The sequence below is a fragment of the Peribacillus frigoritolerans genome (assembly GCF_030676415.1).
GTDB classification, from domain to species: Bacteria; Bacillota; Bacilli; order Bacillales; family DSM-1321; genus Peribacillus; species Peribacillus frigoritolerans_A.
Window position 1 is genome coordinate 1 of sequence record NZ_JAUUTW010000024.1, and the last position, 87641, is coordinate 87641.

Annotated in this window: 80 protein-coding genes, 6 pseudogenes and 1 riboswitch; of the genes and pseudogenes, 72 read left to right on the forward strand and 14 right to left on the reverse strand. The window is 38.1% G+C overall.

The genetic code is table 11. The features are described from left to right. Positions 1–206: 206 nt before the first annotated feature. Positions 207–893 carry a helix-turn-helix transcriptional regulator gene (locus Q8G36_RS19890; protein ID WP_305161564.1) on the reverse strand — a complete coding sequence of 229 codons (687 nt, stop codon included), beginning with the start codon at positions 891–893 and terminating at the stop codon, positions 207–209. 136 nt (positions 894–1029) lie between these two features. Here Q8G36_RS19890 and Q8G36_RS19895 point away from each other — a divergent pair, with 136 nt between their 5' ends. Continuing rightward, a complete protein-coding gene (locus tag Q8G36_RS19895; RefSeq protein ID WP_305161565.1) occupies positions 1030–1917 on the forward strand; it encodes a R2-like ligand-binding oxidase in 888 nt (295 codons plus the stop codon). Positions 1918–2044: 127 nt separating this feature from the next. Continuing rightward, positions 2045–3256 carry an iron-containing alcohol dehydrogenase gene (locus Q8G36_RS19900; RefSeq protein ID WP_305161566.1) on the forward strand — a complete coding sequence of 404 codons (1212 nt, stop codon included), beginning with the start codon at positions 2045–2047 and terminating at the stop codon, positions 3254–3256. A gap of 145 nt (positions 3257–3401) precedes the next feature. On the opposite strand, the gene Q8G36_RS19905 is transcribed toward Q8G36_RS19900, so the two are convergent. Beyond that, positions 3402–3656, reverse strand: coding sequence for an alpha/beta-type small acid-soluble spore protein (locus Q8G36_RS19905; RefSeq protein WP_305161567.1), 255 nt, complete (start codon positions 3654–3656; stop codon positions 3402–3404). Positions 3657–3878: 222 nt separating this feature from the next. On the opposite strand from Q8G36_RS19905, the gene Q8G36_RS19910 reads away from it, so the two are divergent. The 8 genes from Q8G36_RS19910 to Q8G36_RS19945 all read left to right on the forward strand — a co-directional run bounded on the left by Q8G36_RS19910 (position 3879) and on the right by Q8G36_RS19945 (position 15546). Next, positions 3879–4613: a YqcI/YcgG family protein gene (locus Q8G36_RS19910; protein ID WP_305161568.1), complete on the forward strand. Its 735-nt coding sequence runs from the start codon at positions 3879–3881 to the stop codon at positions 4611–4613. 175 nt (positions 4614–4788) lie between these two features. Next, complete coding sequence (locus Q8G36_RS19915) at positions 4789–5481, forward strand: FMN-dependent NADH-azoreductase (RefSeq protein WP_370694092.1); 693 nt, start codon at positions 4789–4791, stop codon at positions 5479–5481. Between the two features lie 117 nt (positions 5482–5598). Beyond that, positions 5599–7395 carry an oligoendopeptidase F gene (gene pepF, locus Q8G36_RS19920; protein ID WP_305161569.1) on the forward strand — a complete coding sequence of 599 codons (1797 nt, stop codon included), beginning with the start codon at positions 5599–5601 and terminating at the stop codon, positions 7393–7395. Between the two features lie 232 nt (positions 7396–7627). After that, on the forward strand, positions 7628–9874 hold the full coding sequence (locus tag Q8G36_RS19925; RefSeq protein ID WP_305161570.1) for an AAA domain-containing protein: 2247 nt from the start codon (positions 7628–7630) through the stop codon (positions 9872–9874). Positions 9875–10157: 283 nt separating this feature from the next. Continuing rightward, positions 10158–11156 (forward strand): LLM class flavin-dependent oxidoreductase, encoded by a 999-nt coding sequence (locus Q8G36_RS19930; protein ID WP_305161571.1) that lies wholly within the window; start codon positions 10158–10160, stop codon positions 11154–11156. A gap of 93 nt (positions 11157–11249) precedes the next feature. Then, positions 11250–12272, forward strand: a complete 1023-nt coding sequence (locus Q8G36_RS19935; protein WP_305161572.1) for an LLM class flavin-dependent oxidoreductase — start codon at positions 11250–11252, stop codon at positions 12270–12272. Positions 12273–12364: 92 nt separating this feature from the next. Continuing rightward, positions 12365–14113 (forward strand): aminodeoxychorismate synthase component I, encoded by a 1749-nt coding sequence (gene pabB, locus Q8G36_RS19940; RefSeq protein WP_305161573.1) that lies wholly within the window; start codon positions 12365–12367, stop codon positions 14111–14113. A gap of 101 nt (positions 14114–14214) precedes the next feature. Then, on the forward strand, positions 14215–15546 hold the full coding sequence (locus Q8G36_RS19945) for a D-serine ammonia-lyase (protein WP_305161631.1): 1332 nt from the start codon (positions 14215–14217) through the stop codon (positions 15544–15546). 270 nt (positions 15547–15816) lie between these two features. Here the strand turns inward: Q8G36_RS19945 and Q8G36_RS19950 are convergent. Further along, a pseudogene (locus tag Q8G36_RS19950) lies at positions 15817–16194 on the reverse strand (transposase); the annotation flags it as partial. A 314-nt stretch (positions 16195–16508) separates the two neighbouring features. Then, positions 16509–17903, reverse strand: coding sequence for a PLP-dependent aminotransferase family protein (locus Q8G36_RS19955; RefSeq protein WP_305161574.1), 1395 nt, complete (start codon positions 17901–17903; stop codon positions 16509–16511). A gap of 136 nt (positions 17904–18039) precedes the next feature. Between Q8G36_RS19955 and pdxS the strand changes: the two genes are divergently transcribed. From pdxS to Q8G36_RS20090, 27 genes and pseudogenes are all read left to right on the forward strand, one after another. Then, entirely contained in the window at positions 18040–18927 is an 888-nt protein-coding gene (pdxS, locus tag Q8G36_RS19960) for a pyridoxal 5'-phosphate synthase lyase subunit PdxS (protein ID WP_305161575.1), read from the forward strand. A 1-nt stretch (position 18928) separates the two neighbouring features. After that, entirely contained in the window at positions 18929–19528 is a 600-nt protein-coding gene (pdxT, locus tag Q8G36_RS19965; protein WP_305161632.1) for a pyridoxal 5'-phosphate synthase glutaminase subunit PdxT, read from the forward strand. A 154-nt stretch (positions 19529–19682) separates the two neighbouring features. Further along, positions 19683–20429, forward strand: a pseudogene (locus tag Q8G36_RS19970) (SDR family NAD(P)-dependent oxidoreductase). Positions 20430–20604: 175 nt separating this feature from the next. Further along, complete coding sequence (locus Q8G36_RS19975) at positions 20605–21192, forward strand: TetR/AcrR family transcriptional regulator (RefSeq protein ID WP_305161576.1); 588 nt, start codon at positions 20605–20607, stop codon at positions 21190–21192. 209 nt (positions 21193–21401) lie between these two features. After that, complete coding sequence (ssuE, locus tag Q8G36_RS19980) at positions 21402–21935, forward strand: NADPH-dependent FMN reductase (protein WP_305161577.1); 534 nt, start codon at positions 21402–21404, stop codon at positions 21933–21935. Between the two features lie 280 nt (positions 21936–22215). Then, positions 22216–22324: riboswitch (SAM riboswitch) on the forward strand. 171 nt (positions 22325–22495) lie between these two features. Further along, entirely contained in the window at positions 22496–22639 is a 144-nt protein-coding gene (locus tag Q8G36_RS19985; protein WP_072273036.1) for a YezD family protein, read from the forward strand. 179 nt (positions 22640–22818) lie between these two features. Further along, positions 22819–23523, forward strand: coding sequence for a phosphoadenylyl-sulfate reductase (locus Q8G36_RS19990; RefSeq protein WP_370694093.1), 705 nt, complete (start codon positions 22819–22821; stop codon positions 23521–23523). A 29-nt stretch (positions 23524–23552) separates the two neighbouring features. Continuing rightward, positions 23553–24701: a sulfate adenylyltransferase gene (gene sat, locus Q8G36_RS19995; protein WP_305161579.1), complete on the forward strand. Its 1149-nt coding sequence runs from the start codon at positions 23553–23555 to the stop codon at positions 24699–24701. A 43-nt stretch (positions 24702–24744) separates the two neighbouring features. Further along, complete coding sequence (gene cysC, locus Q8G36_RS20000) at positions 24745–25344, forward strand: adenylyl-sulfate kinase (RefSeq protein WP_305161580.1); 600 nt, start codon at positions 24745–24747, stop codon at positions 25342–25344. A 16-nt stretch (positions 25345–25360) separates the two neighbouring features. Beyond that, complete coding sequence (locus tag Q8G36_RS20005) at positions 25361–26986, forward strand: nitrite/sulfite reductase (RefSeq protein WP_305161581.1); 1626 nt, start codon at positions 25361–25363, stop codon at positions 26984–26986. 20 nt (positions 26987–27006) lie between these two features. Beyond that, complete coding sequence (locus Q8G36_RS20010; protein ID WP_034306935.1) at positions 27007–27222, forward strand: DUF3906 family protein; 216 nt, start codon at positions 27007–27009, stop codon at positions 27220–27222. Positions 27223–27241: 19 nt separating this feature from the next. Next, the gene (cobA, locus tag Q8G36_RS20015; RefSeq protein ID WP_305161582.1) at positions 27242–28018 is read left to right on the forward strand and encodes a uroporphyrinogen-III C-methyltransferase; all 777 of its coding nucleotides are present in this window, start codon (positions 27242–27244) and stop codon (positions 28016–28018) included. Beyond that, positions 28018–28779: a sirohydrochlorin chelatase gene (locus Q8G36_RS20020; protein WP_305161583.1), complete on the forward strand. Its 762-nt coding sequence runs from the start codon at positions 28018–28020 to the stop codon at positions 28777–28779. The genes cobA and Q8G36_RS20020 overlap by 1 nt, the downstream gene beginning before the upstream one ends. After that, positions 28760–29392: an NAD(P)-binding protein gene (locus Q8G36_RS20025; RefSeq protein WP_305161584.1), complete on the forward strand. Its 633-nt coding sequence runs from the start codon at positions 28760–28762 to the stop codon at positions 29390–29392. The genes Q8G36_RS20020 and Q8G36_RS20025 overlap by 20 nt, the downstream gene beginning before the upstream one ends. Before the next feature lie 154 nt (positions 29393–29546). Beyond that, complete coding sequence (locus Q8G36_RS20030) at positions 29547–30446, forward strand: sulfite exporter TauE/SafE family protein (RefSeq protein ID WP_305161585.1); 900 nt, start codon at positions 29547–29549, stop codon at positions 30444–30446. A gap of 737 nt (positions 30447–31183) precedes the next feature. Then, positions 31184–31702 carry a mismatch-specific DNA-glycosylase gene (locus Q8G36_RS20035; RefSeq protein ID WP_305161586.1) on the forward strand — a complete coding sequence of 173 codons (519 nt, stop codon included), beginning with the start codon at positions 31184–31186 and terminating at the stop codon, positions 31700–31702. 19 nt (positions 31703–31721) lie between these two features. Continuing rightward, a pseudogene (locus Q8G36_RS20040) lies at positions 31722–32360 on the forward strand (AzlC family ABC transporter permease). Between the two features lie 5 nt (positions 32361–32365). After that, positions 32366–32524, forward strand: coding sequence for an AzlD domain-containing protein (locus Q8G36_RS20045; protein ID WP_305161587.1), 159 nt, complete (start codon positions 32366–32368; stop codon positions 32522–32524). A gap of 326 nt (positions 32525–32850) precedes the next feature. After that, positions 32851–33864: a glycoside hydrolase family 15 protein gene (locus Q8G36_RS20050; protein WP_305161588.1), complete on the forward strand. Its 1014-nt coding sequence runs from the start codon at positions 32851–32853 to the stop codon at positions 33862–33864. A gap of 258 nt (positions 33865–34122) precedes the next feature. After that, positions 34123–36051 (forward strand): 1,4-alpha-glucan branching protein GlgB, encoded by a 1929-nt coding sequence (glgB, locus tag Q8G36_RS20055; protein WP_305161633.1) that lies wholly within the window; start codon positions 34123–34125, stop codon positions 36049–36051. Further along, positions 36051–37217 carry a glucose-1-phosphate adenylyltransferase gene (locus Q8G36_RS20060; RefSeq protein WP_053535126.1) on the forward strand — a complete coding sequence of 389 codons (1167 nt, stop codon included), beginning with the start codon at positions 36051–36053 and terminating at the stop codon, positions 37215–37217. Before glgB ends, Q8G36_RS20060 begins: the two co-directional genes overlap by 1 nt. A gap of 17 nt (positions 37218–37234) precedes the next feature. Next, positions 37235–38341 carry a glucose-1-phosphate adenylyltransferase subunit GlgD gene (gene glgD / locus Q8G36_RS20065; protein WP_305161589.1) on the forward strand — a complete coding sequence of 369 codons (1107 nt, stop codon included), beginning with the start codon at positions 37235–37237 and terminating at the stop codon, positions 38339–38341. Positions 38342–38357: 16 nt separating this feature from the next. Then, positions 38358–39794 (forward strand): glycogen synthase GlgA, encoded by a 1437-nt coding sequence (gene glgA / locus Q8G36_RS20070; protein ID WP_305161590.1) that lies wholly within the window; start codon positions 38358–38360, stop codon positions 39792–39794. Positions 39795–39921: 127 nt separating this feature from the next. Continuing rightward, positions 39922–41427: a cardiolipin synthase gene (cls, locus tag Q8G36_RS20075; RefSeq protein ID WP_305161591.1), complete on the forward strand. Its 1506-nt coding sequence runs from the start codon at positions 39922–39924 to the stop codon at positions 41425–41427. A gap of 75 nt (positions 41428–41502) precedes the next feature. Then, positions 41503–42258, forward strand: coding sequence for an exodeoxyribonuclease III (locus tag Q8G36_RS20080; protein ID WP_305161592.1), 756 nt, complete (start codon positions 41503–41505; stop codon positions 42256–42258). A 63-nt stretch (positions 42259–42321) separates the two neighbouring features. Further along, positions 42322–42726, forward strand: coding sequence for a cytosolic protein (locus tag Q8G36_RS20085; protein ID WP_305161593.1), 405 nt, complete (start codon positions 42322–42324; stop codon positions 42724–42726). A gap of 15 nt (positions 42727–42741) precedes the next feature. Beyond that, positions 42742–42987 (forward strand): annotated as a pseudogene (locus Q8G36_RS20090) (HNH endonuclease). A 64-nt stretch (positions 42988–43051) separates the two neighbouring features. Here the strand turns inward: Q8G36_RS20090 and Q8G36_RS20095 are convergent. Then, positions 43052–43573 (reverse strand): DUF2179 domain-containing protein, encoded by a 522-nt coding sequence (locus Q8G36_RS20095; protein WP_063233682.1) that lies wholly within the window; start codon positions 43571–43573, stop codon positions 43052–43054. A gap of 241 nt (positions 43574–43814) precedes the next feature. Between Q8G36_RS20095 and Q8G36_RS20100 the strand changes: the two genes are divergently transcribed. The 9 genes and pseudogenes from Q8G36_RS20100 (at position 43815) to Q8G36_RS20140 (ending at position 50563) form a co-directional block, all read left to right on the forward strand. Continuing rightward, the gene (locus Q8G36_RS20100) at positions 43815–44183 is read left to right on the forward strand and encodes a n-acetylglutamate synthase (RefSeq protein WP_305161594.1); all 369 of its coding nucleotides are present in this window, start codon (positions 43815–43817) and stop codon (positions 44181–44183) included. Positions 44184–44188: 5 nt separating this feature from the next. Then, positions 44189–44761, forward strand: a complete 573-nt coding sequence (locus tag Q8G36_RS20105) for a histidine phosphatase family protein (protein WP_305161634.1) — start codon at positions 44189–44191, stop codon at positions 44759–44761. A 71-nt stretch (positions 44762–44832) separates the two neighbouring features. Then, the gene (locus Q8G36_RS20110; protein WP_305161595.1) at positions 44833–45510 is read left to right on the forward strand and encodes an NAD(P)H-binding protein; all 678 of its coding nucleotides are present in this window, start codon (positions 44833–44835) and stop codon (positions 45508–45510) included. A 269-nt stretch (positions 45511–45779) separates the two neighbouring features. After that, positions 45780–46379 (forward strand): annotated as a pseudogene (locus Q8G36_RS20115) (transposase); the annotation flags it as partial. Between the two features lie 174 nt (positions 46380–46553). After that, positions 46554–46970, forward strand: a complete 417-nt coding sequence (locus Q8G36_RS20120) for a BlaI/MecI/CopY family transcriptional regulator (RefSeq protein WP_063233685.1) — start codon at positions 46554–46556, stop codon at positions 46968–46970. Positions 46971–47038: 68 nt separating this feature from the next. Continuing rightward, positions 47039–47821 carry a M56 family metallopeptidase gene (locus tag Q8G36_RS20125; protein WP_305161635.1) on the forward strand — a complete coding sequence of 261 codons (783 nt, stop codon included), beginning with the start codon at positions 47039–47041 and terminating at the stop codon, positions 47819–47821. Between the two features lie 73 nt (positions 47822–47894). Next, entirely contained in the window at positions 47895–48323 is a 429-nt protein-coding gene (locus Q8G36_RS20130) for a DoxX family protein (RefSeq protein WP_305161596.1), read from the forward strand. 436 nt (positions 48324–48759) lie between these two features. Beyond that, positions 48760–49185, forward strand: a complete 426-nt coding sequence (locus Q8G36_RS20135) for a VOC family protein (RefSeq protein ID WP_305161597.1) — start codon at positions 48760–48762, stop codon at positions 49183–49185. Positions 49186–49783: 598 nt separating this feature from the next. Next, positions 49784–50563 (forward strand): hypothetical protein, encoded by a 780-nt coding sequence (locus Q8G36_RS20140; protein ID WP_305161598.1) that lies wholly within the window; start codon positions 49784–49786, stop codon positions 50561–50563. 288 nt (positions 50564–50851) lie between these two features. Here the strand turns inward: Q8G36_RS20140 and Q8G36_RS20145 are convergent, their stop codons facing one another. Beyond that, positions 50852–51487: a 2OG-Fe(II) oxygenase gene (locus Q8G36_RS20145; RefSeq protein WP_370694094.1), complete on the reverse strand. Its 636-nt coding sequence runs from the start codon at positions 51485–51487 to the stop codon at positions 50852–50854. 486 nt (positions 51488–51973) lie between these two features. Here Q8G36_RS20145 and Q8G36_RS20150 point away from each other — a divergent pair, with 486 nt between their 5' ends. After that, positions 51974–52543, forward strand: coding sequence for a hypothetical protein (locus Q8G36_RS20150; protein WP_305161600.1), 570 nt, complete (start codon positions 51974–51976; stop codon positions 52541–52543). A gap of 63 nt (positions 52544–52606) precedes the next feature. Here the strand turns inward: Q8G36_RS20150 and Q8G36_RS20155 are convergent, their stop codons facing one another. Further along, positions 52607–53395 (reverse strand): HipA family kinase, encoded by a 789-nt coding sequence (locus Q8G36_RS20155; RefSeq protein ID WP_305161601.1) that lies wholly within the window; start codon positions 53393–53395, stop codon positions 52607–52609. 35 nt (positions 53396–53430) lie between these two features. Beyond that, positions 53431–53670: a hypothetical protein gene (locus tag Q8G36_RS20160; protein ID WP_305161602.1), complete on the reverse strand. Its 240-nt coding sequence runs from the start codon at positions 53668–53670 to the stop codon at positions 53431–53433. A gap of 94 nt (positions 53671–53764) precedes the next feature. On the opposite strand from Q8G36_RS20160, the gene Q8G36_RS20165 reads away from it, so the two are divergent. Continuing rightward, positions 53765–53929 (forward strand): hypothetical protein, encoded by a 165-nt coding sequence (locus Q8G36_RS20165; RefSeq protein WP_305161603.1) that lies wholly within the window; start codon positions 53765–53767, stop codon positions 53927–53929. Positions 53930–54249: 320 nt separating this feature from the next. Here the strand turns inward: Q8G36_RS20165 and Q8G36_RS20170 are convergent, their stop codons facing one another. Beyond that, entirely contained in the window at positions 54250–55350 is a 1101-nt protein-coding gene (locus Q8G36_RS20170; RefSeq protein ID WP_305161604.1) for a glycosyltransferase, read from the reverse strand. Beyond that, complete coding sequence (locus Q8G36_RS20175; RefSeq protein WP_305161605.1) at positions 55347–55811, reverse strand: NUDIX hydrolase; 465 nt, start codon at positions 55809–55811, stop codon at positions 55347–55349. The genes Q8G36_RS20170 and Q8G36_RS20175 overlap by 4 nt, the downstream gene beginning before the upstream one ends. A 341-nt stretch (positions 55812–56152) precedes the next feature. On the opposite strand from Q8G36_RS20175, the gene Q8G36_RS20180 reads away from it, so the two are divergent. Then, positions 56153–56749, forward strand: a complete 597-nt coding sequence (locus Q8G36_RS20180) for a serine/threonine protein kinase (RefSeq protein WP_305161606.1) — start codon at positions 56153–56155, stop codon at positions 56747–56749. A 368-nt stretch (positions 56750–57117) separates the two neighbouring features. On the opposite strand, the gene Q8G36_RS20185 is transcribed toward Q8G36_RS20180, so the two are convergent. Continuing rightward, on the reverse strand, positions 57118–57291 hold the full coding sequence (locus Q8G36_RS20185; RefSeq protein WP_305161607.1) for a tyrosine-type recombinase/integrase: 174 nt from the start codon (positions 57289–57291) through the stop codon (positions 57118–57120). A 1194-nt stretch (positions 57292–58485) separates the two neighbouring features. Between Q8G36_RS20185 and galU the strand changes: the two genes are divergently transcribed. From galU to Q8G36_RS20230, 9 genes are all read left to right on the forward strand, one after another. After that, entirely contained in the window at positions 58486–59391 is a 906-nt protein-coding gene (gene galU, locus Q8G36_RS20190; RefSeq protein ID WP_305161608.1) for a UTP--glucose-1-phosphate uridylyltransferase GalU, read from the forward strand. A 1-nt stretch (position 59392) separates the two neighbouring features. Then, positions 59393–60712, forward strand: a complete 1320-nt coding sequence (locus tag Q8G36_RS20195; RefSeq protein WP_305161609.1) for a UDP-glucose dehydrogenase family protein — start codon at positions 59393–59395, stop codon at positions 60710–60712. A 403-nt stretch (positions 60713–61115) separates the two neighbouring features. Continuing rightward, positions 61116–62819, forward strand: coding sequence for a glycosyltransferase (locus Q8G36_RS20200; protein WP_305161610.1), 1704 nt, complete (start codon positions 61116–61118; stop codon positions 62817–62819). Continuing rightward, positions 62806–63987: a hypothetical protein gene (locus Q8G36_RS20205; protein ID WP_305161611.1), complete on the forward strand. Its 1182-nt coding sequence runs from the start codon at positions 62806–62808 to the stop codon at positions 63985–63987. Before Q8G36_RS20200 ends, Q8G36_RS20205 begins: the two co-directional genes overlap by 14 nt. Before the next feature lie 396 nt (positions 63988–64383). Then, positions 64384–65409, forward strand: a complete 1026-nt coding sequence (locus tag Q8G36_RS20210; RefSeq protein ID WP_305161612.1) for an NAD-dependent epimerase — start codon at positions 64384–64386, stop codon at positions 65407–65409. 473 nt (positions 65410–65882) lie between these two features. Then, complete coding sequence (locus Q8G36_RS20215) at positions 65883–66221, forward strand: hypothetical protein (protein ID WP_305161613.1); 339 nt, start codon at positions 65883–65885, stop codon at positions 66219–66221. Then, positions 66218–67384, forward strand: a complete 1167-nt coding sequence (locus Q8G36_RS20220) for a glycosyltransferase (RefSeq protein ID WP_305161614.1) — start codon at positions 66218–66220, stop codon at positions 67382–67384. The genes Q8G36_RS20215 and Q8G36_RS20220 overlap by 4 nt, the downstream gene beginning before the upstream one ends. Before the next feature lie 93 nt (positions 67385–67477). Beyond that, positions 67478–67933, forward strand: coding sequence for an NUDIX hydrolase (locus Q8G36_RS20225; protein WP_305161615.1), 456 nt, complete (start codon positions 67478–67480; stop codon positions 67931–67933). 322 nt (positions 67934–68255) lie between these two features. Continuing rightward, complete coding sequence (locus Q8G36_RS20230) at positions 68256–69986, forward strand: phospho-sugar mutase (RefSeq protein WP_305161616.1); 1731 nt, start codon at positions 68256–68258, stop codon at positions 69984–69986. A gap of 1003 nt (positions 69987–70989) precedes the next feature. On the opposite strand, the pseudogene Q8G36_RS20235 reads toward Q8G36_RS20230, so the two are convergent. Then, positions 70990–71341: pseudogene (locus tag Q8G36_RS20235) on the reverse strand (IS110 family transposase); the annotation flags it as partial. Between the two features lie 240 nt (positions 71342–71581). Between Q8G36_RS20235 and Q8G36_RS20240 the strand changes: the two are divergent. From Q8G36_RS20240 to Q8G36_RS20260, 5 genes are all read left to right on the forward strand, one after another. Next, positions 71582–71968, forward strand: a complete 387-nt coding sequence (locus Q8G36_RS20240) for a DUF192 domain-containing protein (RefSeq protein WP_305161617.1) — start codon at positions 71582–71584, stop codon at positions 71966–71968. A gap of 230 nt (positions 71969–72198) precedes the next feature. After that, positions 72199–72651 (forward strand): hypothetical protein, encoded by a 453-nt coding sequence (locus Q8G36_RS20245; protein ID WP_305161618.1) that lies wholly within the window; start codon positions 72199–72201, stop codon positions 72649–72651. 374 nt (positions 72652–73025) lie between these two features. Then, the gene (locus Q8G36_RS20250; protein ID WP_305161619.1) at positions 73026–73190 is read left to right on the forward strand and encodes a hypothetical protein; all 165 of its coding nucleotides are present in this window, start codon (positions 73026–73028) and stop codon (positions 73188–73190) included. Positions 73191–74207: 1017 nt separating this feature from the next. After that, positions 74208–74606, forward strand: a complete 399-nt coding sequence (locus Q8G36_RS20255; protein WP_305161620.1) for a hypothetical protein — start codon at positions 74208–74210, stop codon at positions 74604–74606. A gap of 56 nt (positions 74607–74662) precedes the next feature. Beyond that, the gene (locus Q8G36_RS20260; protein WP_305161636.1) at positions 74663–74827 is read left to right on the forward strand and encodes an aminotransferase class III-fold pyridoxal phosphate-dependent enzyme; all 165 of its coding nucleotides are present in this window, start codon (positions 74663–74665) and stop codon (positions 74825–74827) included. Positions 74828–75376: 549 nt separating this feature from the next. Here Q8G36_RS20260 and Q8G36_RS20265 read toward each other — a convergent pair. Continuing rightward, a complete protein-coding gene (locus Q8G36_RS20265; protein WP_305161621.1) occupies positions 75377–76567 on the reverse strand; it encodes an MFS transporter in 1191 nt (396 codons plus the stop codon). 517 nt (positions 76568–77084) lie between these two features. On the opposite strand from Q8G36_RS20265, the gene Q8G36_RS20270 reads away from it, so the two are divergent. The 6 genes from Q8G36_RS20270 to speD all read left to right on the forward strand — a co-directional run bounded on the left by Q8G36_RS20270 (position 77085) and on the right by speD (position 82899). Beyond that, on the forward strand, positions 77085–78260 hold the full coding sequence (locus tag Q8G36_RS20270) for an acyl-CoA dehydrogenase family protein (RefSeq protein ID WP_305161622.1): 1176 nt from the start codon (positions 77085–77087) through the stop codon (positions 78258–78260). Between the two features lie 207 nt (positions 78261–78467). Next, complete coding sequence (locus tag Q8G36_RS20275; protein WP_305161623.1) at positions 78468–79613, forward strand: betaine/proline/choline family ABC transporter ATP-binding protein; 1146 nt, start codon at positions 78468–78470, stop codon at positions 79611–79613. Between the two features lie 12 nt (positions 79614–79625). Then, on the forward strand, positions 79626–80279 hold the full coding sequence (locus tag Q8G36_RS20280; RefSeq protein ID WP_305161624.1) for an ABC transporter permease: 654 nt from the start codon (positions 79626–79628) through the stop codon (positions 80277–80279). A gap of 11 nt (positions 80280–80290) precedes the next feature. Next, positions 80291–81208 carry an osmoprotectant ABC transporter substrate-binding protein gene (locus Q8G36_RS20285; RefSeq protein WP_305161625.1) on the forward strand — a complete coding sequence of 306 codons (918 nt, stop codon included), beginning with the start codon at positions 80291–80293 and terminating at the stop codon, positions 81206–81208. Positions 81209–81225: 17 nt separating this feature from the next. Then, the gene (locus Q8G36_RS20290; protein ID WP_305161626.1) at positions 81226–81888 is read left to right on the forward strand and encodes an ABC transporter permease; all 663 of its coding nucleotides are present in this window, start codon (positions 81226–81228) and stop codon (positions 81886–81888) included. Positions 81889–82062: 174 nt separating this feature from the next. Further along, positions 82063–82899: an adenosylmethionine decarboxylase gene (gene speD / locus Q8G36_RS20295; protein WP_305161627.1), complete on the forward strand. Its 837-nt coding sequence runs from the start codon at positions 82063–82065 to the stop codon at positions 82897–82899. A 25-nt stretch (positions 82900–82924) separates the two neighbouring features. On the opposite strand, the gene Q8G36_RS20300 is transcribed toward speD, so the two are convergent. Continuing rightward, positions 82925–83950 (reverse strand): YeiH family protein, encoded by a 1026-nt coding sequence (locus tag Q8G36_RS20300; protein ID WP_305161637.1) that lies wholly within the window; start codon positions 83948–83950, stop codon positions 82925–82927. A 133-nt stretch (positions 83951–84083) separates the two neighbouring features. Between Q8G36_RS20300 and Q8G36_RS20305 the strand changes: the two genes are divergently transcribed. The 3 genes from Q8G36_RS20305 to Q8G36_RS20315 all read left to right on the forward strand — a co-directional run bounded on the left by Q8G36_RS20305 (position 84084) and on the right by Q8G36_RS20315 (position 87152). Beyond that, the gene (locus Q8G36_RS20305) at positions 84084–84974 is read left to right on the forward strand and encodes a selenium metabolism-associated LysR family transcriptional regulator (RefSeq protein WP_305161628.1); all 891 of its coding nucleotides are present in this window, start codon (positions 84084–84086) and stop codon (positions 84972–84974) included. A 249-nt stretch (positions 84975–85223) separates the two neighbouring features. Next, positions 85224–86129 (forward strand): hypothetical protein, encoded by a 906-nt coding sequence (locus Q8G36_RS20310; RefSeq protein ID WP_305161629.1) that lies wholly within the window; start codon positions 85224–85226, stop codon positions 86127–86129. Between the two features lie 396 nt (positions 86130–86525). Continuing rightward, positions 86526–87152, forward strand: coding sequence for a metal-dependent hydrolase (locus Q8G36_RS20315; protein WP_305161630.1), 627 nt, complete (start codon positions 86526–86528; stop codon positions 87150–87152). Positions 87153–87641 lie beyond the last annotated feature (489 nt).

Sequence of the window (87641 nt, forward strand, 5' to 3'; positions counted from 1 at the left end):
CGAGACTTCTGCGGGAATAGCGAGTCCAAGGGAGACCCCACAGGCGCAAGTGCGCCGAGGAGGCTCCCGGACCGCCCGCGAAAAGCGAGTGCCTGAAGTGGAAATCAACGTCCAAATTTGTACAAGCTAAAAAAAACTGTAGACAAACTCGATTTTCATCGAGTTTGTCTACAGTCTGAAACCTTCTTTGAAGGTTTTTTTTGTTTTCACATAATCATTTTGTGTCTAATGGCAACCGCGACGGCCTCGGTCCGGTGATTCACTCCCAATTTCCTGATAGCAGAAGATATATGATCTCTGACGGTAAATTCACTAACGCTCATTTTTGGTGCCATTTGCTTTAATCCCATTCCATTGGCTAAATATTGAAGGACCTCCACTTCACGTTTACTTAGAAGGTAAGTGGGAGGGGCGGAATCCAATGTTGGACTGACAGCCAGTTTCAAATAATGGGAAAGCTTCATTAAATCATTCTTGGTAACTGGCTCGTTGGCGTGAATGGGGTCAACCAACACTAAACCGATGGCCCAGTCATTCACAATAATCGGAATGATTGCCAATGAAGAGATGGAAAATCTTTTAACGTATTTTGCAGGGATGGAGGATTTCGCATGCTGGATGGTTAAGTATATGGGTTTGTTATGGATGACTGCTTGGTGGATGGGGTATATATCATGAATATTTTCTCTAACATTATGTAATGAAAAGGTATCTTCACTTGTACATGCACATATTCCTTCACACATTCCTGTTAAACATGAGTAACTGAATAAAGATGCTCGTTGAAATGAAAAAAAATCCACACAGCCCTTTACGATCATTTGTGATTTATTAGCCATATCTTTTTGTTGGGAAATCTTTTTTACATGATTCATCAGAGTTTCCTCAAGCATTCGACTTTATTCCTCCCTACATTTTCAGTGCTAGGATAAATACTACTAATATCTTACAATATAATGAAAACTCTTACAAATTAAAAAGTTCCTTAGAGATTCAAAAGTTTACTCATAATTTCAAGGAGGCATTACCATGAAAAGAAAGAATTTAACGACCACCAGCCGGAGTTTTAGAGAAGATACCCTACCATTTAAGCTTTATCAAAAGGCAAAGAAATTCGGTATATGGAATCCTCGTGACATTGATTTCAGCCAGGATAAAGAAGATTGGAAGTCATTTACTGATATTGAAAGGCAAGTGTTATTAAGGATCATTTCCCTTTTTCAGGGCGGAGAAGAAGCGGTGACTTTGGATTTGCTTCCCCTCATTATGGCGATAGCCAAAGAAGGCAGGATCGAAGAAGAAATGTACTTAACGAAATTTCTGTTCGAGGAAGCGAAGCATATGGAGTTCTTTCGTTATACATTAGATCAAATTGGTGAAACGGGTGATTTGACGGTTTATCACTCAGACACTTATAAATCGATTTTTTATGAAATATTGCCTGAAGCGATGGAGAAGCTTTTATCCGATCAATCCCCTGAAGCTTTGGCAGAAGCAGCCACTGTTTATAATATGTTTACCGAGGGTGTACTTGCAGAAACTGGATATTTCGGGTTTTATCAGACTCTCGAAGCTAATAAAATGATGCCTGGTTTATTAAAAGGCGTGGGTCTTTTGAAGAAGGATGAATCACGCCATATTGCTTATGGGACCTTCCTGCTGCAGAGAATCATCAGTGAACATCCACATATCTTTAAACAGGTTGAAAAGAGAATGGAGAAACTTTCACCACTGGCCATCACGTTAAATACGGAGGGATATGATCGGTTAGGAAATCCATTTGGTAATGACCAACAAGCTATATTAAATTTTACCATGAAACAATTATCAGTGCGGATGGAGATTTTAGCCAGGGCAAAAGGAAAGGGGATTGAAGAGATCTATCAAAGTAACGAAAAGGAATATGGGGTTTTGTAAAGATCGATACAAGAGACAAGCTTACTATCCAGTTTACATTTGTTAATGAATGGCCATCAGGAACTTGGTAGGAGGGAATGAACAATCCTTAATTGCGAATATAGACTAATATCTGAGGTGAAATGTTATGAAGGTAAACGCTCATTCGAATTTTTGGTTAAGGTCTTCAGTATACAGTGGCACTAACACTCGTTCACTCATTCCGGACCTATTCATTGGTCTCGGAGCCAAAAGGATTCTACTCGTGAGTGATTCGGCCTTGGAAAATGCAGGAGTCGTTAAAAAAGTTGCCGAAACTTTTGAGCAGCAGAAATTAGGTGCCAGAGCTGAAATAGTTGGACAGTTTCTGGGGGTTACACAAGACGCGGCTAGTGAATGTGTAAACGAAGCATTGAAATATGCACGTGAAGTGAATGCCGATGCCATACTTGCCATTGGTGGAGGGAGTGTCATTGATACAGCAAAAGCATTGAAATTCGGATTATATAAAGGAATTACGGATATTAATGATTCGATACCAAGCGGTTTTCTGTATGAGGGTTTTCCAAAAGCCCAATCCATGAATATCCCGCATATTTCCGTAGCCACAACAGCAGGAACCGGTTCTGAAGTATCCCCGATCGCAGTCATATATAATGAACATAAAAAAGTCAAAATGAATATATACAATGTTTTTTTAAGTTCGGACGTTGCCATTCTAGATCCCGAGTTAACAGTCGGACTGCCGTCTGACATTACGGCGTTTACTGGTGCGGATGCATTGACACATGCAATTGAAGCGATCGTTTCACCTGCAGCGACATCAATAACCGATGCATATGCATATCAGGCCATTCGAGTTATCGAAAGATACTTACCGAGGGCCGTAAAGGACGGAACGAATATTAAGGCCAGAATGGAAATGCTGCATGGAAGCATGATGGGAATCACTGCATTTTGTAGTGCATTAAATGCGATTCCGGTTCATAACTTTGCCCACGCATATGGGGCGTTATTCCGTATTCCGCATGGATTGGCCAATGCCGTGTTATTACCGGTCGTCATGGAATCAACGCCGGATTTATATCTTCCAAAGGCCCATTTGATAGCCGAAGCCTTTGGTGTGAAAATTCATGATGAGGATTCAAAAGGCATCTTAGCGAAAGTGGTAGAAAAGCTCCGTGTTTTCCTATCTGATCTTGGGCTGCCCTCCGACTTCAGCGCCTATGGAACTAACCAGTCAGATATGGAAAGAATTCTTAAAGCAGTAATGACGGATCCAGCTGCCACTAATTACCCGATGTCGGAGGAATTAATAATGTCAGTAGTTTCAAGAGTCTCACCCGTGAGAATTAATTAATGCTAAAAAAAGCCAGCCCATAAAAGTTGGCTTTTTGCGTTGTAATAATTGCCATCCAACGGTTAAGTCCCAAAAATTTCCGTTCAGTCAGCCCGTTTCGATATATGATCTTTTGAAGGAGAAATACCAACCGGGATCGACTTGGTTAATGTTTTTTTCCTAAGTTTTCCTGTGCCATCTTTATAAGTTCCTTGACCATGCCTCCGCCTAACTTTCCGCCTATTTTTCCATTCTGCTTGGATGTCAGTTCACCGTTATAGTCTTTTTTCAGCGGTACGCCAATTTCTTTTGCTACTTCAAACTTTGCCTCTTCAGGATTCTTTGTACCAGCAACTTTGGCTTTTAAATCATCGAGTCCTTTTCGCGCTTCAGATACGAGAATTTTTCTTCTCCTTGCCATTTAGCATCACTCCTATTTTTTTCTTAGGTTATCCTAATGTAAAGAAAATGATTAATTTGCAGATCGAATGTTTTTTAATTGGAATCCGGATGAATCGGGAGGCAGTCATAAACTCTTAAATAAAGATGTAGATGCAACTGATTGCGTTTATTTGCGGTCCGAAGAAGTTTTAGTTTATTTAAAGCGGGTAACATATAATAAAACGATTTAAGGAGAAAAATGATGCTGACTGCTAATTCAAGTTTGTTAACAAAAGAAGATATGACAAATCCCGAACGAGTGCCGCAATGGCTAATTAAGGAATATCAAACATTCCATAATACAGTGACCGATAAAACCTTTCCTTGTTATTTTGGTATGAAAGCTGAAAATAAAGGGGAACTTCGTTATGCTTATATCACACAGGAAGATTGGTCCAATCTCCCAAAAGCAGTGGAAAGCTTCCTTGATTTATTTCAGGAACCACCATATATCAGGCACGGCCTTTTCGTCTTTATGGAGCCTGAATCGATGGAGGGTGATATAGAATTTTACCGTAAAAGGTTTTGGGATATCCTGCAATACCTGCATAAAGAGGATGAAAAACCTTGGCCAATCGAAAAGCCGAAAGATCCAGAGCATTATTTATGGGACTATCATTTTGCAGGGGAACCAATCTTTGTCTTTGGTAATGCACCTGCTTATAAACATCGTAAAACCCGCGATTTAGGAAATAGCCTTGTACTTGGATTCCAACCACGGATGATCTTTGAAGGCTTGGAAGGAACGGAAAAAGGCGGAATCATGTCGCGTGAAAAGGTTCGGGAACGAGTGGAGAAATGGGATAACCTTCCTACACATCCTGATATCAGTCACTTTGGAGATGTAAATCATAATGAATGGAAACAATTTTTCATAGGGGATGATATAGAACCGATAAAAGGTAAGTGTCCCTTCCAGCATAAAGAGTTAACGTAAACCGTGAGCAAATTGCTCTCGGTTTTTTTATCCGCGTCTTACTGGAATGCGTCGGGGATAATAAAATCCGGGCATGCAAATTCCTGGAATGTACATTTGAAAACAAAAACATATTTCTTGCCTTATTGGATTTTCAGTTTTATAATGTGAAAGTAGCAATTGCAGTTAATTCGAGATATATGGATTAAATGCTATTTTTAAAAAAACACACAAAATTAAAAGAACAATTGGGGGAACAAAAATGTCTAAAGTATTATTTGTTAAATCAAATGACCGCCCAGCGGATCAAGCTATTAGTGTCAAAATGTATGAAACGTTTTTGAACACATATAAGGAAGCAAATAGTAACGATGAAATAACTGAGTTGGATTTATTTAAACTGAACTTACCTTACTATGGGAATACAGCAATTACTGCCCTATATAAACGAAGCCAAGGCATGGAGTTGACTGAAGAAGAAGTGGAGATTGCCGATATCGTGCAACAATACTTGAATCAATTCCTTGCTGCCGATAAAGTAGTATTTGCCTTCCCGCTATGGAACGCAACGGTTCCGGCACCATTGGTAACTTATATTTCTTATCTTGCTCAAGCGGGAACAACATTCAAATATACAGCTGAAGGCCCAGTCGGCTTAGCTGGAGGTAAAAAAGTGGCTTTACTTAATGCGCGCGGATCGGATTATGCATTGCCTGGGATGGATGCTGGCGAAATGGCAGAGAAATACGTAACGATGAATTTAAACTTATGGGGCATAACAAACCCAGAAACAGTTGTAATCGAGGGACATAATCAATACCCAGATCGCTCACAGGATATCGTTGCAGAAGGATTGGCGAAAGTTGCTGAAACTGCAGCAAAATTCTAATTATTAAAAGGGAAACCAGTATGTATTTTTAGCATACTGGTTTTTCTATGCAGATTTTTCTGAAAGTCGATTATAATAAAGGGTAAGCCTATAAGCATGAAAGGAAGTGCAGACAATATGCAAACGTTTAAATCACGTGACGAAATAAAAATAGAAGAAACATGGAACTTAAAGGATATTTACGATGATCAGCCTAAATGGGAAAAAGATTATCAGGAAGTTCTGAAGATGACAGAAAAATTAAAAACTTATGATGGGCATATCCAGTCAGCTCAAGATTTATTCGAGTATTTACGATTAAGTGAGGAACTTGGGTACATTTATAACAAGCTATATGTATTTGCCATGCTGCAAGCGGATTTGGATACACGGGTAACCTCATCACAAGCATTACTGGATCGAGCTGGTAAGTTAGGACAGAAAATCAGTAATGCTTCTGCATTTTTCATGCCGTTTCTTTTGAGCCTGGAAGAACACACATTAAAAGGGTACATAAAAGAAATCGAGGGTTTGAAATATTTTGAAGAGGATCTACTGGATTCCTTCCGCTATAAAGCCCATGTGTTAACGAAAGAACAAGAAGAGGTGCTTTCCCAAATAGGCGAAGCCTTTTCAGCACCCCAAAAAACGTTTGGGATGATCAACAATGCCGATATAAAATTTGGGGAAGTTACGAATGAAGACGGCGAGAGAATAGAGCTAACACGGGGAATGTATTCTAAATTGATTGAAGACGATGATCGCGATAAAAGAAAAGAGGCCTATTTCGCCTATTATCAGCCATATGTACAATTGAAGAATACTATCGCTTCCACACTTTCCACAGCAATCAAGAATAATGTGAATCTTTCAAAACTGAGAAATTATCCATCTGCTTTGGAAAAATCCTTATTTGGAGATCAAGTTCCAAAAGAGGTATATGATAATTTGATTATGTCTACTAAGCAAAATATCGGACCCATGCATAAATACATTCATTTAAGAAAAAAATTGCTGGGTGTAGAAGAATTGCGTGCATATGATTTAAGTGTACCATTAGTCGAAGGCGCTAAAGAGGAGATTTCTTACGATGATGGTTTTTCCTTAATGGTGGAGGCACTGAAACCTCTTGGCGAAGAGTATATCACAATCCTGAAAACTTTTAAGGAAAAAAGATATATCGACGTCAGGGAAACACCTGGAAAACGTTCAGGTGCTTACAATTTAGGACTTTATGGTGTTCACCCATTCATCTTATTAAATCACCGTGATGATTTAGACAGTGTATTTACACTTGCCCATGAATCTGGACATGGCATGCATTCATACTATAGCTCAAAATACCAACCGCAAATTAGTGCAGGGTACTCCATTTTTGTTGCTGAAGTTGCTTCCACTGTGAATGAAATCCTGCTGATTCGACATTTAATTAAGACAACAAAAGACGTGCAAAAGAAAAAACACTTACTTAACCACTTCATAGATAGTTTTAAAGGGACATTCTTCACACAGGTGATGTTTGCGGAGTTTGAAAAAATCGTACATGAAAAAGCTGAAAATGATGAACCTCTTAATGCGGAGGTTTTTAATACAGCTTATGAATCGATATTTCGTGCTTATAATGGAGATGAAATAATTTTCGATGAAGAAGTGAAGTATGGCTGGTCACGCATCCCACACTTTTATCGTCCGTTTTACGTCTACAAATATGCTACTGGTTACGTTTCAGCCATTACGATCGCTGATAAGATCCTTTCTGGGGATAAAAAAACACTTGAAAGTTATTTGACTTTCTTGAAAAGTGGCAGTTCCGATTTCCCATTGGAGCTGCTTAAGAAAACAGGCGTAGATTTGACTAAACCTGATCCAATTGAAAATGCAATGAAGATTTTCAGTGATCTGGTCGACCAATTCACTGAGTTGACAGAAGGCTAATCTAAACCATTTCTTCCAAAAGAGCCCATGGTATGATGTTATAAAAAATGCTATAGTTAAAACATTGGCGTAGGAAAGGCCCAATCAATAGATTGGGCCTTATTTTATATGCTGAAGAAACAGGTAATACGCGAAAAAAGTCACAGTGACAGCGTTATTTTAAACATCGGAGCCTAGCCAATGGGCCAGTTTCTTGGTGCTTCAATGGCATATTTTGTGAGGAAAGTGAAAAATGAATTCGACAGTTAATTATATAAAAGAATGGCAGCAGGCACTTCAACTTGAAATCCTGCATTTGAAAAAATATGGCAGCACAAAATATCTGGTTTCGAACGGTCATCTGCTTACAAGTGACGGTTCTTTCAACTATTATTTTGAAACAGGTTCATCGATAAAAATCCCTGTCGGTTCCGTCGTTCGACTGGAATGGGGCGGAATTAAACAGGATGGAAGGATACTCTCTTCGGAAGGGAAAAGTATAATCATTGATTTTGATCGCTCGTTAGGTGATGTGATCAGTGAAGCCTTTTTATATCATGACCCCTGGGAATTGCTGGAACAATTGATTATCCGCTTGGATGAAATCAAGAGAAGCAAAAGGAAAAGGCTTCGGATCAAGCGCCTGATGGATCCGTCCATGCCTCAAAAACATCCTTTAAATGAAAAACTAAGCAGTGTGAAAGAATTATATGCCCGCTCGAAGTTCAATCCTGTCACTTTTGTTTGGGGACCTCCGGGAACAGGAAAAACCTATACATTGGCCCGTACAGTAGCCAATCATTATTTACAAGATAAAAAAGTTTTGGTCTTGTCACATAGCAACCAGGCTGTTGATGTTTTGATGGCTGAAATTTCGGCATTCATTAAAAAGAAAGATCGTTTCAAAGAAGGCGAAGTACTTCGCTATGGATCTCAAATAGGTGAATCACTAGCCATCCATGATGATATTGTTACGGGGCAATTGTTAGGTAAACATGAACCGACATTAGTTAAAGAAAAAGAAGAGCTAGGCGAAGAGAAACGTCTATTAAAATATGACTTGGCAGGATCCTTCAGTAAAAGGGATACAGATCAATTAATCGAGATAGAGAAAAAACTGGCCAAAGTCTTGGAGAAAATCCGCCAAAAAGAGATTCAATTCGTAAAAGAGGCCAAAGTCATCGGGACGACCTTGGCTAAAGCCGCAAATGACGAAACGGTTTATCAAAAGGAGTATGATCTGGTTATTTTGGACGAAGCGAGTATGGCTTACGTACCTCAGGTGGCTTTTGCTGCAGCGTTATCCAAGCATATTATCGTTTGTGGTGATTTCAAACAATTGCCACCAATTGCTTCGGCTCGTGATTCCCTCGTGAAACTTTGGCTGAAGGAAGACATTTTTCATCGGGCCGGTGTCGCCCAGTCCGTTGAAGAAGGAGAACTTCATCCCCATTTATTCCTATTAAAGGAACAGCGCCGCATGCATCCGGATATTTCAGCATTCACTAATCGTGTCGTCTATAACAATTTTGTTGGCGATCATAAAAGTGTAGCAACTAGCAGAGAGGCCATAATGCTGGCGGAACCGTTTGCCAATAAGGCTGCAGCACTTCTCGATACTAGCTTAGCCGGGGAATATTGCATCACTGAACGGACATCCCACTCGAGAATGAATGTATGGCAGTTGCTTTTATCCTTTCAACTGATTCATGAAGCTTATGTGGGCGGGGCAAGGTCAATTGGATATGTCGCCCCATACCGTGCACAGGCAGACTTGATGGAAAAACTATTAGATGACTTATATGACAAAGAGCGGCAAACGGCGGATATCATAGCTGCAACTGTACATCGTTTCCAGGGAAGTGAACGTGAGATGATGATCTTTGACACAGTTGATAGTTATCCGCAAAACAGGGCTGGAATGTTATTGACAGGGAGAGATAGTGAAAGGCTCATTAACGTGGCCATAACAAGGACTAAGGGTAAGTTCGTACATGTATGTGACACTTCATTTGTTAACAAACACGTTTATCGCAGTAAAACACTTCGTCAGCTTGTCGATCATCAAATTCAAAATGATCAGATTGTATCAAAGAAAGACATTGGAAAATGGGTTAAACACCAGCACCCGAAATTGCAATGGATGCATGCCCGTAAATTGGGGGACTTTCAGGAAGATATTGAATCAACAAAACAGGAGATGGTTATCGCTGTACCGGATTTGAACAGTTTGTCAGAAGAATGGCAGCAATATTTAATGAAACGGAACCCTGGAGTGAAATTGACGATCATATCAGCAAAAAGAAACCCTGATATCAACTCGGATCATTTTATTTGTTCACCTATTTCCTTTTCCTTTATCATCTTTGATAAACGAGTTATCTGGCTAGGTTTGCCCGTAGAGTCCAATAATCGGGTCCAGCCCCCATTTATAGCGGCTCGTTTGGATTCGCAAATAATGGCGGATGAATTACTATCTCAATTCAAAAAAAGTGAATAGCTCCGGAAAGGCCCTTAAAAAGGGCTTTTCCTATTTACATATATCCCTAAAAAGACCTCGATAGAATAAGTGACGACTCCTTGAGCCACCTGGGCGATTAATATATTAAACCAAACACCTCGCTAGAATATATCATTATCTTCTAATCCCCAATTTGGATTCAACTCCTTATATTTTCCGCTAAAGGCTGCAAACTAAAATAACAAAGCAAACGTTTCAGGCGACTTTCGACTAGTTATGATTTACCATTAAGTTACGAAAGCTTAAGAAAGGAGGTAACAAAATGAAATTGAGCATATTGGATCAATCCCCAATTGCATCCGGACAGTCAGCACAAGAAGCATTGCAGGCTTCACTACAACTTGCACAAGAAGGAGATAGACTTGGTTATAGCAGAATCTGGTTAACTGAACATCATGATTTGCCGGGGTTGGCCTGTTCCGTTCCAGAGGTTTTGATAAGCTATATTGGTGCACAAACAAAAAATATCCGGATTGGATCAGGAGCAGTGCTGCTTCCACATTATAAGCCATATCGGATAGCAGAGACTTATAATATGCTAGCTACACTTTTTCCTGGCCGGATTGATTTGGGAATGGGGCGGGCCCCAGGTGGATCTGCCGAAGCAACGATGGCATTATCCGATAATTTTCTTCAGAATGTTTACAAAATGCCAGAACTTGTTCAAGAACTGTTGAATTTTCTAAGAGATGAATTTCCGAAAGAACATCCGTTTTCAAATGTCTCTGCTGCTCCTATCCCCATAGTACCGCCGGAACCATGGATATTGGGAACAAGCGGGAAAAGTGCAAAACTTGCCGCTGAGAATGGTACTGCATATGCGTTTGGTGAATTCATGAGTGAAAATGATGGAGTGCAGAGTTTTCACCAGTACCGTGAACACTTTCAAATAAAAGGGTTACTTAAAGTACCTAAAACAATCGTTACGGTTTCGGCCATATGCGCGGAAACGGAGGAACATGCGAAAGAAATCGCTCTTAGCAACACCCTATGGAAAATTCAAAGTGGACATGGGGAAAGAAAGCAGGTTCCAAGTAAAGAAGAGGTTAGGAATCATGAGTGGACTGAAAAAGAAAAAGCACTGATGGAAACCATGCATAAAAAACTGATTTTTGGTACCCCTTCACAAGTGAAGTATCGTCTTTTGGAGATTCAGGAGAAATATCAGGCAGATGAAATTATGCTGATAACCAACACTCATAAGTTGGAGGATAGGCTTAATTCGTTTCGTTTGATTGCCAGGGAAATTTTTAACAGTTGATCCCTTCGAGCATTTTATGTGCATTTTGTGTGCATTTTCTATATGATGACTTTGCGTCCAATTAATCATAATTGAAAGAAAGAAGATGAAGATATGAATGCTGATCAACATGCAAAAAAACTTAGCGACATTTCTTTTTCCGTTCTGGACCTGGCTTCAATTGTTGAGGGTGGCACAGTTTCGGGAGCTTTTAAAAATACAGTAGAATTAGCTAAACATGCGGAGCAATGGAATTATAACCGTTTCTGGGTTGCGGAACATCATAGCATGCCTGGGATTGCAAGCTCTGCAACATCGGTACTTATAGGCTATGTTGCAGGTAGGACGGAAAGAATTCGTGTGGGTTCTGGTGGCATAATGCTACCGAATCATGCACCGCTGGTTATCGCAGAACAATTTGGAACATTGGAAGCAATGTATCCCGGTAGAATAGATTTAGGACTGGGGCGTGCTCCGGGAAGCGACCAATATACAGCCATGGCACTCCGGGGTGATGTACGTAATAACGGGCAGGATTTTCCTGAACAATTGGCGCAGCTCCGTAGCTATTTAGATGCGGATTCTAAACATAATCGTGTACGCGCCATCCCTGGCGAAGGACAGGACATCCCGATTTGGCTGCTTGGTTCAAGCGGCTTCAGTGCAGCATTATCAGCACAGCTGGGATTGCCATTTTCATTTGCAAGCCATTTTTCCCCTGAAAATACTCAACCAGCTTTAGCTCGTTACCGCAATAATTTCCAACCATCCGACGTTCTCGATAAACCTTATGTCATGGTTGGTATCAATGTATTTGCAGCTGATACTACGGAAGAAGCGCAAAGGATTGCTACATCTTACCAACAGCAGTTCTTGAATTTGATACGGAACACACCCGGTCAACTTGCTCCTCCAGTTGATACGATGGAAGGCCTTTGGACAGAATATGAAAAGGCCATTGTCATGAAGCAGCTGAACGCTTCCATTATAGGAAACCCAAAAGAGGTAAAAGAGCAGTTACAGTCATTTATAAATGAAACACAGGCGGATGAAATGATAATAAACTCTGCCATTTATGATCAGGATGCACGCCTTCGTTCTTATGAAATCATTGCAGAGGTTACTGGAATGAAATAAGTGTCAAAGAATGAGCTTGCAGATCCCATGTCTGCAAGCTTTTTTATAAAATACATACCGATTGACTTCATAAACAAAGTTAGGAGAGAAGAATGAAACGAGAAGATCCTTTATCCTTAATATTTCACTTCACAGATAAACAAGGTGACAGCCGGCCTCTATATTTTACGAACCCGAAAAAAGTGTTCACCGCCCATTCAATTGAGGAAGTCCTTCCCCAATTCCAAAAAGTCCAGGAAGCGATCGAACAGGGGCATTATGCAGCGGGATATGTTTCCTATGAAGCGGCACCTGCTTTTGAAAAATCTTTTAAAGTAAAAGATGGAGCCAAAATGCCATTATTATGGTTCGGGATTTTTGATAAACCGGAAGAAGAAATACCTGAAAAAATGACAGGGGCTTTTAATTTAGCTGAATGGCAATCAGAAACGGATTCAAATACCTATCGTTCCGGATTTCAAAGAATAAAATCCGAAATCGAGAAAGGCAATACGTATCAAGTCAATTATACGATGCGTTTGCAATCCAAGCACGAAGGAGATGACTTCGCTTTCTTTGATCGGTTGAAGAGAGCTCAACGCTCTAACTATAGTGCATATTTGAATGTGGGGACACATCGAATCCTATCGGCTTCACCCGAGTTGTTTTTCCGGTGGGAAGATGGTCAGCTGATTACTCGGCCAATGAAGGGAACGGTAAAACGGGGAACGACATTGAAAATGGATCAGCTCAATGCAGACTGGTTAGCAGCCTCAGAAAAGAATCAAGCTGAAAACTACATGATTGTGGACCTGCTCAGAAATGATCTGGGAATGATTGCAGAACCAGGAAGCGTGAAGGTTCCACAGCTTAAGGCAATTGAAAAATATCCGACCGTTTGGCAAATGACATCCACGATTACAGCCGATACGAATCCAGGAACAACAATCATTGATATATTCAAGGCCCTTTTTCCTTGTGGATCGATAACTGGGGCACCTAAAATTAAAACGATGGAGATCATCGCTGATATCGAGAATTCACCACGTGAAGTTTATTGCGGTGCAATCGGGTTTATCACCCCTGAATCCGAAGCCGTTTTTAATGTGCCGATTCGTACGGTCGTGATCGATAAGGAAACAGGGAAAGCCGAGTATGGGGTAGGCGGGGGAATCACTTGGGATTCCGAGTTATCGGAAGAATATGACGAAGCCTTTTTAAAAGCCAAATTATTGACGGTGGAAAGGCCTGTTTACAAACTATTGGAATCGATGAAGCTCAGCGATGGCGAATATTATTTGTTGAATGATCATATCGATCGGATGAAACAATCCGCTGATTACTTCGATTACCGATTCTCTGAATTGAATCTTAGAGATCGGCTCCAAAAGTATGCGGAATTAAACCATGGGACGCTGCAAAAGGTAAGGGTACTACTTAATGAAAATGGTGAAATTGAAGTCTCCGGACAAGCAATCAAGCCCCTTGATTCAGAACTTACGGCCATCTTGGCTGAAACTCCAATATCAAGTGCAAATCCATTTCTATTTCATAAGACCACCAATCGTGATGTATATGAAGGCTTTCAAATGAATAATCCCGACTTCCATGATGTCCTGCTTTGGAATGAAGAAGGATTCATCACGGAATTCACGAACGGAAATGTAGTGGTGAAGATAAATGGTGACCTCTATACGCCTCCGGTGGAAACAGGTCTCCTTGCTGGAACACTTCGTCAAGACTTGATCAGGAAGAAGGAAATCAAGGAAAAACCCATTTCAAAGACTGACCTTAATTACGCTGAGGAAATTTGGTTTATTAATAGTGTGCGAGGGAAATTAAAAGTGAATTTAACTTTCTAAGCTGATTATTCGTAAAAAAGTGAAAATTGTAATCTTTATTGCAGTTTGTTGAGTTATAGTAGATGATGAAAACTACATTTCTGGGAGGGACTGCTGTGGAGATGAATCAAATCGCAGGTTTATCGATTATGGATTGGAAAGCGAAAGATCCTATACTTAATAATGTGATAAAGATGAATGAAGTCTTCTGGACGAATCCAGATTACGGTAACAAACAGGAAAACCCACTCGTCCAAGCTGACCAAGTTAAATGGGCTGAAGAAAGATTAAATAGATTTGCCAATTATATAATTAAAGCCTTTCCAGAAACCGAACCAATGGAGGGGATCATTGAATCACCACTAGTCGAGATTCCTTCCATGCAAAAACACTTGGAAGAATCCTATGAGACTAAAATAGCTGGGAAACTTTTGCTGAAATGTGACAGTCACTTACCTATATCAGGTTCCATCAAGGCACGCGGAGGTATTTATGAGGTCTTAAAGCGTGCTGAGGAAATTGCGATGAAGCATGGTGGTTTAAAGCGGACTGATAATTATGGAATACTTGCGAGTGATGAATACAAGGAGCTTTTTTCAAAATATTCAATTGCAGTCGGTTCAACCGGCAATTTAGGAATGAGTATTGGAATAATAAGCGCTAAGCTGGGATTTAAAGTAACGGTCCATATGTCTGCAGATGCCAAACAGTGGAAAAAGGATAAATTAACAAGTCTTGGAGTCATTGTAAAGGAATATGATGATGATTATAGTAAAGCTGTAGAAGAAGGCCGTAATGAAGCATCACTTGATCCCGATTGCCATTTTATTGATGATGAAAATTCCATGGATCTGCTGCTAGGTTATGCGACGGCTGCAACGCGCCTGAAGAAACAACTGAAAGATATGTCCATACCAGTGGACGAAGATCACCCTTTGTTTGTGTACCTACCATGTGGAGTCGGCGGTGGGCCCGGTGGTATAACATATGGGCTCAAGTTAGCCTTTGAAGATGATGTACATTGTTTTTTTGCAGAGCCGACACATTCACCATGCATGACGCTCGGATTGATGACAGGCCTTCATGACAAAGTCTCGGTGCAGGACTTTGGAATCGATAATAAGACGGAAGCGGATGGTCTTGCTGTCGGAAGGCCTTCAGCATTGGTTTCCAGTATGATGACGACCATGTTAAGCGGCAGCTATTCCATAGAGGATAGAAGGTTATTCGAAATGCTCAGGGAAATGGCAGAGACGGAAGGTCTTTATTTAGAGCCATCTGCCCTAGCAGGAGCATTTGGTCCGATACAACTTTTGTCAGCTCAAGAAGGAAGGAAATATCTTATGGATCAAAAACTGCTGGATAAAATGAACCAGTCCACGCATATCATCTGGGCGACCGGCGGAAGCATGGTACCAAAGGATATGATGGAACAGTATTTATCTAAAAGTTAAAAAAATCCACAAGAGTGATATTCTCAGACTGTAGACAAACTCGAAGAAAAATCGAGTTTGCCTGCAGTATTTTTATTTAAAAAACTTCCCAGTTGTTTTTAGCCGAAGCACTTTTTAGTCATACGGAGCTTTATTCGACCGTCACCGCATTATTCGGACTCCGGAGCATTCATTTTGCGGTCCACATATTGAATTTGTTCCCTTACCGCCGTCTTCCTGCCAAGCCTCCTCACCGCAAGCATCTAGCGGGGTCTCGTCAGTAGCTGTCATTAAGATACGATAGAAAACCTGTTCAAACAGGTCTGGTCTGTTTCTTTAAAGCGTCGTTCATAATTTTTCCCAAACGTTGAGAAATGAGGCACTTTATCATGGAAACCATAGCCTAAGAACCAACGGTAAGCCATATTTGTTTCAACTTCTTCAATTGTTTTACGCATTGAACTATTGAATGAAAGTAAGTTTAACTAATATAACTGGATCAATACTTGTGCGTCCTATCTCTGAATACATATCTTCCACCAAATCATAAATGAAAGAGAAGTCAATGGCAGCCTCCATTTTACGAACCAAATGGTTCGCTTGCACTAGTTGATCTAAAGTAATCATTTCCAGTTGATCTCTCTGAATAGTATCATGTTTAGAAAGCATCCTCATCACCTCAAGGTTTATTAATTCTATTTTAAAACAATGAAGACTTTAGGCAAAAGGGTTCTATCTAAAAGTTAAACAAAGTTGATTGAAACGGAAGGCGCGAGACTCCTGCGGGAAAAGCGAGTCCAGGGGAGACCCCGCAGGCGCAAAGGCGCTGAGGAGGCTCCCGGACCGCCCGCGGAAAGCGAGTGCCTGTAGAGGAAATCAACGTTCAAATTGTACAAACCTCTAAAAAAACTGTAGACAAACTCGGTGAAGATCGAGTTTGTCTACAGTCTGAGAAGTTCACGACAGTGAACTTCTTTTTTTCTTTATAAACCCCATGAGGTCAATAAAAGGTGAATGGCTTTTTCCAATTCGGATTCAGGGATCCCTGCAAAGCCCAATATGATTTTTGGAGGGTGTTCGTCAATTTTTTCGATCGAATATGTCGATAGTCCATAAATTTTAATATGATCTTCGTTTGCCTTCTGAATAAGTGTCTGTTCATCCATGCCGTTCTTAACGATAAGGACGATATGCAATCCTGACCGTTCACCAATGATCTTTATTTGTTGATGGGGTTTAAACAGATCAATCACTTTATCTAACTTGCGACGGTAAACTTTCCTCATTCGATTTAAATGCTTTTCGAAATCCCCTTCCTTCATGAACTGAGTCAACACATGCTGATCAATCCGAGAAACGGTTGAATGGTAAAAAGATAATTCCTGTTGATGCATTTGTAACAATGGAGCGGGAAGAACCATATAACTGATCCGAATTGATGGCATCAATGATTTGGAAAATGACCCTAAATAAATCACCTTATCACCAGCATCCATACTTTGTAAGGAAGGAATTGTTTTTCCACTATAACGAAATTCACTATCATAATCGTCTTCGATAATATAGCGGTTTGCTGCCCCTTGAGCCCAGTTCAACAATCGTGTCCGTCTGTTAACGGATAGGATCGTCCCATTGGGGAAATGATGTGAGGGTGTGACATACACGACGTCGATCTTTGAATCTTCAATTTGGTTCACCTTTACGCCTTCTTCATCAATTTGCAGTGGATGGACTTCATTTGGGTAGCTGCGTAAAATCCGGTGAATCAAGTGATACCCAGGATCTTCAACACCATAGATGGCATTTTTATCGAATAGAAGGACAAGCTGCTGTAATAGAATTTCCATTCCTGCACCAATGATGATCTGTTCGGGAACACATTGTACACCACGTGCATGATACAAATAATGGGCAATTTCACATCGTAATTCATATTCCCCTTGAGAATCCCCCAGTAAAAGAAGATCTTGATGCGATTCATCGATTTTGCTTTTCGTGTATTTTCTCCATTTTTCAAATGGGAAGTGTTCCGTGTCAATTTGGCTGGGATGAAAATGATACAGCAATGCCCCTTCTTTATGATTGATTTGCTCCAAGGAAACTTGGTCAGTTTGTGTATATTCTAAATCCTCGAATGTTTGAATATAGTATCCTTTTCTTGGTATGACTTCAACGTATCCTTCAGCAGTCAATTGTTCATATGCAGTCTCGACAGTATTTTGACTTATTTGAAGGAACTCTGCCAATTTCCGTTTGGAAGGCAGCTTTGTGCCGTAAAGAAGACGGCCATCAATGATTTCTTTTTTAATATGTGAATATAATTGTTCGTACAAAGGTACTTCACTTAACCGATTTAAATCACAAGAAAGCATATTCATTTTGTTTCCACCTTTTAGAGAAATTTATTGCTGACCCCATTAGTTTTATTAAAACTGACACTTTCAATGCGGTCAACTATTTTTTATACTAAAAATATAACAAATCTAAAAAATGCAAATATTAGGGGGAAGAGAAATGGATAAATTATTAGGAACTGACACAGTAAAAAGAGGAATGGCACAAATGCAAAAGGGTGGCGTAATTATGGACGTCATTAACGCAGAACAAGCAAAAATCGCAGAAGCATCCGGTGCTGTCGCTGTCATGGCATTGGAAAGGGTTCCTTCCGACATCCGTGCGGCTGGCGGGGTAGCTAGAATGGCAGATCCGCGAATTGTTGAGGAAGTAATGAATGCAGTGTCCATCCCGGTTATGGCTAAAGCAAGGATTGGCCATATTGTTGAATCAAGGGTCTTGGAATCCATGGGAGTGGATTATATCGATGAAAGTGAAGTGCTGACTCCTGCTGATGAAGAATACCATATTCTAAAAAGTGATTTCACCGTACCTTTCGTTTGTGGCTGCCGTGATTTAGGCGAAGCTTCACGCCGTATTGGTGAAGGAGCATCAATGCTTCGTACAAAAGGAGAACCAGGTACGGGTAATATTGTGGAAGCTGTGCGTCATATGAGAAAGGTACAGTCACAAATTCGTAAAGTGAGCATCATGAGTGATGATGAATTAATGACAGAGGCAAAAAATATTGGAGCCCCTTATGAAATTTTAAGAGAAATCAAACGCACAGGTAAATTGCCTGTAGTTAACTTTGCAGCTGGCGGAATTGCTACCCCAGCAGATGCAGCATTGATGATGGAATTGGGAGCAGATGGCGTTTTCGTAGGGTCTGGTATTTTTAAATCTGAAAATCCAGAAAAATTCGCATCCGCAATCGTTCAAGCGACTACATATTTCACCGATTATGAATTGATTGGCCGGTTGTCCAAAGAGTTGGGCAGTGCTATGAAAGGAATTGATATTTCCAAACTAGCTCCGGCAGAACGGATGCAGGAACGTGGATGGTAATATGATAACTATCGGTGTTTTGGGATTACAGGGTGCAGTTGAAGAACACTTGAACCAAATCAAAGCTGCCGGCGAACAAGCAATTATCGTAAAGAAACCGGAACAGTTGCTGGAAATCGATGGCTTGATCATTCCAGGCGGAGAAAGCACTACAATGAGAAAGCTTATGGATCGTTATGGATTTATGGAACCGATCAAAACTTTCTTCGAAGGTAAAAAACCTATTTTCGGTACATGTGCAGGGATGGTATTGGCGGCCAATGAATTGACTGGCGATGAGAAGGCCTATCTTGGACTAATGGACATTTCCGTGAAAAGGAACGGATTTGGACGTCAAAGGGATAGTTTCGAGGCTGAACTGTCAATCAAAGGAATGGAAGACCCTTATAAGGCAGTTTTCATCCGGGCGCCATTTGCTTATGGAATTGGAAAAGGTGTAGAAGTATTGGCTGTTTATGAAGAGAATGTAGTGGCTGCGAGACAAGACCATGTCCTCGTCAGTGCGTTTCATCCAGAATTAACAGGTGATGATCGTTTTCTGCAACTTTTCATTGAAATGGTGAAGACATCAATAAGTAAGGTCGAATTGAAAACCTGTTAAACAAATGAAGCTGTCCTAGTAATAGGACAGCTTTACTTTTGAATGCTCATAACGCTATAAAAATACATATTGCTTGAATTTAATATTCTTTACTTTTATTATTAAAAAGTAAGTAATTACTTACTTATTTTTTTGATGTTGAAGGGGAATGTTTATGAAAGCAAGAGTTGCAGTTATTACAGGAGGAGCAAGCGGAATTGGCCGAGCGACATGCTTGAAATTCAGGGGAAAAGGTTGTTGTAGCGGATTTTAATGAAGAAATGGGTCAGGAAACCGTTGAACAGATAACAGCGAATGGTGGAGAGGCCATTTTTGTTAAAACGGATGTTTCTAAACAGGAAGATGTTGAATCGTTAATCAATAAAGCAGTGGAGGCATACGGAAGGATCGATATCATGTTTAATAATGCCGGCATTGGTGCAGGCGGTATGATCCTAGATCAAGATATGGAGGGTTACTTCAAAACGATTGGAGTGAACCAGCACGGAGTTGCCTTTGGAATCATGGCAGCAGGACGGAAAATGAAGGAGCTTGGTATCAATGTATCAAGGGTGTCATTATTAATACCGCTTCTGTGTTTGGCTACTTAGCTTCCCATGGAACTTTTGCCTATCAGGCGACTAAAGGCGCTGTAAGAATGATGACACAGACAGCAGCTTTGGAATTGGGTGCTTATGGCATACGCGTAGTGGGCATTGCGCCAGGCGGGGTTGACACTCCTATCATACAAGGCTATAAAGATATGGGGATCATCGATAAATTGAATGCAAGTCAAATGCGCGGTAAATTAATTAAGCCAGAAGCCATTGCAAATGCCGTCTATCTATTATCGTTAGAGGAAGCGGATGCGATCAATGGAAGTGTAGTCATGGTCGATGATGGCTATGCATCTTTTAAGTGATTTCCTGAAAAATAGAAAACATCGTCCCAACCAGACGATGTTTTCTATTTATGATATATGGGGATATTGAATCCTAAAAGATCAAAGGTAATATTGACCGATTGATACCATCGGGATATCATGGAAAATAGATTGGTGAAACCGGTCTTATCTTTATAAAAGAAGGTTGATATTTTTGAAAAAAGGGCAGCAAACCAAAGAACGAATCATAAATGTAGCCCGGACTCTTTTTGCCACTAAAGGTTTTGACATGACAAGGACGAATGAAATTGCCTCTGCATGCAATGTTTCCGAAGCTACTATTTACAAATACTTTGACAGCAAAAAAGATTTGCTTTTGGCTACAATTACCCCTAATGAAAAAGAGGAATCTGAAGATGGGACTAGCCATCTTTCTACGGATGAGCTAGTGGAGAATCATGTTTGCACGATGATTAAAAAAATTCTTGAAAATAAAGAACAGTTTTCGATATTATTTAGAGAAACACAATTCGATCAAGATATTTCAAAGCAATATGTAGATCAGATTTTCAAGCCAAATGCCAAGCATATTGAAATACAGAAGAGAATAGATAGCGGAGAGATACAGTATATCTCTGATATTATCCTATTTAATGTAGGGATCATTTCTTTCACATTGGCATTATCTACACATTATGAGATCCATCAACAAAAAAAGGAGCCATATTTTACTTCTGAACGAATTAAGAGCATTGCTCAACTTTTGGTATATGGTATTCATGGGAAACAAAAACATACATAATGAAACGGTCATATTGAAGGGCATGAGCATCAAGCCGCAAATATGACCGTTTTATTTCATACAGAGTCGATGAAGTCAACTTGTGAATTTATTAAACCAGAGTGTAAGATTTGACTTATATTTTTCAGACTATTACGATAAATTCATACTGCACGAAATGCTTTACGGAGATTTTATCTGGAAATCATGTAAAATTGGAGGGGGATAAAATGAGCGATATCGTAATTTTATCAGGAAGTCCGGCTATTCCATCAAGAACGGACATTTCACTAAAACATATTCAATCATTAGTCGAAAACGAAGGATTTACCACAGCTTATTACTCAATTACGGATTTTTCAGCAGATGATTTATTCCAAGGGAAATATAATAGCGAAGATATCTTAAAGCTTTCAGGGAGAATTCAAGCAGCTAGAGGAATCATTATAGGTTCACCGGTTTATAAGGCTTCTTATCCAGGTGTATTGAAAGCCTTGATTGATTTGCTGCCAGAAGGTGCTTTTAAGGGTAAGCCAGTGCTGCCAATCATGATTGGTGGAAGTAACAGGCATCTATTGGCGATTGACTATGCGCTTAAACCATTAATTTCAATATTAAAAGGCGAGCCGCTGCAGGGCATTTATTTTGTTGATAAGGAAATAGATAAACAGAATCCAGAAAACCCGATTAATGATTTGCATTTAATTGATCGTGTCCAGAGTCAAGTTCAAGAATTTGTAGAAGCGATACAGTTAAGAAATTAATGACTTCAAGTGATCCCTTCTACATAAGGACTGGAATTCGAGAAATTATTTTTTCAAGTAATAACAGGCGTCAATAAAAGTCTTTTCAATGAAAATAGACTCATTTTTTTGGAGACTTTATCTAAAAAGACGAGTCTATTTTCGTATTTATATGAACATAAAATCATAAATTGAATAGTGTGTATAAAAATAACAGTTCATCCATAATATTAAACCAAGTTATTTTATAAGAAAACTCCATTGACAAGGATTAAATATATGTTAATATTTAAAATAATAAAACTTATCCAGAGCGACGGAGGGAATTGGCCCTTTGAAGTCCAGCAACCTGCATGATGGATGCAAGGTGCTACCTCCAACAAAATGTTGATCATTTTGGAAGATAAGGTAAAGATATTTACCTTGGGATCTTTCCATCATGGAAAGATTTTTGTTTTTTGGAAAAATTGCAGGCAAACCATAACAATGCAAGGTTGTATGGGATTATATAAATCTAAGAAACTCATTTAATCAGCGCTGGAAATAAAATATTCGCGGATTTTCTTAAAGGAGGAACTGGTTTGGATAAAGAGAATCAGCTTGAAGAAATATTTGAACGACTTCAAGAAATGCTAAATTCAATGAAATATGGATCCATTACACTTATTGTCCAGGATGGTAAAATCATTCAAATGGAAAGAAATGAAAAACTAAGAATTAAATAAGGTATCTGCTGACTAGAAAAACTAGAGGCGGGTTTAACTGATATAAAGAGAGTATTGGTTAGATTCGTCTCTTTTTCCTAGAATCAACAAACTGGAGAAGATTACAACTGGTATTGATCAACAGTTACTCTAACTGATACAGCAAGTTTTTAGAGGGGGCTACAAAGTTGGCTGCATTAATAAACTATGAAAATTTCAATACAGGGGACTTCCCTGCATTTCCTGAAGACAGTGAGACAAAAGGTGCTTTGGAAGTTCTGCAATGGGCGAATGACCATTATGGAAACAAACTGATTTATGCTTGTAGTTTTGGTATTGAAGGCATCGTGCTTACGGATTTATTGGCGAAGGTCAATCCTTCGGCAAAAATAGTTTTCCTCGATACAGATGTTCATTTTGAGGAAACTTACCAATTGATTGAGCAAGTGAAAAAGCGATATCCAAAGCTTTTGATAGAAATGAAGAAACCTTCCTTGACGCTAGAGGAACAAGCAGCGGAATATGGGGATGAATTATGGCTTAATGATTCCAATAAGTGCTGTAACATCCGTAAAATCATTCCGCTTACCGATGTGCTCTCAACGGCAACAGCCTGGCTTTCGGGACTGAGGAGGGAGCAATCCGTAACAAGGGCTATGACCGAGTATATCAATAAGGATAATAAGTTCAAGTCAGTTAAAATATGTCCACTCATACATTGGACATGGAAAGATGTTTGGCGCTACGCCCACAAAAATGGACTTCCATATAATATCCTGCATGATAATGGATATCCGAGTATTGGATGTAAAACGTGTACAGCACCTGCCTTCAATGCAGATGATTTACGCTCAGGCCGGTGGCAAGGAGCTCAAAAAACGGAATGCGGATTGCATTTATCTTAAATAAATAGAAACCATAGGGGGAAATTAACATGACAATCAGTCTACCGCACGGAGGAACATTAATCGATCTTTGGGAACCAAAATATGATTTTAGTAAAATAACAAAGTCAATCGAAATCGATGAAATTGCTTTAAGTGATCTTGAATTGATAGGCACTGGTGCCTACAGTCCGATTAAAGGATTCTTTACAAAAAGTGACTATGAGACAGTGGTCAAGGATATGAGGCTTAGCAGCGGGCATGTATGGAGCATCCCGATTACGCTGCCTTTGACCGAAGAAACTGCAGAAACCCTTACTATTGGTGAAGAAGTAACGTTGACTCATGAAGGTGAAACATACGGGGTTCTCTCTGTTTCCGATATTTACACTCCAGATAAGCAATTGGAAGCGACATTAGTATATCAAACGGATGATGAGAAACATCCTGGAGTGAAAAATTTATATAACCGCGGGGATGTATATGTTGGCGGGGAAATTAAGTTGATCAAGAGAATAGAGCGTCCGCTATTTCAAGCTCACTATTTGGACCCAGTCGAGACAAGGAAAGCTTTTGCTGAAAAAGGATGGGAAACGGTTGTCGGTTTCCAAACGAGGAACCCCGTTCACCGTGCACATGAATACATTCAAAAGACAGCATTGGAGATTGTCGACGGCTTATTCTTAAATCCTCTCGTAGGTGCCACTAAATCCGATGACATTCCGGCAGATGTAAGAATGGAAAGCTATAAAGTGCTACTTGAAAAATATTATCCTAAAGATCGCGTCTCCCTTGCAGTTTTCCCTGCTGCCATGCGTTATGCAGGACCTAGGGAAGCCATTTTCCATGCGATGGTCCGTAAAAATTATGGTTGCACCCATTTTATCGTCGGACGTGATCATGCGGGTGTGGGCGATTATTATGGCACATATGATGCTCAAAAAATCTTTGGGAATTTTAACGCTGATGAGTTAGGGATCACGCTATTATTCTTTGAACATAGTTTTTACTGTAAAGCATGTGGCAATATGGCTTCCGCTAAAACTTGTCCGCATGGCAAGGAAGACCATGTCATCCTGTCTGGAACGAAGGTAAGGGAAATGTTGCGTAATGGAGAAATTCCTCCAGCTACCTTTAGCCGTAAAGAAGTCATTGAGGTGTTGATCGAAGGTCTAAAAAAGAATGAAGTTTATAACTGATTGGACATAAATTGAAGGATCACATGAAGAGGGGGATTATTATATGAGTAAAAGTACGAATGTCACTTGGCATGAAACGTCATTGACCAAGGAGCTTCGCCGGAAGCAGAACGGGCATGAGAGCACAGTTCTATGGTTCACAGGACTCTCGGGCTCCGGAAAATCAACGATTGCGAACGCAGTTGCTAAAGAGTTATATAATCGGAATATTCGAAGTTATGTTTTGGATGGTGATAATATCCGCCATGGTTTAAATAAAGATTTAGGTTTTTCTGAAGAGGATCGAACCGAGAATATTAGGCGGATCGGTGAGGTTTCCAAGTTATTCGTGGATAGCGGGCAGTTCGTATTGACCGCCTTCATATCACCTTTCAGGGCAGATCGGCAGATTGTACGTGATTTACTCGAAGAAGGGGAGTTTATTGAAGTATACATAAAGTGTCCGATCGAAGAGTGCGAAGTACGTGATCCAAAAGGTCTTTATGACAAGGCGCGTAAAGGAATCATTAAAGATTTTACCGGGATCGACTCTCCATACGAAGAACCTGAACAACCGGAAATTATTTTAGAATCCGACCAATACAGCATTGAAGAGTGCGTTGAACAGGTAATCGGTTATTTGACAGTAAAGAAAGCGATTTAATCAAGGAGGAAATGTAATGGTTTACGAGAAATTTTGGTCGGAAAATCCACTAATCGCTAAAAATAAAACGGAAATCTGGAAATTGGAAAAAGACGGATTGAAGATATTCGATGATCTTCCACATTACGCTGCAAATGGTTTTGGCTCCATCCCTAAAGAGAATTGGGATATGTTCAAGTGGGCAGGTCTATACCTGCAACGGCCAAAAGAAGCAGGTTATTGGATGATGCGTGTCGTTATTCCCGGAGGTATCCTGACTTATGATCAACAACTAACTTTAGCTAACATCGCTAAAGATTATGGGAGGGATGTATATGACATTACAACCCGTCAAGCCATTCAATTCCACTGGTTGACCATCGAACAAGTACCGGATATCTTAAACCGTTTGGAAAAGGTTGGAATGACTACGGCCGGTGCATGTGGTGATATCACACGTAATATCATCGGTAATGCATTGGCAGGCATCGATCCTGACGAACTTTTTGATACACGCGAGGTACTTTATGATGTATTTGAGTATTTCCGCCTTAACGAGGATTATTCAAACCTTCCGAGGAAATATAAAATGTCCATAAGTGCTAATATCCATAATGCTTCAAATGCTGAAATCAACTGTGTTTCATTCAATCCAGCTACTAAAGAAATTGATGGAGTAACGGAAGTTGGTTTTCACGTAAAAGTAGGCGGCGGGCTATCCTCCGTTCCGATGCTGGCAGAAGAACTTGACTTATTCATTTTACCTGAAAAAACAGTCGAAGTAGCGGCCGCCATCACGACGATATTCCGTGACTTTGGGTACCGTGAAAAACGTCATCGCTCGCGATTGAAATTCCTTGTCGCTGATTGGGGTCCTGAACAATTCAAGGAAAAATTGCTCGAGTACACCGGTCCGCTTCCTGAAAAGGGTGAAAGTGCGGTGAAGGGATGGAATGCAGGTTATTTCTACGGCATCCATAAACAAAAACAAGATGGTATGAACTATGTTGGAGTCAATATACCAGTTGGTCGTCTAAATCCAGACGAAGTGATCGAGTTTGCCGAACTTGCGAAAAAATATGGAAATGGAGAAATCCGCAACTGTAATTCTCAGAATCTAATCCTTCCAAATGTGCCGGATGAAAAACTTGAGGAATTAAAAAAGGAAGCCATCTTCGAAAGATTTCCATATCAACCAAAAAAATTCATTGGTTATTCCGTTTCTTGTACAGGCATCGAGTATTGCAACCTGGCACTCGTTGAAACAAAAAACCGAATGAGGACGATTTCTGAATCATTGGACAAGGAAATAGATCTCGATGTTCCTGTAAGGATGCATATGGTGGGTTGTCCAAATAATTGCGGTCAAAGAGCCATCGCCGAAATTGGGCTTCAAGGCATAAAAATGAAAAACCAGGATAAAAAGATGGTCGAGGCTTTTGAAATATACGTCGGAGGAACGCTGAATGAGGGCGGGAAGTTCAATGAAAAACTTAAAGGAAAAGTGGAAGCTGAACAACTCTATCATGTTCTGAAAGAACTAATCCTATTTTTCAAAGAAACAAAACTTCTATCCGAAACCTTTCTTGATTTTGTGGAAAGGGTAGGGATATCCCAGTTACAAAGTAAACTTGATGATATATTAACGGAAGTGGCCGTTTAATAGGGGAAGGTAAGTAATCCATGAATCTATACCGTTTCGAAGTCACTATCAAGGAAAAACCGATCCATGTCATCATTGTTGCCGATTCAGATGAAAAGGCGTTTGAACTTGTTGATATCGAGCTGGAAAAGCATTATTTGAAAATGCCTGAAGTGGATGACATCTCATTATATGAAAAAAGGAAAATTAAAAATGGAGCAGGTTTCGTTTTATCGGAATTCGAAACAATTCTCTAAGGGAAGGCAGGTTGCAAAAATGGGGAAAGTATATCTAGTAGGAGCCGGTCCCGGAGATCCAGATTTAATTACATTAAAAGGATTAAAATGCATTCAAGAAGCTGATGTCATTTTATATGATCGACTTGTCAATAAAGAACTTTTGAATTATGCAAAAGACGGTGTAGAGCTGATTAATTGCGGTAAACTGCCGGATTATCATTTGTTGCAGCAGGATACCATCAATCGGTTCCTGGTCAAATATGCAAAAAAGGGGAAAATAGTCACCCGTTTGAAAGGCGGCGATCCATTCGTCTTTGGGAGAGGCGGGGAGGAAGCGGAAGCCCTTGCCAAAAGTGGCGTGAGCTTTGAAATCGTACCAGGAATTACGGCTGGAATCGCCGCTACAGCTTATGCGGGAATTCCAGTTACACATAGGGACCACGCTTCATCTTTTGCAATTGTTACCGGTCATCGGAAAAAGGATGAAGAGGATAATATCAAGTGGGAATCCCTTGCAAAGGGAATCGATACATTAGCCATTTACATGGGTGTTAAGAACCTGCCATATATTCAAGGAAAACTTTTGGAGCATGGAAAAAGTCCAGAGACTCCGGTAGCCCTTATTCATTGGGGAACATTAAAAACGCAAAGAACAGCTGTCAGTACGTTGGCTAATGTAGTGGAAACCGCCAATAACGAACAGATTTCGAATCCTTGCATGATAGTCGTGGGCGATGTCGTTAATTTACGAGAAAAAATCAAATGGTTTGAAGAAAAACAAACCGAAAATTTGTTGGCGAATGAGGCTTTTTAATGGAAGCCATTTTATATATTTGCCATGGCAGCCGTGTTAAAGAAGCTTCAGCCCAAGCCATTGATTTTATTAAAGTTTGTATGCAGGCACAGCCAAATTCCATTCAGGAGTATTGCTTCTTAGAATTGGAAACTCCTACGATAGAAGAGGCCTACGAACGATGCGTACAAAAAGGTGCGACGAGAATCATTGCCATTCCAGTTTTATTGCTAACAGCTGTACATGCAAAACATGATATTCCAGTCATATTGAACAAAATGAAAGAAAAGTACCCTTCGGTTGGCTTGAAATACGGAAGGCCGATTGGTGTCAGTGATAAAATGGTTGATATTTTAGTGGAACGGTTGGAAGAAACAAATGTAAGGGTTACGGAGGATTCCTTGGTTTTATTGGTTGGAAGGGGCAGCAGTGATCCCGACGTTAAAAGGGATTTGTCTCGATTGGCCGATTTGCTAAAGAACAGGTTTCCAAAAATCCGTGTGCAAGAGTGTTATTTGACAGCTGCTACACCAAGCTTTGGAGAAGCATTGGAATTTGCAGAGGGATCTCGATCAAACCAAGTATTTATCATTCCTTACCTATTGTTTACCGGTCTCTTAATGCAATCCATCGAAAATAGTATAAGAATGTTCCAAAAAAAGGGGAAGCAGAAATTCATACTTTGCCGATATCTAGGTTATCACCCAAAGATTGAACAAGCAATATCGGAACGAATTCATGAAGTGAGTGGGGAGGGAGCTTATGTATCCAATTACGCTTAATATTGAGAACAGAAAGTGTGTCATCATCGGCGGTGGTAAAATAGGTTACTTTAAAGCTGGCCCCTTATTGGAAGCTGGTGCTGAAGTGACCGTCGTAAGCCCCGAGATATGCACAGGTTTTCAACTGTTGGAGAAAGAAGGTAAGATTCGAGTTTTACTTAAAGAAGTGGAAGAAGCTGACTATGAAGATGCGTTTTTAATCATTGTTGCAACAAATTCTACTGAAGTTAATGAACGAGTGTACGAAAATGCCTCCCAAAGTCAGTTGGTAAACGTAATCAGTAATCATGAACTGGGTAATTTTCACATACCGGCGACATTGAATAGAGGCATGCTTACTATAAGTGTTTCTACCAATGGAGCAAGTCCAACGCTCGCAAAAAAAATTCGGAATGACCTTGGTAAAGTATATGATGAATCATATGAAGAATATCTTGAATTCCTTTTTGAAGCAAGGATGATCATAAAGAATGGTTCATTTTCAAAAGAGGAAAAATCTAAGTTATTGAAAGATTCAATAGAGGATATTTATAAATATTCCCTAAAAGAAAGATATCGTTTTTTAGCTAGGCTTTTACCAGTAGAAGCTGAAGAAAATATATCATTGGGCTGATCAGAAAAACTGAAGGCACCTAACCAACATGTCATTTCATTTTGGTTAGGTGCCTCTTTGTGTCTTAATGGAAATCTAAATGATTTATACAGGCAAACGGTACCGTCGGGTCGATGTTATTTAGGTTCTATTTTAGTGAAAAAAGGGGAATGTCATGAAAAAGTTAATCGTTTTAGCCTTTATCGGGTTTTTAGCCCAATTAATCGATGGTTCGCTTGGAATGGGGTATGGAGTGAGTTCCACTTCCTTATTGTTGACATTCGGGATTGCCCCTGCAGTAGCATCAGCATCCGTTCATTTATCGGAAGTAGTGACCACAGCAGTATCCGGAGCTTCGCATATAAAGTTTGGGAACGTGGATAAAAATATGGTCTATCGCTTGATCATTCCAGGTTCTGTTGGTGCATTTGTAGGTGCATGTTTCCTGAGCAACCTGCCAGCCGAATTAGCAAAACCGTATATTGCCATATTTTTATTTGGCCTTGGTGTATACGTTTTATTCCGCTTTTTATTTATTTTTAAACCGTCAAAGGAAACTGAAACCGTAAAGCCCTTGACCGCAAAACAATCCATTCCGTTAGGCCTTTTTGCAGGCTTTTGTGATGCAACAGGCGGAGGCGGTTGGGGACCGATTGCAACGCCAGTTTTATTGTCAAAAAAAGGCATGACGGCGAGAAAAGCCGTAGGGACTGTAGATACGAGTGAATTTGCCATTGCTTTCTTCGGAAGTCTTGGTTTTATCATTTCGCTTGGATGGGAAGCTGTCAATTGGCTTTGGGTCGTAGCGTTGATAATTGGTGGAGTGGTTGCCGCACCAATTGCCGCCTGGCTCGTCAGGATGCTTCCTGCTCAATTAATGGGTGTTTTAGTAGGTGGTTTCATTATCTTAATCAATGTAAGAACATTATTAGCTACATGGATTCCGATTGAAGCCCATATATATATCTATACAGGCATCGTGATTATATGGCTTTCTGGAATTCTTCTTACCATCAATAAGATGTCTAATGCGAGAAAACATGATCATATCGAACAACGGCAGAATGTTTCCTGATTCCCGAGTTTGAAAGAAGCGAATTTACACAAAAGCATCTTCTGATACGTAACATAAAAACTCGTAGGTACATAAATACCTACGAGTAAAGTCATTTGCCAAATGGGATTCCGCTTTGAAAGTTGTTGCGGTTTCAATAAAGGTTCTTGCCCCCATTTAATAGATTCATTTATTTTCTGGACCCATTTTTTTAACTGTCTTAATAATCGAGAGACTTATGCCTCCAATATCTATGTAGTTTATTCTCCTAACAAAAATCAATAGCCCCCCATTAACAATGTCAGCCATCGTGAGAGATTTGAATAATTTTTGAACAGCAGCAGAACCATTAATAATGGCCTGCTGCTGTTCAATTGATTGAATTGCTCTTTCATATAATTCAATAAGCTTGTAATATATATTTTTTACTATCGAATTTAAATCCCTGCCTGTTTGAGCACCGGCATTTGATTGATGGAGGCTTATTCACCGTTCCAAAATATCCGGGATTTCCACAAGAAATAAAGGGTCTTTCGCATGCCATTGCTTCCAAAAGCAACCCTGCCCGTACCCAATTGTTTTAGGAGCAATAGGACTTCAATATTCAATTTGTCAGGTTTGCCCCCATATTATTGAGCTATCATCGTTCATTCTTTTTAAAGTTTTTGAATAGAAGTTGTGAAAATGGCGGAAAAGGTAGTTAAATATTTTTCAGTTTTGTACAATGATTAAATAGCAATTTGAAAAGGAGTTTTAAAATGGAAGGCATCTCTGATCATTTAAAGGAAAATTTGGATATTTTGTTCGTAGGTTTCAATCCAAGCATCCGTTCAGGCGAGACTGGCCATCATTATGCGAATCCAAACAATCGCTTTTGGAAAATCCTCTTCGAGTCCGGGCTGACACCAAGGAAATATGAACCAACTGAAGACTCGTCATTACTGGATTTAGGTTATGGTTTTACCAATATCGTTTCAAGGCCTACAAAAGGTGCGGACGAAATCACTAAAGAAGAGTACATAAAAGGAAGGAAGCAATTAAAAAGGAAAATTGAAAAGTATAAACCTAAACTTGTCTGTTTTGTAGGCAAGGGTGTCTATCAGGAATATCGTCAATTACGAAAAATCGCTTGGGGGCTGCAAGAAGAACCTTCATCGAATGAGACCATGGAATTCGTTGCCCCTTCTTCCAGCGGTTTAGTTAGAATGCCGATGGAAGAGATCATCGAAATATATAGTGAGTTGCCAATTCTGCTTGGCAAGCTGAAAAGAAATTGAAGGAAATTATTCTAATTATATGAGTCAGGATAGTGCTGAATGGAGAAGCGATGGCTTTTCCGAGGTCAATGATGAGGAAGGATTTTGGCAAGGAGTAAAGAATTGCATACCTACTTTATTGGGATACCCAAGTATCGGTTTTGCTGCAGGGGTCGTCGAAAAAATGTCAGGATTAAGGATGATGGAGTGGCACTTATGTCGCTTTTACCCTATGCGGGTCTGGACATTTCATAGCTGCAAGTCACCCAGTATCGGCCATGATTTTTACGATAACAGTCGTCATCTATTATTTAGTGCTGCACACTGGCTCCATATTTCCAGCAAAGTTTGAAATAAAAAATCTGATAACTGGAGCCTTATTAACTGATGAAACGTTTGAAGTGGCCGTCACAAAATTGGTTCATTGCAAATATGGCCGGAGGTTTCTTTGGGTAATGGATTCCTGATCCCGGAAAATATGGGATGGATTTCGCCCTGCCAGCCATGTTTATCGGACTTTTAGTTTTGCAAATATTAAGTAAAAAGGCTTTTTTTAGATTTTGCTGTCGCTTTTAGCAGCATTTTAATCGTTGTTGCAGTAAGTTTCTTCTTCCCGGGCAGCACTGGTGAAATAGTTGCAACGGTTATAGCTTCAACGATAGGGATTGTGATAGGCTAAAGCATGTGCCAGTGGCCGTAATCGCGGCGTTGTTGGTTCAAGAACTTCTAGCGTTGAATTTGGCCGCAGCTTTACCAGCTTTCCTGCTTGCCATTTTTACCAAGAGTCTGTTGGGGACGGTTATGATTGGCGTGCTTTCCTTGATGATAGTACGATTCTTTTAATAAGTACTAAACATTTAAATGATAGGCCGATATAACCAGTAATGGATTGCCATTACTGGGTTTTTATTTTCTTAAGGAAATTTCATAACCGGCAACTTTTTGAGTTCATTTCGGTTAGGCAAATGACGCTTTTTAATGAACATTGGAAGCTTGATTATCAAAAAGGGCAGTGATTACATAAACTATGGTGAATGAACTTCTGAAAAAGTCGTTTTGGATAGCTGAATTGAAAGCGCTTTTAATTGAAAAATGAAACAACCAACGTTTAGAAAATGGGAGTCTGTCAACAATGGGAATAAGCAAATAACTATGGAGGTGTTCAATTAATGAATGTAAATGGTGCCCTCGAGGTTCTTGATCGCATGCGGCTTCCTAATGGCGCGTATACTGCAAGCGTTTCCGATGATTATAACTATGTCTGGATAAGGGATGTCGTTTATACAGTAATCCCTTTTATAAATGATCCATCCAATCGTTACGAGAAAGCATATCATGCTTTATTCGACTTATTTCAATCCTATGAGTGGAAGATAGATATTCATACGGAACAGAAACCGCAGTTTCTATTTGAACATATCCATGCACGGTACTCCACTGAGCTTAAAGAGCTGCCTGATGAGTGGGGGCATGCTCAAAATGATGCAATAGGTGCCTTTTTATGGGGAGTCGGTGAAGGATATAGGCATGGTAAAAAGGTGATAAGAAATCAACGTGATTTACAAATCGTTCAAAAGTTGGTCAATTACTTGGAATGCCTGCAATATTGGCAGTCGGAAGATAACGGGATGTGGGAAGAAAATATAGAAATCCACGCTTCAAGCATAGGTGCATGTGTTGCTGGTTTGAATTCAGTCAAAATGCTGGTCAACGTTAAGGAGGAACTGATTAAAAAGGGAGAAGAAACACTTCGTTTCCTGCTTCCTAGGGAAAGTTATTCAAAAGAGACGGATTTAGCCCTTTTATCCTTAATTTATCCTTATCGACTGGTAGACCGTGAAATTGCACTTAAAATATTGAAGAATGTCACAGAGCGCCTTGAAAGAACAAAGGGTTGTATACGGTATGAAAAGGACCTTTATTATAATGACGGTCAAGAAGCGGAATGGTGTTTCGGGCTTCCATGGTTGGGCTTATGCTACCTTGAACTTGGCATGATGAACAAAGTGAAGGAATATATAGATAAAACGAAAATGATCATACCGGAAAATTGGGAAGTTCCTGAATTATATATAGGAGGCAGTAATATTCCAAACAGGAATACTCCTTTGGCATGGTCAGTCTCATTATCGTATTTATTCTTGACGAAGACTCAGATAATTCGAACTGAACAAATAACATGAAGAATTTATACATGATACGATAAAGCTCTTCCTAAAAAATGGGGAGAGCTTTTATTGCAATAATAATATTTTTACATTAAATGGCTATTTTTCGCAAAAAAATGTTTTAATTTTCAAAAAAACGGGCATTTATTACAATATATTCACCTCCATTTGAAGGATTAATGCCATTTTTACCGAATATATATAATAACTGGGGAAGGATGGGTAAAATACTATCGAGTTAATACTGATGGAGGGGTTTTATTGAGTACAATTATGGACCAGCTGCAAGAGAATTATCCAAGCGATTTCGATTTGTATTTGTTTCATGAAGGCACCCTTTATGAAAGCTATAAAATGCTTGGGGCACACATTGTAACATCATTAGGTATTGAAGGAGTACGCTTCACCGTTTGGGCCCCCCATGCCAAGCAAGTTTCAGTTGTCGGTAATTTTAATAATTGGGACGGAAAAGATCATGCAATGAAACGGATCGAGCGTTCAGGTATCTGGGTGTTGTTCGTACCAGGACTACAAGAAGGGGAACTCTATAAATACGAAATACATACACCTGGAAATAAACGTATCCTAAAAGCCGATCCATATGCCTTTTATTCGGAAGTCAGACCAAATACAGCCTCGGTCATTAAAAGGCTGGATAATTTTGAATGGCAAGATTCGAAGTGGATAGCCGATAGGAAAAAGGAAAATATTTATCATAAACCCTTGTCCATTTATGAAGTGCATCCCGGAACATGGAAACAGAAAGAAGATGGCGAATTTTATTCGTACCGAGAATTGGCTGATAGATTAGTTGATTATGTGATTGATAATAGTTTTACACATATTGAAATCATGGCCATAATGGAACACCCATTTGATAAATCGTGGGGATACCAAGTCACGGGCTATTATTCCGTAACCAGCCGTTACGGTTCACCGGAAGATTTTAAATATCTAATTAACCTTTGCCACCAAAAGGGCATAGGAGTAATCCTTGACTGGGTTCCCGCCCATTTTTGTAAAGACGCGCATGGACTTTCCCGTTTCGATGGTACGCCTCTCTATGAACCAATTGATCATACTAGAGCAGATCGCCCGTTATGGGGGACATACAATTTTGATTTTACCAAACCGGAAGTAATCAGTTTCCTTATATCAAATGTTATGTTTTGGATGGATGTATACCATATTGATGGGATCCGTGTCGATGCAGTATCGTCCATGGTTTATTTAAATCATGATAATCCATTGCCGGTCAAGCTGAAAAACCAGTTTGGCGGTGAGGAAAACCTGGAAGCCATACAATTTTTGCAAAAACTTAATGAAGTGGTTTTCAAGAAATATCCCAATGCATTAATGATGGCTGAAGAAGCAACAGACCGGCCACTAATAACTTCCCCTACCGATATAGGCGGCCTGGGCTTTAATTACAAATGGAATATGGGATGGACTAACGATATCCTTCGTTATATGAAACTTAAAACGGATGAAAGGCCATATCATCATAGCCTCTTAACCTTTTCATTTTTCTATGCTTTTTCAGAAAATTTCGTCTTGCCCTTTTCACATGATGAAGTGGTTCATGGCAAGAAGTCATTATTGAATAAGATGCCAGGTGACTATTGGCAGAAATTCGCAAATTTACGGTTACTCTTTGGGTATTTCATGACGCATCCTGGAAAGAAGCTTCTATTTATGGGCGGCGAATTTGGCCAGTTCATAGAATGGAAAGATGAGGAACAATTGGATTGGCTGCTTTTGGAATATGAATCCCATGAAAAGCTGGCATATTACTTCCGTACCCTCCAGGATTTTTATAGGCAAACTTCCTCCCTTTGGAGATTGGATCATGTCCAGGAGGGTTTTGAATGGATAGATCCGAACAATAGTAAACAGAGTATCATTACCTTTATGAGAAAAGGTAAACGCAAAGGCGATTATTGCATTGTTGTCTGTAATTTTTCTGCGCAGACTCATGCTCAATATCAAATAGGTGTACCATCCCAAGGCAAATATATAGAGGTTTTCAGCAGTGATTCAGCAGCTTTCGGAGGATCGGGTCGAATCAATGAAGAACCCATTAATGTCAAAAAGGAACCATACCATAATCAACCATTCAGCATGGAAATAACTGTACCTCCATTAGGCATTTCTATTTTTATGAAGCAAACAAAAAAAAGACGGGGGAGAGTGAACGAATAATGGGAGCGAAAAAATGGATAGCAATGTTATTGGCAGGAGGCCAGGGTTCAAGGTTAGGTGAATTGACAATCGGTTTGGCAAAACCAGCTGTTCCCTTTGGCGGTAAATATAGAATCATCGATTTTCCATTAAGTAATTGCACTCATTCTGGTATTGATACGGTTGGGGTACTGACCCAATACCAGCCATTGATTCTAAATGATTACGTTGGTAATGGCAAAGCTTGGGATCTTGATCTGGATGTTGGCGGAGTTTCCGTTCTTCCCCCTTATCAAGGGAAAGAAGGCGGTGAATGGTATAAAGGGACGGCAAACGCTGTTTATCAAAATATCCAATACATTGATAACTATGATCCGGAGCATGTACTGATTCTCTCTGGTGACCATATTTATAAGATGGATTACAGTAAGATGCTGGATTATCACATCGAAAAAAATGCAGAGGCAACCATAGCTGTCATTCAAGTGCCGTGGCAGGAAGCAAGTCGTTTCGGAATCATGAATACCAATGATGATGATAAAGTCACTCAATTTGATGAAAAACCAAAGTATCCAAAGAGTAATCTCGCATCCATGGGAGTTTACCTTTTCAATTGGAAGACCCTAAGAAGGTATTTAATAAACGATGAAAAAGATGAAAATTCTTCCAATGACTTCGGCAGCAACATCATTCCAAAGATGCTTGAAGACCGAAAAAAGCTATATGCTTATCGTTTTAATGATTATTGGAAAGATGTTGGAACGGTCGAAAGCCTTTGGCAGGCCCATATGGACTTATTGGAGGATACGCCAAATTTCCAGTTGGATGATCAGCAATGGAAAATTTTTGCCCGCAATGCAAATCACCCGCCGCAATATATATCACCGGATGCCGAGGTCAGTCAGTCGCTTATCAATGAAGGGTGCATGATACATGGGAACATTGAACATTCTGTTTTATCCTATAATGTACAGGTGGGCTATGGGTCAACCATAAAAGATTCAGTCATCATGCCTAATGTTACGATTGGTGAAAACGTTCATATAGAAAGAAGCATCATAGCCAGCAATTGTGTTATAGAAGATGGTGCCGTAGTTGGCAATTCAGCAGTTACATCCGATATTACCTTAATCGGTGAAAATCAGACCATTATCAATCCAAACAAAAAAAAGATTACTCTTAACTAGAAAAAGGGGAAGATGCTATGGAAAATGTGTTGGGTATTATTAACTTAATCAATGAAAGACAACATTTAAAAGAGCTGACTGCTCACCGTAATGTAGCATCTGTGCCATTTGGTGGACGCTACCGTTTGATTGACTTTACGATGTCGAATCTCATTAATGCAGATGTATCAAAAGTAGCCGTTTTTCCAAAAGAAAAGTATCTTTCAGTTATGGATCATCTTGGCTCAGGTAAGGAATGGAACTTGGATCGGCGATCAGGAGGCTTATACATCTTGCCCCCTATCCATCCGGATGAAACGGTAACGGGCGATATGAAGCAATTCTATGATCATCTTAGCTTTTTCGAACGTGCAAAGGCAGATACTGTCATCATTTCGCCTGGAAGCCATGTTTGCAAATTGGATTTTAATGAAGTGCTTGATTATCACAAAAAACATAAAGCGGATATCACGGTCGTATATAAGGATTATGTAGGTGAATTAATTGAAAAACCAATCTATCACACTTGCTCGGTAGATTCGGATGAAGACATTACTGACATTAGCTTTTATACCATCCCTAGACCTGGTGACCATGTTTGTTTAGAAACCTTCATCATAAGTAAAACGCTATTGGTGAACTTGATCAAAAGCTGTGTTGCCAGTGGGGAATATGACTTTTTGAAAGACGCTGTGAAAGCCAATCTTCATCGTTTTAGCGTCAAAGGCTACAATTTCACTGGAGATATGCCATTCATCCATTCCATTGAAAGCTTTCATTCCAGTAATATGAATTTTCTGAACCCTTCGGTAATTCGTTCTTTCTTCGGGGATACTTGGGATGTTTATACAAAAATCAAACATGAGGCACCGACCAAATATTCAAGTTCTTCGAAGGTTACTAATTCATTGATAGCCAACGGTTGTGATATTGAAGGGACAGTCGAAAACAGTATACTTTTCCGTGGGGTAAAGGTGAAAAAGGGTGCGATTATAAGAAATAGCATCATCATGCAAAAAGGCGTGATTGAAGAAGGTGCTATCGTTGAAAATATCATAACTGATAAAGAAGTGAGAATTACTAGTGAAAAATCAGTTATAGGTTTAAAACAGCCTACAGTAATAAAAAAAGCGGAAGTAATTTAATTGAGGAGGTGCGGCAATGAATGTTGTATTTGCTGCTTCAGAATGCGCCCCTTTTATAAAAACGGGAGGGCTCGGAGACGTTATAGGCGCGCTCCCGAAAGCGCTGAAAAAACAGGGAGTCCATGTAAGTGTCATCCTTCCTAAATACGGGGATCTTCCTAACCAATTCAAACAGGAAATGGAACATATGATGAGTATTGAAGTTCCTGTTGGTTGGCGCCAGCAATTTTGTGGCATCGAAAAACTTGTTGCTAATGGAATTACATATTATTTCCTGGATAATGAATATTACTTCAAAAGGCATGGGAGTTATGGTTTCTTTGATGATGGCGAAAGGTTCGCCTTCTTTTCCCGTGCAATTTTAGAGGCTTTACCCTATTTAGAAGAAAAGCCGGATGTCATACACTGTCATGATTGGCAAACGGGCCTTGTCAGCGTTTTGCTGAAGGCTCATTATCATAACCATCCATTCTATCAGGATATTAAAACGATATTTACCATACATAATTTACGCTATCAAGGAGTTTATCCTAAAGTTGTTTTAGCAGAATTACTCGATTTAAGTGAGTTATATTTTAATATCGATGGTCTTGAATTTCATGGGAATGTAAGTTATTTGAAAGCCGGCCTAGCTTTTTCTAACATAGTCACAACTGTGAGCCCAAGTTATGCGGAAGAAATTCAGAGTCCTTATTTTGGGGAAAATCTGGATGGGTTTTTACGCAAAAGAAATGGTGACCTTAAAGGGATTATCAACGGAATCGATTATGAGGAATATAATCCTGCGGCAGATGAACATCTTGCAGTTCCATTCGATTCCTATGAGGGTAAGATGGAGAATAAACGTCAGCTACAGGAATCGCTGGATCTTCCTGTAAATGATGAGGTCCCGGTTCTATCCATGGTGACCAGGCTTGTTGATCAAAAAGGAATTGATCTTATTCTCCATGTTTTTCATGAAATGATGAACCAAGGAGTTCAATTCATTCTTTTAGGTACGGGTGATGAGCAATATGAATCGGCATTTCGTCATTTAGCCGACCAATATCCAAATCAGGTTTCAGTCAATACTTATTTTGATGAGGGGTTAGCAAGACGGATATATGCGGGTTCTGATTTATTCCTGATGCCGTCACAATTCGAACCATGTGGTATCGGCCAACTCTTGGCGCTTCGATTTGGTACTCTGCCTTTAGTGAGGGAAACTGGCGGACTTCGTGATACGGTCATACCGTATAATCAATTTACTGGTGAAGGCAATGGCTTCAGTTTTACGAATTATAATGCACATGATATGCTCCATACAATTGAGCAATCTGTTGGTCTGTACAAATTCCAGCCGAAAAGATGGAGGAAAATGGCCGAAAGTGCAATGAAGTTAGACTTCAGTTGGACATCATCTTCCTTAAAGTATATTGAGCTGTATGAAAGTTTGATTCCTGTCATGAAGTGATAATTGGATAGGTAATACACAAAGCACTTGCGAATATTGTTTTCGTAAGTGTTTTGTTTCTTTTACCATCAAATATGGGTATATGTTTAGATATATATATAATATTGCTGTGTAGGAGAATGAAAAGATGAAAAGAAGAAGAATGGAATTTGTATTTTTATTTATTTTAATGGCTTCAGTTTATATGATCCTGTTCACTCAAGTTAGCTTCGAAGTGAAGCTATTTTTTATTGGATTATATATTTTCGTCATGTTTATTACCATATTTTCACTCATGCTTGAAAATAGATTTGCCCACGAGACACTTTTATGGATGTATGTGCTTTTGTTTTTCCCGGTATTTGGATATGTATTTTATCTATTCTCAGGTCAGCTCTATTTAAAGGGGTATTTATTTCGAAGTAAAAGGAAAAAAGATCGCGAAGAATGGAAGAGTCTTGTCACACAGGTATCATCTCCAGATTTATCGTTCTTGAATAATCATCAGCAATCATTCGCAGCTTTTGCCAAAAATGCATCTGAGACCACCATTAGTACATCATCGCAAACGGAAGTATTGAAAAATGGCAACGAAACGTTTACAGAAATCATAAAACAGTTAAAAAAAGCTGAGAAATTCATCCATATTGAATATTATATTTTTCGTTCCGACAGGCTGGGTACTGAAATTATAGATATCCTTATTGAAAAAGCAAATAATGGTGTGGAAGTTTTATTCATTTTTGATGCGGCCGGTAGTTTAAGCCTTTCAAATAATGAAGTTAAACGGATGAGAAATGCAGGGATAAAAGCTTATCCATTTTCGCCATTGAAACACGGTTTTTTCAATCAAAAGTTTAATTTCAGGAATCACCGTAAAATCATCATCATTGATGGGGAAGTTGGCTTTGTTGGAGGTTTAAACGTAGGAGAGGAATATTTAGGACGAAATAAAAACATTGGGTTTTGGAGAGATACACATATGGTCCTCAAAGGTGAAGCGGTATATATGCTTCATACTGTTTTTCTTTTGGATTGGGAATATGTCAGCGGGGAAGATGTATTGCAAGAACGTCCAGAATTCAAGAATACCGTGGAACAAGGGGATGGAGCTGTCCAGGTGGTGGCAAGCGGACCTGATACACAACAGGGAATCATGAGTGATTTTTACTATTCACTTATCACAAACGCGACTGAATCAATCTGGATTGCAAGTCCATACTTCGTACCTAATCAAGCGATTAAAGCAGCCATTAAACATGCCGCAATTAAGGGGATACAAGTTAGGCTTATGGTTCCGGCAATAAATGATGGATTTTTAACCCAATATGGCAGTCGTTCCTATTTCGGGGAGCTGCTTCAATTCGGTGTAGAGGTATACTCGTATAAAAAAGGTTTTCTACATCAGAAACTTATTATCGTTGATGGTGATATGGCTTCCATAGGAACGGCAAACATGGATATGAGGAGTTTTCATCTGAATTTCGAAGTGAATGTCTTTCTTATGGGCAGCCGTACAATTGATGATCTTGTCACTCATTACAAAGAGGATATGATGGATAGCGACAAACTAGATCCTATCGGGTATAACAAGCGTGGTTTACTGGAACGTTCAAAAGAATCATTTGCCAGATTGTTTTCGAATGTACTCTAATGGGAAAAAAAGCAGATAAATAGTATAGTTGAAATGTAAAGAAATTAATTGGCCATAAGGAGAATTAAAGAAAATATGAAATTGGTTTCCTGGAATGTGAATGGAATTAGGGCTTGTGTAAAAAAAGGATTTTTAGATTACTTTAAAGATGTGGATGCAGATATTTTTTGCCTTCAAGAAACTAAGCTACAAGAAGGTCAGATCTCACTTGAGTTGGAAGGGTACCATCAATATTGGAATTATGCATTGAAAAAAGGATATTCAGGTACAGCCATTTTCACGAAGGAAAAACCGCTTTCAGTGAAATATGGTGTAGGAGAGCTGGACGAGGAGCCGGAGGGCAGGATCATAACACTGGAATTCGAGAATTTCTATATGGTGAATGTTTATACACCAAATGCAAAAAGGGATTTATCAAGGCTGAATTACCGTCTCGAATGGGAAGATGAAATGATAAATTATCTTAGGGAACTCGACTTGGAGAAGCCGGTCATCTTTTGTGGGGACCTCAATGTCGCACATCAGGAAATCGACTTGAAAAACCCAAAACCCAATATTGGGAATTCCGGTTTCACTAATGAAGAACGCGGAAAGATGACTGAATTACTTGATGCAGGGTTTATTGATACATTCCGTCATTTTTATCCGGACCAGGAAGGTGCCTATACTTGGTGGTCATATATGGCTAAAGTAAGAGAGCGGAATATTGGGTGGAGAATCGATTATTTCATTGTTTCGAAACGTATGGCGGATTCTTTAATAGAGGCTAACATTCACTGCGATGTCATGGGAAGTGACCATTGCCCGGTTGTCTTGGAAACAAACCTATAAATCGAATAAATTCGGTTAAATGGGGATACTAATGGTTATCCATATTCAACAGGAGGTTAGATTATGAACACATTTATCGTGGGCTTTCATCAGGAAGATAATGTAGACAGCATGCAAGTTCAAAAATTGACGTCGGCTGAGTTTGAAAAAACAACATCTCGCGGTTTTCGCAGATTATTTGAACTGGATACAAATATCGGGTATTTCGTTTTTTTTGATGCTGAAGATGATGAGGGTGATTTATCCCATCTAGTTTTACAGTATGAAGAAGATAATCAGGATCCAAGTGATTGTTACTCCTTTACTAAAAATGATTTTTATGAGTTCATGGCACTTTATTTACAAGGGATGGATGAAGTGGAAGAGGAAGAGGGAGAAGATGATGACAATGAAGACTATGGACCAATCCACCATCTTGCCCATTTGATGTTTCATATTGTTGAAGAAGGAAAATCCGTAAAGCCTTAAGGGCCGAGAAATGAAATGAAAGGTATTTGTGAGCTTTGTGACAGGGATGAGATAGAACGGACCATCCATCATTGAGAATTAGGCGGCAGCCATTTACCCATCGCCTATCTCTGTAAATCTTGTCACAAACAAATTCACGCACTGTACTCAAACCGAGAGCTGGCCATCCGACTATATACCGTGCATTTGCTAAAAGATGATGAAGCATTAAAAAAATACGTAAAGTGGATTAAAAAACAACCGGTAACGAGGGCAGTGTAGATTAGAAAATCAAAAACGAAATAATGTAAAAGCCCATCTTTTTAAGATGGGCTTTTGAATTCATTCAGCTTGCTTTATTTTTCAACCGGTCCAATAAAAATCCACCTTTAAAATAACGTGGTTCATATGAAATGATGAAAGCCTTAGGTTCAAACTTTTCAACGGTTGCTATCAATTCTTGTTCCCGATTGCGTTTTGTCAAGATTTCCATCCGATAACGGTTGCTATCCCTGCCCTCGCCGGTATAAAGAGTTACACCAAATCCGTTGTTCCTCAATGTATCCACCAACTGTTCATTTTTGGTTTGAGTATTAACAGTTACATTAATAAAACCGATGGCAAGTTTTTGCTCAATTTTCGTACCAAAAATTATTCCGATTCCAAAACCGACTGCATATACAACCATGGCGAGTATGCTTTGGTCACCGCCAAATACTAAGGATAATCCAAAAACGTATATTAACATTTCTGCGATACCCAGTATCGAGGCAAGTATGGTAATATTTTTTACTAAGAAAATGGTTCGCAACGTGTAAATAGGAACATAAATAAGTTGTAATAGTAGAATCAGAAGTATTTCTTTCAATTGAGCACCTCACCAACATCTTCCAGTTTGATTAGACGTTTCAACTCGGGGAATGTTCATTCCATAAGTAACATCTTCCATAATCTAACCACAACATAATAGGGGAATTCAATGGGGAATATTATGTATTTTTTGTGGCATTTAAATCGACACCGAATTAAAATTCTAAAAGATTTTTCAATATTCTTTTTTAAATTAATTTGGTATCATTATCCTTATTAATTCATATGGGGGTATGATGATGTTTAATTATGATGGTCGGGTATTCAAAGCTAAAGTCAATTCTGAAAATGGAGAAGTATCAGGAAATACTTCCTTCCACTATTCACAAGAAGGCTCAATTCTTTCAGCAAGTTATCATGGTGGAGAGATTGTTAAAGGGACTTTAATAGGGCTTGTCAATATGGATGGGTCTCTGGAATTCAGGTATAATCATATCAATGAAAAAGGTGAAATTAGAGGAGGCAGCTGTCTTTCCACCCCTGAAATGTTGCCAGATGGAAGGATACGCTTACATGAAAAATGGAAATGGTCAGACCTTGAACAGAGTGAAGGGCATTCCATCATTGAAGAAGTGAAAAAAAATAACAATCTACATAGAAGGGTTTGAGGACAATTACTACTATCTGTTTAGTGCGGCATGGTCAAACAGATTGGAATGCATTAGGGAAACTGCAGGGGCAGACAGATATTCCTTTAAATGAACTAGGAAAGATACAGGCACGGCAATGTGGTGAATTTTTGTCAAAAGAGACTTCTTGGGATGTGATTGTATCGAGCCCTCTAAAAAGGGCAAGGGAAACGGCAGATATCATTTCGCAATATATTGAAGTCCCGGTTATTGAAAAAATGGAATTCATTGAAAAGAATTTTGGCGTCGCTGAAGGAATGACAGCAGCTGAAAGGGAGTCAGCATTCGTGGATAAAGAATATCCTGGACAGGAAAATCAGGAATCTTTACGAAACAGGCTGATGAATGGGCTCCAGGAAATTCAGAAGGAGTATCCCGAGAAGAAAGTTATACTTGTTGCTCATGGAGCCGTCATTCATTTCATTTTACGCTTGATGTCAAACGAATCAATCGTATCCAACGACATGCGCTTATTCAATGCATGTTTGAGTACGATTAGATTTGAAGTTGATTCTTGGGTAATTGATGATTTCAATCAAGTGAATCATTTATCTTAGTCCTATTAAGCTTGGTTAAAGTTAAAAAATATGGTGGATATTGAGGAGCTAATTATAGAAAGAAGGAAATCATGACTAATAAGACGGCGTTGATTTTAGGAGCTACAGGTGTGGTCGGCACCCAGTTGGTTAAAGTGCTAAGCAACAGCAAAATTTATAGAGAAATCCATTTGCTGACAAGAAGGGAAATGAAATTCACGGAACCCAAGTGCACAGTACATGTTGTGGATTTCGAAAGTTTATCTATGTATGCCGATTTGTTCAACGTCTCAGATGTTTTCATTTGTTTAGGTACAACGATCAAAAAGGCTAAAACGAAGGAAGCTTTTCGTAAAGTTGATTATGACTATGTAATCGAAGCCGCTAAAATGGCGAAGACATCCAATGTTGAAAAATTACTCGTCATAACGGCCATGGGAGCCAATTCCCAATCAAAGTTATTCTACAGTCGTGTTAAGGGCGATGTGGAAGGAACACTGCAACACCTGGAATTGAATACTGTACATATATTCCGCCCTTCCTTGCTTCTTGGAGAACGCAAGGAATTCAGGGCAGGTGAAAAGATTTCAGGGCTGCTGAGTACTTTTGCTAAATTTGTTTTTGTGGGCCCTTTACGCCCATATCGTGCAATAGAAGCAAAAAAAGTAGCTGCTGCAATGTACGCTGCGGCCCAAACGACGGCAAAAGGATATCATTATTATAATTCTGATGAAATAGAGAAACTTGCACAAAGAGTTACTATTAATTAGTGAACCGAGCCTCCAACAGGCTCGGTTCAGACTGTAGACAAACTCGATGAAAATCCGAGTTTGTCTATTTTTATGGCTTTTACAATTTGGACGTTGATTTCCACTCCAGGCACTCGCTTTCCGCGGGCGGTCGGGGAGCCTCCTCGGCTTTCGCCTGCGGGGTCTCCCCTAGACGCGCTTTTCCCGCAGGAGTCTCGTACCTTCCGTTCCAATCAACTTTGTCTTACCTTTTAGATAGAACACTTTTTCCTGGAGTCATTTTTGTTTTAGACCTGTTTGAACAGATTTTCTATCGCATTTTAATGACAGCTGCTAATAAAAAGTTAATAAGTGCTGAACACGTTTTCGTGGATTCCACACATGTGAAAGCCAGTGCGAATAAACGGAAATTTGAAAAGAAAATCGTTCGTAAAGAAACACGAGCGTATCAAGGACGTCTTCAAGAAGAAATCAATCAAGATCGTGAAAACCATGGAAAAAAGCCTTTTCCACCAGATAAATTTGATAAAGAAGAGACCAAAGAGATTAAAGAAAGTACAACGGATTCTGAGAGTGGCTACTATGTGAAAGATGAACGAACAAAACAGTTTGCCTATTCATTCCACGCGGCCGCAGACCGCAACGGTTTTGTATGGGGAACGATTGTAACACCTGGAAATACACATGACAGTCAGATCTTAGAGCCACTAGTTGAACAAGTGATTGAGAAAGTTGGAAAACCGGAAGCCGTTGCCGCAGATGCAGCTTATAAAACACCAGCGATTACAAGCTACCTATTTAACAAAGAAATCATACCGGCTTTACCTTATACACGTCCTCGCACCAAAGAAGGATTTTTCCGCAAACAGGACTATGTATACGATGAACATTTGATACTGAACATAGGTAGTGGAGTTTGATAGAGGTTTAGAACCAGAAGAACTTGGTAAAACAAGGCCAATAGGGCCTTGAAAAGCAATTAAAGTCAATCTAGATATTAATCTTCCGGAAACTTGATTGTAACAAGGATTTCCACTACAATTTGTAGTGGGAGGTGGTAAAGGGTGAATATTAAAAATTTTAAATATGATGAAGTTGGACTGAATCGCTTCTTTGGTCCATTGGAAGCTAATATCATGGAATATTTATGGGATAAAGATGAACAGAGCATTAAATCGGTTCAGCAGTCATTGGAACTTGACAAACCTATCAATTTCAACACAGTGATGACCGTCATGAATCGTTTAGTAGAAAAAGGCATTCTTGAAAAGAGGTCTGAAGGAAGGCTTTCATTATTTCGCCCGGTTCAGTCCAAAGCGGAGTTTTTAGAAGAGCAGTCAAAGAAACTGACTGAGAATTTGCTAGATGAATTTGGTGGGGCGGTCATAAGCCATATGCTGGATGCCATGAAAGACGCTGACCAAGGTTTAATTGAAAAATTGGAACAAAAAATTCAATCGTTAAAAAAGGATAAATTATGATGTGGAAGAGAAAGTCTTATTTTGTGATAAGCATGAGTCTTTTAATTGCCTGTGTTGTATGGTGCCAAATGGGAGCCTTTTTGGTACACATCTTTTTTGATGTGAATATTAAAGCCAATTTTTTTAAATTTTGTTTTAGTTTATTCAAGGAAGATTCAGTATACTACTTTGCGGTCGTCACCCTGCTCAGTATAATAATATCCTATAGTATATTGAGCACCTTATTCAAATTTGCAGAGCAATATTTCTTATCCAGAAGGTTTAAACAAAAGCTTTTTCTGTCCAAAAACATTGATATGACAAGGTCTATAAATGAAACATTCAATCGGGTCAACAATGATATCTTAGTTGTGAACGCTGAACAGCCTCTTGCGTTTACGCTTGGTTTCAGGCGGCCTTTCATTGTGTTCAGTACTGGTTTAATTCGATTATTGGACTTTGATGAGCTAGAAGCGGTAGTGGAGCATGAAGCCTTTCACCAAAAAAAATATGATCCACTGGTAATTTTTATTTTACAGTTGATCTCGGATGCGTTATGGTTTGTCCCACTGACAAAATGGTGTCATAAAAATTACAAAATAATAAGTGAATTATCAGCCGACGAAAATGCGATTAATAAAATGGGGACTGAATTAGGCATAAGTGCCGCTTTGTTGAAGTTAATTAAACATGGTTGCACGGATAAAACATCTCCTGTCCTTGTCCATTTCTCCAATGAATCAGTTAACTATAGACTACAGCAATTAATTGACCCCCATAAAACAATTCCTTTGAGGGCTGAAACTACCACGATTTTTGTTTCTATTTATGTTTTGATTATACTTTTGGGAATGACTATAGTGATTGTCTGATGACTTTCACTTGATTTTTTTACCACCTTACACTACACTTTGTAGTGTGAAATAAAACAAAAGGAGATGTGTCATGAATAAACAAGAGATCGGTACCTTTTTATTAAGAGTTATGTTGGGAATTTCATTTTTCTTGCATGGTTTGTCAAAATTCAAAGGTGGATTGGATAACACCTCAGGATGGTTTCAAAGTATAGGCATTCCAGGATTTATGGCCTATGTAGTCGGTATTATTGAATTGGTTGGAGGAATTGCTTTAATTATAGGTCTTGGAACAAGAATAATTTCTGCCCTCCTTGTATTCATCATGGCTGGTGCTATTGTTTATGTGAAATTCCCAGCAGGTTTTATGGGGAATGGAGAAGGTACAGGGTACGAACTGGATCTCGTTCTTATGATTATTGCACTTCACCTAGTATTGAATGGAAGCCGGTTCCTATCTATAGACTCTAAGTTACCAAACCTTAAAAAAGGACAAGATTCAGAAATGATAGCAAGTTAATTAGAATAAACGATATCACAAAAAATTAAACACTTTTTAAACAGTCTTGAGGCATGAAACCGGCAATCTACGGGGTCATGCCCTTTTCATTTCACCTTGTTCTTGTGAAATGCTTCATGATTTGAAAAACCGATAATAAATCAAATCAGATTTTGGTAATCAAAAGAAGTTTTCCATGACTGCATAATCGTGACATACTTTGCGAAATGACACTACTGCAAGACTGGACCAACCATCTTGGAATTTTCCATTCAATCGTTAACAAAAAAAAGTGATAGTTTTCAGTGAATTTTCATTGACGAACACATGTTCCTTGTTATAAAATTTAATCATGGGTAATAATGGTATTGTGGTTATTGCCACTGACCAGTTCAAAAGGAAGCTTGGAAATCTCTCAAGCTTTGTAAAAAATTAAAGCAAAAGGAGCTATTTAATTATGACCATGCGATTATCTCCATATTTAATGATGAACGGAAATGCGAAGGAAGCGATCCAATTTTACGAAAAAGCATTGGATGCAAAAGTCCTTTTTAATCAAACTTTTGGAGAAATGCCAGAAAACCCGGAATTTCCTCTGCCAGAAGAAGCAAGGGATCTTGTAGCACACGCAATGTTAAAGGTTGGGGAAACGGACCTCATGTTTTCCGATACGTTTCCAGGTCAAACCAGTCAAGCTGGAGATCAAGTCACGATCTGTATTTCAATTAACGATATTGAAAAATCAAAACGAATCTTTGAAACTTTGTCGCAAGGTGGAGAAGTGAAAATGCCGCTGCAGGAAGCTTTTTTCAGCCCTGCTTATGGGATTGTATCAGACAAATTCGGTGTAACTTTTCAAATTTATACAGAGGGTCAACAATAATTTTCTCTAGTTAAAATATTAGCAGCTGTTTTGGTGACTATTAGTTGCAACTGCAATTTGATGAATAAATAAATCCCAATTTCTCTTTTATATCACTGAGAGATTGGGATTTTTAATATAGGAATTTCACTAACGTTGTAAATCCACGTTTTGCTTGAGGTACTCCTTATGGAATTATAGGAATGATCCTTATCTCTATTCATATGCAGCCAAACATCGTCCCTTACGGTAGCATAGCATGTAAGATAAAATAATGCAGAGTTCATTCTCACTGTCCTTAGATTCTGGATTCAATCTGAATGTATATATATATTCCTCTTAATAACCGAACTCCACCATTGATATCATGCTTTTCTGTAGTTACCGATAATTTTTTTCTGGTTCCCCACTTTTAACTTTGATACCTTATCGTTATCTCTTTGTGATATTCGTCATATATTCTTCATCTATTTGTTCTTTGTTTAGAAAATGGCTATGCTATTATTTAAAACATTGACATACAAATTAGGCGCATTCTTTGTAAAATATATTCCTTTTAATAGGCTTATAGCATTCTAAGTAATATTACATTGCGCAATAAGGAGAAAGGGGGAACAATGTGAACACAGATCAAGCTTTCGACCTGTTAAAGGATGCAGGAGTAACAGAAAGCAGTAGTATACAAACTGTTAGACGCTGGCTTCGTGAAGGTAAGGTTAAATATGAGGGAGGAAACGGGAATAGAAAAACTGGATACATAATGGATGACACAGATCAAGCATTCGACCTGTTAAAGGATGCAGGAGTAACAGAAAGTAATCGTGTACAAACTGTTAGGCGCTGGCTTCGCGAAGGTAAGATTAAATACGCGGGAAACGGACAGAGGAACACTGGATACATAAGTGATGACACAGCTTCGAAGCTGGCTATAAATGATATTATAAATCAAAATAAGGACGAAATCATACACCGATTAAAATTAAAAATACAAGCTCAAGATAAGCATTTAGAAGGTATTGAAGAACTTCATGAGACTGCAAAAAGAATATTGATTCAGCAAAGGGATATGTTCAAAAAGGAAGTTGCCATTCTAAAGAATGAGAAAAGTGAATTACAAAATGAAACAAAGGATTTATTAAAAGAAAATATTGAATTACGTAATGAATTGATAAAATTAAAAGAAAACATCAGAAACAATTACCATATTGACTCCACTACTCAATCAAATGATTATAGTGAAAAATTAGGGCTTTCTAAAATGGCGAGCAATAAAGAAGTATTAGCGGAATATAAAGGGTTATTAAAAATAACTCATCCAGACCATAATGGCAACGCGAAGGTATTTCATTACATTAAGACTGATTACGATAATTTTAGAAAGAGTAACAAAGGTAAATGAATAGTGTCTAAATACATGGATAGTATTTTCAAATCAAACTTAACGATAAAAGCGTATTTTGAAATCTTTGATACTCGAATCGATTGTTAGGATCAAGAGCTCGGAAATTTTGGAGTTCAAAGGGCCGAACCAGTATTAATTTAGACTATTGATCATTCTTTTTTTGATTTCATCGTTTGGCCATTTTAAATAAACAGATTCCAAAAGAACGAATAGGTGCCTTTGTTCTTTTGGCACCTAAAATTGAGTCCTTTATAGACTATCATTTACACATTATCAAGCTGCAGACTATTTTTGTCTCCTCATCCATTGTGTTGCAACCCATTTTTCCCCAGTGATAACGGGCGCTCCACCGTGTAAAGTTAGTTCGTTTAGGTTTTTATCGTTATAGAAATATTCGAAATACACAGCCATTCCCTTTCGCGGGGACACAGAAAAATTCAGTTTAGGAAAAAAAGTTTCCCCTCCATCCTCCACATCATTTAAGTACATGATGATGGTGCTGATTCTATTATTTTTTGCTGCTATACTTGAAGATGTAAAAAAATCAAAATGAGCTTTATACTCTTGACCAGGAGTATATTTAAGAATTTGAATACCATCTCCATGTTCAATGGGGATATTCATGATTGTTGATATCCTTTTTTCAATTTTGGTAATGATGTCATATTCATTTTCTTCAAAAAACATACTGCTGCTTGTTCTTATCTCATTTACTTCGTGGGTAACTCCAGTTTTGGAACGATGCATTTTGTCTTTTGACAATTCAATAAGACCGTCACATTCTTCGTCACTCAAAACATTTCCTAAAACTACGATTAGAGGTTCTTCTAATTTAGTAATTACATTAATTTCTCTGTCTTCCGTTTTGATTTTATTTCCAATATGATTAAAAATAGTTTGTTCTTTACGTTTTTTATCCACTGTCAACTTTCATCGACTCCCAAAAGAATGAATTTTCCGAACAGTTAGTTTATCTTATTTCTGTAAGCGTTTTTCTATGTTAATTATACCATGAACGTTGTTATATAACTGTTCTTATTTCTGCTAACAGTGCTGAGCATTATGAGGTCGACCAGTAAAAATTACTGGTCGACCTGGCACTTGACTATAGCAAACTCTAATCTTTTACATAAAATATAGTAAGCTATCAATATGCACATTTTTGTGCAAGTTTTATCATTCTACTTCTATAGATGGGCTTTTTCAAAAAAATGTTGTTATATCAGCTATTCTTTCAACACTATAATCATTAATGGAAGACGTTTCCTTTCATAATGAGCACAATCATAAGGGGACGCAGGTTTATCACCCGTTATCACCACTACGGAGCTGTTGAAGAAACTTAAAGAAAAAGAAAAAAGGATAAAAAGTAAGAGTATGATAGGAAATGTGAAGGAGTGATCGAAAGTGGAGGACTTTAAATCTATCTGTGTTATTGAAGGGATTAAAAAAGTAGATGTAATAAAAAATCCAACGTCGTTTCCACTGATTGGTAAGGGGGCGCAAGGGGCCGTTTTTAAAATTTCTTCAGACAAGTGTGTGAAAATTTGTGCAAAACCAGAATATGCCGTTAAAGAGGGGAATGTATTGAAAATTGCACAGGAGTCTCCCACTATTCCACGGCTTTATGAGGTGGGGCAAAACTATATTATTATGGAATATCTTGAGGGGCCAACTTTATTCCAATATTTGGAATCTGGAGGGGTTCTATCCGAAAAATTGATGAGGCAAATTCTTTTTGTGCTAAAAGAAATGAAGCGTTTAAAATTTACCAGATTGGATGCTGATTTGCGCCACATTATTGTAACTAAGGAAGAGGAATTAAAAGTAATAGATCATTATAGCTCCTATACAAGGATTCGAAACAGGCCAGAGTTGATATTCAAAGGTTTTAAAAAGTTGGGTCTATTACCATTGTTCTTGGAAAAGTTAAAAGAAATGGATCCCGAATCCTATATGGAATGGAAGGATTTATAGATAAAAAAAGTAACCCCTTTATAGCTAATAAGGAGTTACTTTTTTCTGTGGAAAAAACCAGTGTCATTTTGGATTACTATGATGCTGGATGATACGATCAACGATATCTGGCAATTTATTTTTCTGTTCTAAAAGAAACTTGTAGAGAGCATCTCTATCCTTCGAACTCACATTCCACTCTTTAGGGATGGATTCGATCACTTGATGGATCGAATTGTTCGGCAAGTTCACTATTTTTTCTATAAACGATGTAAGCTCTTTGTGATCATCAAGAAGAGAGAAGGCCCATTTATAAAAAGGCCAATGGTAGTTATATACCGGTGTTTCACTTAGCGTTTGAGCAGACCATTGGTAACGTCCCGGAAAAACTCTGCCATGATCAATCATATGGACATAATAGCCGCCATCACTGAGATTTTCCAAAATGACATTCATCGTACCTCGGTCAGAGTTATTCACCCATTGGTCGAATACCGTTATACCGGCAAGCATATCTCGGTTTTTAACATCCGTCTTAGTGGGAGGATTTTCTCTAACATTCTCGAAAACTGTACTGTTTTTAATATAAACACAGCCATATTGGTATCCAGAACTATAGTTGTGTTTAGTGGATTGTAATTCAGGAGTTTTCTTGATGAATTCATCCGGTATATATACAAGATCAAATGGGATAACGGGAAGTGAAAGGAGCTCAGCCAATTTGCCGATCAGGTATTCATTGACCACTTCTTTTTCTCTTCCTTTCTTAGTATCGAACCACTTCACGACATATTCTTTACCATCGCTGAAAAGAATGACATGTGCGGTTCCGCCCCTTAATGTTTGTACATATCGAACTGGATATTTTGTCATATCACTTTGTCTCCTTTAAAAATATTTGTCTAGCTCTATTTCTTTTTTACCTTATCTTTTTTATTAACCATATTGCTCTTGTATTGATCGATGAAATTGGTTATAAGATTCGGTAAATGACTTTTCTGTTCTACAAGAAATTTGTACAGCGCTTTACTTTCCTCCTTCGAGACTCCCCACTCTACAGGGATGGATTGGGTAACTTCTAAGTTAAATTTGTTTGAAAGGGATACAATTTTTTCTACAAATGATATAAAATCTTCTTCATTTAACATAGAGAAGGCCCATCGGTAAGTTTCTTGGTAAGGGATTAAGTTTCTGAGAAAGCGTTTTTGCAGATTACTGATATCCACCCGGAAAACATGTTCCATGATCAATCAAATTGACAAAATAGCCGCCTTCACTAAGCTGGAACAGAAGGAAAATGCTTATGGTCCAATCGATGTTATTTACCCAAAGATCGACCATTGCGGCAAGCATATCGTGATTTTTCACTTACGTCTTGGATGGAAAAGCTTTAAATACTTCATCTAGTGCAATACTGTTTTCGATAAATAAACACGCATATTGGCATCCTGAACTAAATTTGTATTTTTTGAAATGTAAATTAGGAGTATTTTTTATGATTTCGTCTGGAGAATATACTAGTCCGAAGGGGACAAAAGAAAGGGAAGTAACATTGCTAATTTACCGACCACATACTCATTTACTACTTACTTGGCTCTTTTATATTCAGTACCATTCATTTCACCACATACTTTTTACCGTCGCTAAAAAGAATGACATGTACCGTTCCACCAATTAAAGTTTGTATGAGCTCAACTGGATATTTGGACTGACCCATGGTTTCCATGTCAATTAACTTCGTCATTTTTTTCTATTAAGCTGTATAACCTTTGTTGTTCGATGATTTGTTTATTCAAATCAAAATTTTCATCAATAACCTGTCTTGCACTTCTGGTATATCTCTTCCATACTCTTGGATGACTCAGGAAATATTTTATACCTTGGGCCAATTTTAAATCATCTTTCTCAGGAACTAGGTATCCTGTTTTTTTATGCTCAATCAATTCCGGAATCCCTCCATGAAAGGTGGAGATGACTGGTAAACCGCTTGCCATGGCTTCTTTTAATGCATTTGGGATCCCTTCTACATCGCCATCTTCTCCCGTTTCACTGGCAAGGCAAAAGAGATGGGAATCTCTTAATTCCTTAGAAATTTGGTTAGAATCCATTGGCCCCCTAAGAAAAACATGTTCGTTTAATTGGTTTTCATCAATGAAAACTCTTATCTTCTCCTCATCTTCACCTGTCCCAATGATGTGCAGTGTCGTTCTTGGGTATTCCTGATGAATCCGTTGAAAAGCCTTCAAAAGCGTAAGGAATCCTTTTTTCTCGACAAGTCTGGCTACGGACAAGATTCGGATTTCACCTTCCTTAGGTAGGGAACGTTGGACATATGGGTATAAATCTAAATTTAGACCGCCATATAATACATGTATCTTATCTTCCTTAAACCCTAATTTTTTTAATTCCTCTGCAAGAAAATGGCAAACTGCAAAACAACCAGCACCATGTTTTACTAAATTTTGATATCGGAGGACGTTTTTACGAAATCTCTTATATGTTTGAGTGGATGAATCACGTCCTCGAAAATGCACAATCAAAGGAATATCATACTCTATAGCTGTTGGTAAAATATCGATGGAATGTTTCCCTTGATGAGCGTGAATCGCTACGACATTTTGCTCCTTAAAGAAGGCTTCAAGGTCTTGAATTTCACTTAAATTAAAATAATGCTCAAACTGATATTGAACATTATCGCTATTTGGGTAAGGTCCTATTACAATAGGCCGATATTGATCCAACATAATGATCTGATTGTACATAAATCCTTGATTTATTTTAATAGGTTCTCTAATGTAAAAAGCGATTGCCTTCACTATTTCATTCACTTCCTTCTCTCTAAAATCAAATCTTCGATAAAACTTTGAAATATTTGTCGATCTCGTTCCGTTAAATCTTTCGGAAAGGCGGACCATTTAAAAAATTGAACCTTTTGTATTTCTATATCATCAGGTTTTAAATCTCCGCTGAGTATGTCTTCGGTCACGTAAGCAATGTTGACTGGAAAGTATTCATCACCATTAGGCAGCTTCGTAAAATATTCCTTACCTGAAAAAACGCCGATTAATTGAAGGTTACCAATGTTAATTCCTGTTTCCTCCAAAATTTCACGTCTGCATGCCTCTTCCGCAGATTCTCCTAATTCGATAAAGCCGCCTGGCAATTTCCACATTTTATCGGATTGTACCATCAGAAAACGGCTGTTCTGATCGATAACCAAAACGGTGACCCCAGTAAGTATCAAAGCTCTAGTCCCAACGAGAGCACGTAAATCTTCAATGTATCCCATCTCAAGTCTCCTTTCTGATCATTTCCTTTCTGGTTATTCCACTTTTATAGTAAATGCAAAATGGAAAAGATTCGAAACGGACAAGTACATATTTTTGTATGTTTTTTGTAAAGTTCTTAATTGTATGTGTATGTGCATAAGACATTGAAGAAATGCTGGGAAAAGCTTTCCTTCCGTGAATTATCACCAATTACTAATAGGTTCCGTCTCGTTCTTAAGAACCCAGTAAAAGAGGGTATGACTTAATTTTGTAAAAAGTGTTATTAACCTAAAGCAACAAATCGATGATTTCATATTATAGTTTATGGTTATTAAAAAGAAGAAAAGAGGTGAAAGATTAGATGGATGATTTTAAATCAATAAAGGTTGAGAGAATAGAAAAGAACGGTAAAAAAGAACTTATTATTCATAATCCAACCACATTAAAACTGATTGGGGAAGGAAGTCAAGGTGCAGTTTTTCAGCTTGATGAAGATATTTGCGTAAAAATTTATGTCAATCCAAATGCAGCAACTAAAGAGGGGAAAGCACTTGAAGCAGCGAAGGAAACTCATATTGTTCCAAGGTTATATGAAGTCGGACCAAACTATGTAATTATGGAGTATTTAAAAGGTCCCAATCTAAAAGATTATTTGAAAGGAAAGCAAGATATTCCAGAATCGATTACAGAACAAATCATAATGATTCGAAAGGAACTTAAGAGAGTTGGATTTATTAGAATCAAGACCTCAATCGGACATTTTGTTGTAACAAAGGGAAATGTGCTGAAAGCAATCGATCATTCAGATGGCCTCACAATGAATGATCCATATAATCCGAAGATGTTTCGTGATCTAAAGAAATTGGGGTTATTGGATACATTCCTGGAACAAGCAAAGAAAATCGATCCTGAATCATATGAAGACTGGCAGAAAAATATCGATTTCAATGCGATATAGGAAACCTACCTGATAGGATGACAAAATGGGGAAATGACTTCAGCAAAGGCTTTAACCGGTGCAAGTATGGTATACTTCAAAAAAATTTATGATGAATTCCTCACAAAACCAATTATGTTATACAAGCAGGAAAATCTAAAAAAGTCGATTCCTTACGTAAAGGAGTTCGACTTTTTAGATTGGAATCTCTAGACTATAAAATTTGTGAAATGGGCGGTATTATTACTCCCGTTCGTAAAAGTACACGTTCGCGAACGGTGGCGTTTTTTCCTGAAACAGCCATTTTTAACGATCCTAAAAGTACGAAACTTGTTTACATTGTACGAACGTTTTAAAGGCGTCATTTATATTTTTTAAAAATGAAAACGCTAAATATTATTTTTAGTGCATTGTTTTTCTTCTTCGTTAATACCTTTGTAGCGTAGAGTGACAGATGGATGGGAATGATGCAGGATCTGTTGCAGCATGGCAATATCCTTCGTGGCTTTGTAAAACCAATTGCCAAATGTGTTTCGTAAGGTATGATTTCTTACATACTCCACGCCAGCAAACTCTGCGGCCTAATTTAACTGCCGTAGGCTTAAGTAGGAGTAATAGGAGGGGGCCCCCTTCCTAGAGATGGGATTAAGGTAAGGACTCTAGACGTTTTTCGTATAGTCATAGACCTCCTGAAAGCAATTCGCGATATACATGTCGCGAATTTTTTGTGTTTTGCCTTCTTTGACCCGGATAATTTTGTTTTTTTGCATTTGAGTTCCAGGATCTGTTCCGTGGTTAGTCGGTGCAGGTCTCAGACACGGAAGCCGGTTTCACAGTATTCCCCACTCCTGTCCGACAAATGTGCATCCAAATTATTTGAGACTCTTCAAAAGGGTAGAGAAACCAACTTCAAAGATATCGAAGTAGTTGGTGTAGGGCGTGTTCCTGCATAAATCGAAACCTTTGCGTCGATGGTGCCCACGGGAACCAGCCGATGGATGTAAATGGAGCGGAATGATTCATTAGAAATGTATCCAATATGCCAAGTTTTGCACTTCATGTACGGAGAAAGTAGTAGTTTTGCCCTAACCCCTACAAGGTTGATAAGAGTTGTTGCTTTAGGAGCTAGTTAATAAAATGCCTAAACTATATCCATTTCAACATAAATCGTACTCTTAGTTATCACGCCTGATAACAATTTAATTAAAATTGGAGGGGGAAATAAACCTCCTCTTTTTATTGTCTTCTCAAATATTAGATTAAGAATTTAATAGTAAAAATTCCCCCCCCTCAAAATCATGAATACAGTCCATCATATATTTGGATATAAAGGGGAACGGAGAGGTATAAAAATCCCTTAAAAACTAATCACTAAAAACGGGACCTGCGATACCCATTACATTAATAAAAGAAATTGTTGCTCTCATTTCTGACAGCTGGAGTTTTTCAAAGAAAGAAACAAAGGAAATCGTTTAGGCGACTGAAACCGCAAAAAAGCTCACACAGTGGTTTATCTGAACCGTATATCGACCATTACACTAAAACCATCGTAACTCCATTGCATAAGAAGTGTAATGGAGTTTTTTATTTGGCCACTAACCGACAGGTTGCGAGGCCGGCCACAGCCAGATTAGGATTCTTACATGTATAGCCTACCAGTCCCTGTTAAATAAAAATGGACTAATTGGGCTACTAACTAGACCGGAAGTTGTCCTATTGCATATAAAGGATTAATGAATGCAAAAGGGAGGCAGCTTATGAAAATCCGAAAGGCCATTATTCCGGCCGCAGGTCTCGGGACCCGATTTTTGCCTGCAACAAAAGCTCAGGCTAAGGAAATGCTTCCGATTGTTGATAAACCAACGATTCAATATATTGTTGAAGAAGCAGTAGCCTCGGGTATAGAGGAAATTATTATCATAATCGGTAGAGGAAAAAGATCAATAGAGGATCATTTTGATAAATCCTATGAGTTGGAAGATGCACTTTTAAGAAAGAATCAGCTCGATATTTTAGAGGAAGTTCAGAAAATATCTAGTTTGGCAAATATCTATTATGTCCGTCAAAAGGAACCGATGGGGCTAGGACATGCAATTCTCTGTGCTAAAAGCTTCATTGGAAATGAACCCTTTGCTGTTTTGTTAGGGGATGACATCGTAATGTCTAAAACACCCTGTCTGAAACAAATCATCAGTGTTTTTGAGTATTGTAACAGTTCCGTCGTAGCTGTTCAGAATGTACCGGAAAAGGATGTCAGTAAATATGGAATTATTAAGCCAAAAGGGACAATGATTGAGCCTAACCTTTTTCATATCGATTCTTTGGTGGAAAAACCGAAAAGGGAAGACGCTCCTTCCAGATATGCGATAATGGGACGTTATGTTTTTAGACCTGAGATTTTTGAAACACTATCAAAGCTTCCGGTTGAACATGGTAATGAATTACAACTTACTGATGCCATAAATGAGCTAAATAAGCAGCAGGCCGTATTAGCATATAACTTTGAGGGAAACCGATATGATATTGGCGATAAAGTTGGATTCATTAAGGCAACAATAGACTTTGCTTTGCGCAGGGATGATATAAGAGACGAGGTACTTTCCTATTTAAGTGATGTAAATAAGAAAGAAAACCTTCAAATTATAAAGAGAGAGCTTGAATAATATGAAAATAGCTGTTTTGGGTACAGGTTATGTCGGGCTGTCCACTGGTGTTTGTTTGTCAGAAATAGGGCATAGTGTCATTTGTATCGATACAGATGAACAGAAAATTAAAAGTTTACGTCAAGGGATTTCTCCAATATATGAACCGGGTCTGGAGAATTTGCTTGCTCAAAATGCTGCAGCGGGTAGACTGATATTTACAACATCTCATCGAGAAGCGCTAAATGGTGCCGAGATTATCATCATTGCCGTAGGAACACCGCAAATGGAGGATGGGGGAGCAGATTTATCGTATATTGTGCAAGCCGCGAAGGATATTGCTGCGAACCTAGTACAGAGTTCAGTAGTCGTTATAAAAAGTACAGTGCCAGTTGGTACGAATGATTTTATTAAAAAAATTATGGAAGAACTTTGTAACGAAAGGGTCACCTTTGATATGGTTTCAAATCCTGAATTTTTAAGACAAGGGTCAGCCGTTATGGATACAATGCAAGCAGATCGAATCATCATCGGTTCTGAAAATGATGAGGCGTCTAAGAAAGTACAAGAAATGTATCGTCCGTTAAATGTACCATTTATACTAACAAGTATTAGAAGTGCGGAAATGATTAAGTATGCTTCTAATGCCTTTTTGGCGACTAAGATTAGCTTTATCAATGAAGTTGCCAATTTATGCGGAGCAGTAGGTGCAGATGTTAAAGATGTAGCAAAGGGAATGGGAAAAGATAAAAGGATTGGAGAAGCTTTTTTACAGCCCGGTATTGGTTATGGAGGATCTTGTTTTCCAAAGGATGTTAAAGCGTTGCTTCATACTGCCAAGTTAAATGGAGTACATTTTTCCCTGTTAAAAGAAACAGTAGCGATTAATGATTTTCAGCAGGAACTCCTTGTAACGAAAGCAATAAATCGCTTGGGGGATTTAAAAGGGAAAAAGGTTGCAATGCTTGGTCTTGCTTTCAAGCCAGAGACAGACGATATGAGGGAAGCGCCATCAATCAAAATTGCGCGTTCATTAACTAAACTTGGAGCAGAAGTGGTTGCTTATGATCCGGTTGCAATAGATAATGCGAAGAAAATATTAGGGAATACAATTAGATTTGCAAGCTCAGTAAGCGAAGCGACAGTGGATGCGGATGCTGTATTTATTGTTACCGAATGGAATGAATTTAGACATTTAGATCTGGGGACATTGATGAACACAATGAGACAACCGATTGTTTTTGATGGAAGAAATTGTCTTGAAGAAGATCGAATCAGAGCGTGCAAGAAAATTGAATATTATCCAATAGGAAGACCAGCAATTGTTATTGGTATGACATAAAGCGAAAACATTTTATAACACTTCATTAACTCGACATGATTTTTTAAAGACTTAAGTTAACTTAACCATTCAAAGAGGGAGTTGTTATTCTATAGGCGGGCAAACTGGCAATGCAGCACCTTTGATAGTTCTTGGGTGCTTTTTTATATTTCTTTAAATAGTAGAAAAATCTTCATCGACCACCATAGATCAACGTCAACTATTAACATGTTGTATTATTATCATTGTTTGCAAATAATCTTGTGTCATAGCACTTACTTCAATCCCCATTAGGCAAACGCATACTCCCTGCCATTTAGCTTTACTTTATGTTATTAGTCCATGCGTACCTATAGAGTCCTGCATAATATACTTGAAAAGATCCAGGAAATTTGCGTACTATGCTTGAAAGGAGAACATTTATTTGCACACAGTTATGCATTTAAATTTAAGAGTTGACCCGACCCAATATATCTCACAGATTCGAGAAGTTCCTGATTATGATTATATTCATATGGTACGACAACCTAAGTATATGATAGATCTTTCCCTCTTGAATGAGAAGGTTCATTATCTCAATGAAATTTTCTCACCAAAAGAATATGTGAAAAGAAATAATATCTCCCTCTTACATGCTCACCATGGTCAATTAGGGATGTTATTACTTCCTTTTAAAGAGGAAACAAACCTTCCGTTGGTAACAAGTATAAGAGGCAGGGATGCAACCCTAGCTAATCAGCCCATTGGCTATTTAGATAACATGAAAATGCTATTTGATCGAGGTGAGCGTTTCTTTCCAGTTTGTAATTATTTGGCAGATAGGTTAATTGCTTGGGGGTGTCCTTCAGAAAAAATCAGGGTGCTTTATGGGGGCGTTGACCTTAACGAATTCAAATACCGGACTCCACATAAAGAGGGCTCTCAAAACATTTTATCCATCGGTAGGTTGGTGGAAAAAAAAGGACACCACATCTTAATGCAAGCTTTTCAAAAAATCAGAGGTGAATTTCCTAATGCAACCCTGACGATCATCGGAAGGGGGGAGCTTGAAGAATATCTCATTTCTTTGGCAAATCAACTTAATTTAGGGGACTCTTTTCGTTTATTAAATCATCTCCCTAAAGATCAAGTACGAGAACAAATGACCAATGCAGATATATTTTGCGCCGCGAGCTTAGAAGCTGCCGATGGAGATGTAGAAGGTATACCTAATACATTAAAAGAAGCTATGGCGATTGGGGTACCAGTGATTTCGACCAATCATGCCGGCATCCCTGAATTAATTACAAATAACAAAGAGGGGGTTTTAGTACAAGAAAACAATGTAGATGAACTGGCAGATGCTCTGGAATTTATGCTATCTAACAGAGAAATATGGGAAACATATACAGTAGCGGCTCGTCAAAAAGTCGAACAAAACTTTAACCTCGCCCAACAGCTTCAACAACAAGCTGAATTTTATGAAGAACTTGTAGCCCTTTATAAAGTAAGTAAACAATATTCCGAAACACCTCGCCAAATAGATAAAAAAACCCTTAAGGAGACTCCACAGCCACAACAGCAAGGTAAGTATGAAGGAGAAACAATAGCGCCTAGAAAAAAAGCCGATTTAGCCAAAAAAGCCCTTATTTATATGCAACAGCTCCAAAAGCTTCAAGAGCTTCAAGAGCTTCAAGAGCTTCAAGAGCTTCAAGAGCTTCAAGAGCTTCAAGAGCTTCAAGAGCTTCAAGAGCTTCCACAGCTTCCACAGCTTCAGCAGCTTCAACAGTTACAACAGCTACAACAGCTACAACAGCTACAACAGCTTCAACAACTTCAACAGCTACAACAGCTACAACAGCTACAACAGCTTCAAGAGCTTCCACAGCTTCAGCAGCTACAACAGTTTCAACAGCTTCAACAGCAGACTAAAGATAAAGTCAAAGATGAACTTGTAGCATCTAATAAAAATGACAAAAAAGCTAAAATTCAACAGAAGGATAAAGGTAATGATGAAAAAATAGCATCTCGTAAAAAAGAAAAAAAGGCTCAAAAATCAGAAAAAGTCAAAAAGGCCCTTAATAAAATTCAACAATTTCAACAGAAGGCCATAGATGGGCAGTTAGGAGGAGATCATGGAGGATTTTAAAACCATTACTGTAACCAAAGGTGAAAAATCTTTGGAAATTCACAATCCCACTACCTATTCGCTGATTGGAATGGGTGCTCAAGGTGCAGTATTTAAACTTTCAGAAGATAAATGTGTAAAAATCTATTCAGACCCATTACAAGCGAAAATGGAGGAAGAAGCTCTTAAAGCTGGGAAACATCTACCCTTTATGCCTTTGGTATATGATACAGGACCAAACTATATAGTCATGGAATATTTTAATGCTCCAACCTTAAAAGAATATCTGAGAAATTGTACGTATATCCCTGATTCTATAGTAAAGAAACTTCTCTATATATTAAAGGAATTAAAACAAGCAAAATTCACCATGATAGATGCCCCCCTACGCCATATTTTTGTCGTTGGTAATGAGGAACTTAAGGTGATTGACCATGTAAATTCCTTTAAAAGGATGCACCCTGTACCATTAAAATTATTAAGAGATTTAAAAATAATCCTTTTAAAGGACTCCTTCTTAGCCCAAGTGAAAAAGCTCGAACCGGACACCTTCAATGAGTGGGAGGATTATTTCAATCAAAATAGTTTGGACTTTAGAAATATTCCCGTCCTCTCAGGAGGGTCAGGGAGTGGAGTGAAAGTGGATAGCGCTATAACACAAACACTCATTGGAAAAGGGCATCAAGGTGCTGTTTATCGAGTGTCTGAAGACACATGCGTCAAACTTTACGGAAAAACTGAACATGCAAAACAGGAAAAAATGGTTCTTTTAGCAAGTCAAGACTTGCCTTTTATCCCGAAAGTCATTGAAACAGGACCAAATTATATTTTAATGGAATATCTATTAGGACCAGATTTAAATACGTTTCTTAAAAAACAACCGGTACTATCTGAGGACATAACAAAACGATTACTTTATATATTAAAAACAATGGAAAAATCAGGTTTCAAACAAATTGATGCCCCATTACGGCATATTATCATAACCAGGAATGGTTTTAAATTAGTCGACCATGTGTACTCGTTTTCACGTGAACAAAAAAGGCCTCTCGAGTTATTTAAAGACCTGCGAGAAAGAAATTTTTTAGATTCTTTTTTGGAACAAGTGAAGGCGATAGATCCTGGTACGTATGCCGAATGGACAAAAACACCAATCCCATTAACTGAAAATGATAATACGCTTGTATAGTCAAAGTTATGTAACTTGAACCTAACGAAAAAATGCAAAAAAGTTTTACGCCTAAGAATGAGCATTATTAAAACCTATGATTTCGCATTCAACGGCTTTCAAGATCATTTTGGCTTAAACTTCATACGTACGTGCTAGTTCACAGCGGATATAAGAGTGGAAAACTCATAAGGCTTAAAGTGAAAAAGGATAGCATGTCATTGGTGGATTACGAATAAAACGTAAGTCTCTCTCCCCAATGAAGATGTTGAGTTTGCCTCCTCTTTATATCCGTCATAATGAATATTGTTCTGTTGGCGTAAAGGATCGAAAGTATCAATGTATAAATGATGCTTACTCAGTGTTCCGAAAAGGTGTCAAAATCCAATTGTAAAAGAAAGGATTGGAATTAATGCTATGAACATTTTAGTAACAGGGGCTGCAGGATTCATTGGTTTCCATTTAACAAAACGTTTGTTAGCCCTAGATATCAATGTTATAGGAGTAGACAATATTAATGAGTATTATGATGTTTTTTTAAAAAACAATCGACTCAAGATATTAGAAGAAAACCCTGATTTTGAATTCCATAAAATGGATTTGTCAAATAAAGAAAAATTAAATCAATTATTTAAAGACAGAACCATTGATATAGTCATCAACTTAGCAGCTCAGGCTGGAGTACGTTATAGCATAGACAACCCGGATTCTTATGTTAATTCCAACCTAGTCGGGTTTGTAAATATCTTGGAAGTCTGTCGACAAAATAATGTAAAGCACTTAATTTATGCATCCTCTAGTTCGGTATATGGAGCAAATACTAAAATCCCCTTCTCAACCAAAGATCCAGTGGATCATCCAGTAAGTTTATATGCTGCCACTAAAAAGTCTAATGAATTAATGGCTCATACTTATAGTCATTTATATAATATTCCAACCACAGGACTCCGTTTCTTTACGGTGTATGGTCCATGGGGGAGACCTGATATGGCTTATTACTCTTTTACTAAAAATATTATTGAAGAGAATACAATAAAGGTTTTTAATAATGGAGATATGAGAAGAGACTTCACTTATATTGATGATATTGTTGAAGGAATAATCCGATTACTTGATAAACCACCGGTTTATAATATTGGATGGGATAGAGCTAACCCTGATTCAAGTTCAAGCTATGCCCCATACAAAATTTATAATATCGGTAACAATAAGCCCATAAAATTAATGGATTTCATTAACACATTAGAGAAACTAATTGGCAAAAAGGCAAAAATAGAATTCTTACCAATGCAACCGGGAGATGTTAAGGAGACATATGCAGATATTGCCGATTTGCATGCTGATGTGGGGTTCCATCCTTCAACAACAATTGAAGAAGGGTTAACTCATTTTGTAAATTGGTACATTAAGTACAATAAAAAAAGAAGTAGTGAATTTTACTAAGTGGGATATTAGTGGATAAAAAATAATGATGGAATCTCTGCTTCAGTCAGTAAGATTAGAAAATATCATTCACCTCAACTTGTTAATGATAACAAAAAATGAGGTAATGGCGTCAGGCCTTGAGGAAATATAACACGGCATTGGTGAAGTTTCAATAAAGTTGAAATCCATTAAACGATCCACCTTCAAATTTAGCTGTCATTGACACCATTTATTTTTTCTTATTTAGAAAAAATAAATCCAATATCGATCTATCTCTATCAATTTGTTTTCCCATAAATATTTTCTAAATTTCAGCATTTCATTAATGGCATCTGTTATTTGACCTTTCATCACTAACTCCAAGTTCAATATAATTAAAAATTTAATGAGTAAAAACCCAAAATAAATAAAAAGTGATAGGTAAATGGGTAAATTCATGCAAGCAAAAAGATTAATTAAAAATTTGTAAGTTTATAAAAGGAGAAACTAATTTGAACCCTAAAAATATGAAAACTCTATTGGAAGTTCTTAAGGAGTATAATTTGTCAGATTTTCTCATGATGTCCCTTACACGTAATTATACAAAAGATCCTCTATTCAAATTAAACCCTCTGCTTGAAAACTACTTTAAAGTTTGTTCTGAAGACATACCATACAAAGACATTTATAAAGCTGATTCTATGTTCCCTCATGAATTTCACAAGCAAATGAAACAAATTGTAGAACAAGGAAAAATAAAAAAATCAGGCCATTATCAAGAACTATCAGTTTTAGCAGAACGCCAGAAGAGCAAATATGAATTTCTTGAAAAAGGGACTGAGGTGGGATGAAAACCATTGCTTATTTTGTAAGTGAAAACATTAAAACACATCAACGTTTTATATATAATCAAATCGTAAAAGTAAGTAACTATCGCTCAATCGTAATCGGCCCATTCGACAATACCAACCATACAGAATTTCCCTTTGAAAACTACTATAATTTAAATGAGATTAAAAATCTAGAAAATTTCTTCGAAGAACAAGATATCATAGCCATTCATGCTCATCACGGAAAACATGGACAAGAAATTTTGCCTGTTTGTGAAAAATATAATATCCCATTGATTGTTAGCATTAGAGGACGTGATGGTTCTGACAGACCAGAAATTTTCAAAAAAAATGCTAAGCGATATTCATCATTAATTAAACATGGTGCACACTTTTTTCCTGTTTGCCAATATCTTGCAGAAGGATTAAGAAGTTTAGGAATTCCGGATGAAAAAATTCATGTGTTATATGGTGGAATCGAATTAGATCTTTTCCCCTATTCTACCCCCACTCTTCCTAAAGAAGGCGAAATAAGAGTTTTATCTGTAGGCAGACTTGTAGACAAAAAAGGATTTGATACTCTTATAAAAGCATTTAAACGGATTTATACACAATATCCAAATGCGAGATTGCATATTATTGGAGCAGGTGAAGATGAGAAAAAAATTAAATCGGTCATTACAGAATATTACCTTAAAGATGTAGTGATTCTTAGAGGAGCTATGGATTCAAAACAAGTTTCGAACGAATTAAAAAAAGCTCATATTTTTTGTCTTGCAAGTCAGACAGCTAAAAATGGTGATATCGAAGGCATCCCTAATGCCTTAAAAGAAGCAATGGCTAGCGGCTTACCTGTCGTTTCCACTCAACACGCGGGAATCCCTGAATTAATTGAACACCAGAGAACAGGATATCTAGCTCCAGAAAAAAATGATATTGAATTAGCGAAAGGCATACAATTCTTTTTAGAACATCCAGAGATTTGGAACGACTATACGGAAAGAGCACGGAAAGTCATTGAAGAAAAATTTGATGTCAATAAACAAATTATGGAGCAACAAAGATTATATTCTCTCGTAAATACAACGAAAACAGAAACGGAAACAGAAACAGAAACAGAAACAGAAACGGAAACAGAAACAGAAACAGAAACGAAAAAGAAAAAAAAGAAAAAGAAAAAATAAATCTAGTAAGGGAAATTAAAAAACAAAATTTATCATTACGAAAAAACAAGCTGGATACCCAATAGTTATCATTTAAGCAGAAAGGGGAGTGGCATGGGCTATATTGAAGATTTACGCAAGCTTGTGGGAACAAGGCCAGTCATTTTAACAGGGGCAAAAGTATTAGTATTTAATCCACTTGGGCAGATTTTATTACAATTTCGAACAGATGCAAAAGTATGGGGATTACCAGGGGGACTTATGGAGTTAGGTGAATCATTAGAGGAAACAGCATTGCGTGAAGTAAAAGAAGAAACAGGTTTAACGATTGGTCGATTACAATTTCTAAAAGTTTTATCAGGCGTAAACTATTTTATTCACTTACCAAATGGAGATCAATTCTATTCTGTTAACGCTTTTTATACAACAAATGAAATTATCGAAGGAACCTTGAAACCTGATGGTAAAGAAGGAAGTGCTGTACAATTCTTTCCAATAAATCAGCTGCCAAAAGATATGGATCCCGATATCAAAAAAGAAATTTATAATTATTCAAGATTTCGCCATTGAATTTTTTAAGAAACCAGCCGTATTTTCGCTCTTCTTCCAAAGAAATAATGAAGCATAAATGACGTACTTTCCAAAGTATTGGTTGGGAATATGAATAAATCGTAACCAACAACTTTGGAGGGAGGTCATTTGGCGATTTTACAACTCCGTTGTAGGATGAAGAACCACTAAAGGAAGATAAAATGATATCATAATGGATGTTTTAGGAACAATGGCTTTTAGATTTATACTCAATTGATCGCCTACAATGTGTACTAAGATCAAAGAGAAAAGAAATGCCAAACAAAGCAAAAACATACAGGCTGGAAGGAGCTGTATTTTCATGGACTGGAAGTCTTTAAATACTATTTGGACAAGTCACCCCAATTTAGATAATGAAATCCGTTTAATGCTTGAAGAAATGAAGGATGATGAAATAGCACTTGAAGACGCCTTTTATAAAAATTTGGAATTCGGGACAGGTGGTATGCGAGGGGAAATTGGTCCAGGTACGAATAGGATGAACATTTATACCGTGCGAAAAGCGACTGTAGGACTTGCTGAGTATATTCAATCGTTTGGAAACGAGGCAAAATCCAGAGGAGTCGTAATTGCTTACGATTCAAGACATAAGTCTCCAGAATTTGCATTGGAAGCAGCCAAGACTTTGGCAACAAAGGGAATTAAAGCTTATTTATTTGATGAATTACGCCCTACCCCACAGCTCTCTTTTTCCGTACGTAAGCTGAGTGCATTTGCCGGTATCGTCATTACAGCAAGCCATAATCCGCCTGAATATAATGGGTATAAAGTGTACGGATCAGACGGGGCACAGCTACCTCCTGAAGCGGCGGATCAAGTCATTAATTACGTGAACGCGATTGAAAGTGAGCTTACCATTGTAGTGGAGGAAGAAGAAATCCTAAAGGACAGAGGGCTCATTCAAATCATTGGAGAAGAGCTGGATACTGCTTATAATGAGCATTTGCTCACTATTCCGGAAGATCCAAAGTTAGCAGATGAAATCGATGTAAAGCTCGTGTTTACACCGCTTCATGGTACAGCCAATAAATCTGTAAAACGTGCTTTGCATGATCTAGGATATCGAAATGTCCATATTGTTAAAGAACAGGAAATGCCCAATGCTAACTTTCCTACTGTTAAATCGCCTAATCCAGAGGAACATGCTGCTTTTGAATTGGCCATCGCGCTTGGAAACCGTGTTGACGCTGATTTATTGATTGCCACCGATCCGGATGCGGATAGACTTGGAATTAGCGTGAAGAATAATGCTGGAGATTATGTCGTATTAACTGGTAACCAAACAGGCGCTCTCTTTTTGGATTATTTAATTTCACAAAAACAAAAGAAAGGGACCCTTCCTGAAAATGGAGTCGTATTGAAGACCATCGTGACTTCAGAAATAGGACGGGCGATTTCTGAGCAAAATGGTTTAAAAACCGTAGATGTTTTAACTGGATTTAAATTCATTGCTGAAAAAATAAATGAATACCACAAAAGTGGAGAACATTCTTTCCTGTTTGGCTATGAAGAAAGTTATGGATATCTAATCAAAGATTTTGCTCGAGATAAGGATGCCATACAGGCTACTATTCTGGCAGTGGAAGTCTGTGCCTATTACAAAAAGCAAGGCAAGACGATGTACGAAGGTTTACTGGATGTTTTCGATAAATATGGATATTACTTGGAAGGTTTACGATCGTTGACTTTAAAAGGAATTGAAGGTGCCAGACAAATTCAAGCGATTCTCAATGAATTCCGGGAAAATCCACCAGATCAAATCTCTGGTCATCAAGTAGTGGTTCAAGAGGATTATCTCAGCAGGAAAAAATACATGTTTGGGGCAAATAGGGAAGAGGACATCAAGCTCCCAAAATCGAACGTATTGAAATACTTTCTTGACGATGGCACATGGGTATGTGTACGACCTTCAGGAACAGAACCTAAAATTAAATTTTATTTCGGTGTTCAAGGAAGCTCGATGAAGGAAGCTAAAGGGAAATTATCCACCGTGATGAAAGACTTTATGAGAAGTATCAATAAAATGCTTTAAAGAAGGACTCTCATTCAGAGGATATTCGTAAAAAACTAGGGTCAGCATTCATTATGTAAAGAAATGCGGACCCTTTTTTGTCTATCGATAGATTAGTACTGCTTTCTAAATCTAGCACCAAGCTTTTCGGAGTCATAAATACCCTTCTTAGTAATCAAGATTTACGGTAGGTCGTCTTAAGCCTTTCGAGGCTGAACAGGGTACTTATTCAAACATGAGTTGGGTATGAGGGTGTGTGTGTTAAGTAGCGGGGGCTAATGCTGGATATTTATTACTAATCGACACTAATTGGAATATTGAGCATATAATATACTATCCAATCCAATTCTCCACCCCCCTATGATAGTAGCCTTGCTGATACCGTATGACGTTACGTAGTACAGTTGTACAGGCCCTAGGATGGGCCTTATGAAAGGTGCTAAATAGGGAGGTTTTTTAAAAGGGTCCTTATTGGCGCACATGTCGAGACCATCCTAAATGAGAAATGTCAAATAAGAAAAGAACCTTAAAAGATGAAGTCTTAAAAAGTAAAACTAGAACATTTTACATAATACGTATAATCGAACATTCAATCAAAAGAAATACTCATATTTAACTATGGCATAGTAATGTTATAAAGATATATTTTATATAGCGTGGATACCCCGAACTGGTTCCTTACGGTGGCTCTAATTCATCTTCAATAACATTTTCCCGGGGACTTGCCGAAATTACTAAAGGAACTGGAGTAACCGTTAGCTCAGTCCTTCCAGGTCTACTTGGACAGCAGGTTTTGCTCAATTCATTACAGGCCGGAAGAAGAAGGGGGAAACTATTAAAAGTAATGTTTTATTCCTATGAAACCATTGTTCAAACCTCATAGGCCCATCAAATGGATATCGTTTAGCATCCTATATGGTTGAAATAAAAACCGGCTGGGTATAAAGTGAACCCTTCATCAGTGGAAAAGAGGACTTTGTTGTATAGGAGTAATTAGGAAAGGTGGTGTAACGGGTGCTGTGGTCGCATGAAGCATGTCCTTTGATGAAACGCCCATAATATCAGGTACGACAGAGCCTAATTTGATATTTGCACCTTCAAGCACCTTTTGAATTTTTGATAATGCTGTCTAGCTCGTTCTTCAATTATACTTTGCGATATCGAACAAGCTCACGCAATTCTCGCTGATTTCGATCAGGGATAAAGCTTGCCTTCTACAAACCATGACGAAGAAGTTGAGCAATCCACCCAGCATCTTTGACATCTATTTTTTGGACCTGGGACAGCTTTCAATGTTGTGCATTAACAACTAAAAATTTCTTTTCTTCAGCTTCAATTAAGTTCATGATATGCTTCCAAAACACACCTGTACTTTTATATATTGTTGCTGTGATTATTGTATTAAATTTAATACGGCAGAATAAGTATTAGAATGAAAGTGGAGCTTGCTTAGTTATTTTTTTCATCTTGTATTCGTTTTATCACCAACTTTCTTCCTTTTCATTATTAGGGAATAGACGTTTTTTCGAAAAAAGAAAATTTCAATCTCATGAACTTCTTTTAAAAAGACATCAAATTTCTTTCCTGCTTATAATAATCCTCGAAGGTGAGTGAACATGAAAAATAGAATAAAAACAAGAATGATAAAAATACTCAGTGGAAACAAGCAAACTAGATTAACCGTTCAAGTTGCAGATACTCAAAGAAAAAGAGACAAGGGTTTAATGTTTGTTGAGAAATTACCCGAAAATGAGGGGATGTTATTTGTGTTTTCAGAAGAAATATATGGTGGCTTTTGGATGAAAAACACATTAATTCCTTTATCTATTGCTTTTCTTGATTCAGATGGGGAAATTCTAAAAATACTTGATATGAAGCCTTGTAAAGAGGATATATGCCCTACCTATGATCCAGGACTTTCTTATCATTATGCAATTGAAGTGAATCTTGGATGGTTTGAAAAGAATAAAATCAAAGAAGGGGATTATGTAAAGTTTGATTGAATTCATATCACCTCACCTCTAGTTCTTAGAGGTGAGTTTTTTAATGGATATTTTTGTTAATGCTACTAAAAAGATGTGAAGAATTGTACTTAAACTATAGGTGCTTTACTTCATTACCAGGAGCAGCTCAGCAGCTCCTTTTCTTATACAACTAGAGAGGCAGGTTACTTGAAGAAGGACTATCTATATTTAGATCATAATGAGGGTAAAATAAGCGTAAGAGGTGTTAGATGAAACAATTTGTTTTGGGCATATTCATTATCTTAACTTTTGTTATTTCTCCGTTACAAACAAATGCAACAACTATGCCTTGTAGTATGGTATTGGAACCAATTGATAAAATGCTTACAAATTCAAAGGGAACAGCATTGGTTTATGAAGTGCAGTTACGCCCACCAAGTTTTGCACGAACTAATGTAAGTATTCTGGGGGTACACCTTCCAGAACCAGCTTCTTATGGGAATTACGATAGCTATGAAGGTTTTGTTTTTATACCAGACGAAATTAGTTGGCGTTTCAGACTTTATCCTTCTCCAGAAAAAGATAGTCCAACTTGGGCTGGAAGATTTGATGAAATTACAGCGGAAATGGAAAATGTAGAAGTGCAGGTGCGTCTTTCTAATTCAAAAACTGAAAAGTTGGGACCCAGTATCTTAAGAAGTAATATCAAATATTGTAAGTAGCCATGGAACTAACGGGTGCTTTCGTATTATAAGGTCGACCAGTATTTTTACTGGTCGACCTTTTTTTAATAGAATCTATTATATCAGTAGCCAGGGTAGGACGTACGGGTGCGTGGGGCATCTCCAACTGCAAGTAAACGAACAGGATTAGTATTTTTCATTTGGTCAATAACCTCAATAGTAGTCTTCTTTTTTGTCAATTCTTTGAAGCTGTAATCTCTCAAATAGAAGATACCGTGAAGTAAACTGTCCTCCCCCTACTTGTAGCAACATGTTTGAGGCTGGTTGGGGTGTAGATCTTGTATAACAAGCGAAGCTGTGACACTGCATGGAGGACTAAGGGTACTGGTTAGTAAGTAGAAGAGGAAAAAACAATGAATCCAATTGCTGGTCTGGATATGGCAAAAGGAGAGAGCCAAGTTCAGGCTTCTTTAGATCAATCTAAACCGTATGGGAAGTGCTTTTCAATGAAGCATATTAAAGAGGAATTAGATCATTTTTTAGATTATCTAAAAGAGATTGAAGAGGTGACAGGGTAGAAACCTATGGTCATTTTAGAATCTACAGGGCATTTTCCCACTATTCAGTTCCTGGAGGAACAAGGGATTCTAAATATCTTTCTATATCAGATTATTTTTTATCAGGCAAAGAAGCCCCTTTTTATGGAAGGTAAAAACAGACGCTATCGATGGGTATCAGTTGTGTGTGCTGTATTTTTATAAAGAGGATTTTGAAACTCATAAAATTAGAGGAATACAGCTTTTAGTCCTTCTGATTTTGTAAAGGTTTTTGGGAATCTATATTCGATGGTTTCTTTATTGTTGTTAAAGGAATGTCCTACTTCAGAGGCCGTATGTACAGCTGGAGAAAGTAGACTACCAGAGAGTGTTATTGAGTTCTGTCCTAGCTAATCGGGGAAATGGGCATAAGAACTCTTCCCCGCAATCGATAAAAGTAATTATTTAGCCTATTTATAAATGGTAACTTCAGATCCGCCATATTTGCCGCTTAATCTTTTACCGAATTATCCGAGTAAAGATCTACAATAGTCTACTTGAATTTATCATTATTTTTTTACCTGTTTTCCTTCCTTCCAAGATGGACACATCCACTCAAAAACCATTTTAAAGATTTTACTAATACGAACATATAGATAAAAAGAATTAATATTAAAAACTTATATAATTCGTAAGAAGGTGCTTGGCAGCGGGTAGCTAGGCATCTATTTTTCCGAGGCAGTTAAAACAAAAATAAGAAAAAAATGCTAAAAAAGATTGACAATGATAATTATTATCATATAAAAAACTAACTGAAAATGATTATCAATTTCAGTTAGTCCTCTTATAAACTCCTATTGCATGTCAATAAAAGGAATTTCGAAATTAAAAAGGCGAAAATATTGAATAAACAGTTTTGGAACAGGAAGAAAAATTAAAAAATAAGTCAATCTTAACAGAATGGGCGGTAACTCTGACAAAAACAGTCTGACTGCCAAAAAGCTAAGATTATAGAAGAATTCAAAAAAAAAACTGAATGTGAGTGAAGGAGGAACACCTATGAATAAAAATTTTATAATATTAGAGCTATTTCAGCATCAAGTAAGCTGCTGCTGTCCGGGGCAAAAGCATCAACATATAATTGAGTTTCTTCAAGGTGATGTTTGGGCAATTACAAACGAACGGAAGTACGTTGATTGCCTAGGATGGCACTCTTTAATAGTTGTCAACAACGAGTTTCAGTTTTTTATGCAAGTGGAAGATATTGAGGAACTGTATTCCAAGGGTAGCATTTGCTCCATTTTGGATTTGAACCTAAAAATGAACCATTTGAGCTTTAAAGTAAACGAAGCACTCGATGCACATGATAGGGAGTCATTTATTTCATTTGCCAATGAACTGAGCAACGTACAGAAAATAAAAAATAAAATGAACTCTGGAGATGTACATGCTTTTTAAGAAAACAGGGCAATTTCATGAACATATAAAATAAAAACAATAAATCGTTCGAGAAAATTGAACATTCTACGAAAACGTTTCTTCATGGATATACTTACAGTGGTCATCCAACTGCATGTGCTGTCGCTTTAAGAAATATCCAAGTTATTGAAGAAGAAAATTTGATTGAAAATGCTAGATTGATGGGTGAGGAGATGTTGAAGGGATTTAAGTGGATGTAACAAGAACAAAATATTGTTGGAGAAGTACGGGGACTAGGATTATTAGGAGCAATTGAATTAGGAAAAGTTAAGAGTACAAATGAAAGGTATAATAACCCTCTAGCTCCTTTGGTTGTTAAAGAAGCTGCAAAAAGAGGATTAATGTTTAGATCGGTTATTTTTGAAGGCCAAGATAACCTGCTGCTAAATTGAAGAAATAAAGAAAATGAAATTATTGGGTTTATATCTTAATGATGGGATTTTTTGATTAACTAGGTGGGACCGTACCGTATGTAAATGAAGTTTTTTAATGTATTTTCAAGGAACAAAAATTCGATTCTTAGATCAATATTTCCTTTAATAACAATGATCTTGATAAGTTCTTTTGCAATTGTCCGCTTGATTTTTTAAGGTAAGCACCTATAACTATTTTATAAAGAAGTATCAAGAACAACTCAACGTTTTTGATACTTCTTTCTTCAATTTTATTTGAAGGATTAGCTGTAATCTCGTTTATTATGCCATTGGAGGTACCATAGGAAGCATACCCAGTCGCTCGTAGCTGCTCTCTTATGCTGGTTTCTTTTGTTTTTGGTCTAAGCGATGACTTAGGAAAGTTAGAAGACTTGCAAAGATAGCAACCAGCCCACCTACCAATGTCACACTCATCAAATTTCCCTGATGGTAAACAATTCCGCCTAATGCGGAACCAAAGGCGATACCGACATTGCTTGCTACTGGCATCAGTGAAGCAGCTAGTCCTGTAGCTTTTGGTTGATAAATAACGGCAAGGTCTATCAAATAAAGCTGGGTAGAAGTTGTTAAAAGGATGGCCATTAATGACATCAAGCTAATATTAACCAATCCAAAGATAAAATTATCTGTCGTCCAATATAAACTGAATAGAACAATTGCTTGCACGAGAAAAACAAACCGGAGGCGTCCGATAGCATTGTAGCTGGCAATTTTACCAGCGAGTATGTTGCTGAAAATGGAAATAAATCCATAGCCAAACAAGATCAAACTGATTGAACTACTTGGTGCTTCCATTCCTTTCAGGATCGGAACAAGATACGTATAAACGGCATACGTTGCTCCGAATCCAAGCGATGGAATGAAAAAAGCCATTAAGATTCGTGGGTGTATTAACAAAGAAAATTGCTCACGCATTGAACTGCGAAATGTACTGTGCATGGTAGGCAAAATGAAGAAAGATGCCAAAAACGCAATTCCACCGAGAAAAGTCGTTAACAGGAAGGTTGCATTCCAGTCGTACCAATCAGCGATGACAGTGCCTATTGGTACTCCAATCACGTTTGCAAGAGTAAAACCTCCGAAAACGAATGATATAGCAAGTCCACGTTTTGCGATGGGTATGGTTTCGCTTGCAACAATCATGGCAAGAGAAATTAAAACTCCTGTTACGATCGCCGTCATCATCCGAAGTGCAAGGAGCATGATGTAGCTCGTCGAAATCACGCACAAAGCATTCAGGATGATGAATGAAGCTATCAAAAACAACATCCATTTACGCTTTGGAAAATGGCTTGTTGCCGACATCACGAGTGGTGTGGCAATGGCAAACGTAATCGCAAACGCAGAAACGAGTGTACCTGCTTTTGCATTTGTTATATGGAGACTCGAGGAAATATCGGTTAAGATCCCGATGATAACAAATTCGCTTGTCCCGAGAACAAATGTTAATAAAGTAAGTGTGAAGATGAGTAGCCAATGTCGTTTGGTTAATTCTGTGGCGTGCATAAATACCTCTTTTCTTAGTTGAATGTAAATGTGTCACAGGGTAGATAAACAATCTAATTATCATACCATAAAACATTTTTACGAGGAAAACCCTTGCTTAGTTATCGTTGATTATTTCTTGCTAAAAAGCTTGTACCTGAATCATTCACTAATTTTACCGTAACCTGTTTTGGTATAAAACAAAAAAAGAATCCAAAACGGATTAATGAAGAAAAGCATAAGGGTAATAAAAGAAGTTTTGTTAAATTAATACCAATTATATTCCATGAATAACCTCGACAGAATATATGATAAAACCATATCCAAAGCAGTTAAGTAATAATCAAATAATTTAAAGTGGTAAAAAATAGATTTATAAAAGGGAATTCAATACTTTTGTTGAACATGAATATTGTGGAACATTTTAACTGTTTTATATTCGCTATTGTAACCGTTTACATCAAGGCGTTTAACCTATTTAACTTGATCATGGTAGTGGATTATAAGTACAAAATCATTAGCGAATGGAGGTTAGTCCATGGTTAGCACGATGGCGATCAATAAGGATGATTCCCGCTCCTTCCTAACGGAAGAACACTTATTATTTAAACAATCAATTCGTGAATTTCTCGCCAAGAAGGCTGTCCCATTTTATGATCAATGGGAAAAAGAGGGGGGAATACCTTGCTCATTTTGGAAAAAGGTTGGAGATAATGGATTTTTATGTCCATGGCTTGATTTGGAATTCGGTGGAATAGGAGCAGATTTTGGATATTCTGTTGTGCTGGCAGAGGAATTGGAAATGGTTGGATCAGCCTTAGGGGGAATATCAATTCATTCTGATGTTGTAGCCCCTTATATTGCTTCATTCGGAACAATAGATCAAAAACAAAGATATTTACCAAAGTTCATTACAGGAGAAATGATTTCTGCCTTTGCATTGACAGAGCCGGGAATGAGTTCGGAATTAGCGGATATTCAAACCACAGCCATCAAGAGAGATGGATATTATATTGTCAATGGAGCCAAAACATTTGTCACAAATGGCTTTAAAGCTGACTTCATGATAGTGGCATGCAAAACTGATTTTAATGCTGTTCCTTCCCAGGAAGGAATCAGTTTGCTGCTCATTGATAAAGATACGCCAGGGTTTTCACGGGGAAGAAAGCTTGGTAAAGCAGGACAGGGAAGTTCAGACACAGCCGATCTTTTTTTCGATGATGCTTTAGTACCTGTTGGAAACCTCCTTGGTGAGGAAGGGAAGGGTCTTTCATATATCATGCAAAAACTGCAGCAGGAAAGATTAATGTGTGCGATCAGGTCTTTAATGGCAGCGAAAGACATGCTTCACTTAACGATGAATTTTATAAAAGGACGAAAAGCATTTGATATGAAAATAAGTAAATTTAAAAATGCACAGTTTACCATTGCTGAAATAGCGACAGATGTTCATCTGGGAAGAACGTTTGTTGATGGTTTGATCGATAAACATATGACTGGGGAGCATATCATAACTGAAGTATCGATGGCTAAATATTGGATAACGGAGATGTCTAAGCGAATATCTGAAAAGTGCATGCAGTTACATGATGGATACGGATATATGGGTGACGATAAAGTTGCCCGGCGTCATCGGGACATTTCTTTGTCAACAAACTTTACAGGGACAGATGAAACCGTAAAAATCCTGATTGCTAAAAATATCGGGTTTTAATTCATCTTTAATACTATAAATCTATCAACTGCCTCAATAAAATGGGGTAGTTTTTTTATCCCATTTTTTCAATATAATTACAACGAACTAGTTTTTAAAATAAAAAGGTTTATACAGTGTACTTTATGGGTACAAGAGACTGTGCATATGAAAAATTAATATATTTGTAAAATTTGTAATTGTATGCGAATGATGGAGGTGCTTGTTATGTTAAAAATCGAAAATGTATCGAAAATCTATAAGGGAGGAAAGAAAGCTGTAAAGAATATATCATTGGATATAAAAAAAGGGGAGTTCATTTGCTTCATTGGTCCGAGTGGATGCGGTAAGACAACGACAATGAAAATGATTAACCGTCTTATCGAACCATCTGAAGGCAAGATACTTATTAATGGTGAAAATATTATGGATAAAGATCCAGTCGAGCTAAGAAGACAGATCGGGTACGTTATCCAGCAAATCGGACTTTTCCCTCACATGACGATTCTTGAAAATATCACCCTCGTTCCAAAACTTCTTAAATGGAATGAACAGAAGAAAAAAGAACGTGCACTCGAATTGCTTCAGCTTGTCGATATGGGACCCGAATACCTGGAAAGGTATCCCTACGAATTGAGCGGCGGGCAGCAACAAAGGATAGGCGTTCTCAGAGCACTTGCTTCCAATCCTCCACTCATTTTAATGGATGAACCTTTTGGCGCACTAGATCCAATCACCCGCGATGCCCTTCAGGAGGAATTTAAAAATCTGCAGCGCACACTTGATAAAACAATCGTTTTTGTTACCCATGATATGGATGAAGCCATTAAGCTAGCCGACAGGATCGTCATCTTAAAGGCTGGAGAAATTGTCCAAGTGGGAACTCAGGATGAAATCCTCAGAAACCCAGCCAATGAGTTTGTGGAAGAATTCATCGGCAAAGATCGTTTGCTTCAAACAAGACCCAATGTTGAGCTGGTTGAACAAATCATGAGTCGAAATCCAATATCCATTACAGAGGAAAAATCCCTTACCGATGCTATTACGATAATGCGCGAGAAAAGGGTCGATTCTTTACTTGTGGTCGATGAGCAAAATGTTTTGAAAGGGTTCGTAGATGTTGAAACGATCAGTGAATATCGAAAAAAAGCTAAATTTATCAGTGAAGTCATCAATACTGAAATCTATTCAGTGAAACAGGATACTTTAATCCGCGATTCCGTTCAAAAGATTTTAAAACGAGGTTTCAAATACGTGCCGGTAGTTGATCAGAATAAACATTTGGTCGGAATTGTCACTAGGGCTACATTGGTCGACATCGTATATGACAGCATATGGGGAGAAGAAGAAAATCAATTGGCAGAAATGTTCTAGGAGGTGTATGAGATGGAAACAATGCTCGATTTTTTACAAACGAACTGGCAAGAATTGATTTATAAGGCGGGGGAGCACTTATATATATCCATGATCGCTGTTTTCCTTGGAATAATAGTTGCCGTACCAATGGGCATTTTGTTGACCCGGATGAAAAGGAGCGCTTCGATCATAATCGGAATTGCAAACATTATGCAGACACTGCCGAGCCTTGCAGTCCTAGCCTTTTTCATTCCTTTCCTCGGAGTTGGGAAAACACCCGCAATTATTGCGTTATTTTTCTATTCTGTTTTACCCATACTCAGGAATACATACACAGGCATCAAAGGCGTAAATGAAAACCTGCTGGAATCCGGCCGCGGCATCGGGATGACAAGCTGGGAGAGAATTCGTCTGGTTGAATTTCCGCTTGCACTTTCCGTCATTATGGCCGGTATCCGAACGGCTTCCGTCTATTTAATTGGATGGGCCACCTTAGCTTCCTTTATTGGAGGCGGGGGTCTTGGAGATTACATTTTTATCGGTTTGAATTTATATCAAACAGAATATATCATCGCAGGTGCAGTTCCGGTAATCATCATGGCTATCCTGGTGGATTATGTATTCTCGATCATTGAACGAAAAGTCGTACCAAAAGGATTGAAAGGTATGAAGGAAGTTGCTTGAGGAGGATTACCATGTATAAAAAAATAAGAAGTACAATTTTCATAGCCCTTTTAGTTTGTTCATTAATGATCACCGGCTGTTCCTTGCCTGGTTTAGGGTCATCTTCTGAAACTACTGTAAAGATCGGTGCTCAAAGCATGACCGAATCCGAAATCCTGGCGAACATGATCGCTCAACTCCTTGAAAGGAATACGGAACTTGATACGAAAATCATCAAAAATCTAGGTTCGAATTTCGTTCAGCAAAAAGCGATGGAGACCGGTGATATAGATATAGCCGCAACTCGATATACAGGGACTGATTTAACGAGTGTCCTGGGACAGGAAATCGAAAAGGATCCAGTAAAGGCGATGGAAATTGTTCAAAGGGAATTCAAAGAACAATATGGGTTCAAATTTTTTGATTCTTACGGATTCGATAACACGTATGCATTTACGATTTCAAACGAATTGGCAGAGGAAAAAGGGTATCAGAAAATATCGGATCTGGAAAAGGATGCAGATAGTTTAAGGTTAGGTGTAGATAGTGCTTGGCTGAAAAGAAAAGGGGATGGTTATAAAGGGTTCGTCGATAGATATGGATTGGAATTTGGGGAAACTTATCCGATGCAGATTGGCTTGGTATACGATGCAGTTAAAAATGGTCAGATGGATATTGTCCTTGCATACTCATCAGATGGACGGATTAAGGTTAATGATTTGAAGCTTTTAGAAGATGATAAACAATATTTCCCTCCATATGACTGTTCACCGGTCGTTACTGAAGAATTATTGGATCGATATCCTGAAATTGAAGATGAGCTTAACAGGTTAATTGGCGAAATCACTACTGAAACCATGCAGGAACTGAACTATGAAGTTGATGGGAACTTGAAGGAGCCATCGGTCGTAGCAACGGAATTCCTTAAAGCACATAAATATTTTGAATAAATGGGAGGTGCAAACTAATGGAAACCTTGCAACAGCTGGGAACTTATTATTCCCAAAATTGGATGTATGTACTTACTGAATTTTACCGCCACTTTTTGATGTCTGTTTATGGAGTTTTATTTGCAGCAATTGTAGCTATCCCGATAGGCATTTTCATCGCGAAACATAAGAAATTGAGTAATTGGGTATTTTCGATAACGAATGTCATACAAACCACACCAGCATTGGCTATGCTCGCACTCCTTATGCTAGTGATGGGGTTAGGAACAAATACGGTAATCTTATCATTGTTTTTATATTCCTTACTGCCAATCCTGAGGAACACTTATGTCGGAATTACAAGTATAGAGCATGCCTATTTAGAATCTGGCAAGGCAATGGGAATGACTAAGCTCCAGTTACTGAGAATGGTCGAACTGCCATTATCGCTGTCTGTCATCATGGCTGGCTTACGTACAGCGCTTGTGGTTGCAATTGGAGTGACTGCTGTCGGTACATTCGTAGGCGCAGGCGGACTGGGGGATATCATTGTCAGGGGAACGAATGCTTCAAATGGGACGGCAATCATACTTGCAGGAGCAATCCCGACGGCATTGATGGCCATTCTCTCAGATCTTTTACTCGGATGGCTGGAACGAATTCTTTCGCCGATAAAAAAGAAAAAAATTCATACTGCCTAAAATAAATCAAGATAATAAAAGAGCCATTGCATGTTTAATGCAATGGCTTTTCCTTGGCCAGAAATGACAATTATCAATTAGAAGTTAGAAGCTTAGACTGGCAGACTTAGTTTTTTATTTCAGAAAAAGGGTAACTATAAGGGTAGTCCTAAAAAAATATAAGGGGAATCAATCATGAAACTTACACCAGAGCAGCGTATTGAACTTCATGGCTTTAATAATCTTACGAAATCTTTAAGCTTTAATATGTATGATATTTGTTACACAAAAACCAGGGAAGAGAGGGAGGCCTACCTGGATTATATCGATGAACAATATAATGCAGAAAGGCTTTCGAAGATCTTGCACAACGTTTCTGATTTAATAGGGGCACATGTTTTAAATACGGCGAAACAGGATTATGTTCCCCAAGGCGCCAGTGTAACCATTCTTGTTTCAGAAGGTCCTGTCGTCGAAGTACCTACGGGAACTTATGAGGAATCACCTGGGCCTTTACCTGATAATGTGGTCATGCAACTGGATAAAAGCCATATTACCGTACATACATATCCTGAATACCATCCAAATGAAGGCATTAGCACATTCAGGGCCGATATCGATGTTTCTACTTGTGGAGAAATATCACCTCTTAAAGCCCTTAATTATCTCATTCATTCCTTCGATACCGACATTATCACGATTGATTACCGTGTAAGAGGCTTTACGAGAGATAAAGATGGTCGGAAATTGTTCATTGATCACGATATTAATTCCATTCAAAACTATATTCCTGATGAAGTAAAAGGTTTATATGACATGATTGATGTGAATGTATACCAAGAAAATATATTCCATACAAAATGTAAGCTGAAAAGATTCGATATTAATAATTACTTATTCGGTTATTCAGAAGAAAAGCTGAATAAAGAGGAAAGGCAAGAAATTATAGAAAGGCTTCAAACGGAAATGGATGAAATTTTTTATGGTGCCAATGTTCCACATCCAATAGAAAAAAACAAGCATGCCGATTAAGGGGATGCTTGTTTTAATTGAAAAGTTAATTTAAATGTAAAACCTGAACCAATACATACCCAAGACAAGTCAATAATATAGAGCCAATCAGTCCAGCTATAAAAGGTTTACCGCCATATTTTCTAAATGTTACAAGGTCAATATTCAATCCTAGTCCTGCCATGGACATTGCCATGAGGATATAGGAGAGCATAACAAGTTTATCGGCTACTGGTTCAGGAACTGCACCAATAGAGTAAAGGGCACTCATTAATAAAAATCCAAAAATAAACCACGGTATCTGAATGGACTTCCAGGAAAATTTCTTTCCGGTAACTGTTGATCGTTCTTTCCAATTCATGATCAATCCAATTAAAATGGCAACGGGAATGAGCAGGGCCACCCTAGTCAATTTGATCACCACTGCCAAGTCGACTGCCTCATTTCCCCCTGGTGCTGCTGCAGCGATGACGTGAGCAATTTCATGGAGTGTCGCACCCGAAAAAATACCATATCCTTGATCGGATAACTCCAATAATGGATATAGGATCGTATATCCGAAAGTGAAGGTTGTACCTAAAACAGCAACCGTCGCTACAGCTATTGCTGTATCTTTTTCTTTTGCTTTTATTTGGGAGGAAATTGCCAGGATTGCGGCAGCTCCACAAATTCCCGTTCCGCAAGCTGTCAATATGCCTAGCTTTTTCTCAACTTTAAATAGACGGGTCAATCCATAAACTACCAATAAGGCAAATGCCAGACTAATGGCACCAACTGCAAATGTTTTCGGACCGGCATTAATAATATCCTTTAGGTTCAAGCGCATTCCCAATAAGATAATGCCCACTCTCAAAAGGACTTTACTTGAATAATTTGTGCCTGCAACGGCGTAAGCTGGGACGCCAATTATCGATTTCCAAACAACACCAATCAGTATCGCAATGACTAACTGTCCCATTATATGAAGGAATGGAAGCTCTGCTAAGTATTTTGCTGCAATGGCAATTAGCAAAGTCAATGCTATTCCTTTTGTAAATCCAAGTTTTTTAGTTTCAACGTTTGTTTGTTCCAGTGTGATCACTCCATCTATGTTGATGCTTTAACTTTAAAACTTAATTAAAGATAAGTGAAATATATTTTTGCTATTTCAATGATTACTATTACTTATGATAAAATGAAAGGCATAGGTAAATAGGGAGGTAACCATGGATCCGTTAAAAGTATTCGTAACCGTAATCGAACAGAAAAACTTTTCAAGAGCAGGGGACATTCTGAACCTGTCGCAGCCAGGAGTCAGTCTTCACATAAGAAATCTGGAAAATGAGTTAGGAACGAAATTAATTTATCGTTCTCCCAAACAAGTTCAAATAACAGAGCCGGGAAAAATTTTGTATAGACATGCTAAGCAAATGCTTAATCATTATGAGACAGCAAAAAGAGAAATAAATGAATTTAATAACGTGGTTAGCGGAACGATGAAAATAGGTGCAAGCTTCACGATAGGGGAATACTACCTACCCAAAGTATTAGCAGAATTTGCGGCTCAATATCCGATGGTGGACATACAAATCATCATCTCGAATTCAAATGAAGTCATTCAAGGAATACGTTCGAATAAGCTTGATATAGGCTTGATTGAAGGTGAAACGGATTATAAAGATATAGATGTCAGACCATTCATGAATGACGAGATGATAGTTGTCGTCCCCCCGGATCATCCACTTTCACAGATGGATCTCATCGAGGGCACTTTGCTCCAAAACCAAACATGGGTACTAAGGGAGCAAGGATCGGGAACACGTACATATTCCGATAAACTTCAGAGCAGTCTGGAGTTAAACATAAAGAAAACCTTTATTTTCACCAGTATCCAAGGAGTGAAAGAAGCGGTGATGGCTGGGCTTGGCATTGCCCTTTTATCCCGATTGACTGTACAAAAAGAATTGAAGTCCAATGAATTGAAAACCTTTCATTTGAAAAATGAACCCATTATAAGACCTTTTTCGATCGTGAAAAAGTTGGACTTCGAAGCATCAAAAGCCATGGGTTTGTTTTTAAGGAAGGTCGAAGAATTTGCGATAAAAGGGCCGTCCTAAATAAAACTCCTAAACATAAACAATTGCTCATCCTTTCATTTTCAATGAGGAGGTTGGGCATTTTTAACGACGAAATATTTTTAATTTTAATGAAAACGTCGAAAGTATTTTGGAATATGTCAATGATAAAACGAATTTTACGTATTTTCACATAATTGCATACATATAAATTAAATAGGTAGTCTCCAGGAAGTTCTAAGTCCCTGTAGACTTTTCCTGATATGAATAATCTTAAAAGGAGCAACCACATTGGCTATAGAGGAGCAGAAAGATAAACGGGTTTCTGTTTTCGACAGGATTATAGGATTCATGCCAAAATTTTATGTGATTGGAACCATATTAATTTTTGTTTATACACTAGTTGCGATGGCTCATTTAGGTATCCAAACTTTGAAAAAGCCAGAGGAAACAGTTGAACCTGTCACCCCTGTTTCTCAGGGCTTTGAACATACATTGATATCGTTAATCATCGAACCGATCGTAACTTCTGAATTTTATCAAATCATCTTTAATACGTTATTTCTTTACCTTGTTTGGATATTGCTTTTCCTATTAGCACCGATTGCTTTTTACCGTTTAAAACACTTTAAATTTTTTAATATCGAAATTGAAATTGAAAAACAAGATGCAGCCGTTTATGAAGTATTCAGCATGAGCAGTTCAAAAATGAAATTCGCAGCGTATCTAACATCCGAGGAATATCAATTGGAGATATCAGAGGAAATTGCCAACAGCAAGGACTTTAAAGCACCCTTAATCTATACATTGGACTGTGCCGTGGATTTTTATTCAGATCAATTAGGACTTTCATTTACCTATGATATCTATACCCTGAACCAGTTCAAAAAAGCAAAGCTGCCTAAATCCATCAAAGCGATGCTTGATAAGTCCATTCAAACCGGCGATCCGTGCATTACGAATAAAAGCAATAGCGATAGTGAATATTACAAGAATTTTCTTCTCCATTATTTCGAAAACATGGACGGGAAATTCGTCACTGTCTTAAATAGTTATCAAACTGAATTCGATACATTCGATAAATCATTGATTAAGATCCTGCAAAACGTCATATACGATTACTATTTACAATATAACTATATTTACGAAGCGAGCGAGAAGTTGGAAAAGAATGAAGCGATTTCCGATAATAATTAAAAAAACCACCCTACAAGTGGTTATTTTTTTTGGAAAGGTGATTGTTAATTATATTTTGAACAATTTCATTATTCCCAATGAGCTCAGACGAGTTATTGACATGCTGTTCCCGAAAATCCATGTTCTTTATTTTCTTAGACTTTTTCCCTTTTTTAAAATTATTGAAGGCATTTAAAAAAGCTATCTGAATCACTCCCCTTATAGATTAGTATATTCATATGATGGATAAAATTTCATGAAAAACCTCAATTTACAGAAAAATATTTTGCGGGTTTAAGGCTTTTTATAAGAAATAAAGAAATTTCCACCAAAATGTTGTATAGTTAGAATGAGAGATTCGAACAAACATTCGTTTCTGGAGAGTAAATTACTTCTTAGAGGGACAGGAGAGAGACAGTGAACGGTACAGCACATATGGCATTAGGGGCATCAGTAGGATTCCTGACGGCAAACACACTTCAAACAGATCCAACCACCACTTTATTCTTGGTTGGCATTGGCGGCGTTTCAGGCCTTATGCCCGATATGGATATTGATGGGAAGTTAAGTAATAGGATTACTTTTTCACATAAGTTTATCCGAACGATAGCACAAACGATTGGAATTTTAATGATCATTTATAGTCTTTTGGAAGGCTCTGATACGGAAAAGTGGATCGGTGTAGGGGCAGGAATCGGAATCATCATTATTTCATCATTCATTACACAAAGGCATATGCTGACTTTGACTGGATTAGCGGTTTTAGGCGGCGGTTTATCTATGCAGGAAAGCTGGCTGTGGCTGTTAGGCGTTTATATTATCCTAGCATCCTTTACACCACATAGAAGTTATACCCATTCGATTGCAGGTATCGCTTTCTTTGGTATCATTGCCTTTCAATTCGAAGCCTTTATGGGGATTGACGGAGTTTTCGCTACTTGTTTATTAGGTTACATAAGTCATTTAATTGCAGATATGAAATGTTTACCTTTTAATAAACGTGGGGTAAAGTTATTTCTTCCATTTTTCTCAAAAGAATTTTGACAGTGGTTTTCTTACCGCTTTTCAGGCTGTAGACATTTAGAGAAGAACCCAGTTTACCTCAATTTTTTCTTTTAAAAAAGTCCATCTGATTTCAGAAATCCGCTCCCTTTCCGCCGACTGTCTGCCAAGCCACATCAAAGCAAGCGGCTGTGGGGGTCTCGGCAGACAGTTATTCGGCAGGAGTGTCATACGCTAAAACCAATAATAGTTATTGGAAGCCAAAGTATATTGGTGCGAAACGTATATAATATAATAGAAGAAAATGAACCTTAATATTAAAAAACTAAGAGACTTAATGAAGTCTCTTTCAGTTTGTAGACAAAAGGGGTTCGGAATTAAAAAATTCTGAACCCCTTTTGAATTTCCCTTTGAATTTTCGCCTAAAGTTAAGAGATTGGGGCTCTACGAGCCCACTATGTTAGGCCATTTTTGGACCTCGCCATGTCCAATTGGCCATCTTCTTTAAATTAATGGCAGCGAAAGTAAGCA

Excerpts from the sequence above, each read along its gene's own strand:
- Q8G36_RS19890 (WP_305161564.1), bottom strand. The coding sequence starts at position 893 with ATGCTTGAGGAAACTCTGATGAATCATGTAAAAAAGATTTCCCAACAA.
- Q8G36_RS19895 (WP_305161565.1), top strand. The coding sequence starts at position 1,030 with ATGAAAAGAAAGAATTTAACGACCACCAGCCGGAGTTTTAGAGAAGAT.
- Q8G36_RS19900 (WP_305161566.1), top strand. The coding sequence starts at position 2,045 with ATGAAGGTAAACGCTCATTCGAATTTTTGGTTAAGGTCTTCAGTATAC.
- Q8G36_RS19905 (WP_305161567.1), bottom strand. The coding sequence starts at position 3,656 with ATGGCAAGGAGAAGAAAAATTCTCGTATCTGAAGCGCGAAAAGGACTC.
- Q8G36_RS19910 (WP_305161568.1), top strand. The coding sequence starts at position 3,879 with ATGCTGACTGCTAATTCAAGTTTGTTAACAAAAGAAGATATGACAAAT.
- pepF (WP_305161569.1), top strand. The coding sequence starts at position 5,599 with ATGCAAACGTTTAAATCACGTGACGAAATAAAAATAGAAGAAACATGG.
- Q8G36_RS19925 (WP_305161570.1), top strand. The coding sequence starts at position 7,628 with ATGAATTCGACAGTTAATTATATAAAAGAATGGCAGCAGGCACTTCAA.
- Q8G36_RS19930 (WP_305161571.1), top strand. The coding sequence starts at position 10,158 with ATGAAATTGAGCATATTGGATCAATCCCCAATTGCATCCGGACAGTCA.
- Q8G36_RS19935 (WP_305161572.1), top strand. The coding sequence starts at position 11,250 with ATGAATGCTGATCAACATGCAAAAAAACTTAGCGACATTTCTTTTTCC.
- pabB (WP_305161573.1), top strand. The coding sequence starts at position 12,365 with ATGAAACGAGAAGATCCTTTATCCTTAATATTTCACTTCACAGATAAA.
- Q8G36_RS19945 (WP_305161631.1), top strand. The coding sequence starts at position 14,215 with ATGAATCAAATCGCAGGTTTATCGATTATGGATTGGAAAGCGAAAGAT.
- Q8G36_RS19955 (WP_305161574.1), bottom strand. The coding sequence starts at position 17,903 with ATGAATATGCTTTCTTGTGATTTAAATCGGTTAAGTGAAGTACCTTTG.
- pdxS (WP_305161575.1), top strand. The coding sequence starts at position 18,040 with ATGGATAAATTATTAGGAACTGACACAGTAAAAAGAGGAATGGCACAA.
- pdxT (WP_305161632.1), top strand. The coding sequence starts at position 18,929 with ATGATAACTATCGGTGTTTTGGGATTACAGGGTGCAGTTGAAGAACAC.
- ssuE (WP_305161577.1), top strand. The coding sequence starts at position 21,402 with ATGAGCGATATCGTAATTTTATCAGGAAGTCCGGCTATTCCATCAAGA.
- sat (WP_305161579.1), top strand. The coding sequence starts at position 23,553 with ATGACAATCAGTCTACCGCACGGAGGAACATTAATCGATCTTTGGGAA.
- cysC (WP_305161580.1), top strand. The coding sequence starts at position 24,745 with ATGAGTAAAAGTACGAATGTCACTTGGCATGAAACGTCATTGACCAAG.
- Q8G36_RS20005 (WP_305161581.1), top strand. The coding sequence starts at position 25,361 with ATGGTTTACGAGAAATTTTGGTCGGAAAATCCACTAATCGCTAAAAAT.
- Q8G36_RS20010 (WP_034306935.1), top strand. The coding sequence starts at position 27,007 with ATGAATCTATACCGTTTCGAAGTCACTATCAAGGAAAAACCGATCCAT.
- cobA (WP_305161582.1), top strand. The coding sequence starts at position 27,242 with ATGGGGAAAGTATATCTAGTAGGAGCCGGTCCCGGAGATCCAGATTTA.
- Q8G36_RS20020 (WP_305161583.1), top strand. The coding sequence starts at position 28,018 with ATGGAAGCCATTTTATATATTTGCCATGGCAGCCGTGTTAAAGAAGCT.
- Q8G36_RS20025 (WP_305161584.1), top strand. The coding sequence starts at position 28,760 with ATGTATCCAATTACGCTTAATATTGAGAACAGAAAGTGTGTCATCATC.
- Q8G36_RS20030 (WP_305161585.1), top strand. The coding sequence starts at position 29,547 with ATGAAAAAGTTAATCGTTTTAGCCTTTATCGGGTTTTTAGCCCAATTA.
- Q8G36_RS20035 (WP_305161586.1), top strand. The coding sequence starts at position 31,184 with ATGGAAGGCATCTCTGATCATTTAAAGGAAAATTTGGATATTTTGTTC.
- Q8G36_RS20050 (WP_305161588.1), top strand. The coding sequence starts at position 32,851 with ATGAATGTAAATGGTGCCCTCGAGGTTCTTGATCGCATGCGGCTTCCT.
- glgB (WP_305161633.1), top strand. The coding sequence starts at position 34,123 with ATGGACCAGCTGCAAGAGAATTATCCAAGCGATTTCGATTTGTATTTG.
- Q8G36_RS20060 (WP_053535126.1), top strand. The coding sequence starts at position 36,051 with ATGGGAGCGAAAAAATGGATAGCAATGTTATTGGCAGGAGGCCAGGGT.
- glgD (WP_305161589.1), top strand. The coding sequence starts at position 37,235 with ATGGAAAATGTGTTGGGTATTATTAACTTAATCAATGAAAGACAACAT.
- glgA (WP_305161590.1), top strand. The coding sequence starts at position 38,358 with ATGAATGTTGTATTTGCTGCTTCAGAATGCGCCCCTTTTATAAAAACG.
- cls (WP_305161591.1), top strand. The coding sequence starts at position 39,922 with ATGAAAAGAAGAAGAATGGAATTTGTATTTTTATTTATTTTAATGGCT.
- Q8G36_RS20080 (WP_305161592.1), top strand. The coding sequence starts at position 41,503 with ATGAAATTGGTTTCCTGGAATGTGAATGGAATTAGGGCTTGTGTAAAA.
- Q8G36_RS20085 (WP_305161593.1), top strand. The coding sequence starts at position 42,322 with ATGAACACATTTATCGTGGGCTTTCATCAGGAAGATAATGTAGACAGC.
- Q8G36_RS20100 (WP_305161594.1), top strand. The coding sequence starts at position 43,815 with ATGTTTAATTATGATGGTCGGGTATTCAAAGCTAAAGTCAATTCTGAA.
- Q8G36_RS20110 (WP_305161595.1), top strand. The coding sequence starts at position 44,833 with ATGACTAATAAGACGGCGTTGATTTTAGGAGCTACAGGTGTGGTCGGC.
- Q8G36_RS20125 (WP_305161635.1), top strand. The coding sequence starts at position 47,039 with ATGGGAGCCTTTTTGGTACACATCTTTTTTGATGTGAATATTAAAGCC.
- Q8G36_RS20130 (WP_305161596.1), top strand. The coding sequence starts at position 47,895 with ATGAATAAACAAGAGATCGGTACCTTTTTATTAAGAGTTATGTTGGGA.
- Q8G36_RS20135 (WP_305161597.1), top strand. The coding sequence starts at position 48,760 with ATGACCATGCGATTATCTCCATATTTAATGATGAACGGAAATGCGAAG.
- Q8G36_RS20155 (WP_305161601.1), bottom strand. The coding sequence starts at position 53,395 with ATGACAAAATATCCAGTTCGATATGTACAAACATTAAGGGGCGGAACC.
- Q8G36_RS20160 (WP_305161602.1), bottom strand. The coding sequence starts at position 53,670 with ATGTTAAATGAAGAAGATTTTATATCATTTGTAGAAAAAATTGTATCC.
- Q8G36_RS20165 (WP_305161603.1), top strand. The coding sequence starts at position 53,765 with ATGATCAATCAAATTGACAAAATAGCCGCCTTCACTAAGCTGGAACAG.
- Q8G36_RS20175 (WP_305161605.1), bottom strand. The coding sequence starts at position 55,811 with ATGGGATACATTGAAGATTTACGTGCTCTCGTTGGGACTAGAGCTTTG.
- Q8G36_RS20180 (WP_305161606.1), top strand. The coding sequence starts at position 56,153 with ATGGATGATTTTAAATCAATAAAGGTTGAGAGAATAGAAAAGAACGGT.
- galU (WP_305161608.1), top strand. The coding sequence starts at position 58,486 with ATGAAAATCCGAAAGGCCATTATTCCGGCCGCAGGTCTCGGGACCCGA.
- Q8G36_RS20195 (WP_305161609.1), top strand. The coding sequence starts at position 59,393 with ATGAAAATAGCTGTTTTGGGTACAGGTTATGTCGGGCTGTCCACTGGT.
- Q8G36_RS20205 (WP_305161611.1), top strand. The coding sequence starts at position 62,806 with ATGGAGGATTTTAAAACCATTACTGTAACCAAAGGTGAAAAATCTTTG.
- Q8G36_RS20210 (WP_305161612.1), top strand. The coding sequence starts at position 64,384 with ATGAACATTTTAGTAACAGGGGCTGCAGGATTCATTGGTTTCCATTTA.
- Q8G36_RS20220 (WP_305161614.1), top strand. The coding sequence starts at position 66,218 with ATGAAAACCATTGCTTATTTTGTAAGTGAAAACATTAAAACACATCAA.
- Q8G36_RS20225 (WP_305161615.1), top strand. The coding sequence starts at position 67,478 with ATGGGCTATATTGAAGATTTACGCAAGCTTGTGGGAACAAGGCCAGTC.
- Q8G36_RS20230 (WP_305161616.1), top strand. The coding sequence starts at position 68,256 with ATGGACTGGAAGTCTTTAAATACTATTTGGACAAGTCACCCCAATTTA.
- Q8G36_RS20240 (WP_305161617.1), top strand. The coding sequence starts at position 71,582 with ATGAAAAATAGAATAAAAACAAGAATGATAAAAATACTCAGTGGAAAC.
- Q8G36_RS20245 (WP_305161618.1), top strand. The coding sequence starts at position 72,199 with ATGAAACAATTTGTTTTGGGCATATTCATTATCTTAACTTTTGTTATT.
- Q8G36_RS20250 (WP_305161619.1), top strand. The coding sequence starts at position 73,026 with ATGAATCCAATTGCTGGTCTGGATATGGCAAAAGGAGAGAGCCAAGTT.
- Q8G36_RS20255 (WP_305161620.1), top strand. The coding sequence starts at position 74,208 with ATGAATAAAAATTTTATAATATTAGAGCTATTTCAGCATCAAGTAAGC.
- Q8G36_RS20265 (WP_305161621.1), bottom strand. The coding sequence starts at position 76,567 with ATGCACGCCACAGAATTAACCAAACGACATTGGCTACTCATCTTCACA.
- Q8G36_RS20270 (WP_305161622.1), top strand. The coding sequence starts at position 77,085 with ATGGTTAGCACGATGGCGATCAATAAGGATGATTCCCGCTCCTTCCTA.
- Q8G36_RS20275 (WP_305161623.1), top strand. The coding sequence starts at position 78,468 with ATGTTAAAAATCGAAAATGTATCGAAAATCTATAAGGGAGGAAAGAAA.
- Q8G36_RS20280 (WP_305161624.1), top strand. The coding sequence starts at position 79,626 with ATGGAAACAATGCTCGATTTTTTACAAACGAACTGGCAAGAATTGATT.
- Q8G36_RS20285 (WP_305161625.1), top strand. The coding sequence starts at position 80,291 with ATGTATAAAAAAATAAGAAGTACAATTTTCATAGCCCTTTTAGTTTGT.
- Q8G36_RS20290 (WP_305161626.1), top strand. The coding sequence starts at position 81,226 with ATGGAAACCTTGCAACAGCTGGGAACTTATTATTCCCAAAATTGGATG.
- speD (WP_305161627.1), top strand. The coding sequence starts at position 82,063 with ATGAAACTTACACCAGAGCAGCGTATTGAACTTCATGGCTTTAATAAT.
- Q8G36_RS20305 (WP_305161628.1), top strand. The coding sequence starts at position 84,084 with ATGGATCCGTTAAAAGTATTCGTAACCGTAATCGAACAGAAAAACTTT.